85 protein-coding genes and 1 pseudogene are annotated in these 115343 nt (G+C 73.8%); 38 read left to right on the top strand and 48 right to left on the bottom strand.

What is annotated here, in order from left to right; all coding sequences use genetic code 11:
- The first annotated feature begins 231 nt into the window (after positions 1–231).
- Positions 232–1923, top strand: a complete 1692-nt coding sequence (locus ACGF1Z_RS14030; RefSeq protein WP_393003456.1) for a right-handed parallel beta-helix repeat-containing protein — start codon at positions 232–234, stop codon at positions 1921–1923.
- Between the two features lie 101 nt (positions 1924–2024).
- Here ACGF1Z_RS14030 and ACGF1Z_RS14025 read toward each other — a convergent pair whose 3' ends face one another.
- From ACGF1Z_RS14025 to ACGF1Z_RS14005, 5 genes are all read right to left on the bottom strand, one after another.
- On the bottom strand, positions 2025–3464 hold the full coding sequence (locus tag ACGF1Z_RS14025; RefSeq protein WP_393003454.1) for a UDP-glucose dehydrogenase family protein: 1440 nt from the start codon (positions 3462–3464) through the stop codon (positions 2025–2027).
- 52 nt (positions 3465–3516) lie between these two features.
- Positions 3517–4539, bottom strand: coding sequence for a UDP-glucose 4-epimerase GalE (gene galE, locus ACGF1Z_RS14020; RefSeq protein ID WP_393003452.1), 1023 nt, complete (start codon positions 4537–4539; stop codon positions 3517–3519).
- Between the two features lie 40 nt (positions 4540–4579).
- A complete protein-coding gene (locus ACGF1Z_RS14015; RefSeq protein ID WP_393003450.1) occupies positions 4580–6469 on the bottom strand; it encodes a glycosyltransferase family 2 protein in 1890 nt (629 codons plus the stop codon).
- 170 nt (positions 6470–6639) lie between these two features.
- Positions 6640–7737, bottom strand: a complete 1098-nt coding sequence (locus ACGF1Z_RS14010; protein WP_393003448.1) for a UDP-glucuronic acid decarboxylase family protein — start codon at positions 7735–7737, stop codon at positions 6640–6642.
- A 514-nt stretch (positions 7738–8251) separates the two neighbouring features.
- Positions 8252–8896, bottom strand: coding sequence for a dihydrofolate reductase family protein (locus ACGF1Z_RS14005; RefSeq protein ID WP_393003446.1), 645 nt, complete (start codon positions 8894–8896; stop codon positions 8252–8254).
- A 440-nt stretch (positions 8897–9336) separates the two neighbouring features.
- Between ACGF1Z_RS14005 and ACGF1Z_RS14000 the strand changes: the two genes are divergently transcribed.
- The gene (locus ACGF1Z_RS14000) at positions 9337–11388 is read left to right on the top strand and encodes an NAD-binding lipoprotein (protein WP_393003444.1); all 2052 of its coding nucleotides are present in this window, start codon (positions 9337–9339) and stop codon (positions 11386–11388) included.
- On the opposite strand, the gene ACGF1Z_RS13995 is transcribed toward ACGF1Z_RS14000, so the two are convergent.
- Complete coding sequence (locus ACGF1Z_RS13995; RefSeq protein ID WP_393003442.1) at positions 11389–12642, bottom strand: SpoIIE family protein phosphatase; 1254 nt, start codon at positions 12640–12642, stop codon at positions 11389–11391.
- A gap of 253 nt (positions 12643–12895) precedes the next feature.
- Between ACGF1Z_RS13995 and ACGF1Z_RS13990 the strand changes: the two genes are divergently transcribed.
- Positions 12896–13384, top strand: a complete 489-nt coding sequence (locus ACGF1Z_RS13990; protein ID WP_393003440.1) for a MarR family winged helix-turn-helix transcriptional regulator — start codon at positions 12896–12898, stop codon at positions 13382–13384.
- A 191-nt stretch (positions 13385–13575) separates the two neighbouring features.
- Positions 13576–15645, top strand: coding sequence for an MMPL family transporter (locus ACGF1Z_RS13985; protein WP_393003438.1), 2070 nt, complete (start codon positions 13576–13578; stop codon positions 15643–15645).
- Between the two features lie 374 nt (positions 15646–16019).
- On the opposite strand, the gene ACGF1Z_RS13980 is transcribed toward ACGF1Z_RS13985, so the two are convergent.
- Positions 16020–16817: a VOC family protein gene (locus ACGF1Z_RS13980; protein ID WP_393003436.1), complete on the bottom strand. Its 798-nt coding sequence runs from the start codon at positions 16815–16817 to the stop codon at positions 16020–16022.
- A gap of 205 nt (positions 16818–17022) precedes the next feature.
- Between ACGF1Z_RS13980 and ACGF1Z_RS13975 the strand changes: the two genes are divergently transcribed.
- Positions 17023–18807, top strand: coding sequence for an FAD-dependent oxidoreductase (locus tag ACGF1Z_RS13975; RefSeq protein WP_393003434.1), 1785 nt, complete (start codon positions 17023–17025; stop codon positions 18805–18807).
- A 107-nt stretch (positions 18808–18914) separates the two neighbouring features.
- On the opposite strand, the gene ACGF1Z_RS13970 is transcribed toward ACGF1Z_RS13975, so the two are convergent.
- On the bottom strand, positions 18915–22088 hold the full coding sequence (locus tag ACGF1Z_RS13970) for an FG-GAP repeat domain-containing protein (protein ID WP_393003432.1): 3174 nt from the start codon (positions 22086–22088) through the stop codon (positions 18915–18917).
- A gap of 613 nt (positions 22089–22701) precedes the next feature.
- Between ACGF1Z_RS13970 and ACGF1Z_RS13965 the strand changes: the two genes are divergently transcribed.
- From ACGF1Z_RS13965 to ACGF1Z_RS13950, 4 genes are all read left to right on the top strand, one after another.
- The gene (locus ACGF1Z_RS13965; RefSeq protein ID WP_393004171.1) at positions 22702–30492 is read left to right on the top strand and encodes a ricin-type beta-trefoil lectin domain protein; all 7791 of its coding nucleotides are present in this window, start codon (positions 22702–22704) and stop codon (positions 30490–30492) included.
- Between the two features lie 139 nt (positions 30493–30631).
- Positions 30632–31201, top strand: coding sequence for a hypothetical protein (locus ACGF1Z_RS13960; protein WP_393003430.1), 570 nt, complete (start codon positions 30632–30634; stop codon positions 31199–31201).
- A 252-nt stretch (positions 31202–31453) separates the two neighbouring features.
- The gene (locus ACGF1Z_RS13955) at positions 31454–31792 is read left to right on the top strand and encodes a thioredoxin family protein (RefSeq protein WP_393003428.1); all 339 of its coding nucleotides are present in this window, start codon (positions 31454–31456) and stop codon (positions 31790–31792) included.
- A gap of 185 nt (positions 31793–31977) precedes the next feature.
- On the top strand, positions 31978–32832 hold the full coding sequence (locus ACGF1Z_RS13950) for a DMT family transporter (RefSeq protein ID WP_393003426.1): 855 nt from the start codon (positions 31978–31980) through the stop codon (positions 32830–32832).
- A 145-nt stretch (positions 32833–32977) separates the two neighbouring features.
- Here the strand turns inward: ACGF1Z_RS13950 and ACGF1Z_RS13945 are convergent, their stop codons facing one another.
- The 3 genes from ACGF1Z_RS13945 to ACGF1Z_RS13935 all read right to left on the bottom strand — a co-directional run bounded on the left by ACGF1Z_RS13945 (position 32978) and on the right by ACGF1Z_RS13935 (position 36307).
- Positions 32978–34921, bottom strand: a complete 1944-nt coding sequence (locus tag ACGF1Z_RS13945; protein ID WP_393003424.1) for an ABC transporter permease — start codon at positions 34919–34921, stop codon at positions 32978–32980.
- 92 nt (positions 34922–35013) lie between these two features.
- On the bottom strand, positions 35014–35826 hold the full coding sequence (gene modA, locus ACGF1Z_RS13940; RefSeq protein WP_393003422.1) for a molybdate ABC transporter substrate-binding protein: 813 nt from the start codon (positions 35824–35826) through the stop codon (positions 35014–35016).
- Between the two features lie 94 nt (positions 35827–35920).
- On the bottom strand, positions 35921–36307 hold the full coding sequence (locus tag ACGF1Z_RS13935) for a molybdopterin-binding protein (protein WP_393003420.1): 387 nt from the start codon (positions 36305–36307) through the stop codon (positions 35921–35923).
- A gap of 562 nt (positions 36308–36869) precedes the next feature.
- On the opposite strand from ACGF1Z_RS13935, the gene ACGF1Z_RS13930 reads away from it, so the two are divergent.
- Entirely contained in the window at positions 36870–38246 is a 1377-nt protein-coding gene (locus ACGF1Z_RS13930) for an MFS transporter (protein WP_393003418.1), read from the top strand.
- A gap of 117 nt (positions 38247–38363) precedes the next feature.
- Here ACGF1Z_RS13930 and ACGF1Z_RS13925 read toward each other — a convergent pair whose 3' ends face one another.
- Positions 38364–40157 carry a VanW family protein gene (locus tag ACGF1Z_RS13925; RefSeq protein WP_393003416.1) on the bottom strand — a complete coding sequence of 598 codons (1794 nt, stop codon included), beginning with the start codon at positions 40155–40157 and terminating at the stop codon, positions 38364–38366.
- Between the two features lie 173 nt (positions 40158–40330).
- Between ACGF1Z_RS13925 and ACGF1Z_RS13920 the strand changes: the two genes are divergently transcribed.
- The 4 genes from ACGF1Z_RS13920 (at position 40331) to ACGF1Z_RS13905 (ending at position 47138) form a co-directional block, all read left to right on the top strand.
- Positions 40331–41206 (top strand): IclR family transcriptional regulator, encoded by an 876-nt coding sequence (locus tag ACGF1Z_RS13920; protein WP_393003414.1) that lies wholly within the window; start codon positions 40331–40333, stop codon positions 41204–41206.
- A gap of 45 nt (positions 41207–41251) precedes the next feature.
- Positions 41252–41572, top strand: coding sequence for a putative quinol monooxygenase (locus tag ACGF1Z_RS13915; protein ID WP_393003412.1), 321 nt, complete (start codon positions 41252–41254; stop codon positions 41570–41572).
- A 308-nt stretch (positions 41573–41880) separates the two neighbouring features.
- On the top strand, positions 41881–46386 hold the full coding sequence (locus tag ACGF1Z_RS13910) for an aminotransferase class I/II-fold pyridoxal phosphate-dependent enzyme (protein ID WP_393003410.1): 4506 nt from the start codon (positions 41881–41883) through the stop codon (positions 46384–46386).
- Positions 46383–47138: a class I SAM-dependent methyltransferase gene (locus tag ACGF1Z_RS13905; RefSeq protein WP_393003408.1), complete on the top strand. Its 756-nt coding sequence runs from the start codon at positions 46383–46385 to the stop codon at positions 47136–47138. The genes ACGF1Z_RS13910 and ACGF1Z_RS13905 overlap by 4 nt, the downstream gene beginning before the upstream one ends.
- Here ACGF1Z_RS13905 and ACGF1Z_RS13900 read toward each other — a convergent pair.
- From ACGF1Z_RS13900 to ACGF1Z_RS13860, 9 genes are all read right to left on the bottom strand, one after another.
- Positions 47113–48375 carry a beta-galactosidase gene (locus tag ACGF1Z_RS13900; RefSeq protein ID WP_393003406.1) on the bottom strand — a complete coding sequence of 421 codons (1263 nt, stop codon included), beginning with the start codon at positions 48373–48375 and terminating at the stop codon, positions 47113–47115. The two genes, ACGF1Z_RS13905 and ACGF1Z_RS13900, sit on opposite strands and share 26 nt — an antisense overlap.
- Positions 48372–49475, bottom strand: a complete 1104-nt coding sequence (locus ACGF1Z_RS13895; protein WP_393003404.1) for a glycosyltransferase family 4 protein — start codon at positions 49473–49475, stop codon at positions 48372–48374. Before ACGF1Z_RS13895 ends, ACGF1Z_RS13900 begins: the two co-directional genes overlap by 4 nt.
- Positions 49472–51034: an ArnT family glycosyltransferase gene (locus tag ACGF1Z_RS13890; RefSeq protein WP_393003402.1), complete on the bottom strand. Its 1563-nt coding sequence runs from the start codon at positions 51032–51034 to the stop codon at positions 49472–49474. Before ACGF1Z_RS13890 ends, ACGF1Z_RS13895 begins: the two co-directional genes overlap by 4 nt.
- Positions 51031–51852, bottom strand: a complete 822-nt coding sequence (locus ACGF1Z_RS13885; protein ID WP_393003400.1) for a PIG-L deacetylase family protein — start codon at positions 51850–51852, stop codon at positions 51031–51033. The genes ACGF1Z_RS13890 and ACGF1Z_RS13885 overlap by 4 nt, the downstream gene beginning before the upstream one ends.
- A complete protein-coding gene (locus tag ACGF1Z_RS13880; RefSeq protein WP_393003398.1) occupies positions 51834–53732 on the bottom strand; it encodes a glycosyltransferase family 4 protein in 1899 nt (632 codons plus the stop codon). Before ACGF1Z_RS13880 ends, ACGF1Z_RS13885 begins: the two co-directional genes overlap by 19 nt.
- Positions 53729–56161: a lipopolysaccharide biosynthesis protein gene (locus tag ACGF1Z_RS13875; protein WP_393003396.1), complete on the bottom strand. Its 2433-nt coding sequence runs from the start codon at positions 56159–56161 to the stop codon at positions 53729–53731. Before ACGF1Z_RS13875 ends, ACGF1Z_RS13880 begins: the two co-directional genes overlap by 4 nt.
- Positions 56158–57858, bottom strand: a complete 1701-nt coding sequence (locus ACGF1Z_RS13870; protein ID WP_393003394.1) for a glycosyltransferase family 4 protein — start codon at positions 57856–57858, stop codon at positions 56158–56160. Before ACGF1Z_RS13870 ends, ACGF1Z_RS13875 begins: the two co-directional genes overlap by 4 nt.
- Positions 57859–57863: 5 nt before the next feature.
- A complete protein-coding gene (locus ACGF1Z_RS13865; RefSeq protein WP_393003392.1) occupies positions 57864–58625 on the bottom strand; it encodes a glycosyltransferase in 762 nt (253 codons plus the stop codon).
- 712 nt (positions 58626–59337) lie between these two features.
- Positions 59338–60111: a glycosyltransferase family 2 protein gene (locus ACGF1Z_RS13860; RefSeq protein WP_393003390.1), complete on the bottom strand. Its 774-nt coding sequence runs from the start codon at positions 60109–60111 to the stop codon at positions 59338–59340.
- A gap of 213 nt (positions 60112–60324) precedes the next feature.
- On the opposite strand from ACGF1Z_RS13860, the gene ACGF1Z_RS13855 reads away from it, so the two are divergent.
- From ACGF1Z_RS13855 to ACGF1Z_RS13835, 5 genes are all read left to right on the top strand, one after another.
- On the top strand, positions 60325–62151 hold the full coding sequence (locus tag ACGF1Z_RS13855; protein WP_393003388.1) for a glycoside hydrolase family 15 protein: 1827 nt from the start codon (positions 60325–60327) through the stop codon (positions 62149–62151).
- A 263-nt stretch (positions 62152–62414) separates the two neighbouring features.
- On the top strand, positions 62415–63449 hold the full coding sequence (locus ACGF1Z_RS13850; RefSeq protein WP_393003386.1) for a phosphoesterase: 1035 nt from the start codon (positions 62415–62417) through the stop codon (positions 63447–63449).
- A 50-nt stretch (positions 63450–63499) separates the two neighbouring features.
- Positions 63500–65725 (top strand): NADP-dependent isocitrate dehydrogenase, encoded by a 2226-nt coding sequence (locus ACGF1Z_RS13845; protein ID WP_393003384.1) that lies wholly within the window; start codon positions 63500–63502, stop codon positions 65723–65725.
- A gap of 97 nt (positions 65726–65822) precedes the next feature.
- Positions 65823–66113: a hypothetical protein gene (locus ACGF1Z_RS13840; protein ID WP_393003382.1), complete on the top strand. Its 291-nt coding sequence runs from the start codon at positions 65823–65825 to the stop codon at positions 66111–66113.
- A gap of 85 nt (positions 66114–66198) precedes the next feature.
- On the top strand, positions 66199–67737 hold the full coding sequence (locus ACGF1Z_RS13835) for a sigma-70 family RNA polymerase sigma factor (protein ID WP_393003380.1): 1539 nt from the start codon (positions 66199–66201) through the stop codon (positions 67735–67737).
- 10 nt (positions 67738–67747) lie between these two features.
- Here the strand turns inward: ACGF1Z_RS13835 and ACGF1Z_RS13830 are convergent, their stop codons facing one another.
- The 4 genes from ACGF1Z_RS13830 to ACGF1Z_RS13815 all read right to left on the bottom strand — a co-directional run bounded on the left by ACGF1Z_RS13830 (position 67748) and on the right by ACGF1Z_RS13815 (position 71630).
- Positions 67748–68428: a CAP domain-containing protein gene (locus ACGF1Z_RS13830; protein ID WP_393003378.1), complete on the bottom strand. Its 681-nt coding sequence runs from the start codon at positions 68426–68428 to the stop codon at positions 67748–67750.
- Between the two features lie 118 nt (positions 68429–68546).
- Positions 68547–69434: a universal stress protein gene (locus ACGF1Z_RS13825; RefSeq protein ID WP_393003376.1), complete on the bottom strand. Its 888-nt coding sequence runs from the start codon at positions 69432–69434 to the stop codon at positions 68547–68549.
- Between the two features lie 275 nt (positions 69435–69709).
- Positions 69710–70978 carry an acyl-CoA dehydrogenase gene (locus tag ACGF1Z_RS13820; protein WP_393003374.1) on the bottom strand — a complete coding sequence of 423 codons (1269 nt, stop codon included), beginning with the start codon at positions 70976–70978 and terminating at the stop codon, positions 69710–69712.
- Between the two features lie 193 nt (positions 70979–71171).
- Positions 71172–71630, bottom strand: a complete 459-nt coding sequence (locus tag ACGF1Z_RS13815; protein WP_393003372.1) for an RrF2 family transcriptional regulator — start codon at positions 71628–71630, stop codon at positions 71172–71174.
- A 412-nt stretch (positions 71631–72042) separates the two neighbouring features.
- Here ACGF1Z_RS13815 and ACGF1Z_RS13810 point away from each other — a divergent pair, with 412 nt between their 5' ends.
- Positions 72043–72900, top strand: a complete 858-nt coding sequence (locus ACGF1Z_RS13810; RefSeq protein ID WP_393003370.1) for a glutathione S-transferase C-terminal domain-containing protein — start codon at positions 72043–72045, stop codon at positions 72898–72900.
- Positions 72901–72951: 51 nt separating this feature from the next.
- Here ACGF1Z_RS13810 and ACGF1Z_RS13805 read toward each other — a convergent pair whose 3' ends face one another.
- Positions 72952–73989: an NAD-dependent epimerase/dehydratase family protein gene (locus tag ACGF1Z_RS13805; protein ID WP_393003368.1), complete on the bottom strand. Its 1038-nt coding sequence runs from the start codon at positions 73987–73989 to the stop codon at positions 72952–72954.
- Positions 73990–74131: 142 nt separating this feature from the next.
- On the opposite strand from ACGF1Z_RS13805, the gene ACGF1Z_RS13800 reads away from it, so the two are divergent.
- Both ACGF1Z_RS13800 and ACGF1Z_RS13795 read left to right on the top strand, forming a co-directional pair.
- Positions 74132–74398, top strand: a complete 267-nt coding sequence (locus ACGF1Z_RS13800) for a DUF5133 domain-containing protein (RefSeq protein WP_393003366.1) — start codon at positions 74132–74134, stop codon at positions 74396–74398.
- A 51-nt stretch (positions 74399–74449) separates the two neighbouring features.
- On the top strand, positions 74450–74827 hold the full coding sequence (locus ACGF1Z_RS13795; protein WP_393003364.1) for a DUF3040 domain-containing protein: 378 nt from the start codon (positions 74450–74452) through the stop codon (positions 74825–74827).
- Here ACGF1Z_RS13795 and ACGF1Z_RS13790 read toward each other — a convergent pair.
- Positions 74820–75452, bottom strand: a complete 633-nt coding sequence (locus tag ACGF1Z_RS13790; protein ID WP_393003362.1) for a DUF6058 family natural product biosynthesis protein — start codon at positions 75450–75452, stop codon at positions 74820–74822. The two genes, ACGF1Z_RS13795 and ACGF1Z_RS13790, sit on opposite strands and share 8 nt — an antisense overlap.
- A 130-nt stretch (positions 75453–75582) precedes the next feature.
- On the bottom strand, positions 75583–76851 hold the full coding sequence (locus tag ACGF1Z_RS13785; RefSeq protein WP_393003360.1) for a D-alanyl-D-alanine carboxypeptidase family protein: 1269 nt from the start codon (positions 76849–76851) through the stop codon (positions 75583–75585).
- Between the two features lie 268 nt (positions 76852–77119).
- On the opposite strand from ACGF1Z_RS13785, the gene ACGF1Z_RS13780 reads away from it, so the two are divergent.
- On the top strand, positions 77120–79048 hold the full coding sequence (locus tag ACGF1Z_RS13780; protein ID WP_393003358.1) for an NAD-binding protein: 1929 nt from the start codon (positions 77120–77122) through the stop codon (positions 79046–79048).
- 151 nt (positions 79049–79199) lie between these two features.
- Here ACGF1Z_RS13780 and ACGF1Z_RS13775 read toward each other — a convergent pair whose 3' ends face one another.
- Positions 79200–79445 (bottom strand): hypothetical protein, encoded by a 246-nt coding sequence (locus ACGF1Z_RS13775; protein ID WP_376636253.1) that lies wholly within the window; start codon positions 79443–79445, stop codon positions 79200–79202.
- Between the two features lie 209 nt (positions 79446–79654).
- Entirely contained in the window at positions 79655–80134 is a 480-nt protein-coding gene (locus ACGF1Z_RS13770) for an NUDIX domain-containing protein (RefSeq protein WP_393003356.1), read from the bottom strand.
- A 111-nt stretch (positions 80135–80245) separates the two neighbouring features.
- On the opposite strand from ACGF1Z_RS13770, the gene ACGF1Z_RS13765 reads away from it, so the two are divergent.
- Both ACGF1Z_RS13765 and ACGF1Z_RS13760 read left to right on the top strand, forming a co-directional pair.
- Positions 80246–80560, top strand: coding sequence for an ArsR/SmtB family transcription factor (locus tag ACGF1Z_RS13765; protein ID WP_393003354.1), 315 nt, complete (start codon positions 80246–80248; stop codon positions 80558–80560).
- Positions 80557–80970, top strand: a complete 414-nt coding sequence (locus tag ACGF1Z_RS13760) for an SRPBCC domain-containing protein (protein ID WP_393003352.1) — start codon at positions 80557–80559, stop codon at positions 80968–80970. The genes ACGF1Z_RS13765 and ACGF1Z_RS13760 overlap by 4 nt, the downstream gene beginning before the upstream one ends.
- Positions 80971–80977: 7 nt before the next feature.
- Here ACGF1Z_RS13760 and ACGF1Z_RS13755 read toward each other — a convergent pair whose 3' ends face one another.
- From ACGF1Z_RS13755 to ACGF1Z_RS13740, 4 genes are all read right to left on the bottom strand, one after another.
- Positions 80978–81232, bottom strand: a complete 255-nt coding sequence (locus ACGF1Z_RS13755) for a LapA family protein (protein ID WP_393003350.1) — start codon at positions 81230–81232, stop codon at positions 80978–80980.
- 198 nt (positions 81233–81430) lie between these two features.
- Entirely contained in the window at positions 81431–82663 is a 1233-nt protein-coding gene (locus ACGF1Z_RS13750; RefSeq protein WP_393003348.1) for an NAD(P)/FAD-dependent oxidoreductase, read from the bottom strand.
- Entirely contained in the window at positions 82660–84081 is a 1422-nt protein-coding gene (locus tag ACGF1Z_RS13745; protein ID WP_393003346.1) for an FAD-dependent oxidoreductase, read from the bottom strand. Before ACGF1Z_RS13745 ends, ACGF1Z_RS13750 begins: the two co-directional genes overlap by 4 nt.
- Positions 84078–85547, bottom strand: a complete 1470-nt coding sequence (locus ACGF1Z_RS13740) for an FGGY family carbohydrate kinase (protein ID WP_393003344.1) — start codon at positions 85545–85547, stop codon at positions 84078–84080. Before ACGF1Z_RS13740 ends, ACGF1Z_RS13745 begins: the two co-directional genes overlap by 4 nt.
- Before the next feature lie 329 nt (positions 85548–85876).
- On the opposite strand from ACGF1Z_RS13740, the gene ACGF1Z_RS13735 reads away from it, so the two are divergent.
- Both ACGF1Z_RS13735 and ACGF1Z_RS13730 read left to right on the top strand, forming a co-directional pair.
- Positions 85877–86872, top strand: coding sequence for a hypothetical protein (locus ACGF1Z_RS13735; protein ID WP_393003342.1), 996 nt, complete (start codon positions 85877–85879; stop codon positions 86870–86872).
- 128 nt (positions 86873–87000) lie between these two features.
- Positions 87001–88533, top strand: coding sequence for an amino acid permease (locus ACGF1Z_RS13730; protein WP_393003340.1), 1533 nt, complete (start codon positions 87001–87003; stop codon positions 88531–88533).
- Positions 88534–88624: 91 nt separating this feature from the next.
- On the opposite strand, the gene ACGF1Z_RS13725 is transcribed toward ACGF1Z_RS13730, so the two are convergent.
- Positions 88625–89410 (bottom strand): GntR family transcriptional regulator, encoded by a 786-nt coding sequence (locus tag ACGF1Z_RS13725; protein ID WP_393003338.1) that lies wholly within the window; start codon positions 89408–89410, stop codon positions 88625–88627.
- Positions 89411–89659: 249 nt separating this feature from the next.
- Between ACGF1Z_RS13725 and ACGF1Z_RS13720 the strand changes: the two genes are divergently transcribed.
- From ACGF1Z_RS13720 to ACGF1Z_RS13710, 3 genes are all read left to right on the top strand, one after another.
- Positions 89660–90997, top strand: coding sequence for a DUF2252 domain-containing protein (locus ACGF1Z_RS13720; protein ID WP_393003336.1), 1338 nt, complete (start codon positions 89660–89662; stop codon positions 90995–90997).
- Positions 90998–91476: 479 nt separating this feature from the next.
- Entirely contained in the window at positions 91477–92817 is a 1341-nt protein-coding gene (locus ACGF1Z_RS13715; RefSeq protein ID WP_393003334.1) for an alpha/beta fold hydrolase, read from the top strand.
- A 12-nt stretch (positions 92818–92829) separates the two neighbouring features.
- Positions 92830–94449, top strand: coding sequence for an alpha/beta fold hydrolase (locus ACGF1Z_RS13710; RefSeq protein WP_393003332.1), 1620 nt, complete (start codon positions 92830–92832; stop codon positions 94447–94449).
- Positions 94450–94532: 83 nt separating this feature from the next.
- On the opposite strand, the gene ACGF1Z_RS13705 is transcribed toward ACGF1Z_RS13710, so the two are convergent.
- Both ACGF1Z_RS13705 and ACGF1Z_RS13700 read right to left on the bottom strand, forming a co-directional pair.
- Entirely contained in the window at positions 94533–95936 is a 1404-nt protein-coding gene (locus tag ACGF1Z_RS13705; protein ID WP_393003330.1) for an NAD(P)/FAD-dependent oxidoreductase, read from the bottom strand.
- 48 nt (positions 95937–95984) lie between these two features.
- On the bottom strand, positions 95985–96287 hold the full coding sequence (locus tag ACGF1Z_RS13700; RefSeq protein ID WP_393003328.1) for a transcriptional regulator: 303 nt from the start codon (positions 96285–96287) through the stop codon (positions 95985–95987).
- Between the two features lie 10 nt (positions 96288–96297).
- Here ACGF1Z_RS13700 and ACGF1Z_RS13695 point away from each other — a divergent pair.
- Positions 96298–96726 (top strand): annotated as a pseudogene (locus ACGF1Z_RS13695) (HAD-IC family P-type ATPase); the annotation flags it as partial.
- A gap of 193 nt (positions 96727–96919) precedes the next feature.
- On the opposite strand, the gene ACGF1Z_RS13690 reads toward ACGF1Z_RS13695, so the two are convergent.
- From ACGF1Z_RS13690 to dhaK, 5 genes are all read right to left on the bottom strand, one after another.
- The gene (locus ACGF1Z_RS13690; protein ID WP_393003326.1) at positions 96920–97474 is read right to left on the bottom strand and encodes a PadR family transcriptional regulator; all 555 of its coding nucleotides are present in this window, start codon (positions 97472–97474) and stop codon (positions 96920–96922) included.
- Between the two features lie 74 nt (positions 97475–97548).
- Positions 97549–99573 (bottom strand): FAD-dependent oxidoreductase, encoded by a 2025-nt coding sequence (locus ACGF1Z_RS13685; RefSeq protein WP_393003324.1) that lies wholly within the window; start codon positions 99571–99573, stop codon positions 97549–97551.
- A 1044-nt stretch (positions 99574–100617) separates the two neighbouring features.
- Positions 100618–101022 (bottom strand): PTS-dependent dihydroxyacetone kinase phosphotransferase subunit DhaM, encoded by a 405-nt coding sequence (locus tag ACGF1Z_RS13680; protein WP_393003322.1) that lies wholly within the window; start codon positions 101020–101022, stop codon positions 100618–100620.
- On the bottom strand, positions 101019–101636 hold the full coding sequence (gene dhaL / locus ACGF1Z_RS13675) for a dihydroxyacetone kinase subunit DhaL (RefSeq protein WP_393003320.1): 618 nt from the start codon (positions 101634–101636) through the stop codon (positions 101019–101021). Before dhaL ends, ACGF1Z_RS13680 begins: the two co-directional genes overlap by 4 nt.
- Positions 101637–101643: 7 nt before the next feature.
- Positions 101644–102630, bottom strand: coding sequence for a dihydroxyacetone kinase subunit DhaK (gene dhaK / locus ACGF1Z_RS13670; protein ID WP_393003318.1), 987 nt, complete (start codon positions 102628–102630; stop codon positions 101644–101646).
- Between the two features lie 305 nt (positions 102631–102935).
- Between dhaK and ACGF1Z_RS13665 the strand changes: the two genes are divergently transcribed.
- Positions 102936–103109 (top strand): hypothetical protein, encoded by a 174-nt coding sequence (locus ACGF1Z_RS13665; protein WP_393003316.1) that lies wholly within the window; start codon positions 102936–102938, stop codon positions 103107–103109.
- Between the two features lie 262 nt (positions 103110–103371).
- The gene (locus ACGF1Z_RS13660; protein WP_393003314.1) at positions 103372–104265 is read left to right on the top strand and encodes a D-alanyl-D-alanine carboxypeptidase family protein; all 894 of its coding nucleotides are present in this window, start codon (positions 103372–103374) and stop codon (positions 104263–104265) included.
- Between the two features lie 102 nt (positions 104266–104367).
- Here the strand turns inward: ACGF1Z_RS13660 and ACGF1Z_RS13655 are convergent, their stop codons facing one another.
- Positions 104368–105324, bottom strand: coding sequence for a nucleoside hydrolase (locus ACGF1Z_RS13655; RefSeq protein WP_393003312.1), 957 nt, complete (start codon positions 105322–105324; stop codon positions 104368–104370).
- A gap of 77 nt (positions 105325–105401) precedes the next feature.
- Positions 105402–105617, bottom strand: a complete 216-nt coding sequence (locus ACGF1Z_RS13650) for a hypothetical protein (RefSeq protein ID WP_393003310.1) — start codon at positions 105615–105617, stop codon at positions 105402–105404.
- A 256-nt stretch (positions 105618–105873) separates the two neighbouring features.
- On the opposite strand from ACGF1Z_RS13650, the gene ACGF1Z_RS13645 reads away from it, so the two are divergent.
- The 3 genes from ACGF1Z_RS13645 (at position 105874) to ACGF1Z_RS13635 (ending at position 108577) form a co-directional block, all read left to right on the top strand.
- Positions 105874–106698 carry an alpha/beta fold hydrolase gene (locus tag ACGF1Z_RS13645; RefSeq protein ID WP_393003308.1) on the top strand — a complete coding sequence of 275 codons (825 nt, stop codon included), beginning with the start codon at positions 105874–105876 and terminating at the stop codon, positions 106696–106698.
- Positions 106699–106828: 130 nt separating this feature from the next.
- The gene (locus ACGF1Z_RS13640) at positions 106829–108085 is read left to right on the top strand and encodes a GNAT family N-acetyltransferase (RefSeq protein ID WP_393003306.1); all 1257 of its coding nucleotides are present in this window, start codon (positions 106829–106831) and stop codon (positions 108083–108085) included.
- Positions 108086–108277: 192 nt separating this feature from the next.
- Complete coding sequence (locus tag ACGF1Z_RS13635) at positions 108278–108577, top strand: DUF1876 domain-containing protein (RefSeq protein ID WP_393003304.1); 300 nt, start codon at positions 108278–108280, stop codon at positions 108575–108577.
- Positions 108578–108668: 91 nt separating this feature from the next.
- Here ACGF1Z_RS13635 and ACGF1Z_RS13630 read toward each other — a convergent pair whose 3' ends face one another.
- The 4 genes from ACGF1Z_RS13630 to ACGF1Z_RS13615 form a co-directional block, all read right to left on the bottom strand.
- On the bottom strand, positions 108669–109358 hold the full coding sequence (locus tag ACGF1Z_RS13630; RefSeq protein WP_393003302.1) for a CBS domain-containing protein: 690 nt from the start codon (positions 109356–109358) through the stop codon (positions 108669–108671).
- A gap of 184 nt (positions 109359–109542) precedes the next feature.
- Complete coding sequence (locus ACGF1Z_RS13625) at positions 109543–111255, bottom strand: FAD-dependent monooxygenase (RefSeq protein ID WP_393003300.1); 1713 nt, start codon at positions 111253–111255, stop codon at positions 109543–109545.
- A gap of 170 nt (positions 111256–111425) precedes the next feature.
- Positions 111426–112091 carry a GntR family transcriptional regulator gene (locus ACGF1Z_RS13620; RefSeq protein WP_393003298.1) on the bottom strand — a complete coding sequence of 222 codons (666 nt, stop codon included), beginning with the start codon at positions 112089–112091 and terminating at the stop codon, positions 111426–111428.
- Between the two features lie 95 nt (positions 112092–112186).
- The gene (locus ACGF1Z_RS13615) at positions 112187–113374 is read right to left on the bottom strand and encodes a CaiB/BaiF CoA transferase family protein (RefSeq protein WP_393003296.1); all 1188 of its coding nucleotides are present in this window, start codon (positions 113372–113374) and stop codon (positions 112187–112189) included.
- Between the two features lie 148 nt (positions 113375–113522).
- Between ACGF1Z_RS13615 and ACGF1Z_RS13610 the strand changes: the two genes are divergently transcribed.
- Together ACGF1Z_RS13610 and ACGF1Z_RS13605 are read left to right on the top strand one after the other, a co-directional pair.
- A complete protein-coding gene (locus ACGF1Z_RS13610; RefSeq protein WP_393003294.1) occupies positions 113523–114728 on the top strand; it encodes an acyl-CoA dehydrogenase family protein in 1206 nt (401 codons plus the stop codon).
- A 155-nt stretch (positions 114729–114883) separates the two neighbouring features.
- Positions 114884–115171 (top strand): DUF3303 family protein, encoded by a 288-nt coding sequence (locus ACGF1Z_RS13605; protein ID WP_393003292.1) that lies wholly within the window; start codon positions 114884–114886, stop codon positions 115169–115171.
- Positions 115172–115343 lie beyond the last annotated feature (172 nt).

Raw genomic sequence — 115343 nt, 5'->3', positions numbered from 1 at the left:
GCTCACCGGGGCCGCCGTCACCGTCCCCGCACCACGGGAGCTCTCGTGACGAGGCCGTGGCTCCGCCGCGCCCCGCCCCGCCCTGCCGGCGCCGGGGCTCGTGCGCCGTGGGCGGCCGGTCCGTACGTGACTCGGTTGCCGTGTCGTCCTCGGCGTTTCGCGTGTCCGCCTTCTGGCAGTCTGTCCGCCTGTGGGGGTATATCAGGCGAAAACAGCACTTAAGGGGTATGCGTGAACGCGGAGAACCGGAGCCGGACGCTGAGGGCCGCCGCTGGAGTCTCGGCCGCGGTGCTTCTGTCGCTCACCGGCTGCGACGTACCCGGCGTCTACCGGCCGGCCCGCCCGGCCACCGGAGGTCCCTTCACGTTCTACGTCAGCGCCGACGGCGACGACAGGAACGACGGGATGTCCCCGGCCACGCCGTGGCGGACCCTCGACCACGCCGACGGGGCGCGGTTCCAGCCGGGCGACCGCCTGCGGCTCAAGGGCGGCGACCGGTTCGCCGGCAGCCTCACCGTGGAAGAGGGCGAGGCGGGCAGCGCAACGAGGCCCGTCGTGATCGACTCGTACGGCGTCGGCCGCGCGACGATCGCCCCGAGAGGAACCTCCGGGATCACGGTGCGCAACACCGCCGGTGTGGACATCAAGGGCATCGCCCTGGTCGGCGACCGCACCTCGCGGCGCGAGGGGGTGGGCATCGCCCTCCGCAACAACCTGTCGGACGACCGCCGGCTCCGCCACGTCACGATCACCAACGTGGAGGCCCGCGGCTTCCAGAACGGGATCAGCGTCGGCGCCGACGACGACGCCGTCGCCGGCTTCGAGGAGGTGCGGATCGCCGACGTCTCCCTGCACGACAACCTGGAGAGCGGACTCGTCGTCTACGGGCCCGAGTTCCGCGCCACGCGTCCGGCCTACGCCCACGCGGGGCTCCGGATCGACGGCGTCCGGGCCTACGCCAACTCCGGTGACCCGCGGAGCGACCAGCGCAACACGGGCAGCGGCATCTCGCTGGGCAGCGTGCTCGACGCGAAGGTCGTGAACTCGGTGGCGCACGACAACGGTGCGCACTCCGCCGCCGACGCGGAGGAGGGGCCCGAGGGCATCTGGGTGTACGACTCCTCGCGCGTGGTCCTCGAACGCAACCGGTCCTACCACAACCGCACCGGCTCGCGGGTCGACGGCGGCGGCTTCGGCCTCGACAACAACGTGTCCTCGTCCGTCATGCAGTACAACCTCGCCTACGGCAACGACGGCCCCGGCTTCCTGGTCTACTCCGGCATGCCGACGGGCGCCCACAAGAACAACGTCGTCCGCTTCAACATGAGCTGGGACGACGCCAGGAAGCTGCCGGAGTACGGCGGCATCGTCGCCTACGGCACCCGCATGAAGAGCCTGGACATCCACCACAACACCGTCGTGATGCGGACCCGGGGCCTCGGGTCCGCGGACGCCGCGGGAGTCCGGCCCCCGGCCCTGCGGCTGCGGGACGGCATGGCGGGCGTGCGGGTCGCCAACAACATCTTCGCCACCGACGGCGGCCCCCTCCTCGCGACGGAGTCGGCGTACGGCCGGAGCACCGTCCGGCTCCAGGGCAACGACTACTACAGCTCGGGCGGGTGGACCGTGGAGTGGGGCCTGGACCGCTACACCTCCCTGGACGGCTGGCGCACGGCCTCCGGCCAGGAGACGCTGGACGGCGGACCGACCGGCGTCAGCGACGACCCGTGCCTCAGCGGCCTGACCGCACCGGTCACGGACGGAGCCGGCGCCGAGAACCTGGTGCCCCGCTGCGAGGGCCGGGTGCCCCTCGGTCTGAGTCCGCGGGCCCTCGGCATCGACCCGGGCCCCGTGGACTACTTCGGCAACCACGTACCGGGGACGCCGGTGGTCGGGGCCGTCCAGCCCCCCGTCACCGACTGAGCCCGGCACCGCGCGACGCGGCCGGGCACGACGCGGCGCTGCCCGGCCCCCGGCCGGGGGGCCGGGGGCCGGGCAGCATGAGGCCGTGCGTGCCCCGCCCGTTACGTCCTGGTGGCGGGGCCGACCGGTACCGCCGAGGTCTCCGGACCGGCGGCCGCCGGGGAGACGATGAGGGTGCGCAGGGTCTCCGGCTCCGGCGCGGCGGCCCGCTGCGGCTCCGGCGGCGGTGCCGGACGGCCCAGCCCCTTCACCGTCCAGCCCGCGGCGCGCCACTCGTCGTGCGGCAGCGCGTTGCGCCCGTCGATGAGCAGCGGGGTGTGGACCAGGCGGGCCGTCTTCACCGGATCCAGCTCGCGGTACTCGCTCCATTCCGTGAGGTGCAGCACCAGCTCCGCGCCCCGGCACGCCGTCAGCAGGTCCGTGCCGCAGTGCAGCTCGGGGTGGGCGAGCCCGGCCCGCGCCGCACCCTCGGGGTCGTGGACCCGGACCTGGGCGCCCCTGCGGTGCAGCTCCAGCGCGACGGCCAGCGCGGGCGAGTCGCGTACGTCGTCGCTGTCCGGCTTGAACGTGGCGCCCAGCACGGTCACCCGCCGGCCGGTGAGGTCGCCGCCGAGCATCCGTTCCGCGAGCGCGACGGTCCGGCTCCGCTGCCGCCGGTTGACCTCGTCGACCTCGTCGAGGAAGGCCACCGCCGGGCCGACGCCGAGTTCCCGGGCGCGGGCGGAGAAGGCGCGGATGTCCTTGGGCAGGCAGCCGCCGCCGAATCCGATGCCCGCGTTCAGGAACCGCCGGCCGATCCGGGTGTCGTGGCCCAGGGCGTCGGCGAGCGTGACGACGTCCGCGCCGGTGGCGTCGCAGACCTCGGCCATCGCGTTGATGAAGGAGATCTTGGTGGCGAGGAAGGAGTTGGCCGCGACCTTGACCAGTTCAGCCGTGTTCGGGTCGGTGACGAGGTACGGGACGCCCGCCGCCAGCATCGGGGCGTAGACGCGGCGCAGCGTCTCGTCCGCTTCGGGGCCGGTCACGCCCACGACGATCCGGTCCGGCCGGAGCGTGTCGTCGACGGCGAAGCCCTCACGCAGGAACTCGGGGTTCCAGGCCAGTTCCGCCCGCACCCCCGGAGGCGTCAGCCGGGCGACGTGGGCGGCCAGCCGGGCGGTCGTGCCCACCGGGACCGTGGACTTGCCGACGATCAGGCAGGGCGCGGACAGATGGGGGGCCAGTCCGTCGACGACGGCGTCGACGTACCGCAGGTCGGCGGCCTGGGACCCGGCCTGCTGCGGAGTGCCGACGCAGACGAAGTGGACCTCGCCGTGCACCGCCGCCTCACGCAGGTCGGTGGTGAAGCGCAGCCGCCCGGAACCGAGCGCCCGGGTCAGGACGTCCTCGAATCCCGGCTCGTAGAAGGGGGGCCGGCCCGCGGCGAGGTCGGCCACCTTCGCGGGGTCGACGTCCACGCCGAGGACGTCGTGTCCGATCTCGGCCATGCAGGCGGCGTGCACGGCTCCCAGATATCCCGTGCCGATCACGGTCAACCGCATGCGTTGTGCTCCTGTCTGAGGGGGGGATGGAGGGTAGGGGCGGGCGGCGGCCTCAGAGGGCGTAGCCGCGCGGGTTCTGCTGCTGGAAGCGCCAGGCGTCGCGGCACATGGCCGCCAGGTCGTGCCGGGCGGTCCAGCCCCAGGCCGCGGTGACCTTCGAGGGGTCCGCGACGAGCTCCGCGACGTCGCCGGGGCGGCGTCCCGTGACGCGGTACGGGATCGGCCGCCCGGACACCTCCTCGAAGGTGCGCACGAGGTCGAGCACGGACGCGCCGTGCCCGGTGCCGAGGTTGAAGACCCGCATGCCGGGTTCGTCGTCGATGTGGTCGAGGGCCGCCCGGTGCCCCTCGGCGACGTCCACGACGTGGATGTAGTCGCGGATCCCGGTGCCGTCGGGCGTCGGGTAGTCGTCGCCGAACACGCTCAGCTCGTCGCGGCGGCCCACCGCGATCTGGGCGAGGTAGGGCATGAGGTTGCCGGGCACGCCGTGCGGGTCCTCGCCGAGCAGCCCGGTGGGGTGCGCGCCGGTGGGGTTGAAGTACCGCAGGGCCAGCACCCGCAGCTCCGGCAGGTGCCGGCACATGTCCGCGAGGATCCGTTCGCAGGTCCACTTGCCGGTGGCGTACGGGTTCGTCGGCGCGGCCGGGGACTCCTCGGTCAGCGGCACGTCCGGGGTGTCGCCGTAGACCGAGCAGGACGACGAGAACACCAGCCGGTGCACCCCGTGCGCGTGCATGGCCGCGACCAGGGCCGTGGTGCCCCCGACGTTGATGTCGTAGTACGTGAGGGGGATGCGCACCGACTCGCCGACGGCCTTCTTCGCGGCGAAGTGGATCACCGCGTCGATCGGGTGCGCGGCGAAGACCGCGTCCAGGGCCCGGCGGTCGCGCACGTCCGCGGCATGGACGGCCGCGATCGGCCGGCCCGCGATCTTGGCGACGCGTTCGAGGGCCTCGGGGGAGCTGTTGGAGTGGTCGTCGAGGACGACGACCTCGTGGCCGGCGCCGAGCAGTTCGACGCAGGTGTGGCTGCCGATGAAACCGGCGCCGCCGGTGACGAGGACGGTACGGGGCACGGGGAACCTCATTTCTCGACCGGCCGCACGGGCCGGACCGTCACCAGGCGTAGAAGCCGGTGAGATAGGTGGGGAAGACGGTGACCGCGAGACCGAGCGGGAGCAGGCACAGCACTCCGCAGCAGAGCGGGAGCGCGGCCGTGCGCAGCGCCCGGAGGAACGGGACGCCGGTCGCGCGCGCGGTCTCCCTGACGTGCAGCGCGGCGATCACGAGCGTCACGGCGGCGTACGAGGCGGCGCCGAGGAGGCAGAGGAAGACGTAGCCCACGGCGGGGCCGGTGAACTGGCCGACGAGCGCGGAGCCCGACAGGAAGGTCGTGATCAGCAGGTACGGGGCGATGGTGCGCAGGGGCAGGCGCTCCAGGCCGTCGCGCTTCTTCGGCGTGACCTTGAAGGTGATCTGACGGGGCCGCAGCTTCTGCAGCACGGCGGCGAGGACCCCCCAGGCCACGTAGGGCCAGCGGGACAGGCCGAACAGCCAGATCTCCCAGCTGAGGACGGGCGCGTCGTGGGGGCGCAGCAGTCCGCGGCGTCGGCAGAGCAGCGTCAACAGGATCAGCCAGACGGACATGAGCCAGAAGTGCGACAGGAACTCGACGTAGTTGACGTCGATCCAGGGCGTACCGGTGACCGCGGCGATCGGCGGCAGCAGGATGCCCATGACGGTGGCGGCGGCCAGCAGCGGGTAGTACATCAGGGCCGCGCCGAAGCGGACGCGCAGCTTGAGGGGCATCCGGCCGAGGTGGCGGGGCAGCATTCCGAGGAGCATGACCGCCAGGCTGCGGGACCACTGGAACTCCTGGGTGATCATCGCGCCGAAGGTGATCGGACCCTCGCCGTGCGCCTCGGCGTCGATCGCGAAGGCGCCCTGCCAGCCCGCCGAGTTGAGCAGGAAGGTGGTCGAGAAGTCCTCGGCGAGTTCGGGCCCGAGGCCGCCGATGTCCCGCAGCGCCTGCGTGCGGACGGCGTAGTGCGAGCCGATGCACACGGGAGCGAGTCCGGCCGAGTGGCCCAGCTGCACGGGCCCGTGGAACATGGCCTCGCGCTGGAGCCGGCCCCGGGCCGCCCAGGAGTCGGCGGCGTTGGAGTCGCACACGCTGGGCGCGGCGACGTAGCCGATGGCCGGGTCGGCGAAGGGGCGGACGACCTCGGTGAGGTAACGGCGACCGGGGACGTGGTCGCAGTCGAGCTGGGCCACCACGTCGTACCGGGCGTAGCCCCAGTGGTCGTAGAAGAAGGCCAGGTTGCCTTCCTTGCAGCGGGTGCGCCGCGGCCACTCGGCACGGTGGTAGTCGGGGCGGCCGCGACGGCACGAGACGTACACGCCGTGGGCCTGGCACCAGTCGAGGATCTCGGCGGTCGGGTCCTCGTCGCACAGCCACACGTCGTAGGCGTACGGGAAGTCCTGGTCGAGCATCGCCTGCAGGGTGGTGCGGGCGATGTCCCAGGTCTCGGACGGGGCGCGGGTGACGACGAAGGCGGTGCGGAGCGCGGGCACGGCGACGGCCGGGTCGAAGCGGCGCATCCGGATCAGGGCGACGAGGAAGTGCACCGGCAGATAGGTCAGGTACACCAGCAGGGCGCTGTTGACGACGAGGCCGAGCCAGCCGATGCGGTGGGAGGGCTGCAGCCACCAGGTCCAGAACCAGACCAGACTGACCAGCCAGCCGAGGGACAGCAGGACGACGAGGACGCGGTCGAGGCGCGAGAAGGCCCGCACGAAGCTGGACGGGAGCGTCCTGAGCCGCCGCGGCGATCCGGCGAGGACCGGGCCGTCCGGGCCGATGGAGGCCACGGAGCCGTCGGACAGGGCTCGGATCTCCGCACCCAGCGTCTCCCATTCCTCCGGTGAGCCGGGGGCGGGGGAGAGGGGTGGGAGATCCCGGACGGTGCCGGTTCCCGGCGCGGGACCTTGCTCCAACGACGTCATGACGGCGAGTTCTCCAGGCGGTGCGTCAGCGGGGCGGTGGATTCGGAGGAGGCGACGGGAGGCCGCGGCCGCCGGCGCCCGGGGGAGGCGTGGCGGACGGTGTAGGGCGGTCACCGCGGGGGAGGCGCGGCGGGGTGAGGGTGCGCAGGGCCGGCTGACCGGGTGAAGGGTCAGCTGCCCGGGCCGGACGGGCCGGTGGCGGTCGCGGAGGTCATGCCGGCGGCGGCGACCGCCGGTCCGGGGATCGTCTGCGCCCCCGTGGCCGCACCGTTCACGGCGGAGAGCGGCACCGTCATGTCCTGGCCGCCGCGGATGGCGGCGGCCGAGGCGCCGAGCCGGTCCGGCCGGGCGGCGAAGTACGCGACGGTCCTGCGCAGGCCCTCGGTGATGTCGATCTCCGGCTGCCAGCCCAGGACCTCCTGGGCCCGGGTGATGACGGGCCGGCGGCGGACCGGATCGTCCACCGGCAGCGGGTGGTGCTTCACCTCGGAGGTCGATCCGGTCATGGCGAGGACGGTCTCCGCGAGTTCGGACACGGTGCGCTCGACCGGGTTGCCCAGGTTGAAGGGGCCCATCTCGGTGGAGTCGAGGAGCGCCACGAGACCGCGGATCAGATCGTCGACGTAGCAGAAGCTCCGGGTCTGCTTGCCGTCGCCGTAGATCGTCAGGGGTTCACCGGTCAGGGCCTGGGTGATGAAGCTGGACACCACCCGGCCGTCGTGCGGGCGCATGCGCGGTCCGTAGGTGTTGAAGATGCGCGCGATGCCGACGTTGAGGTCGTAGGTGCGGCGGTAGGCCGCGGAGACCGCCTCGGCGTAACGTTTCGCCTCGTCGTAGACGCTGCGCGGGCCGATGGAGTTGACGTTGCCCCAGTACGCCTCCTCCTGAGGGTGGACCAGGGGGTCGCCGTAGATCTCGCTGGTCGACGCGAGGACGAAGCGCGCGTCGTGCAGGAGGGCCAGCCGCAGGGCGTTCTCCGTGCCGCGGCTGCCGACGGCCAGGGTCTCCAGGGGGCGGCGCAGGTAGTCGGGTGGCGAGGCGGGGGACGCCAGGTGGGCCACGGCGTCGATGGGGCCCGCGACGTCCACCGACTCGCTCACGTCGGTGTGCTGGAAGGCGAAACCCGGGTGGGACAGGAGCGGGGCGATGTTCTCGGGGTCGCCCGTCGAGAAGTCGTCGAGGCACACCACGGAGTCGCCGCGCCGCAGAAGCGCTTCGCACAGATGCGACCCGAGGAAACCACCGCCACCGGTGACGGCAACGCGCATGTGTTTCTCCAGGAATGAGAGGCGGAAGGGCCCCACGCCGGTTGGCGTGAGCGGCCGGAATGCCGATCGGAAGAGCCGACAAAAGCGAAACTCCCGGAAAACTCGGCAAAATCGTATGGCCATACATGTCTGTTTTCGTGGAGGCAATTCCGGCGACTGCGCCGTTCGGCCGATCTTGCGGGCCGCCGCCCGTGGCGTGTTCCTCGCTGCCAGGCCCGCTGCCGTGCCCGGCCCGGCCGGTCCCCGTCACACGCATGTGTGAGCGCGGTCCGCGCGCCCGGAGCGCCGGCCGTCCTCCCGGCATGCGCCGGCGCACCCGAAGGCGGGACGAGAGCGCCGGGCCGCTCCTCGGCCGGCTGACGCAGGCGGCTTCGAGGTGGCCCGGCGGGGTGGCGGACGGCGGAGGGGCGAGGGTGACGGATGGGGATCGGGGATGGGCGGACGGCGGGGGGCATGCGGGAGCGGGCCCGCCCGGCAGGGGCGGGCCCGCTCCGGACGGGTGGCGCGGGGTGGCTCAGGCGTCCCCGCCGAGGCCGCGATCGGGTGCGCTCATATCCCCGGTGGCGGGTGTGCCGTCGGCGAGTCCGTAGCGCAGGTAGACGGTGCCCTTCGTACTGGCGACCGGGGGTTCGAGGAGCGTGAGGTTGGTGGGCACCGCCCCGCCCTCGAACAGCTTCTTGCCGACACCGAGCACGATCGGGTGCACCCAGAGGTCGATGCGGTCGAAGAGCTTCTCGCGCAGGAGGGTCTGGACCAGGTCCAGGCTCCCGACGACCTTCACGTTCCGGTGCCGGTCACGGATCTCGCGCACCGCCGCGGGCAGGTCAGGTCCGAGCCGGCTGGACCCGGCCCATGAGAGGTCGGGCCGGCCGCGCGAGGCCACGTACTTGGGGACGCTGTTGAAGAGGGCGGCGATGTCGCCGTCCTCGCCGCCCTTCTGGTGCGGCCAGTAGGCGGCGAAGATGTCGTACGTGCGCCGGCCCAGCAGGAGGGCGTCCGTGCCCTCGTACGCGGCGCCGATCTGCGCCCCGGCGACCTCGTCCAGCAGCGGCGCCTGCCAGCCGCCGAACGGGAACCCCGACGGGTCCTCCTCGGGCCCGCCGGGCGCCTGCCCGACGAGATCGAGGGTCGCGAACATCTCGATGTGGATGAGGCCCATGACGTACTCCCGACGCGTTGGTTGTCTCCGTCAAGGGGTAGACCCGCCCGGGACGCCGGACTCATCGCCACGCCGGGGTCCGGCTCCACCCGGTCGGGCGGAACACCCGTGAGGCCCCCTCGCCGGCCGGAGCACGCCGAGGGGCTGGGCGACCGCCTGCCGGGTGATGGGCAGGTGCTCGCTGCGCGTGGTCGCCGGCCCGCCGCCGGTCAGCGGCAGGTCGGGCATCCGCCGCCGGGTCGGGGCGTCCACGGCCGTCAACCCCCGTCTCGGTGAAGCGCACCAGCGTGCCCTCACCCGCCGGGATCAGGTCGAAGGTCACCGGCAGCGACGAGCGGGGTGACGGCGCCGTTCGCACGGGCTCCGGGCGAACGATCACGAAGGGATGAATCCGCGTCGAGGGAGCCCCGGCGCCCACGGCCGCCCGGCACGCTTCCGATGTGCGCACAGCAGGAGATACGGGCGTTCCCCGACAGCGGAACGCCACGCCGGACCGCCCCCGGCGGACCGCCCCACGGCCGCCCGACCGCCGTGACCGTCCGGGCGACCGGCCCGGCGGCGTCGAGGCCCGCTTCCGGTACTGGTTCGACAGCACGCTGGCCCGCGGCACGTACGCCCTCGTCGGCTGGCTCGCCCTCGCCTGCCTGGCGGTGGTGATCCCCGTCAGCGCGGCCCTCGTCTGGACCGACCGGCAGGCACCGCTCACCATGGGGTCGAAGATCGCCGCGGTGTGGCGCAGCACCGGCCAGACCATGCGGCTCGGCGGCGAGGTGGGACCGCCGCTGCGGGTCGTGCTGTCCGTCCTGCTCGCCCTCGTGGCCCTCTTCTACGTGTCCACCCTGGTCAGCCTCATCACCGCGGGCATCACCGACCGCCTGATCGCCCTCCGCCGCGGCCACTCCACGGTCCTGGAGAGCGGGCACACGGTGATCCTCGGCTGGTCCGAGCAGTTGCCGACGGTCGTCTCCGAACTGGTCGCCGCGAACACCGTCCGCCGTTCGGGGGTCGTGGTGGTCCTCGCGGACCGCGATCCCGCCGAGATGCAGGAGGACTTACGGGCCGACGTCGGCGACACGGGCCGCACGCGTGTGGTGCTCCGCAGCGGCCGCCCCGCCGATCCGGCCGCGCTGGCCCGGGTCAGCCCGGCCACCGCGGCGGCGGTCGTGGTCCTGCCCCGCGACGCCCCCGACGAGGACGCCGAGGTCGTGAAGGCCCTGCTGGCGCTGCGCGCCGTCGTCGGCGAGGGGCGCGAGGTGCCGGTGGTGGCCGCCGTGCGCGACGACCGCTACCTGGCCGCGGCCCGCCTCGCGGGCGGGACCGGGGCCACCGTCCTGGAGGTCGACGACGTCTCCGCCCGCCTGCTCGTGCAGTGCGCCCGTCACCCCGGACTCTCCCTCGTCCACCAGGAACTCCTGGACTTCGCGGGCGACGAGTTCTCCACCGTGCGGGACCCGGCCCTGACCGGCCGCACCTTCAGGGAGGCGGCCGCGGCCTGCCCCGTGTCGAGCGCCGTGGGCGTCTCCCTCGCGAACGGCGAGCTCCGCCTCGCCCCGCCCGCCACCCTGCGGCTGGCCGACGGCGACCACCTGGTCGTCATCGCCCGCGACACCGGGTCGACGCGCGTGGAGCCGGTCGCCGTCCCCTACGACCCCACGGCACTCGCCGACGCGCCTCCGCCACGGAAGCGGAGCCCGGAGCGCCTCCTGCTGCTCGGCTGGAACCGCAGGGCCGGCCGGATCGTGGAGCAGCTCGCCCGGTCGGCGCCGCCGGGCTCCGCCCTCGACGTGGTGGCCGAACGCAGGGCCGCCACGGTGGCGGCCCTGCGTGCCGCCGACCGGGCGGCGGGCGACGGCTTGACGGTGCTCCACCGGGCGGGCGACCCCACCCTCCGGGAGAGCGTCGAAACGCTCGACCTGGCCGGCTACCACGGGGTGATCGTCCTCGGCCCGGACCGCCGGCCCGGGCAGGACGACCCGGACGACCGCACCCTCGTCACCCTGCTCCATCTCAGGGCCCGGGAGCGGGCCACCGGTGTGCGGGTGCCCGTGATCACGGAGATGGTCGACGACCGCAACCGGCTCATCGCCCCGGTCGCCCCGGGCGCCGACTTCGTCGTCAGCGGCAAACTGATCGGCCTGCTCATGACGCAGATCTCGCAGAACCCCCGACTCGCCGCCGTCTTCGAGGAGTTGTTCCGCCCCGACGGCCACACGATCGACCTCCGCCCGGCCGGCGACTTCGTCCGGCCGGGGCGCCGCGCCTCCTTCGCCACGGTGTCCGAGGCGGCCTCGCGCCAGGGCGCGTGCGCGATCGGCTACCGCTCGGCCCGGCGAGCGGGGGAGCACCCGCACTACGGCGTCCGCGTCAACCCACCGAAGGCGTACGGCAGGACGTGGAGCGACGCCGACGAGGTGATCGTCATCGCGTCCGCCGCTGCCGCCCCGCCGCCCCCCGCCGTGCGGCAGCCCCCGGCGCGGACGGACACCGCCTGATCAGAGCCGTGCGACGACCAGGGCGATGTCGTCCCGGCCGCCGCCGACGACGCCGAGGCGTTCCAGGACCGCGTCGGCGAACTCCTCGGTGCCGAGGTGTGCGCACTCGATGATCACATCGGTCAGGCGGCGCAGTCCCGTGTCGATGTCCTCGCCCCGGCGCTCGATGAGTCCGTCGGTGTACAGCACGAGGGTGTCGCCGGGCCGGTAGGAGAGGCTCGCCTGGGGCCGGGGCACGTGTTGCGGGCGGGCGCCCAGGGGCGGGTCGGTGGCCCCGTCGAGCAGCTCGCAGCCGTGGCCCGGGCGCACCAGCACGGGCGGGGGATGGCCGGCGATGCTGTAGGTGATCAGGAGGCTCCGGCTGTCGACGAGGATCTGGGCCGCGGTGGTGCCGAGGGCCCCCTCCACGGAGCGGGAGTACAGGCCGAGGACCTCCAGGGCCTGGGCCGGTCGTTCCAGGGCGCGGACGGCGGCGGACAGGGCACTGCGGAGCATGCCCATGACGGCAGCGGCCTGGAGGCCGTGACCGATGACGTCGCCGACGGCGAGGGCGATGCAGTCGGACGAGATGTCGACGACGTCGTACCAGTCGCCGCACACGTTCAGGGAGCCCGTGGCGGGCAGATAGCGCACGGCCACGTCGTGGGCGTGGTGGGCCAGGTCGGGAGCGTGGAGCATCGCTTCCTGCAGGGTCACGGCGACCTCGCGCTCACGGGTGTGCGCCTGCCGCAGCTCCTCGTTCAGCCGCTGCAGCTCCCGCGCCCGCACGTACAGCTCGGCCTCCAGCGCCTCCGTGCCCTTCGGCCGCGGGTGCACCGGCTGACCCGCGGGGGTGGTGGCCTGGCGGGCCTTCACGAACGCGGTGAAGTCCTCGACCCGGTGGATGATGTAGACCACCTGCCCGTCCGGACCGAGGACGGGCGTGTTCACCGGCGACCACCAGCGCTCCTCGAAGCCGCCCGGCTGCCCCGCGATGGGGATGTCGTACTTCTGCAGGGCCATGGTGTCCTGCTTGCGGCTGCTCAGGACCCGTCGCAGCGACGCGTTGAGGTTCTGCACGCCGTCGGCGCCGGGGTCCGCGGGGTTGTCCGGGAAGGCGCTGAAGACGTGCCGGCCGAGCAGGTCCTCCCGGGTGCGTCCGGTGGCTTCCAGGTAGGCCCGGTTCACGTCGATGATCACCAGGTCCGGCCCCAGCACCAGGTAGGGGCTCGGCGTGGCGGCGAAGAGCGCCTCGTGATCGATCCGCGATGCCACCGCAGGCACCCCTTTCTGCCCCCGGCTGCTCCACTCCTCAACCTACGGTCCATCCCGTCGCCGCACCCGTCGGGCGCGGCTGAAGGGGACGGTGGGGGGGCCGGGCCCGTGGCCCGGTGGTGGCCGGGCTGCGGGCGGTCCGAGGCGGGGGCGGGGGGTGCCCGCGGTCGGGCGGGCTGCCCGCGGTCGGGCGGCCCGCGGCCGGAGCGCGGCCGATTCCGTCTTTCTCCGGGCTTCCACCTATGCTGGGGCCGTGGGTGAAGGGCATGCGGAGAAGGCGGGGGCGGCGGACGAAAGCCGCGCCGACCTGCAGAAGTTCGGGGTGGCTCTGCGCCGCACGATCGGCGAGATGAACCGGCTCGTGCACGGCTTCGCCGTCACGCAGGGACTGCATCCCACGGACATCCACGCCCTGTCGTTCGTGCTCGACAACCCCGACACGGCCACCCCGGGACTGATCAGGGAGCACCTCGGGCTGACCTCGGGCGCCGTGACGGCCTGTCTCGACCGTCTGGAGAAGGCCGGTCACATCCGGCGCAGCCGCGCGGACGGCGACCGGCGGGTGGTGCGCATCCACTACGTCCCGGGCGCCAGGTCGGTGGCCCGGGCCTACTTCATGCCCCTCGCCCAGGCGGCGGACCGGGCGCGCGGCCGGTTCACGGAGGACGAACTCGGCGTCGTCCTGCGCTACTTCGACGCACTGAACGACGAACTCGCCGAGTTGCGCGTCCCCCGTCGCTGAGCGGCCGCCGGGCGCCACGTCTTCTTCCCGCCGACTGCATCCGCACCGTACCGCCGTGCGGAAGGCAGGATGACCGAGGGGAGCACCGACGTCCCTCCGCACCCCGGGGGACCGAGCTTCCGGTGATACGTGCTTCAATTTATCTCGATCATTGAGATTGTTGACTGTCGAGAGATGCTTGGGGAGTTTCCATGTCCGCACCCCTGCGGTGGTCGAGCAGACTGCTGCCGCTGCTGATGCTCGTCGTCTGGCTGGCCATCGGCGGCGGGCTCGGCCCCTACGCCGGCAAGCTCGGCGAGGTCGCGACGAACGACCAGGCCGCCTTCCTGCCCCGCAGCGCGGAGTCGACCCAGGTCCTGCAGGCCCAGGACGCGTTCCGCCAGGAAGAGACGCTGCCCGCCCTCGTCGTCTGGACCGCCGAGGGCGGCGGCCGGCTCGCACCGTCCGCGCAGGCCGCCGCCACCCGGGCCCTGGCGAGCCTCAAGGGCGTCGAGGGCGTGGTCGGCGCACCCTCCCCGGCCTTCCCCTCCCAGGACGGCGAGGCCCTGCGGGGCATCGTCCAGCTCCGTCCCGACCTCGGCGAAGCGCTGCCCGCGACACTGGAGCGGGTCGAGGCGGCGGCGTCCGGCGTGCCGGGAACCGTGGCCTGGCTGGGCGGCCCGGCCGCCACCCAGGCGGACCTCAAGGACGCCTTCGCCGGCATCGACGGGCTGCTCCTCGTCGTCGCCCTGGTGACCGTCCTCGTGATCCTGCTCCTGGTGTACCGGAGCGTCCTGCTCCCGCTCCTGATCATCCTCGGCGCGGTGTTCGCCCTCGGCCTGGCCTGCGCCGTCGTCTACGTGCTCGCCGACCACGACATCGTCCGGGTCGACGGCCAGGTGCAGGGCATCCTCTCCATCCTCGTCATCGGCGCCGCCACCGACTACGCGCTGCTGCTCGCGGCCCGCTACCGGGAGGAGCTCGGCGCACGCGACGGCGACCGGTTCCCGGCCATGCGCGCCGCGCTCCGGCAGTCCTTCGGCCCGATCGTGGCCAGCGCCGCCACCGTGGCGCTCGGGCTGCTCGCCCTCCTCCTCAGCGACCTCACCAACAACCGCGCCCTCGGCCCCGTCGGCGCCATCGGCATCGTCTGCGCCGTCCTCGCCGCGGTGACCTTCCTGCCCGCCGCCCTGGTCCTGCTCGGGCGGGCCGCCTACTGGCCGGCCCGCCCCAAGGCGACCACCGGGGACGACGCCCATCCCGTCTGGCGCAAGGTCGCGGCCCTCGTCGACCGTGCGCCGCGCAAGGTGTGGGCCGGCTCGCTCGCCGCCCTGCTCGCCTGCGCCGCCTTCTCCTTCACGCTCGACTCCAAGGGCGTCCCGCTCGACGAGATCTTCGTCAAGGACGCCCCCTCCGTCGCCGCCCAGGCGCGCCTGAGCGAGCACTTCCCCGGCGGCGCGGGCAACCCCGCCGTCGTCATCACCGACGCCAAAGCCGCCGAGAAGGTCCGCGCCGCCGCCGAGGACGTCGACGGGGTCGACTCCGCGGCCCTCTTCGCCATCCCCGGCAGCGCACGGCCGCTCGTCGCGGACGGGCGGGTCCGGGTCGACGTCACCCTCGCGGACGCCGCCGATTCCGACGCCGCCAAGGACACCGTCGCCCGGCTGCGCACCGCCCTCCACGCCGTACCGGACGCCGATGCCGTCGTCGGCGGCTACACCGCCCAGCAGTACGACACCCAGGTCACCGCCGAACGTGACCGGATGCTCATCGTCCCCGTCGTGCTGGTGATCATCCTGGTGATCCTGGTCGGACTGCTGCGCTCGCTGCTGCTGCCCGTGCTCCTGGTGGCGACCGTCGGGCTCAACTTCCTGGCCACCCTGGGCGTCTCCGCCCTGGTGTTCGAGCACGTCTTCGGATTCACCGGCACCGACTCGTCCGTGCCCCTGTACGGATTCGTCTTCCTGGTCGCCCTCGGTGTCGACTACAACATCTTCCTCATGTCCCGGGTGCGTGAGGAGACGGCGCTGCACGGCACGCGCGAGGGCGTCCGCCGGGGGCTGGTCGCCACGGGCGGGGTCATCACCTCGGCCGGCGTCGTCCTCGCGGCCACCTTCGCCGCGCTCGGCGTCATCCCGCTGGCGTTCCTGGTCCAGATCGCCTTCATCGTGGCCTTCGGCGTCCTGCTCGACACCCTCGTGGTCCGGTCGCTCCTGGTCCCGGCCCTCGTCCGGGACATCGGTCCCACGGTCTGGTGGCCGGGCTCGCTGCGGCACCGCTGAGGCGCGTCGCCTGACCGGTCGCCGGCGGGACCGGGCGTGTGCCCGAGGCCCGGGCGCAGCGCGCGTGGGTCCTGCCGCGACCGGGGCGCGGCGCGCGCGAGGTCCTGCCGCGGCCCGGCCTCGGTCCGGGCGCGGCAGGACCTCGGTCGGGGCGTCAGGCCGCCCACGACGCCCCGCGCGGAAGCGAGCAGGGAGCCGGTCCAGCCGGTCCCCGTTCGCCGGGCGGTCGGCCGGTGCGCGGACGGGTGCCGGCGCCTGGTGTCGCGGGCGGGCGGTCGGCTGGTGTGCCGCGTGGTGTCCGGCGGCCCGGCCCCGCTCGGTGGTCCGCCGGCGTGCCCCCCCCGCTCCCGAGGCGGCGGGATGCCGCGGCCGGCTCAGCCGCGGCTCGGCGTGAGGACCACGAAATCCGCGTTCGACGGGTCCAGGCACACGGCGAGCCGGCCGACGCCCTCGGCGTCCTCCGGCCCCATCTGCACGCTGCCGCCGTGCGCGGTCGCCCGGGCGACCGCGGCGTCGCAGTCCTCGACGTGGAACACCGGGTGCCAGTAGGGGCGCCCCTGCGCCAGGGCGAGGTTCTCCGCGGGCATCTCCATGAGCCCGCCGTGCATGCGTTCCTCGGGCTGTCCGGCCGGGGTGACGAGGGAGTACGTGCCCCCGCCGCCCGGCAGTTCCATGTCGCTGAACCACCAGCCGAGGACATCGCCGTAGAACCGCTTGGCCGCCGCGGCGTCGGGGGTGTAGAGCTCGGTCCAGAACAGGGAACCGGGCTCGTCCACCCGCTCCGCGCCCTTGACGGTACCCGGCTGCCAGACGGCGAACTGTCCCCCCAGCGGGTCGCTGTACTGGGCCGTCCGACCGACCTCGCCGTAGTCCCTCGGCGCCACCCGCACCGTACCGCCGGCGCGCTCGACCGCCCGTGTCGTGGCGTCCGCGTCGGGGACGCTGTAGTAGATCATCCAGGCGGAGCGGGCACCCTCCTCGGTGAGCCTGCCGAGCCCGGCGACGACCTGGCCGTCCTTCCGGAACATGCCGCCGTCCGCGGCCTCGCCTTCGCCCATCGGTTCGTACTCCCAGCCGAAGACGCCGCCGTAGAAGGCCGCGGCGGCCGGGACGTCGGGGGCGCCGAGGTCGAGCCAGCACGGAGAGCCGGGCACGAAGTCCGTGGTGATCATGTCGCATTCCCTTTCGCGGATCCGGTGCGCCTTCAGCCTTCCACCGCGGACCGTCCCCCGCCCGGCGACCGTTCCGGACGGGAGAGGCCCGGGGACGGGATCGCGCCATGTGCGACGGGGGCCCGCACTCACCTTCCCGGATCCGGGGGGCGGCCCTATGCTCCTGCGTCGGACATCGGGTTACCGTCGGTAAAGGGGTTGGGGCATGGACCGTACGGGCAGTTCACGGCGCACCTTCGTGGCGGGCGCGGCCGCCACGACCGGAGCGCTCGCCATCGGGTCGGTCGCCCTCGGCGCCGCGCCGGCCGTCGCCGCGGAGCCGTCCGCGGCACCGTCGGTGGCCGTGCTCGGCGGCGGGGTGGCGGGCCTGACCGCCGCCCACGAACTGGCGGAACGCGGCTTCCACGTCACCGTCTACGAGCGCCGGGCCCTGGGCGGCAAGGCCCGCTCCATGGACGTACCGGACAGCGCGCGCGGCGGCCGGCGCCCGCTCCCCGCCGAGCACGGCTTCCGGTTCATCCCCGGCATCTACCACAACCTCCCCGACACGATGCGGCGCATCCCCTTCCCCGGGAACGCCAACGGCGTCTGGGACAACCTCGTCGCCCCGGCCGAGATGTCCTTCGCCCGCACCGGCCGCGAGGACCTGCGCATCCCGCTCCCCTGGCCGGGGCACCGGGCCGCCGCGCTCACCCTCGAAGAGATCCGCCGCGCCGTGACCGCCCTCCTCGACACCGCCCGCTCCATCCCGCTCCACGAGGCCGCCTACTTCGTCGACCGCTTCCTCGTCTTCCTCACCAGCTGCGACGAGCGCCGCGACGACACGTGGGAGCGGACGCCCTGGTGGGAGTTCCTGAGGGCCGAGCGGATGAGCTACGACTACCAGCGCATTCTGGCCGTCGGACTGACCCGCAACATCGTCGCGACGAAGGCGGAGGAGGCCAGCACCCGTACCGTCGCCACCCTCCTGGAGGCCTTCGCCTTCAACGCCCTGGGGCGGGGCGCCGACGGCCCCCTCGACCGGATCCTGAACCTGCCCACCAACGAGGCCTGGATCGATCCCTGGGCGGCCCATCTGACCGGCCTCGGTGTGGAGTTCAGGATCGGCTGGACGGTGCGGGAGCTCGCCTACGACTCCGCCTCGGGGCGGATCGGCGCGGTCGTCGTCGAGGATCCGCAGGGGGTCCGCCGTTCGGTGACCGCCGACCACTACGTCTCCGCCATGCCGGTCGAGCACGCCCGGCGGACCTGGGGCGCGGCGCTGCGGGCGGCGGACCCGCAACTGGCCCGGTGCGACCGGCTGGAGACGGACTGGATGACCGGCATCCAGTTCTATCTCACCGAACCCGCGCCGCTGCTCGACGGACACGCCAACTGCATCGACTCGCCCTGGTCCCTGACGGCGATTCAGCAGGCGCGTCACTGGCAGGCCCGCGACTTCCCCGCCGACTACGGCGACGGCGCCGCCGTCGACTGTCTCTCCGTGGACATCTCCGAATGGGACCGGCCCGGCATCCTCTACGGCAGGACGGCCAAGCAGTGCACCCGCACCGAGGTCGCCCGGGAGGTGTGGGCGCAGCTGAAGGCCGCGTTCAACGACACGGGCCTCACCGTTCTGAAGGACAGCGCGCTGCACTCCTGGTTCCTCGATCCGGGCGTCGACGGCCTCGGCACCCCGAACCCGACCAACGAGGACCAGCTCCTCGTCCACCCGGTCGGCACGTTCCACAACCGCCCGAAGGCCGCCACCAGGATTCCCAACCTCTTCCTCGCCGGGGACTACGTGGCCGTCGACATCGACCTGGCCACGATGGAGGGCGCCAACGCCTCCGCCCGCCAGGCCGTGAACGCCCTCCTCGACCGGACGGGCTCACCCGCCGCGCGCTGCACCGTCCAGCCCCTCTTCCGGGCCCCGGAACTGGAAGGCCTCAAACGCCACGACCGCCTGCGCTACCGCCTGGGCCTGCGCAACGCGCTCGACGTGGGCTGAGGCGGGGAGCGCGGACCGCCCGGGTGGACCGCGTGGCGGGAAAGGGGTGAGCCCCCGGCGCCTCGCGGCGCCGGGGGCTCACTCGTGTGCAACGCGACCGGGAACGGTCACCCGAAGGACTTGATACCGCGCCAGTCCACCGCGAGCACCGTCTTGACGGCGGCGTTCGTGTTGGTGGCGGACGGGTAGTAGACCTTGATGTTGCCGGTGTCGGCGTAGCGGACCCACAGGTCGGGAATCCGGTCGCCGTTGACGTCGGGGATGGCGACGATCGCGGAGATGTTGGTCGTCGTCCAGTTGGACCCGTACGTGGTGTCGGCGCCCTGACGGGAGTTGGCGGCGAGCTTCAGCGACTCGATGTCGACGCTGCCGGCCACCGGGCCGGGCTTGCCGTGGCGGATGTAGATGGTGCCGGAGTCGAGGCTGCGCCAGAGCAGGTCCTGCGCTCCGTCCAGGTCGATGTCGGCGATGTTGACGATCTCGCGGGGGCCCCAGGCGGTGCCCTCCATGAGGGTGGCGGTCTGGAAGGTGGCTCCGGTGTAGCCGGAGAGCAGCCAGAACTGGGTGCCGACCTTGACGGCGACGTCGGTGAGCTTGTCGCCGGTGATGTCGCCGATCGCCTTCATCGACACCCAGGTGCTGGGGGCCGGGGTGTTGGCCGGAAGGCGGATCTTGAGGCGGTCGTCGACGTTGAAGGTGCCGTAGCCGTCGCCCGGGTAGAGGTAGAACGTGCCGTCGGGGTCGACCGCGAACAGGTCGGTCGTGCCGTCGCCGGGGTAGACGTCGGCGTAGTGGGAGATCAGCGCCGCCTTGCCGGTCGTGGCGTTCCACCACGGGGTCTTCGGCGCGAGCACCGCCTTGCCGTCGGCGCCCATGGTGTAGGAGCCGGTGAGGCCGCCGTAGAGCTCACCGCCGGGGGATCCCGGGTAGGAGAACAGGTTGCCGTTGGCGTCGATGATCATCAGGTCGGCGATGCCGTCGCCGCCGACGTCACCCGGACCGTCCGCGGAGTCGCGCGGCGGGATGTAGGTGGCGTAGTCGGTGCGGGCACTGACGTTTCCGGTGGCGTCCAGCGCGAACAGGTGCATCCAGTTCGGGCCGGCGTGCGGCGGCTTGAGACCCGTGAGGGTGTAGGAGCCGTTCACCGCGGTGACGTCGGCGTACACCATGCCCTCCCAGCCCCAGCGGAACTTCGCCGCGCCGGGGGAGGTGATGGTCATGTTGCCGGTGCCGCCGAACTTCACGCTCGCCCAGGTCGCGCCGTCGGAGGTGGCGCGCTTGAAGGGGGTGGTGTCCTCGTCCACGGTCGGCGGCGGCGGGGCCGAACCGTCCACGTTGAGGGCGCAGTTCTCCGTGGTGTTGGGCGGGAAGTACGAGGAGACGGCGCCGGCCCCGTCCTCCGCCCGCACGGCCCAGTAGTAGGTGGCCTTGTCCTCGAGTGAGGTCGCCGGGATCGTCGTGGACGCCCAGCCGCCGCTCGGGGTGACCAGCGTGCCGGCCGGGACGGCGGCGCCGGCCTTCCAGAACTTGAAGCGCAGGCCGGTGAGGTTGCCGTCGTTGTCCGAGGCGTAGGCCTTCAGGACGATGTTGGTCTTGCCGACCGTGACGCCGGCCCCCGGACCGAGCACGCAGGCACCACCCGGGGTGGAGGTGCCGCTGGTCGGCTCGTTCGGCGGGGTGTTGAAGTCCACCTCGAACGTCGCCGACGTCGCGCGGAACTTGCGCCAGGTCTGCGTGTCGGACTCGCTGGTCGCGCGCATGCCGAACGTGATGTTCGACCAGCCGCCGGTGGCGGCCTGCTGCGCCGCGGCGACGACGGCCGAGTTGTTGAACGTCTCGTAGTCGTCCGGGCAGGACGTCGACCAGCCGTGCGCGAAGGACTTCGACTGCAGGTGCGTCGTCCAGGACGGCTGCGCGTTCCACGTCGTACCCGAGGAGATCGCCCCGGTGAAGTAGAACTTGAACTCACGGCTGGTGCAGGACCAGGAGTGGTTGTTGAGGACCTTGAAGGCCGCCGAGGTGACGGTGGCGCCCTTCATCTTGGGGTCGAAGCCCATGCGCCAGAACGAACGGCCCAGACCGCCGGTGTCCGACTCGTAGCCCACGCGGGCGTCGGAGGTGCCGGAGGAGAAGTTGGTGCCGTTGTAGAAGCTGGAGTTCGGGTACGGGCGGTACGCCGTCGTCCACGCCTGCCAGCCCGAGTTCATGGTCGGGTCGACGAACACGGGGAACTTCACGTTCTTGTCGTCGAGCAGCTTGGTCGCGGCGACGTTCAGCGCGAGACGGGCGGTCCCGGTCTTGTCCCCCTCCAGCTCGACGGGCAGCTGGGCGGACTTGGCGCCCGGCTCGATGCCGGTCAGACCCGACAGCTTGAGCACGTCGGCCGACGTCGCGGTCGCCGTGCGGGCGACGGTGCCTTCGGGCAGCTCGGGGTCACGGCCGCTGGAGTCCCAGGCGAACGGGGTCGGGATGGACCCGATCTCCTTGCCAGCCTTGTCGAGAACCAGGACGCGGTTGGCCTTGGTGTCGTGCCGGAAGGTCGCGGTGGCGGAGCGCAGCCCGTACGAGACGGCCTTGAGTGCCTCCTGCTTCGCCGCTTCCGGCGTCTTCACGATGAGGACCTGGGCGAAGCCGCCCTCCTCACGCGCGACGAGCAGCAGGTCGACGCCCGGCAGGACCTCCGGGTAGAGGGCACGCGGGCCGTCGAGGACCGGCTCGGGCAGGACGCCGGGCCAGGTGTACGCGATGGTGTGGCCGCCGAACTCGACCTCGGCCAGCAGCGACTGCCCGGGCGTCTCGGCGCGTGCGAACGAACGGTCCGCACGCGACGCCTGCTTGGTCCCGCCGGCGAAGCGGACCGGAAGGGCCGCGTTCACGGGCGTGATGCCGAGCCCGCGGGGTGCCTTGCCGGAGCGGGTGAGCTTGTTGTCGATGGGTGCCCACGTGCCGGCGGCGTTCTTCGCCCGCTGCGGAAGCGCGTGCATCTGCGAACGCATCTGCCCGTTGGGCAGGGCCCACGTCAGCGAGGTGGCCGTGGTGGCCGTGTCGATGAGGACCTTCTTGCCACTGCGAACGGCCTCGGCCCGTGCAGCGGCCTCGTCCTTCGGACCAGTGGAGGCCTGCTTGGCTTCGGTGGCCTTGCCACCGGCCGTCACGGGCGCGGAGTCGGGCTGCCACCAGGGCAGGAGGGCAGCGGTGAGGGCGGCCAGTACGAGGCCGATGGTCAAGGACAGCCGCGTGCGCGTGCGCACGAAGGGGCTGAGATAAGGCGGCGCGGACACGGCGGTCTACTCCCGTGTGAACCAGATGGATGGAGGACAGCACAACCAGCCCCAGACGGCAGGCCGCGGGGCAGAGAGCGGACACACGATCACACAGCCCTCACAGGGCGTCCACACATGAGAATTTTATAAGACCGTTACTCGCTGTAGAGAAGGGCTTGACTTCTCGTCACGCGGTGCCTCATTGCGGTGATTTGGGATACTTGAGAGCCGTTGATGTCCCGTTTGGTCGAAGTAGGGCAAAGATCAGCACCGGAGACCGTCTGCGGTGAACTGGGGCGTGATCCACTTCACTTCGCATGTGCGCAACCGAAAACCGACCATCTTGCCCTTTGTGCCGCCCATGAAACACAGTACGCACGCACGCGCCTGATCCAGGCGTGTGCTTTTTGGTGTTTCCGCACCTCACACGATGTCTGAATTGCCAGGGTGGGAGTCGACGCGCATGCGTGCTTCAGGTCCGCTGTCATGGCTGGGGCGGGGACGCCCAGCCACGACGGAGTCACAACGACGGCGCCGGCGGCGAAGCCGCGTGGCGACCGTCCTTTTGTTGTCCTCGACGCTGACGGTGACGAGCCTGGGCGGGCAGGCTCTGGCCATCCCCGGCCCGGGCATGAACCGTGAGGAGTCGACCACCACGGTCGACCTGCCCGACATCCCGAAGAGCACGGAGCTCGACGGGGATGCCGAGGCGCAGAAAACGCTGACGACGGCGCCCGAGGTGCCGGTCGACAACTACGACCCGAAGGCCACCGTCGCGTGGACGTCGGGTACCGGTAACGCGACGCTGTCGGCGACCACCACGCCGGGCACCACGGTCCCGGTCACCAACGGTCTGCCGATCGCTCTCGGTGTGCCCGAGGGGGCCGACCCGGCGACGGTCGCCGGTGACTGGAAGGTCGACCTCGCGCCGCCGACCACCTCGCAGGACGCGGGTGTGTCCGGTCTGGTCATGAAGGTGACCCCGCCGGCGACGGCCGACCCGGCCGCCGAGGTCGCGCTGACCGTCGACACGACGGGCTTCGCCGACCTCTACGGGCCGCAGGCAGCCGACCGCTTCGGCCTGGTGCTGCTGCCGGAGTGCGTCTACTCGTCGCCGACCACGGGCGACTGCGCCGACGACGCCGGCGCGACGACGATGTCCGGCAAGGACGACACGGCCAAGGTCGAGCGTCTGAGCTCCACCGTCGAGACGGTCCCGGCGAAGGACGCGCCGACCAAGACCACCGCGGCGAAGAACTCCCCGACCCGCAAGGTCGTCACGGGCACCGTCCCGGTCTCCAGCCTGCTCGGCGAGGGCTTCACCGCCCAGTCCGGCGCGACCAAGGCGTCCTACCGTGACGGCGTCCAGCCGGTCGCGAACGCGGCCGGCGGCTCCGCGGTCGGCATGCTCGACACCGGCTCCTCGGTGCAGGGCGACTTCACGGCCTCGCCGCTGCTCTCCTCCGGCTCCTGGTCCTCGGGCTCCTCGTCCGGTGCGTTCACGTACTCGTACCAGGTGCAGACCCCGGAGACCGCCGGCGGTCTGATGCCGAAGGTCAACCTGTCCTACTCCTCGCAGTCGGTCGACGGCCGTACCTCGTCGTCGAACAACCAGGCTTCGTGGATCGGTGACGGCTGGGACTACAACGCGGGCTCCATCACGCGTACGTACGTCAACTGCCGTCAGGACTCCAAGAAGCCGGGCTCCAACAACTCCACGCACAAGACGGCGGACCTGTGCTGGGGCTCGGACAACGCCACTCTCTCCCTCGGCGGCACGACCACCGAGCTGGTGTGGGACGCGTCGAAGAACAAGTGGTTCACCGCCAACGGCGACGGTTCGAAGATCGAGCGGATCACCGGCCAGGCCACCGGTAACGGTGCCAAGGACGGTGAGTACTGGGTCGTCACCACCAAGGACGGCACCCGCTACCACTTCGGCCTGAACAAGCTGCCGAACTGGTCCGACAACGGCACCGCCGCCGACGACCCGACCACCGACTCCGTCCTGACGGTCCCGGTCTACGGCAACCACCCGGGCGAGGACTGCTACAAGGGCTCGACCACCAACGACTGGAAGAACTCCTTCTGCACCCAGGGCTGGCGCTGGGGCCTCGACTACGTCGAGGACATCCACGGCAACGCCATGTCGCTGTGGTGGAAGAAGGACCAGAACTACTACGCCCGGAACTTCAACTTCAAGGACCCGGTCGTCTACGACCGCGACGGCTACCTGTCGCACATCTACTACGGCCAGCGCAAGGACAGCATCTTCAGCGCCACGGCCCCGGCCCGCGTCGGCTTCACCGTCGCGGAGCGCTGCTACACCGTCGGCTCGGTCACCTGCACCGACGACAACTTCAAGTCGAAGGACCCCGGCCAGTACCGGCCCTGGTTCGACACCCCGGCCGACCTGCGCTGCGAGGCCAAGAAGAAGTGCTGGAACGCGGGCCCGTCCTTCTGGACCCGCAAGCGCCTCGACAAGATCACGACCTCGGCCCAGCGTCGCACCGACACCACGGCCCGCCAGGTCGTCGACGAGTACCAGCTCAAGCAGTCCTTCGCCGAGCTGAAGACCGGTCCGAACACCGCCCTGTGGCTGGAGTCGATCCAGCGCACCGGCTACGCCCGCAACGGCTCCACCGACGCGAGCGTGTCCCTGAACCCGGTCCGGTTCGAGTCCAACTCCGAGGACATGCCGAACCGCGTGAAGGCGGTCAACCCGCAGCGCCCGGGCTTCTCCCGGCTCCGCATCGCGCGTGTCATCAACGAGTACGGCGGCGAGACCGTCGTCACGTACAAGCCGATCACCGGCAAGTGCCTCTCCGGCGCCGGCCTCCCGATCAAGACGGACACGGCCGGTCTGAAGGCCAACTCCGAGCTCTGCTACCCGTCGTTCTGGAACCCGGACCCCGAGGTCGAGGACATCGACTGGTTCCACAAGTACGTGGTGGAGTCCATCGAGGAACTCCCGAACGTCGACGGCGCGTACGCGACGAAGACGGCGTACGAGTACAAGAACCCGGCCTGGAAGTTCGCCGACGCCGAGTTCACCAAGAAGTCGACCCGGACGTACTCGCAGTTCGCGGGTGCCGAGCAGACCACCGTCATCACCGGTGTCGACGACCCGGCGATCGGCAGCAGGCAGTCCAAGGCCGTCACCCGCTACTTCCGCGGCATGGGCGACACCGTCCCGGTCAAGGACGTCCACGGCAACGTCATCAAGACCTCGGACGGCTCCACGGTCTACGACCGCGAGGCCTTCGCGGGTCGCGTCTCCGAGGAACTCAGCTACACCAACGCGACGGACGCCGACACCGACTGGCTGACCCGGAGCATCACCATCCCCGAGGCCACCGAGCTGGCCCGGCGCAACCGCGACGACGGCCTGGACCCGCTGAAGGCGTGGCGGGTGACGGAGCCCGAGGAGGTCGCGTACACGAAGTCGTCGGGTACGAACACCGACGACCCCCGCACGCTGCGCACGGTGAAGACCTTCACCACGTACGAGCCGACCTACGGACTGCCCGTCCTGGTGGAGTCGCTGGGCGACACCGGCAAGACCGGGGACGAGTCCTGCATCAAGTCCGAGTACCTGCACCAGACCACCAAGAACCTCATCGGTCTGTCCAAGCAGGTCCTGGCCTCTCCGACCACGTGCGCGCAGGCGAACTGGGCCGATCTGAAGACGCTCAGCGGCGGCGTCCGCACGTCGTACGACGGCACCGCCTACGGCACCGCGATCGGTGCCGACAGCCGTGGTCTCGCGACCCAGACCTGGTCGATCAACGCCGCGGGCGACAACTTCCAGAGCGGTGGCACCACCGGCTTCGACGCCGTCGGCCGTGTGACCAGCGTGACGGACCAGGATGGCAAGTCCACCTCGACCACGTTCGACCCGCCCTCCGGCCAGGTCTTCAAGGTCACCCAGACCAACCCGCTGGGCCACACCCAGACGATGGAGCTGGAGCCGGGCCGCGCCACCACGGTCAAGTCGTCCGACACCAACGGCAACGTCAGCGAGGCGAAGTTCGACCCGCTGGGCCGGCTCGCCGAGGCGTGGGCCCCGGGCCGCGTGCCGGCGGCGGGCGCCGTTCCGGACTTCAGGGCCGAGTACACGATCCCGAAGCCGGAGACCGACCCGGACGACCCGACCCGCGAACTCCGCAAGCCCCCTTACGTCACGACCTACTCGCGTGGCTACGACGACCGGGTCGAGACCTCGGTGACGCTGTACGACGGCCTCGGCCGTGAGCGTCAGTCCCTCGAAGAGGCCGACAACGACGCCGGCTGGCTCGTCACCGACACGCTGCACAACAGCTCCGGTGAGGTCTGGCAGACCAACAACGCCTACCTGACCAAGGAGGCGAAGCCCGGCGAGCTGTTCACCCCGCTCGCCGACACCGCGATCCCCAACATCACGCGCTACACGTACGACGGTCTGGGCCGTGTGCTCCAGGAGACCCCGTACATGAAGTACGTGGACCCGGTCACCAAGGAGGCGTCCTCCAAGGCGTTCCCGGAGCGGGCCACGAAGTACGAGTACGGCCAGGACTGGTCGAAGATCGTCAACCCCGAGGGCGACTCGTCCTACCGGGTCTGGACCGACGCCACCGGCCGCACCACCCGTACGGACACCTTCAACCCGGCGGCGCCCGACGGCTTCACGTCGACGCGCTACGAGTTCGACACCCGCGGCCGGCTGGTGAAGGCGACGGCCTCGGCCGACACCGCGCACCCGTGGTCGTGGACGTACGACAACAACGGCCGCGTCCTCACCTCGACCGACCCGGACGCGGGCACGACCCGCAACGAGTACGACGCGCGGGGACGTCTGCTGACGCTCACCAACGCCCGCGGCGTCAAGGTCTGGAGCGGCTACGACGTCCTGTCGCGGCCGACCCAGCAGCGCCTGAACGACGCCAACGGCACGCTCCTGTCGGAGTTCACGTACGACACCGCTCCGGGCGGCAAGGGGATGCCGGCCACGGCGACCCGCTACACGGACGGCCTGGCGTACACCCAGAAGGTCAACGGCTACTCGAAGGACTACCAGCCGACCTCGACCACCCTGTCGCTGCCGCAGTCGCTCGTCGACACGTGGGGCTTCGCCAAGGACTACACCTCCAGCTCCTCCTTCTCCGACACCGGAGCTCTGGAGGAGACCACCCTCCCGGCGATCGGCAACTTCGCCGCCGAGAAGCTGGTCGTCCGCTACAACAAGGACGGCAAGCCGCTGTCCCTGTCGGGCAAGGACTGGTACGGCTCCGAGACCGTCTACTCTCCGTACGGCCAGATGCTCCGTTCCACGCTCGGCGCGCAGCCGTATCGCGTGTGGGCGCAGAACTCGTACGACGAGGGCACCGGTGAGCTCAAGGAGCAGTCGGTCTACCGGGAGAAGAACGACGCCTCCCTGGTCAGCGGCAACCTGGTGTCGAACCGGGCGTACAGCTACGACCCGGCCGGCAACGTCACCTCGATCCAGGAGAAGTCCGTCGGGATCGAGGAGCGCCAGTGCTTCGCCTATGACCCGCTGGGTCAGCTGAAGTCGGCCTGGACCTCCAAGGACCAGGCGAACTGCACCACCCCGAAGAACACCGACGGCACGCTCAACGTGGCGTCCGGCAAGGACAACTCCGGCTACTGGCAGGAGTACGAGTACGACCTCCTCGGCAACCGCACCAAGCTGACCGAGAAGGACCTGTCCGGCAACACCGCCAAGGACGCCACCAGCACCTACGCCTACGGCAAGGGTGCCGCCAAGGACCAGCCGCACACGCTGACCAAGGTGACGAAGCAGTACACCACTCCGGCCGGCGCTCAGGTGACGGCCGAAGCGGAGCGGCTGTACGAGCTGACCGGTGAGACCAAGTCGGTCACCTCTCTTCAGAACGGTGACAAGCAGGACCTGAGCTGGACCTACGACGGCAAGGTCGACCGAATCACCGGTCAGGGCTCGAACGGCAAGACCCCGTACGTGGGTCTCGGCCAGAAGTGCATCGACCTGAAGTCGGGTCTCGCGGCCGCGGGGAACGCCATCCAGCTCTACCAGTGCAACGGCACGGTCGCGCAGGCGTGGCACTTCGACCCGGCCCCCGGCCAGGCCGACGCCAACCTCGGCACGCTCGAGGTGTACGACACCTGGTGCGTCCAGCCCGCGGCGAACACGGCGGGTTCGGCGGCGCAGCTGCAGAAGTGCAACGGTTCCACGGCCCAGCAGCTGAAGCGGAACGCGTCGGGCCAGCTGACGCACGTCGCCTCCGGCCTGTGCCTCGCGGTGCAGGGCGCGGCGAATGTCAACACCACACCCCTCGTTCTGGCCACCTGTGACGCGGCTCAGGCCGCCCAGCAGTGGCTGCCGCAGAACGACACCCGTCACATCTACGGGCCGGACGGCGAGCGTCTGCTGACCGTCCAGGGCAAGCAGGCCACGCTCGACCTGGGCGATGCCACCCTCACCGTCCAGGCCGGCGGCATCGTGGTGCGCACCGAGCGCACCTACTCGGTGCCGGGCGGAGCGGTCATGCGCTACGCCAACGGAACGGGCGCCGAGACCCTCGTCGCTCAGACCACGGACCACCAGGACAGCGCCTACACCGAGGTCGGTCTCTACTCCGGTATGCCGGTGCGGGTGCGCAAGCAGGACCCGTTCGGCAACCAGCGCGGCGCCGACACGGCGGGTCAGAACATCCAGAACCACAAGGGTTTCCTCGGCAAGGACCGGGACGACGCCTCAGGCTTCCAGCCGCTGGGCGCCCGTCTCTACGACCCTCAGGTCGGACGCTTCCTCTCCGCCGACCCGCTGATGGACCTGAACGACCCGCAGCAGGCGAACGGGTACGTCTACGCCCACAACAACCCGGTCACCTATGCGGACCCGACGGGTCTGTCGATCGTCCTGACCGCTTCCGAGCGGGCCGCGGCCCTCGCGGGCGCGGGTCTGTCGGCGGCGCAGGTCGCTCAGGCCGAGGCGATGCAGGGCAAGTCCCTCACCTCCGTCATCCTCGCGGTCGCGTGGGAGACGCTGAAGGACTTCATCGGCATCAACGACGCCATGGCCTGCTTCGGCGGTGACATGTGGTCGTGCGGCAGCATCATCCTGGACGCCATTCCGTGGACGAAGCTGGGCAAGATCCCGTCGGTCCTGAAGGCCATCAACCGCACCATCGACGCCATCCAGGCGTTCAAGGCCGCCAAGAAGGCCGCCGAAGCCGTTCTCAAGGCGGCCAAGGCCGCCGAAGAAGCGGCCTTGAGAGCCAAGAAGCTGGCGATCGAGAAGGCCAAGAAGGAAGCAGCGCAACGAGCCAAGAAGAAGGCGGCGGAAGAGGCCAAGAGAAAGGCCGACGCGGCAGCCGCGGCGAAGCGGAAGACCGGTAACCCGGTCCAGAAGAAGGCCCAGGCCAAGGCGGCCCCGAAGGTGTCCTCGCAGCCCAAGAACAAGGGCTCCGGCGGCGGCAAGGGTTCCGGCGGCAAGGTCAACACCAGCAAGCCCGGTGGCTCTTCCGGCGGTTCCTCGCGGAACAACGCCGGATCCAGCGGCAGCGGTGGCTCCGGCAAGGCCGGCTGCAACAGCTTCGTGCCCGGCACCAAGGTCCTGATGGCCGACGGTTCCACCAAGCCGATCGAGCAGGTCAGGACCGGCGACAAGGTCATCGCGACCGACCCGGAGAGCGGGGAGACCCGCGTCGAGACGGTCACGGCCGAGATCAAGGGCCAGGGCCTCAAGCACCTCGTCACCGTCACGCTTGACACCGACGGCAAGGCCGGTGCCAAGACGGCCCGGATCACGGCGACCGACGGCCACCCGGTCTGGGTTCCCGAGCTCGGCGCATGGATCAAGGCCACCGACCTCACCTCGGGCGAGTGGCTCCAGACCAGCTCCGGCACGTACGTCCAGATCACGTCCGTACGGCGCTGGACCGCTCCCGCGGCGACCGTCCACAACCTCACCGTCAGCGCACTCCACACGTACTACGCGCTGGCGGGTGCGACCCCGCTCCTCGTTCACAACGACTCCTGTCCGACGGACGGGGACGACCAGGTCGAGGGCAAGGCGACCAGCGAATGGACGCCGGAGGACCACTCCTCGAACGCGGAGGTGGAGCGGCGTCGTCAGGACGCGGCCGACTTCTACGCCGTCCACCCGGAGACGCACGAGCTGGTGCGGGCCTACCGCGCCAACCCGAACATGCGTCCCCGGTCCAACCCCGGCGGTGGCACCGATACGTTCAACGGCGGGGATCTCAACGACCGTCAGCGGCGGTTCTGGGGTTCCTGGGTCGGCTCGCCGATCTACTGGAACCGTCGACCGGGCAACCAGATCAGGATCATGGTGAACCAGTCGACCGGCGAGATCGCCTACTTCCCGCTGACCAGGGCCGGCGTGCACAACTACGGCTCGCCGCAGATCTATCGTTGGTAGCAGGACACCGCTGGTGACAGCGGATCGTTGACAGCAGCGCACGGCACCCCAGAACCGGGGTGCCGTGCGTGTTTCATCGGACGAGACGCGGGTGGTGCCCGCGCCCCGTACCCGAAACCCCTCCTGAAAGGTTGAAGCAATGGACCACCCTGGGCGACTCGCCCCCGGCGGACTGGTCTTCCTGGGACTCGTGGACCAGGAAGTCCCGCTCGTCCCCCCGACGATCGCCACCGTGGCCGCGGACTATCCACCCCCGGTCGGGGAGTGGGCGAGATCCGTCGTCGAGACCACCGCCCCGGATTTCGTCGCCCGGGCGAACGAGGGCTGGTTCGCTCTCGCCCGCGACGGAGGACTCTTCGGCGACGACCGTGAGTTCCTGGTCGCCGTCGAGGTGGAAGGGGAGGAGGAACGAAACGACTGGTGGTGGGCACGCGTCAGGCTCGACGCGGCCTGGGACGTCATGGGGGCCGGGGCCGCTTCCGCCCTCGGCGTCGGTCCCGGGGCACCCGAATTCGCGATGCTGTCGGTGTCCGGGGACGTCATCGTCTGCGGCACGACCGGTCCGACCTCGATCGGCACCGTCCTGGTGACCGGGTTCCGGGAACTCGCCGAGCTGCGTGAGTTCGCCGAGTGGCAGGCGGACTGGTCCGGAACACCGCAGCGTGAGCGGGTCACCACCCGGCGATGGCTGAATTCGAGCGGGGACTGACCGACCGGGGGCGCCCTCAGCGCCCCCGCGCCTCCCCCTCCGACCGCAGCAACCACCGCCCGCGGGATCGGCGCCGCCTTCCACCCGCAGATGTGCGTGCGTTTCGCCTCCGTGCCCCACGGCGAGCGCGACGGCGCAGCAGCCGCCCGGCAACGCCCGCGCGGCGGACGCCGCGCCCGAGCGGGGACGGAAAGACCGATCGCGTGGGGGATGATGAGGCCGCAACGACGGAACGCGAGCTCGGGAGCCCTGATGGCGAAGCGGGTGCACCAACCCCGTGAGGACGCGGAGTTCGATTTCATCCTGAGGATGAGCGACGGGCCGGTCCTCGCCTACTTCATCGGGACCTGGCCCAAGGCGATCGAGCCCTGCCGGACCATGGACCTGGTCGTGGGCGGCATCGCCGACGAGTACGCGGACCGCCTGACGGTCGTCCGTGCGGACATCACGCGCTGTCCGGCCGCGACCGAGCGGTACGGGATCACTGGAGCGCCGTCGTACGCCCTGCTGAAGGACGGCCAGGCGGTGGCACACGGCGCCGGGCCCATGACGAGCACCGAGCTACGGGCGTTCCTGGACGGCCACCTCTGAGCGCCGCACCGGCCAGGGGCCCTTCCGTCCGGAAGGAACCCTCTCCGCTCGACCGCGGAAGTCACACGCGGCCGGCGTCGTCGGTCACCGCAGCCGCCCACGAGTCGTGTCCCGCATCTCATGGAACACGACACCACCCCGGTGTCCTCACCCGATAAGCGACCGTTCCCGGAGAGTATGGCCGCATGGGCGTCGTCCTGCCGGTTCTCTTCGCGATGTGTGCCGCGTTCAGCAACGCGTTGGCCACCGTCCTCCAGCGGCGTGCCGCGCTGACCGTCCCCCGGTCGGACTCCTTTCGGCCCGGGCTGATCCTGGACCTGGTGCGGCGTCCGGTGTGGCTCGCCGGGATCCTCGCCGTGATCGTCGCGGGGGTGGGGCAGGCCGCCGCCCTGGCGACGGGGGCGCTGTCCCTCGTGCAACCGCTGTTCGTGCTCGAACTGCCCCTCGCCCTGCTCATCGCCTCCGCCATGGCCCGCGAGCGCCTGTCCGGGTGGCTGTGGGCGGCCGTCGCCGCCGTGGTGTGCGGGCTCGGCGCGGCACTGCTGGCCGCCTCGCCCGCCGGGAACCGTACCCGTGTCGAACTGGACCGCTGGGTGCCGGCGCTGGTCGCCTGCGCCGTCGCCGTGGTGGTGCTCGCCGCGGCAGGGCTGCGCCGGCCGCCCGGCCGGGCCCGCGCGGGCTGCCTCGGCGCCGCGACCGCGATCTGCTACGCGCTGACCGCCGCCCTGATGAAGACCTCCATGCACATCCTCGGGGACGAGGGTCTCGGCGGCTTCCTGACGTCCTGGCAGACCTATGCCTTCTGCGTGGCCGGGGTCGCGGCCGTGCTGCTGCTGGAGCACGCCATGCAGGGCGGCCCGCTCGTCGCCTCGCAGCCCGCGCTCACCCTCGGCGACGCCACCGTGAGCCTGATCCTCGGCGTCCTGCTCTACGGGGAGCACCTCAGGACCGGCTGGTGGCTGCTGCCCCAGCTCGCGGGCATCGCACTGATCGTCGTCGGGGTGTTCGCCCTGGCCCGCAGCGGCGTCAGCTCGGCCTGATCCGCACGGCACGGCTCGCCGGCCGAAGCGCTGCCGGGCGGGCCCTTCCCTCTCGTGGCGCAGACGCCCCCGCGCACCCGGATCCGGCGGCCGGACCCCGCCCGGGAGGGGCTTCGCCGGGTCTTCCCCGCCCGGGAGGGGCGGATCAGAGGGAGACGACCGTCGTCTCGGTCGCCTTCACGCCGGTCCAGACGGAGACGCCGTCGGCGAGGCCGAGTTCGGCGGCGGCCTGGGGCGTGATCTCGGCGACGAGATCGGGTGCCTCGTCCGAGGCGATCAGGATGCGCAGGCGGCTGCCGCTGCCGGTGATCTCGCGCACGGTCCCGGGCCAGACGTTCCGCGGGCTGCCGGCGGGCTTCTCGCGGTGGACGGACACCGCTTCGGGCGCGACGATCGCGAGTGCCGGGGTTCCGGGCGGCGGGGGATCGGCCGCGATCAGCACCCCGCCGCCGTCGAGCGCGACGCCCTCCGCGGTGGCGGTGCCCGGCCAGGCGTTGCGGCCCAGCATCCGGGCCACCCACGGGGACCGGGGGTGGCGGGTGACCTCGGTCGGGGTGGCGTCCTGCAGCGCGCTGCCCCCGTCGAGGACGAGCACGCGGTCGGCGAGCGAGACGGCCTCGACCGGGTCGTGCGTGACGATGAGGCAGACGCCGCCGAAGCCGGTGAGGTGGGTGCGCAGGGTGTGACGGACGTGGGCGCGGGTGGTCTGGTCGAGGGCGGCGAGCGGCTCGTCCAGGACCAGGAGGCGGGGGCGGGCGGCCAGCGCCCTGGCCAGGGCGACGCGGCCGGCCTGTCCGCCCGACAGCTGCCCCGGCCTGCGGTGCGCGAGGTGCCCGACGGCGAGGCGGTCGAGCCAGGCCTGCGCCTCCCGGCGGGCCTGGGAGCGGGAGACGCCCTGGGCCCGCAGTCCGTACGCGGTGTTGGCGAGGGCCGTCATGTGCGGGAAGAGCGCGCCGTCCTGGGGCACCCACGCGACGCGCCGCCGGTGCGGAGGCAGGGAGGTGACGTCGACGCCGCCCAGCGTGAGGTCGGCGTGCGCGCGGGGGGTGAGGCCGAGGAGGGCCCGGAGCAGGGTGGTCTTGCCGGCGCCGTTCGGTCCCACGACGGCGATGGTGGTGCCCGGTTCGGCGTCCAGGGTGAGCCGGGTGAAGCCGGTGACCTCGGCATGCAGCGCCCAGCGTCCGTCGGACGGGGCGGAGGGGAGCACGGGTGCGGCCCCGGCCGCCGGTTCCGTGGCGCCCGGTTCCGTCCCGGTCCCGGGCGGGGTGCGGCGCTCGCGGTCTGCCGGGGTGCCCGTCCACCGTCCCCGGAGCGCGACGAGGACGCCCATCGCGATGGCGAGGAGCAGCAGCGAGACGGAGGTGGCGGCCTCCGGTTCGTCCTGGAGCAGCAGGTAGACCTGGAGCGGGAGGGTCTGGGTGGTCCCGGGCAGGTTGCCCGCGAAGGTGATCGTGGCGCCGAACTCGCCCAGTGCCCGGGCCCAGGTGAGGGCCGCGCCCGCGACGACTCCCGGTGCCACCATCGGCAGCGTGACGGTGAGGAACACGCGCAGCGGGGAGGCGCCCAGGGAGGCCGCCGTCTCCTCGTAGCGGGGCCGCAGGCCGCCGAGCGCGCCCTCCAGGCTGATGACGAGGAAGGGCATGGCGACGAAGGTCGCCGCGACGACGGCTCCGGAGGTGTGGAACGGCAGCGTGATGCCGAAGGTGTCTTCCAGCCATGGCCCGAGCAGGCCGCGTCGGCCGAAGGCGAGCAGCAGCGCGACGCCGCCGACCGTGGGCGGCAGCACCATCGGCAGCAGGACCAGCGAACGAACGATCGCCTTGCCGGGGAACGGGACGCGGGCGAGCAGCCAGGCGAGGGGGATCCCGAGAACGAGGGAGAGCCCCAGCGCCCACAGGGAGACGAGGAGCGACAGCTTCAGTGCCTGGACGGTGCCCGGCGAGCCGAGGTGGTCGGCCAGCTCGCTCCATTCCGTCCGTACGAGGATGCCGGCCAGGGGCAGGGCCAGGAAGGCCACGGCGACGATCGCGGGCAGCGCCAGCAGGAGCGGCGGACGGGCGCCGGAGGTACGGAGTCCTGCTCGTTTCATCGAGGGTCCTCAGGAGATGGATGAGGGCCGGGGTGGCGGCTGCCCGTCCCCCCGGTACGGGCAGCCGCCGCGATCTGGACGATCCCGGTCGGTCACGGCTTCTGGAAGCCCGCGTCCTGGAGGATCTTCTGGCCCTCGGGCGAGCTCAGCCAGGAGACGAACGCGGCCGCGGCGGCGGCGCTCCCGGAGTCCTTGAGCGCGGCCGCGGGGTACGTGGCGATGGCGTTCTGGCCGTCGGGGATGTCGACGGCGTCGACCTTGTCCTCGGCGCTCTCGGCGTCGGTCTTGTAGACGAGACCGGCGTCGGCCTCGCCCAGCTCGACCTTGCTCAGCACGGCGCGCACGTTGGGCTCCTGCGAGACCGGCTTCACCGTGATCTTCTGGGCGTCGAGGATCTTCTTGCTGTACTTGCCCGCCGGGACCTCGGGGGCCGCGAGGACGACCTTCAGCTTCGGGTCCGCGAGGTCCTTCAGTCCGGCGACCTTGTGCGGGTTGCCTTCGCCGGTGGCGATCACGAGCCGGTTCCTGGCGATGACGGTGGGGGTGCCGGTGTCGGCCTTCACCTTGTCCATGCTCTTGGTGTCGGCGGTGACCAGGACGTCGGCGGGCGCGCCCTGCGAGACCTGGGCGACGAGCTCCTGGGAGCCGGCGAAGGAGAACGTGATCTTCGTGCCGGGGTGGGACTTCTCGTAGGCGGCGCCGGCCGTCTTGAAGACGTCGGTCAGGGACGCGGCGGCGAGCACGGTCAGGTGCGCCTTCGGGGCCGCGCCCGCGGAGCCGGAGGCGGTGGAGCCGCCGGTGCCCTTCTCGGGGTCGTCGTTCGACGAGCAGGCGGCGAGCGGCACGAGCAGGGCCGCGGTGAGAGCGGCGACGGCGACGCGACGTCCGGTGGGGGTGAGGGACATGAGGTCGGAACTCCTTGGGGACGAAAGGAAGGTGCGGGAGTGACAGGCCGGTCGCGCCGACGGCCTGGACGTCTCGGTCCTGCGTGAGCGGTGGTCAGGTGCGGTCGATGTGCACGCTGGTCGACTTCACGCGGGCGGTGGCCCGCATGCCGACTTCCAGCCCCAGGTCCTCCACGGCCTCACGGGTGAGGAGGGAGACCAGCCGGTGCGGACCCGCCTGGATCGTGACCTGGGCCGCGACGTCACCGAGCTTGATCGCCGTGACGATGCCGGGAAAGGCATTGCGCGCCGACGTGTACGGCGCGGCCTCCTCGCCCTGAGCGACCTCCACGGAGAACGCGGCGAGCGACCTGGCGTCGATCACGCGCCGACCGCTCTCGTCGCGGTGGGTCGCGACCCGGCCCGCGTCCGCCCAGCGCCGCGCGGTGTCGGGGCTGACGCCCAGCAGACGCGCGGCCTGGCCGATGGTGTAGGGCTGCATATGCGTCACCGTAGGGCGAGTTTCCTCTCATCTGCAACTACGTCGTGCGACCGTCCATGGCGAATGAGAGGTCGCTTGGAGGAAGGGACGAGTGGGCCGCAGCCGGGGCCGCTCGTGCGATGCGAGGGCTCGGTCCGCGGCATCGAGTGCCCGGCCGGCGGTCCCGGCGGCCGCGCCCCGGGGCCCCGAAGGGGGCCCGCCGGGGGCGCCCACTCGCGAGACGGAGACGGGGGGCGCCCACTCTGGAGACGCCGCCCCGGTCCGGCCGTCCCGCGCGACCGTTCCGGTCCGGCCGTCCCGCGCCCGCGACCGTTCCGGGCGGACCGGTCCCGGTCCGGCCGTCCCACGGCCGCACCCGTCCCGGTCCGGCCGCCTCGGTCCGGCCGTCCGACGACCGCCGCCGTCGCCGGTGCTCGGCGGGGCGGCGTGAGCCTGGCATGGGTGCGGCGCGCATCCCCGCCCCCCGAACTATGGTGTCCCACCACATACGCGGCTGACCTGCGCTTTCCTACGGTGTGGCGACACGCAACGTCCCCCCTTCACCCGCTCGGAAGTGGTGCACATGGCCGCCGCAACACACGCTCCCACGCCTCCCGGCTCCCTCAAGCGCATCGTCGCCGCCAGTCTCATCGGCACCACCATCGAGTGGTACGACTTCTTCCTCTACGGTTCGGCCGCCGCGCTGGTGTTCAACAAGCTGTTCTTTCCCGATTCGGATCCGCTGGTCGGCACGCTGCTGTCCTTCCTGACGTACGCGGTCGGGTTCGCCGCGCGGCCGCTGGGAGCGCTCGTGTTCGGGCACTACGGCGACCGGCTCGGCCGGAAGAAGCTGCTGGTCCTCAGCCTGCTGCTGATGGGCGGCGCGACCTTCGCCATCGGGCTGCTGCCCACGCACGCCACCGTGGGGTCCGCCGCTCCGCTGCTGCTGACCGCGCTGCGGCTCGTGCAGGGGTTCGCGCTGGGCGGCGAGTGGGGCGGCGCCGTGCTGCTGGTGTCCGAGCACGGGGACGCGGAACGGCGCGGGTTCTGGGCCTCGTGGCCGCAGACCGGAGCGCCGGCCGGTCAGCTGCTCGCCACGGGTGTGCTGTCGGCGCTGACCGCGCTGCTCTCCGAGTCCGCCTTCGGCTCCTGGGGGTGGCGGATTCCGTTCCTGCTGTCCGGCGTCCTCGTGATGGTCGGTCTGTGGATCCGGCTCTCCGTCGACGAGTCGCCCGTCTTCAAGGCCGCACTCGCCGCCGCGGAGGAGCGCAAGGCCACCGCCGACCAGGCCGAGAAGATGCCGCTGGTCGCCGTGCTCAAGAACCACTGGCGCGATGTGCTCGTCGCCATGGGTGCCCGCATGGCCGAGAACATCTCGTACTACGTGATCACGGCCTTCATCCTCGTGTACGCCACCACCCAGGTCGGCCTCTCCAAGCAGACCGCCCTGAACGCCGTCCTCATCGGCTCGGCCGTCCACTTCGCCGTCATCCCCCTCTGGGGCGCGCTGTCCGACCGGCTCGGGCGCCGGCCCGTGTACCTGATCGGCGCGGTCGGCGTCGGGCTCTGGATGTTCCCCTTCTTCGCCCTCATCGACCGGGGGACCTTCGGCAGCCTGCTCCTCGCCGTCACCGTCGGCCTCGTCCTGCACGGCGCGATGTACGCCCCCCAGGCCGCCTTCTTCTCGGAGATGTTCGCGACCCGGATGCGCTACTCCGGCGCCTCGATCGGTGCCCAGTTCTCCTCGGTCGCCGCCGGCGCCCCCGCGCCGCTCATCGCCACCGCGCTGCTCGCCGACTACGACAGCTCGACCCCGATCGCCCTCTATGTCATCGCCGCCGCGCTCCTCACCGTCGTCGCGGTCGCCTGTGCCCGGGAGACCCGTCACCGCGATCTCTCCGACGTCACCGAGACCGCCGGTGCCGCTCCGGTGGAGGCGTCCGTCCGCGCCGACGTCTGAGCCCCCTCCGCACACCCGCCCGCCGGGACGTACGGACACGAAAGGGCCCCTCTCGAAGGAGAGGGGCCCTTTCACGTGACCAGGGGCGACGGGCCGCCGGGGACCCGGGTCACCGGGTCACCGCGACCGTGCGGCACCGTCCGCGCCCGCGTCCGGCTGGTCCGGCTTCTCGCAGGTCACCTTGTCCCGCGGCGTGTAGTGCGTGCTGAAGGTCTCGCGCTTCACCTCGGTGCCGCCGTTCTTGAAGACCCGGTCGACCTTGATGTCGAAACCCTCCAGCGGCTCCTGGACCTCGCACTTGTCGCTCGGGTCCTTGCGTTCCTTCGGCTGCGTGATGTTCGTGCGCGGGCCCGCGACCGCCTCGACCGTGTCGTACTTCTTCGTGCCGAGGAAGCTGACGGTCACCGACGAGTCCGTCGAGCTCGCCTTGATGTAGATCGGGTGGCCCGAGTCGTTGCGGAAGCGCAGGTCGAGCGTGCCCCAGGCCACGGTCGCCTCCCGGCCGGCCGGGTAGCGCTCGATGTAGAAGGAGTGGGCGCCGTGCTCGATCGGCTTGACGCCGGCGAAGAAGAGCGCGTTGTAGACCGTGGTGGCGACCGCGGACACCCCGCCGCCCGGAGCCTTCTGGTACTGGCCGTCCATGATCATCGTGCCGTCGACGAAGCCGTTGGCCTCCGTGCGCTCGCCGACCGTGCGGTTGAAGCTCCACACCGCGCCGGGCTGGACCACGGAGCCGTTGATCAGCTCGACGGCCCGGCCGATGTTCGTCGTGCGGTACGGGGCGGCCGGGAAGTGCACCGTGAACGTCGACATCTGCTCGGTGATCCCCAGCTCGGCCAGGCTCTTCGCCGTCAGCTGCGGCTGGGTCAGCCTGGCGTGCACCGGGCCGGTGCGGGCCGCCGTGCCCTGCTTGGTGAGCAGCGGCTCCACCGCGCGCCCGAGGGCGTCGGCCGAGACCTCGCGGCCGGGGCGCCCGTCGCGCTCCACGACGACCTTGCCGTCGCGGACCCCGAGGCTCGCCTCGACGGGCGCTCCGCTGAGCGAGTCGAGCGGGCGGGCCACCGCCGGGTCGTGCATCAGGGTGCGGGCGTCAAGGGACGAGGTGAGCCGGCCGCCGTCGGCCTTCACGTTCAGATGGTCGCCGAGGGTCGCCGCCGGGATCGCGAGCCGCTTGGCGCCCGAGGTGAGCGTGACCGGGCCCGACATGGCGGGCGCCGCGAACTGCTTCACGAAGCGGTGGACCTCCGCCGCCTGCACGTCGGGCCGGGTCACCGAGACGGGCAACGCCACGGGTCCCGCGCCCCCGGTCCCGGGATAGGCGGCCCGCAGCGCGTCGACGGCCTTCGCCGTGTCCAGCTTCTGGCCGTCGCGCGGCTCGGTCACGACCGTCCTGCCGTTCTTGAAGGCCACGGCGCCCTCACGGGCCGCGCGATCGTGCTGCTTCGCCTGCGCGGCGACCGCCGCGCGCGCCTTCGCGTCGTCGAAGGAGACGACCGGCTCGATGTCACGGTGCTCCGACGAGAAGAGCCGGCCGATGACGGTGAAGGGGTCGCGGGACGGATCGGCCGCCCGGTCCGCCGTCGCCGCCACGTCGACCGTGAGCCCCGCCGCGGCGGGGTCGACCGTGGTGGCCGCGTCACCGATCGTGACCCGCACGGGGTCCTTCCATGACGCGGGGGCCGCCGCGGTGAGCCGGGCGGCGGCCTCGGCGCGGCTCAGGCCGCCGATGTCGATGCCGTCGACGCGCGTGCCGTCGGAGATGTCGTCGCCGGTGGCGACGAGCCCCGCCACGTACAGTCCCCCCGCGACGGCCGCGACCGCACCGGTCGCGATCGCCGCCTTGCGTATGTGGCCGCGGCGCCTGTGGGGGCGGGGGCCCGTGTCAGCGTGGTCGGTCGTGGAGCGGCGCACACACCCTCCCAGGGCGGTGAGGAGTCAGGGGTCACCCGTGAGGGGGCAGCGGTGCCCCTCCCTCGAACGGGGGTATCCCCCGACGTTACGCCGAATGGCGGTGATAGTTCCATATGATCCCTTTTATTCATATGGTGACGCTCCTCTCATCCCTGGCGAACTAAGGTGACCGGGTGTCCCCGTCCTCCCCAGACCCTCGGCAGGCAGACCCTCCGCAGGCAGCTCCCCAGCAGGAGAGCCCCCGGTCCGCCGGTCCCCGATCCGTCGAACGCGCGCTCGCCCTCCTCGACGCCGTGGCCGACGCCGGCGGGCCCGTCGGGGCGAAGGCGCTGGCCCGGAGGCTGGGCTGCGCCCTGTCGACCGTCTACCACCTCACCGGCCCGCTGGTCGCCCGCGGCCATCTCGTACGGACTCCCGAGGGATACGCCCCCGGCCCCCGTGTGCCCGCTCTGTACCGCGCGTACCAGCGGCACCACGGGCTCGGCGGGCCCGTGGGCGGACTGCTCGCCGGGCTGCGCCGTACGTCGGGCGCCGAGGCCTACTTCACCGCCTACCGCGACGGCCGGATCACCGTGGTCGACACCACCGCGCCGGTCACCGACACCGCCCACCCCTTCGTCCCGGGGCCCGAGGCGCGCGCCCACGCCACGGCCCACGGCAAGGCCCTCCTCGCCGGGCTGCCCCGGCCGCTGCGCCGCCGCTACCTGGACGCCCACGGCATGGCCCGGTTCACCGACCGGACGATCACCAGTCCCGAGCTCTTCGAGGCGGAGCTGGCCCGGGTGCGCGACCTGGGCTTCGCGGTCTCGGTGGGGGAGGCCGACCCCGCGTACACCTGCCTCGCGACGGCGCTCCCCGGGCGGCGCCGGGACGGCAGCGTGTACGCGCTGTCCGTCTCCCTGCCCACCGCCGACTTCCGGCGGCGCCACGGCGAGGTGCGGGCGGCCCTGGCGCGTGCCGTCCCGCTGCTCGCCGAGGCGCTGCCGGACCACGCCGCCGGCCCCACCGACGCCACCGGCCTCAGGATTCCGACGCTGCCGGAATCCTGACCGGCCCGACTGGCCCGGGCGGGCGGACCGGCGCACCGTGGACCCATGATCTTCATCGCCGTGCGTTTCACCGCCCGCCCCGAGTACGCGGACACCTGGCTCGACCGCGTCGCCGACTTCACCCGCGCCACCCGCGAGGAGCCCGGGAACCTCTTCTTCGACTGGTCGCGCAGCGTGGACGACCCCCACCAGTACGTCCTCCTGGAGGCCTTCGCCGACGCCGAGGCGGGCGCGGCGCACGTCGCCTCCGCCCACTTCAAGGCCGGTCTCGCGGTCATGGGCGAGGCCATCGCGGCCACGCCGGAGATCATCAACGTCGAGGTGCCACAGCAGGGTTGGGGTCCCATGGGCGAACTCGCCCGCTAGCCACCGCGGGCCGGGCGCTCCGGCCCGCCCGCGTCGCGCGGTTGCGACCGCCCGCCGGGCCGCGGCGGTCTCTTCCCGGCCGCCCCGCCCCCGCTTGTCGCCCGTTCCGGGCGGAGCTCGTCCCCGCCCCCTGCCCGCTCCGGCCGGTTCCCTCCCCGTCGCCGCACTCCCTTGCTCCGGGCAGACCCGCGTTCCGCCCCGCGCCGTTCGTGTCCACCCCCTCACCCCCCGTACGCGCGGGTGCGCCCGCCTTCCGTACCCGACAGACTGGACGAATACCCCGAACGTGCGTGAGGGGGCGGTCGAGGATGCCGCTGCGACAGCTGTCCGGGCCACTGCGCCGCTGGACTCTTCTCTACGTGCTGTTCGTCGCCGGCGTCACCGTCGCGTACCTCGAAGTGCCGTCCCGGCACACCGTCCTGTGGGCCCTCATCGGTCTGAGCGGGGTCGCCGCGATCCTCACCGGCGTCCACCTGCACCGGCCCGCCCGCCGCTGGCCGTGGCTGGTGCTCGCGGCCGCCAACTTCACGTTCGTCGCCGGCGACACCACGTACAACGCGCTGGAGTCCTTCTTCCACCAGAGCCGGCCGTTCCCCTCCCTCGCCGACGCCTTCTACCTCGTCACCTACCCCCTCTTCGCGATCGGTCTCTACGGCTTCATCCGCCGCCGGGCCGCCGGCCGCGACATGGCCGTGGCGCTCGACGCGCTGATCCTGACCTCCGGTCTCGCACTGCTGGCCTGGGTCAATCTGATCAATCCGCTCACCACGTCCCCCGACATGACCTGGGTCGAGCGCGCCATCTCGATCGCGTACCCCCTGGGCGACGTCCTGATGCTGGCCATGCTGGCCCGGCTGCTCGTCCCCGGCGGGCTCCGCTCCCGGGCCGTTCAGCTGCTCACCCTGGGCACCTGCGGCATCCTCTTCTCCGACGTCGTCTACGGCGTGAAGCAGCTGGACGGCACATGGCAGGTCGGCACCCCCTGGGACCTCGGCTGGGTCGTCTTCTTCACCGCCTGGGGCCTCGCCGCCCTGCACCCCTCGATGACCGGGCTGACCGAGCTGGCGCCCGAGCCCGCGCCCCGGGTGGCGGAGCGGCGGCTCTTCCTCCTCGCCATGGCCTCCCTGATCGCGCCCGCGCTGCTGCTCTTCCAGTCGCTGCGCCAGGACCCCGACCGGGACATCGGGGTCATCGCGATCTTCTCCGCCCTCATGTTCCTGCTCGTCCTGGTCCGCCTGTGGGGCATGATGGCCGACCACCGCCGGGCCGAGGCCCGCGAGCGCAGCCTGCGGGTCGCCGCGGCCTCGCTCGTGGCGGCGCTGAGCCCGCGCGAGGTCGCGGCCGCCGTCGAGACCGCCGCCGCCACGCTCTTCGGCGCGGGTACGCCGCACCACACGATGCTGCTCGCCCGCGACCGCCGCGGCCGGCTGGCGGCGGTGCCCACCGGCCGCCAACCCTGGAACCTCCAGGCCGTCGAGGTCACCGGTCCCAAGGCCACCGGCCCGGACGGAGTCCCCTGGGCCGACCTCCTCGCCGACGGCAGCCGGCTCCTCCCGGTCACCGCCCTGGACCCGGCCGTCGCCGCCGCCGTCGCGCCCGAGACGCACGCCCTGTTCTGCCCGCTCGCCCTCCAGGCCCCGGCCGCCGGCGAGCCGCTGCTCGGCGCGCTCCTCCTCGCCGGGACGGAGAAGAAGCTGTCCGAGATCGCCCCCTCCGCCCAGTCCCTCGCCTCCCAGGCCGCGCTCGCCCTCGAACGCTTCGGGCTGAGCGAGGAGGTCAGCCGCCGCACCAGCGAGGCCTACTTCCGCACCCTGGTGCACAACACGTCCGACGTCATCCTCATCGTCGACGACGACGACACCGTCCGGTACGCCAGCCCGTCCGCGGACAGCATGTTCGGGCACTCGCTGCTGCCGGGCACCCCGCTCACCGAACTCCTCGCCCCCGGCGACTCCGTCAGCGCCCTGCGGATCCTCTCCGGGGTCCGCGCCCGGGGGAACGTGGACGCCCGCGACGACTGGAAGCTGCTGCACGGCGGCTCCGCCGACCTGGAGGTCGAGGTCCGCTGCAGCAACCTGAGGGACGAGCAGACCGTCCACGGCCTCGTGCTGACCCTCCGGGACGTCACCGAACAGCGCAAACTGGAGCGCGAGCTCACCCACCGCGCCTTCCACGACTCGCTGACCGGTCTGCCCAACCGCGTGCTGCTCCTGGAACGGATCGAGAGGGCCCTGCTGCGCGGCCGCCGCGAGTCCACCCTCACCTGCATGCTCTTCGTCGACCTGGACGACTTCAAGGTCGTCAACGACACCATGGGCCACTCCGTCGGCGACGAGCTCCTCGTCGCCGTCGCCCGCCGGCTGACCTCCGTGCTCCGGCTCACCGACACCGCCGCCCGGCTCGGCGGCGACGAGTTCGCCGTGCTCATCGAGGGCGCCCGCGAGCCCGGCGACGCCGAGGTCCTCGCCGCCGAGATCGTGAACACCCTCAGCCAGCCCTTCCACCTCACCGACGGCGCCGTGTCCGTCTCGACCAGCGTCGGTGTCGCCACCGTCCTCGACAGCGCCCACGCCGAGGAACTCCTCGGCCACGCCGACCTCGCCCTGTACGCGGCCAAGGCCGCGGGCAAGAAGCGCTGGCGGCGCTTCCGTCCCGAGCTGCACTCCCGGCTCGTCGCCCGGCACGAGCTGCAGGCCGGCATGGACAACGCGATCGCCCACCACTCCTTCGCCGTGCGCTACCAGCCCATCGTGCAGGTCGACGACGGGGCGCCGGCCGGCTTCGAGGCCCTGATCCGCTGGCCGCACGCCCGGCGTGGCATGGTCCCGCCCGAGCAGTTCATCACCATCGCCGAGGAGAGCGGCCACATCATGCCGCTCGGCGCCTGGGTGCTCGACCACGCGGCCCACGACATCTCGAACTGGCAGCGCGCCCACCGCCGGACGCCGCCGCTGTGCGCCAACGTCAACGTCTCCGCTCGCCAGTTCCGCGACCCCGGACTGCTCGACGTGGTCCGGCGCACCCTGCGCTCCTCCGGGCTGGCCCCCGACTCCCTGGTCCTGGAGCTCACCGAGTCCGTCCTCATGCACGGAGACGAACAGATCGGCACCACCATGCGCGCCCTGAAGGACCTCGGGGTGTCCATCGCCATCGACGACTTCGGCACCGGGTACTCGTCCCTGAGCTACCTGCGCGAGTTCCCCATCGACGTGCTGAAGGTCGACAAGTCCTTCATCGACGACATCACCACCGACCGCCAGCAGGTCGCCCTCGTCGAGGGCATCGTGCGCATCGCGGACGTCCTCGGGCTGCAGGTCGTCGCCGAGGGCATCGAGAACGAGGACCAGCGCGCCCTCCTCGCCGACATGGGCTGCCGCTTCGGCCAGGGCTACCTCTTCGCCCGCCCCCTGACCGCGGACCAGGCGGAGACCTTCCTGCACCGGCCGGCCGCCGGCCCGGCACGTACCGCCCGTACCGCCAGGACCGTCCGGGCCGCCAGGGCCGCCAGGGCCGCCGGGGCCGCCGGGGAACCCGGGGCCTCGCGGGCCGCCAAGCTCGACATGCGCTGGCGGGACCTGGAGCGGCTCAAGCGCACCAGCCCCATGTGCGACGCCGTCATCGACGAGATCGACGGCCGCCGGCTCCGCGTCGACGACCACTGGCTGATCGACTTCGCCTCCTGCAACTACCTCGGCTTCGACCTCGACCCCGAGATCATGGCCTCCATCGACCCCCAGGTGCGGACCTGGGGCACGCACCCCAGCTGGTCCCGGCTCATCGGCAGCCCCCGGCTCTACCCGCGCATCGAGGAACGCCTCACCGAACTCCTCGGCGCCCCCGACACCCTGCTGCTGCCGACCATCACCCTCATCCACCAGTCGGTCATCCCGCTGCTCGCCGCCGGCGGCCAGATCTTCGTCGAGTCCCAGGCCCACCGCACCATCTACGACGGCTGTGTGGTCGCCCGCGGCCAGGGCGCCGAACTGCACCGCTTCCGGGTCGACGAGCCCTGGGAGCTCGACACCCTGCTGCGCGAGTCGCCCCGCGGCGGCACCCGGCTCGTCTGCATGGACGGCGTCAACAGCATGACCGGCAACTTCCCCGACCTGCGCGCGACCGCCCGGATCTGCCGCGAGCACGACGCCCTGCTGTACGTCGACGACGCCCACGGCTTCGGCGTCATCGGCGAACGAGGACCGGGGGAGACCAGCCCTTACGGCTCGCGCGGCAACAGCATCGTGCGCCACCTCGGCGAGACCTACGACGGCATCGTCCTCGTCGGCGGCTTCTCCAAGGCGTACTCCTCGCTGCTCGCCTTCCTCGCCCTGCCCCGCCGCCTCAAGGACCACCTCAAGGTCGCGGCCGCCCCCTACCTCTACTCCGGTCCCTCGCCGACCGCCTCGCTCGCCACCGCCCTCGCCGGTCTCGACGTCAACGACGCGCGCGGCGACGCCATCCGGGCCGACCTGCACCGCAAGACCGTCCGCGTCCTCGACCACGTCCGCGGCCTCGGCATCGCCACCCCCAACACCGACGGCCTGCCGATCATCGAGGTCCCCCTCGGCGACGCCTCGGAGCTGGAGGCGGTCGCCGCGTTCCTGTGGGACCGGGGCATCTACGTGACGCTCGCCAGCTATCCCCTCGTGCCGCGCGACCGGGTCGGCTTCCGCGTCCAGATCACCGCCGCCAACACCGACGAGGAGATCGAGGAGCTCAACGACACCGTCACCGCCCTGTCGGCGCGCTTCGCACTCCAGCGCCGCACCCCCGCCCAGCCCGGTGCCGTCCAGGCCGGCCGTTCCCCGGAGGCATGATGGCCACCACCCGCAGGGCGGTGCGCAGGAACCGCGACGCGGACTGGAACGCCTGGCCCGTCGCGGAGTACCTCGCCGAGAACTACCGCCAGATGCACCCGTGCGACCGGGGCGTCATCCACCACCACTGCGCCTTCTACCGGCAGTTCGCCCCCGGCTCGCTCGCCCGGACCCTCGAACTCGGCGCGGGCCCCAATCTCTACCCGCTGATGCTGGCCACCGGCGCCGGCCGCCGCGTCGAGGCCCTGGAACCCGGTGCCGCCAGCCGCGCCTATCTGCGGCGCCAGCTCGCCTACGGCCCCGAGGACAGCTGGGAGCCCTTCTACGCACTGGCCCGCGCCCTCGACCCCGGCCTGCCGCCGACCCTCACCGAGGCCCTCACCCGGGTCCACGTGGTGCAGGGCGACGCCGACGACCTCGTCGACGGCCACTACGACACGGCGTCGATGAACTTCGTCGCCGAGAGCGTCACCGAGGACTTCGGCGAGTTCACCGCCCTGTGCGCGGCCTTCGCCCGCGCGGTGCGCCCCGGTGGCGGGCTCGTCGCCGCCTTCATGGAGCGCATGCCGAGCTACCGCATCGGCCACGGACCGGTCTGGCCGGCCTGCCCGGTCGACGAGTCCGCGCTGCGCGCCGTCTTCGGCCCCCGCACCACGGACCTGCGGATCTCCCGGCTCGCCAAGGACCACACCCTGCCCGAGTACGGCGACACCGGAGTGCTGCTGCTCACCGGCCGGCGGCCCGGTCCCTGATCAGCTCCGCGTAGGCGTCGAGCGAGGACCCCGGCGTCCCGTCGTAGAGATGGTGGTCGAAGGCCCACATCAGGTCCTCCAGCCCGCAGGTGTCCACCTGGTGGAAGGCCGCCTCCAGGGTGCCCGGCCGGTACGCCGCCACCTGGGGACCCGCGCTCTCTCCGGCCACGTGCCGGAAGCCCTCCGCCCGCGCCACCGCCACCACCCAGCGGGCCGACGACCAGGACCGCAGCGTCGCGTCGGAGGCGGTGGTCACCCGCCGCGCGTCACCGGAGGCGCAGCCGCCGTCGACGGGGCGCCCGGTGCCGTCCACCAGCGCGGTCGTGACGATCTGCACCCGGTCCCGGTGCTGGACGAGGCCCAGCGTCGCGAAGAAGCCGACCCCCTGACCGATCAGGCGGGCACCGCGCGTGCGGCCGTCCAGATAGGCGGCCACGGCCGCGTCCCGGTCGGCGGGGTAGAAACCGGCGCCCGGCACGAGCACCTTCAGCGGGCCGCGGTGGCCGAGCCCGGTGTACAGGTCGATCTGCCAGTTCACCGCGTCGGCGAGGGAGGCCAGGTACCAGTCGTACCAGCGCCGCACCTGTCGTTCCGTGAAGGGCGCCCCCCGGTACGTGTGCTCGCCGGGCCGCCAGCCGGGGTACGGGCTCGCCGCCTGGGCATGCCGGTCGAACGCCCAGAACTCGCCGCCCGCCCGCCCGTCCGAGACCGCCCGCGGATAGCCGAACTCGCCGTTCTCGTCGATCCCGAGCCGGACCGCCCACACGTCCGCCAGGCCGATCCGCGCCCTGACCTGCCGCGCGTACGAGGCGACCGCGTCCCGTACCGGCCGGCTGAACACGATGTTGGGGGTGCTCGTGGAGCGCTCGCCGTACTGGTTCTCCCACACCGACTCGGGGTAGGCGTCCGGGAGCCAGTCCGGCGGGTGGTTGATCCCGAGTCCGAGCTCCACGCGCAGACCGGCGTCCCGGAACGCCTGCAGCCGCTCCCGCACCTGCCGTGCGTACGCCTCGTCGTACACCCCCGGCTCCGGTTCGAACCGGCTCCAGTCCAACGGGAGATGAGCGATCCGCAGCCCGTGCGCGTACTCCGTCTCCGCCCGCCCCGGGTCGGTCTGGAGGGTGCCGAACAGCGTGGGGGGCGGCTGCCCGTCCGGGCGCAGGCGCCCGAACGCGGCCGCCACCAGCGTCAGTACGGCGAGCAGTCCGATCACCACCGGCAGCCGGACCGGAGTCATGACAGCAGCTCCCGGTAGAGCGACGCGTACTGCGCGGCGAACCGCTCGGGTCCGAACTGTTCCTCCACGGCGGCCCGGCCCCGCTCGGCGAGCACGTCCCAGGAGCGCGGCTGGCCCAGCAGCCACACCAGCTGCTGCCCCGTGCGGCGGGCGTCACCCGCGGGCGCCCGCAGCACCGCGTTGCCGAAGTCGGCGAACTGCGGCAGGTCGCTGAGGATCACCGGCCGGCCGGTGGCGAGCGCCTGGAGCACCGTCAGCGGGATGTCGGCCTTCCCGCCGATCGCGGACGGAGGGAACAGGAAGACGTGCGCCGAGGCGATCAGCGCCCGCATGTCGTCCACGTAGCCCAGGACCTCGGTGTCGGCCAGGCCCTGTGCCGCGGCCCGCTCCCGCAGCGCCTCCTCCAGGGCGTGCAGGTCCTGCCCGGGCCGCCCCCGCATCGCGAGCACCAGCCGGAGGCGGACGCCCGCCCGGACGGCCTCCGCCGCCGCGTCGATCGCCGCCTCCGCCCCGCCGCGCGGGTCGTGGTGCCCGGCGTAGAGCACCACGGGCAGGCCCTGCGGACGGGGCCGGGGAGGCCAGTGCTCCAGCGGGATCATCGGCGGGATCACCCGTACGTCGCCGAAGTGGGCGGCCCGCAGCCGGCGTGCCATCGACTCCGACAGGGCGATCGTCGTGCCCAGCGGCCGGGTGCGGGGCAGCAGCTCCGCGTCCATGACCCCGGGCACCGTGTGCACCACCGGGCGGGCGCCGAGCAGCAGCGGACGCAGCCACGAGAAGGCCGGGAAGGTCCGCCCGATCGTCAGGAAGGCGTGCACCAGGTCGCAGCGGCGCGCGTGCACCGCGCCGGCGAGCGCCGACTGCACCCGCTCCGACACGTGCGGCACCCCGTCCCGGGAGAGGATCCGCACCGCGTGCCCGCCGTGCCCGTCCGGCGGCGGACGCCCGCGCCGGTGCGGCCACTGGGTGAACCAGGTGAACTCGACGTCCGGCAGCGCACCGAGCACGTCGGAGGCGATCCGCACGTCGGCCCCGTCCGCCCCGTCCAGCGGGCTGCTGGTCAGGAGCAGGACGCGCGGCCGGCGCGGGGTGGTGCTCATCGCGGGCCTGCCGGCGGCGGGGGCGGCGGCAGCTCGTACAGCGCCAGCGTTCCGTAGGTGGGACCGTGGAAGGCGTACAGCAGCCGGGCGCCGTGGGTGAGTTCGCGCACCTCGGACAGGGGGGAGCGGCCGTAGCCCTGCTCGATGACCTTCCACGGCACGATGACGTACCGGGCCTGGTGCGCCGCCCGTTCGCCGGGCGTGACCCAGTGGCCGAGCCGGTAGCCGTCCTCGAAGGTCCAGTAGGTCACGCCGTTCGTCCGCTGCCCGTCCACCGTGACGATGCCGCTCCCGGCGGGCACGTGCTGTCGCAGATACGCCTGCAGGCCGCTGAAGCCGTCGTCGGGGGTCCCGCGGTCCCGGGCGTACACGGCCGCCGGCACGGCGAGCACCGCGACGAGCCCGGCGACGACGGCCGCCCGCCGGGTGCGCCGCCTCCGCGGCACCGGCACCGTCACGGCCAGCGCCACCAGGTTCGGCACGAACAGCAGGTACAGCGCCTGCTCCTCCAGGGTGCCGATGCCGAGCGCGTAGGCCAGCGTGACGATCGCGCACGCCTCGAAGAGCGCGAGCAGCCGGTACACCGGTTCCCGGCGGCGCAGCAGCAGGAACAGGGCCACCGGGGTCAGGAGGAGCAGCACGTACGTGACGGCGAAGCCGGGCAGTTCACTGGTGAGCCGGCCCGCGAGAGACGGGGTGCCCGGCGCGTTGAAACCGGTCTCCTGCACGAGTCCGAGCAGCCGGTCCAGACCGTGCGTCTTCTGGTCCCGGAACGACTCCGTGTGCCCGAAGCCCGCGACGAGCGTCACGTACACCAGGTAGGGCAGCACCGCGGCCGAGACGGCGAGCGCGGTCAGCCGGCGCGGCGGCCCCCAGCCCAGCGCCAGCGCCAGGAGCAGCGGCAGCACCGTGATCAGCGCCGAGTGGTCCTTCGAGAGCACCGCCAGGCCGAGCAGCAGTCCGCCGGCCACCGCCCGCAGACGTGGCCGGGCCGGTGGCTCCGCCCGGCACAGCGGCAGCAGGACCAGGAAGCCCGCGAGCACCCACATCATCGTCGCGGTCTCCAGGAGCACCAGGTTGTTCTGCCGGATGCAGAACTGGTCCAGCGCGAAGACCAGTCCGGCCACCAGACCCGCCGCGCGCGACCGCACCCGCGCGACCAGGAACACGATCAGGGCCGCCGTCACCCCGGCGAGCAGCGCGTTGAGCACCCGCAGCGAGTGGACCTGCGCGATGACGTCCTGGTGCTCGCCGAGCAGGCGCATCCAGCCGGCCTCCAGATAGAAGAAGCCGGGAGGGTGCAGGAAGAACAGGCCGTCGGGCGTGCTCGGGAAGCCACCGCGCGCCGCGCTGCGGCCCAGCTCCTGGTAGATCAGCTCGTCCACGAACAGGTCGCGTGCCCGGTCCACCAGGACCAGCCGCAGGACCACCGTCAGCACCGCCGCGACCAGCGCGTACACACCCGTCGGCACCGCTCCCACCGACAGGCGGCGCGCGGGGCCGGGCTGCTCCTCCGGCCGCTCGGCCGGGGGAGCGACGGGGGCACCGGGGACGGTCATGTCGCACCTCCGGGCGGGCGGGCCGGGCCGGCGGGCACTCCGGCGGGCAGCAGGTACACCTCGGGGACGCGCGGGATCACGCCGTCCGGGAACAGCGCGCCCACCTGGGTGCGGTAGCCCCGGATCAGTTCGGCCTTCGCGTCGAGGCCGAGGTCCCAGGACGCCTCGGTCGCCCGGAGCCCGCCGGTGAAGTCCGGGTCCGGGGCCGCCTGCATGTTGTAGGGGAAGTCGCTGTAGTAGACGACCGGCAGTCCGCTGCGCGCGGCGGCCGTGCGCACCAGGAGGTGGTCGGCGTGCCCGCCGACCCCGAGCGGTGCCAGCACCAGCCCGCGTCCGTGCGGCAGCAGCTCCCGCACGGTGTCGGTCACCTGCCGGACGGTCTCCGCGTCCCGGGGCGAGATCCGGCCGCGCGACAGGTGCAGCCGGTAGGTCGGATAGACGTGGTCGAACTCGGGCAGCAGCCGGCCCGCCAGCCTGCGGCCGCGCCTGGGCGCGGGCACGCGGCGGAACAGACCGTCCACGAAGCCGCCCTGGAAACGGTCCACGCCGAGCTGCTTGAGCACCGCCTGGTCCTCCGCCCGCCGCTCCACGTACAGCTCCTCGGCGTTCACCGCCCCCGTCTGCCGCAGGAACTGGCGGGCCGACAGCGTGTGCGGCGGCGGCGCGGCCTCGGTGAACACCGTCATCACCGTCACGGCCGACCGGTCGGGCAGCAGCCCGAGCAGCGCGCCGCAGGACAGCACGGCGTCGTCCGGATGCGGTGAGAGCACCAGCAGGGCGCCGGAGCGGGACAGTGCGGTCAGCGGGTCGACGGCCATGGGACTCTCCGGTCCTTCCGCGGCCGCCGGTGCGCGGCGGGCCGGTCGACGAGGCGGCGGGTCAGCGCCAGATAGGCGCCCGTCATCTCGTCCCACGTGTAGTGCTGTGCGGCCAGCCCCGCCTGCCGCCCCAGACGGCCGCGCAGCACCGGGTCGGAGGCCAGCGCGGCCATCCGCTCCCCGAACGCCGCCGTGTCGAAGGGCGGTACGGCCACGTCGCCGCCGCCGCGCATCCAGCGCAGCGCCGGCAGGTCGAAGTGGAGCACCGGCTTCCCGTACGACATGCCCTCCAGCGCGACCAGACCGAAGGTCTCGTGGCGCGAGGGCATCACCAGGAAGGCGCTGTCCCGCAGCAGCCTCCGCTTCAGTTCCTCGTCCGCGTAGCCCACCCAGCGCACGCCGGGACCCCGCTCCGCCAGGAGCTGCGTGAGCCGGCGTTCCTCGGCGGAGGTTCCCCCGCCCGCCAGGACGAGCTCCATCGGCGGCCGTCCGCTGTCGTAGGCGTCCAGGAGCAGATCGAGCCCCTTGATCCAGGTGTCGATCCGCCCGAGGAAGAGGATGGAGTCTCCGCTGCCGAGCCGGGCGTCGTCGAGCTGGCGCTGTTCGACCCCGTTGGCGATCACGTGCACCGAGGCCCGCGGGCTGAGCCGGCGCACCGCCGAGGCGTCGGCCTCGTTCAGCACCACGATGTGCCGGTAGCAGCGCAGTCCGACCCGTTCCACGAGGAAGAACGGCAGGTGGTAGCGGCGCCAGAGCGCCTCGGCGCTGCGGCCCTGGTCGATGCCGACCACGGGCGAGCGGGACACCAGCGGCAGGAAGCTCGTCGAGAACGGCGGGGTGAAGCTCTCCAGCCACACGTCGTGCGGGATCCGCCGGGCCACCAGCGGCAGCAGCGCCAGGAACAGCAGCTGCCCGACGCGCGGACCGGCCCGGCAGACCGGCAGCGTCACGTAGCGGATCCCGTGGCGCTCCACGGAGCCGGCGCCGCGGCCCGCCGTCACCACGGTCACCCGGTAGTGCTCCGCGAGGCGCCTCGCCAGCTTCTCCACGACGAGCGCGCCGCCGCCGCGGTAGTCGGAGTTCTCGGCGTCGTCGTAGATGGAGACGACGACCCGCTTCTGCCGCTCGGGGACGCCGGGCGGGGGGAGTTCCCGCTCCTGGTAGCGGGAGGAGCCGCGTGCGGCGTCCGGCGACGGCGGTACGGCGGCGAGGACGCGCTCCAGAGCGGTCGCGGCGACCGCCTCGGGAGGACCCTCGCCGTCGATCCGGGACACCCGGGGAAGCCGGGCCGCCCACGCGCGGTGCCGCGCCCACCAAGCGGCCGGCGAGCCCGCCGCCGCCTCCCAGCCGCGGCCGGTCAGGGTGGCCGGCAGGGTCTCCGGAAGGAGCGTCAGATCGTAGCGGTCGGCGATCCGGGCGAAGCGCTCGGCGGCGCCGCGGCCCGGCGGCAGGTCGAACTTCACCAGCCCGTCCAGCGGGCCCCGGTCGGTCACCACGACGGCGGGCCGGCCCCCGGCCAGGACCGTGACGCCCAGCCGGGCCGCACCGATCCGCAGCGCGAGCTCTCCCGCGTCGACCACGGCGTGGGCACGGCGGAGCCACGATCCCCGGCGCTCGGGACGCGCGGACCGCCGTACCCACTCACCCGCCCCCGTCCCGCCCGGTCCCCCCTCTTCCCTCACCCGCGGGGGAACCGGGAACCAGCGGCAGAGCACACAGCCGTAACAGTGGACCGTCACCACCGCGAACCCACGCCGGCGCAGCCGCCCCGCGAGGGCGCGCACCAGTGAGGACTTCCCGGTGTGGTCGGGCCCGGACACCGCCACGAGCAGCGGCGCCCGCCGTGCGGCTCCGTCGTGTCCACTCGTCAGGCGGCTCATGACTCCCTCCTCCGTACGTGCTTGGCCACCGTGAGCGGCACCCGCAGCGATGCCTCGCGGGCCGCCACCCGCACCCGCCCCCGGCCGAGCAGATGGCCCGAGTGCTCCGCCCCGACCCGCAGGGAGGTCCCCACGGACAGCGGCAGCGGCAGCGGCACGGGCTCCCCGCGGTCGAGCCGCGCCATGGCGTCCAGCGCCGTCTCCAGCGCCCGCCCGCTCCCCGACGACCAGCCCTCGCGCGCCGCCTCGCGGTGTGCCTCGGCGACGACGTCGGGGCTCAGCAGGGCGCGCAGGGCGAGCAGTTCGGACAGGTCGAGGGTCAGGTTCTGGAACAGCGCGTGCGCGAGCCAGATGCGCAGCCGGTCGGCGGGGCAGGGGACCAGCCAGTCGGGGCGGCTGCCGTTCACCGGGGCGGCGCCGGCCCCGTCGGCGGGCAGCGCCCGCGCGAACAGCCGGTCGGTCGGCACCACCGGCACCCCGAACCACGAGACGGCGGTGTGCAGATGGGCCGCCGGGCCGCTCACCGGATCGAGCAGCACCTTCGACGAGCGCTCCAGCCAGTAGCGCTCACGGCGCACGTACCAGCCCGCGAGGGCCTCCTGCGCCTGCTCCCAGCGCCCGTACGGGACGACGAGGTCGAAGTTGCCGTACACGTAGTCGCCCGACAGGTCCGCCTTGATGAGCACGGTGGGGATGCCCGCGGCCCGCAGGAGGCTCGTCGACGCGAAGAGGTTGCGCCGGAAGAGCGCGGTCGCGGCGTCCACCTCCGCCCGGGTGGCGGCCAGCCGGTCCGGGTAGGCGCGGGCCAGCACGCCCTCGACCTGGTTGCGCCGGGCCACGGCGAGCGCGGCCGACAGGTCGGCGTCGGTGGCCGGACGGGGCCGGCCGTGCCAGACGGCGTCCACGAGCAGGCGTACGGAGCGTTCCTCGTCCGGCGGCCGGGCCGCGGTGTCCCCGGCCGGCCGCCGGCCGGGCGTGCGGGGGGAGCGGCCGGACGCGGCGTGCGGGGCCGGGGCGCCGGCGGTGGGGTCGCTGTGCCGCCCGAAGAACCACCGCAACGCGAGTCCCGTGACCACGACGGCGACGCCGAACCAGGCCACGGGGAAGGGCCGCAGCAGGACGAGCCCGCCGGCCAGCGCGAGCAGCAGCAGCGGCCGCGGGCCGAGGAGCGCGCGCCGTGCCCCGAAGCCGTGGACGCGCGCATGCCGGAACGCGAGGAGCAGCATCGCCACCAGCGTGCCGGCCAGGCCGCCGACCGCCATGCCCACGACGCCGTGCGCCGTCCAGCCGTACGTGAGCCCCGCCACGTAGACGGCCAGGCCGGCGAGCAGCGGCTTCAGACAGGCGTAGTCGTTGACGGCCTGGCAGAACGTCACGAGCAGGGCGAGCGCGCCGAGCGCGAGACCGGTCACGGCCGTCAGCGAGAGCAGGACGCCCACCTCGCCGTAGCCTGCCGGGAAGACCCGGGAGAGGACCGCACCGGGCGCGGTGGCGGCGACCGCGGTCAGCGGCAGCGCCACCGTGAGGTACATCCGGAGCGCGTCGCCCACGAGCGGTGCGTCCGCCCGGCGGCGCGAGAGGGCCGGCAGGAAGGCGATGGAGACGGCACCCGCGAGGAACAGCGGCACCCGGCCGAGCATCACGGCGGCCTGGTAACTCGCGGCCTCCGCACGGTCGGTGGGCAGCATCGCCACGAGGATCACGTCCACGGCCGCCATCATGGCCACCGCGCCCTGCAGCGAGGCCACCCCGACCGCCCGGCGCCACAGCGCCCGGTTGGCCGTGGTCTCCAGCCACGGGCGCCCGCGGCCGCCCCGGAATCCCCGTGGCCGGAACAGCAGGAACGGCAGCACACCGATCCCGAACGCGGCGAGCGCGCCCGTCTGGCCCATGCCCAGGGCCGCGACGAACAGCAGCCCGACCGCCGTCTTGAGCACCGCCTCGGAGGTCGTGACGACACCCAGGGTGCGCAGCCGTTCGGTGCCCTGCAGCCAGCCCGCGCTGACCCGGGTCACGTAGATGAGGAAGGTGGCGGCCGCGATGACCAGGGTCGTCGCCGTCCCCGCGAACTGCGCGGAGACGGCCCCGGCCACGAGCGCCGCGAGGAGTCCGCCGGCCACGCCGGTGACGACCGCGAACCGGACCGCCTCGGCCCGCTCGGCCTCCGACCGGGACCGCGCGAGTGCCTGCGCCAGCATCCAGGGCACCGTCACCACGGCGATCGCCGCCGTGCAGACGACGAGCCCCTGTCCGGCGGCGAAGACCGCGTAGTCGGCGACGTCCAGCAGCCGGGTCAGGACCAGCGCATACGCATAGTTGAGCACGCCGACCGCCACCGCGGCCGTCGCGATCCACCGCGCACCGTGCACGGCCGTCACCTCGTCCGGCAGGACGGGCGCGCGCCGGGTCACCGACTCGGCGGAGCTCATGGCCGGACCTCCCTCGCGGGTGCGGGCCGGGAGAGGGGGGCGGGCGCGGGGCGGGGCTTGGACGCGGCCGGGGACGCGGGGGCGGGGCGGGGCTCGGGTGCGGCCGGGGATGCGGGGGCGGGGTGGGACTCGGCTGCGGCCGGGTGCGCGGGGTGGGACTCGGGTGCGGCTGCCGGGGAAGGGGCGTCGGCGGAGCGCACGGAGCGCGGGCCTCGCTCCGGTTCCCCGGCGGGGGACGCGGTGCCGGGCACGGGATCCGGGGCCCCGAGGCGCCGGGACGACCCGCCCACCAGGACGTCCCGGGCGCCGGCCAGGGAGACCGTCGCGTCGTCGACCCCGAGCCGCGCCAGCGCGTTCAGGGCCTGGACCTCGTCGCAGCCGTGCAGGAGCACCTGGAAGGCGTCGCCCTCCCGGTGCCAGGCGTCGGTCCGGCGGAGTGCCTCGCGGACGGCCCGTTCGGTCGCGGCGGCGTCGCGCGCGGTGAACCGGGTGACCACGGCGAGGTCGTTGGCCCCGCGCCGGGACCGCCGGTGCCGGTGGATGCGGTGCAGTTCCTCCAGGAGCACCTGGGCGAGCCGTTCGGCGCTCGCGTCCCAGGAGAAGGCGGCCGCCCAGGCCCGGCAGCGGGCCGCGGTGCGTTCGCGGGCGGCCGGGTCGGCGAGGTCGGCGAGTGCGTCGGCGATGCCGTCGGCGAGATCGGCCGACGGGTCGAGCAGCCGCCCGTTGACGCCGGGCTGGATGGCGTCGCGCAGCCCGGGCACGTCGAAGGCGAGGGCGGGCGTGCCGACGGCGTTGGCCTCGATCACGGTGAGTCCCCAGCCCTCGGCCACCGAGGGCACGACCGTCAGCCACGCCCGGTGGAACAGCTCCTCCTTGCGGGCGTTGCTGACGTGTCCGTGGAAGCTGACGGCGGACGCCACCCCGAGGGAGTGAACGAGCGCGCGCAGGGCGGGCAGTTCGGGGCCGTCCCCGCAGATGTCCAGGCGCAGCGCGGGGATCCGGCGCAGCAGCGCGGGCATCGCCCGGACGAGGAGGTCGACCCGCTTCTGCGGCACCAGCCGGCTGACCACGGTCAGGGCCGGCGTGGTGCTGCGGGTACCGGCGGGCATGCGGGGGAGGTCGGTGGGGCGCCCGTTGGGCACGATGTGCAGCGGGTTGCCGAAGCCGAGTTCGCGGCGGGCGCCCTCCCGGGTGGAGGGGGAGACCACGACGACCGGCCGTCCGCGGTAGACCAGCCGGCTGACCTGCTTCTCCAGGAGCCGGCCCACGGAGTTCAGCGGCCAGCGGAAGCGGACGTCGAACTGGCGCTGATGGACGTGGTGGATGACGCAGAGGTCCGCCGTCCAGCGGGGGGTGAAGAGCGGGGAGAAGAACGGGATGCCGTTCTGGAAGTCGATCACGGCGTCGTACGCGTGCCGGTTGCGCAGCAGATGCGCCCCGGCCGCCGCGTACACGCCGAACGTCCCGCCGCCGCGGACGATCCGCATCCCGTCCCGGTACTCGCGGGCGGGTGCGCCCGGGTAGCGCGAGGAGACGAACGTGACGTGCGCGCCGGCCGCCGAGAAGCGGCGGGCGATCTCGTGCGCGTACGCCTCCGCGCCGCCGGCGTCCGGGTGCCACGGGTCGCGCCAGTTGAGGAAGGCGAGGTCGAGGCGTGCGAGCCGGTCGAGGGCGGAGGCGGGGGTCGGTGCGCTCATCGTCGTCACCTGGCCAGGGAGAGCCGCAGCAGATCGGTCATGGAACGCAGCCCGTCGCGACGCGCGGAGAAGGTCGACCCCTCCTGGTCCGTCCACTCCACGGGCACCTCCACGACGTCGTGCCCGGCCCTGACGACGTGGGCGAGGAGTTCCACGTCGAAGGCGAAGCCGTCGACGCGGCAGTCGCGGACGATCTCCCGGGCGAGCGGGCCGGGGAAGAACTTGAAGCCGCACTGGGTGTCGGCGATGTCCGGCAGCGTCAGATGCGCGAGCGCGCGGAACAGCGCGCCGCCGCCACGGCGCAGCCTCGGCTGCTCGACGGCGAGGTGGGCGCCGGGCGCGTGCCGGGAGGCGATCACGGCGCCGTGGCCGGCGCGCAGGAGCACCATGACCGGGTCGAGGGTCTCGATGGGGGTCGCGTTGTCGGCGTCGGCGAAGCCGATGAAGCGGGCGGTGGAGGTCTCGATGCCGCGCCGCACGGCGGCGCCCTTGCCCCGGTCGCCGCAGCCGATCACGTGGAAGCCCACCGAGCGCCCCATCGCGGAGGAGGCGAAGCGGTCCACGCAGTCCGGGGTGCCGTCCACGCTGTTGTTGTCGACCACGACCACGGCGGACGACCAGGGGCGGCGGGCCAGGAAGCCCAGGGCGGCGGCCACGGTGGCCGGCAGCCGCTCGCGCTCGTTGAAGGCCGGGATGATCAGTTCGAGTTCGACCGGGGGCCGGGTGAGCGAACGGGGGAGCGGGGCATGCGCGTCGACGTCGGTCATCGCGCCTCGCCTCCTCGGGGGAGGGCGCGGCGCGCGGCTCGCGCGGGGGTACGGGGGATGACGGGGATCAGTGCGGGCACGGGCGCCCGGTCCCGCGGTGCGGCCGTGAGCGGGGCGTGCGGGGCGACGGCCGGGGCCGCGGTCCTCGGGCCCGTGGATGCGGTGAGGCTCCTGGAGTCGGGGGGACCCGCGGACTCCGGCGGCCTTCGGCGGCATGCGGCGCGCGGCGGCGGAACCTCACGTGATCCACCGAGCGGACCGCCCGGCGAAGCCGCCCCGTGGCCTCCGCCGCCTCGTTCCCCGCTCGCTCCCCGGCCCGACGGGCCTGACGGGCTCGTCGAGCGCCGTCGGCCGCCCGCGGTACGGGTCCGCACGGCGCGGGAGCGCCTGCGGCGCGCGGCCGTGCGGGGCCGGTGGTTCTCGGAGTGGCGGCGGCAGCGCCGATCCGCCTCGCGGACGCGGTCGGAGGCGCGCCGGGCGGGGTGTGCCGGGGTGCGTCGGGAGCGCTCGCAGGGTGAACGGCGGCGCGCCTCGGCGGAGGGCCAGTCGGTCACCCGGCGCAGCGGATGCGGGACGGGTGCCACCGGCGCTCGGCTGATGAGGAGGGAGGTCATGACGCGCCTCTTCCGACAACCGACCCTGCCGAGGGTCTGGGACGCACTGCCGAGGGCAATGCACTGACTTCCAGCCCTATCACCCGTTCTGTCGGGCGTCAACCGCTGCCCGCCACGATGCGGTGGAGCGCGTTGCGCGGGCGCTGGGAGACCAGCGTGCCCAGGATGCGGGTGCCGTCACGGACGGTGCGGGGGTGCGACGGCCCGTCGCGCCGCTGGAGTTCGTGGCTCGGGACCTCGGCGATGCGCAGCCCGTAGTGCAGGGCGTGCGCGACGATCTCGGCTCCGAGTTCCACGCCGTCCTCGTGCAGGTCGAGCAGGTCGATGAATTCCCGGCGGAAAGCGCAGAATCCGTACCAGAGATCGGTCAGCCGCTGCCCGTAGAGCTGGCGGGCGAGCCTCAGCAGCGCCCGGTGGCCGAGCCGTCTGACCAGCGGATAGGAGGCCGTGTCCCCGCCCGCGATGAAGCGCGAACCCTTGACGAAGTCGAATCCGCTGTCGAGGTAGTGCAGGTAGTGCGGGATCTCCCGGGGCGACATGCTGCCGTCGCCGCCGATCAGGACGACGTGATCGCCGGTCGCGGCCAGCAGTCCGGCGTGCGGGACGTCGCCGGCCGCGTGGTTCCACGGCCCGAGACGGCGTACGACGACCCCGTCGGCAGTCCGCCCGGTGCCTGCCGCACCCGCTCCGACCAGCACGATCTCCCTTACGGCGGCGGGGAGCTGGGGGAACAGCCACGTCGTGTCGGGATCGCCCGGACGCACCGCGACCACCAGACTCGCCGTGCGGGCGGCGGTCGCCGGATCGCGGTCCGTGGCGCGGCGCATCGGGTGCGGGTGCGGCTCGCCGCTCGTGGGACTCGTACCGCTCATGGCTGGTCCTCCGGAACTCCGCGGACGCTCTTCATGATCGGCTGCCGTCCTCCCCGGGTCAAGGAATGCCGGGCGATCGTGGATTTCCCGCGGAAAGGTTATGCGGAGGGCCGTGAATTCATCTGTGCGGCGAGGCATCCGCCCGGTCGCCGTGACGATCACGGGGGCCGCGCATTTTCTGCGGACACGAACTCAGGGGAATACAATCCGGTCATGGCAGGGCGAATTGAGGACTACGCCCTCATCGGCGATCTGGAGACGGCGGCTCTTGTCGGGCGAAACGGTTCGGTCGACTGGTGGTGCGTGCCGCGCTTCGACTCGCCCGCCTGCTTCGCCTCCCTCCTCGGTGACGGCGGCCACGGACACTGGACACTCGCGCCGGTGGGCAACCGGGTCTGCAGTCGCCGGAGTTACCGCGGTGACACCCTCGTGCTCGACACCGTCTGGGAGTCGGTGACCGGCACGGTCCGGGTCACGGACTTCATGCCGCCCCGTCAGGGCGGCCCACGGGTCGTCCGGGTCGTGGAGGGGATCGCCGGACGCGTCGACATGCGGGGCGAGTTGACGGTCCGCTTCGACCACGGCAGCGTCGTGCCCTGGACCCACGCCATCGACGCCCGCACCGTCGCCTCGGTCGCCGGACCCGACGCTACCCGGCTGCACTGCGGTCCGGGTGCGGGTGAACCCGTCGTCACCGCCGACCGCACCACCTTCGCCTTCCCCGTCACCGCGGGCCGTCGCGTCACGTTCGCCCTCGGCTGGCACCCGTCCCACGCCCCCGCGCCTCCGGCGCCCGACGCGCTCGCCGCCCTCGACCGGACGCTCGCCTTCTGGAACGACTGGGCCTCCGGACTCCACTACGAGGGCCCCGCCCGCGAGGCCGTCATCCGCTCGCTCGTGGTGCTCAAGGCCCTCACCTACGAACCGACCGGCGGGGTCATCGCCGCCGCCACCGCCTCGCTGCCCGAGTGCATCGGCGGCCGGCGGAACTGGGACTACCGCTTCTGCTGGCTGCGCGACTCCACCTTCACCCTCTCCTGCCTGCTGCGCAGCGGCTACCGCCGGGAGGCCCTCGCCTGGCACGACTGGCTCGTCCGCGCCGTCGCCGGGGACCCGGCCGACCTCCAGCCGCTGTACGGCGTGGGCGGGCAGCGCCGGCTGCCCGAGACCCTGGCCGACTGGCTTCCGGGCTACGAGAACTCACGCCCCGTCAGATTCGGCAACGCGGCCGTCGGGCAGTTCCAGCTCGACATCTACGGCGAGGTCCTGAACACCCTCTACTCCGCCGTCCGGGCGGGCGTCGCGATCGACGGACAGGTGTGGAGCCTGATGGCCGCCCTCCTGGAGTACGTCGACAAGCACTGGCGCGAGCCCGACGAGGGCATCTGGGAAGTCCGCGGCCCACGGCGCCAGTTCGTCCACTCCAAGGTGATGGCCTGGGTCGCGGCCGACCGGGCGCTGCGCCTCGCCCGGGTCGCCGGGCTGCGCACCTCGGTGCGCCGCTGGCAGGCCCTGCGCGCCGAACTCCGCGACGAGATCTGCCGGTTCGGCTGGAGCGAGGAGCGGCAGTCCTTCGCGCAGTACTACGGCAGCCGCCGTGTCGACGCCACCGCCCTGCTGATCCCGCGCCTCGGCTTCCTGCCCGCCCACGACCCCCGGGTGCTCGGCACCGTCCGCGCCATGGCGGGCCTGGAGGACCGTGGCTTCCTGCGCCGCTACGACGAGGTCTCCAACGGCGAGGTGCACGAGATCGACGGCCTGGACGGCGCCGAAGGGGCCTTCCTCGCCTGCACGTTCTGGTACGCCGACGCCCTCGCCGTCACCGGCCGCCCGGCCGAGGCCCGTACGGTCTTCGAACGCGTCCTGGACGTCCGCAACGACGTCGGTCTGCTCGCGGAGGAATGGGATCCGGCGGGGGGCCGCCAGCTCGGCAACATGCCCCAGGCGCTGAGCCACGTCGCCCTGGTCGACACCGCCTACGTGCTGGACGGGACGCGCCGCCGCGCACGCACCCCCGCCCGCCGGGCGGCCGCGGCATGATCACGTCCCTCGGCGCCGTGTCGTGCACCGGCGCCGGAGGGCGCGCACCGGTCCGCCGGCGCGCGGAGCGGGCGCGGCCGCGCCGGCGAGGAGACCGGCCCCGCCGTCCCGGCCCTGATGACGGGCGCGGGCCTGCCTGCCGATGACGGGCGCGGTCCCGCTCGCCGTCGGATCCCGGACGCAGTCCCGGACCCGCGGGCCGGCCGGTGCCGTTCGGGCGTCTCCAGCGGGCGTCCGCGCCCGCACCGGGGTCGAATCGAGGCATGGCACCCTTCGACAGGCCCCGTACCGGCAGCTCCCCGCCGAGCATCGCCGCCGGTGACACGTGGTGGTACGCCGCCGTCGCCGGTGAGGCCGCCGGATCCTTCACCGCCCGTGTCCGCATACGCATGCGGCGGGCCTGCCTCGCCGCCGTCCTCCTGCTCACCGTCGCCTACGCCGGACTCGTGCTCACCGCGACCGGGCGGCGCTGGGGCGACGCCGTCACCGCCGGACGGCTCGCCGACCCCGCCGTGGCGCGGTTCCTCGCCGAGCACCCCGCGCTCCAGGGGCTGAGCACCCTCGCCCCGGCCGCGACGCTTCTCGCGCTCGTGGCCGTCGGCGTGCTGCGCAAGCGGTACGCGCTCACCGGCGCCGCGCTCGGCACCCTCGCCGTCACCCTCCTCGTCACGGCGCTCCTCCAGCGGTACGCGCCCGGCCCGCACCTCGTCGACGCCTCGGGAGCCACCGTCCGGAGCGGCTTCCCCAGCGCCGCCGCCGTGATCGCCACCGGCGGCGCCCTGGGCCTTCTGCTCGTCGTCCCGCACCGGCTGCGCGGCATCGCCGTCGGCCTCGGCGCCCTGCTGGCCGTCGCCGCCGGCGCGTACGGGATCGCCTCGGGACACCGGCGGGCCGGCGACGTGATCGCCGCCGACCTCCTGGTGCTCGCGGCCTTCGCCGCGCTCGTCGCCCTCCTGGCCCGCCGGGGCGAGGTCCGGCCCGCGCCCCGGCGCGGCCTGCCCCACCGGCGGCTGCTCGTGCTGCTGCCGCTCGCCGTCCTCGCGGCCGGCGGCCTGGCCGCGGGCGGCTACCTCCTCGCCGGCTGTCTGCCCGGCGCCGGACCCGTCCCCGCCGAGCTCCCCCGGCTCGCCCACCGCTGCGGCCAGGCCCTCGCCGCCGGGACGGGGGCGGCCACGGCCCTCGTCCTGCTGGGGCTGCTGCGCCACGTCGACCTCGACCCGGGACCCCCTCCCTACCGGATCACGCCAACCGTTGCCGAGGACCCCTTTTCCGAGGAGCCCGATCACGAGATATCTTGATGTCGAGCAATCTTGAGACGCAGACGCAGACGTGGAGCGGAGCACACCCGGTGACTGACTCGACCATCATCTACACGCACACTGACGAGGCGCCCGCCCTGGCGACCTACTCGTTCCTGCCCGTGATCCAGGCCTACGCCTCGACCGCCGGCATCAACGTCGAGACGCGTGACATCTCCCTGGCCGGGCGCATCATCGCCAGCTTCCCGGAGCGTCTCGAAGAGGGCCAGCGCATCGCGGACGCCCTCGCCGAGCTCGGCGAGCTGGCCAAGACGCCCGCCGCCAACATCATCAAGCTGCCCAACATCTCGGCCTCGATCCCGCAGCTCAAGGCCGCGATCGCCGAGCTCCAGGCCCAGGGCTACGCCCTCCCGGACTACCCGGACGACCCGCGGACCGACGAGGACAAGGACGTCCGCGCCCGCTACGACAAGGTCAAGGGCTCGGCCGTCAACCCGGTCCTGCGCGAGGGCAACTCCGACCGTCGTGCCCCCGGCGCGGTGAAGAACTACGCCAAGACCCACCCCCACCGCATGGGTGCCTGGTCCGCCGATTCCCGGACCAACGTGGCCACCATGGGGCAGAACGACTTCCGCTCCACCGAGAAGTCCGCCGTGGTCTCCGAAGCCGGCTCCCTGCGCATCGAGCACGTCGCCGCCGACGGCACCACCACCGTGCTCCGCGAGTCCGTCCCCGTCCTCGCGGGCGAGGTCGTCGACGCCTCCGTCATGCGCGCCGCGGCCCTGCGCACCTTCCTCTCGGAGCAGGTCGCCCGCGCCAAGGCCGAGGGCGTGCTCTTCTCCGTGCACCTCAAGGCCACGATGATGAAGGTCTCCGACCCGATCATCTTCGGCCACGTCGTGCGCGCCTTCTTCCCGAAGACCTTCGCCAAGTACGGCGAGGTCCTGGCCGGCGCCGGCCTCTCCGCCAACGACGGCCTCGGCACCGTCCTCAAGGGCCTGGAGTCCCTCCCGCACGGCCTCGGCGAGGAGATCAAGGCCTCCTTCGACGCCGAGCTCGCCGAGGGCCCGGCCCTCGCGATGGTCGACTCCGACAAGGGCATCACCAACCTGCACGTCCCGTCCGACGTGATCGTCGACGCCTCGATGCCGGCCATGATCCGCACCTCCGGCCACATGTGGGGCCCGGACGGCCAGGAGGCCGACACCCTCGCCGTCCTCCCGGACAGCTCCTACTCCGGCGTCTACCAGGCCGTGATCGAGGACTGCCGCGCCCACGGCGCCTTCGACCCGGCGACCATGGGCTCCGTCCCGAACGTCGGCCTCATGGCGCAGAAGGCCGAGGAGTACGGCTCCCACGACAAGACCTTCGAGATCGCCGCCGCCGGCACCGTCCGCCTCGTCGACGCCTCCGGCAACGTGGTCCTGGAGCAGGAGGTCGCCGAGGGCGACATCTTCCGCGCCTGCCAGACCAAGGACCTGCCGGTCCAGGACTGGGTCAAGCTCGCGGTCACCCGCGCCCGCGCCACCGGTGCCCCGGCCGTCTTCTGGCTGGACGAGGAGCGCGCCCACGACGCGCAGCTGATCGCCAAGGTCAAGGCGTACCTCCCGGAGCACGACACCGAGGGCCTCGAGATCAAGATCCTGTCCCCGGTCGAGGCGACCAAGTTCTCCCTGGAGCGCATCCGCCGCGGCGAGGACACCATCTCGGTCACCGGCAACGTCCTCCGTGACTACCTGACCGACCTCTTCCCGATCCTGGAGCTGGGCACCAGCGCCAAGATGCTCTCGGTCGTCCCGCTGATGGCGGGCGGCGGCCTCTTCGAGACCGGTGCCGGCGGCTCCGCCCCGAAGCACGTCCAGCAGCTCGTCAAGGAGAACTACCTGCGCTGGGACTCGCTCGGCGAGTTCTTCGCGCTGGCCGCCTCCTTCGAGCACCTGGCCACCACCACGGGCAACGCCCGCGCCCAGGTCCTCGCGGACACCCTCGACCGCGCCACCGGCACCTTCCTCAACGAGGACAAGTCGCCGACCCGTCGCGTCGGTGGTATCGACAACCGCGGCAGCCACTTCTACCTGGCCTTCTACTGGGCCCAGGAGCTGGCCGCGCAGACCGAGGACGCGGAGCTGGCCAAGGCCTTCGCGCCGTTCGCCGAGACGCTCGCCGCCAACGAGCAGAAGATCGTCGACGAGCTGATCGCCGTCCAGGGCTCCCCGGCCGACATCGGCGGCTACTTCCAGCCCGACCCGGCCAAGGCCGCGGCCGTGATGCGCCCCTCCGCCACGTTCAACGAGGCCATCACCACCCTCGCCTGATCGCGGACCGACGCGGCACCGCCCCGGCCGGACACCCCGTCCGGCCGGGGCGGTCGCGTCAGTGGCGCATCCGCCGTCCGGGTGTGAGTCTGGATGGATGAGCTGGGCATCATGGACGACCGCCGGTGTCTACACCGGGCGGGGCGGGGTGCTGACCGTCGAGGCAGGAGTGCTCACGGGCGACCTGACCGTGCACACCACCTTCATCGACGCCGAGGCACGTGTGGCCGTGCAGTACAGCGGCGCATCCGACTGGTTCACCATGTCGGGCAGTCCGGTTCCCTGCGGATCGGAGGAGGAGAGCCGCGACCTGCACGACGCCGTCGTCGCGGCCGTACGCGAAGGAGGCGGGGCCACCGTGCCGATCCTGCCGTACCTGTCGGGGTAGTAGCCGCGCGAAAAAGTGTTGTCCCCCATGCTCCCGAGGGTCTCCCAGAAGAACCGCAGGACAGCACCCGAGGGAAGCAGAGAACATGCAGAACGAGGAGCTCCGCACCGCCGCGCTGGTAGAGGCGGTGCGGGCCGGTGACGCGCGTGCCGGGGACGAACTCGTACGGGCCTTTCTGCCGCTCGTCTACAACATCGTCGGCCGCGCCCTCGACGGGCACGCCGACGTGGACGACCTCGTCCAGGAGACGATGGTCCGCGCCCTCGACGGGCTGCCCTCCCTGCGCGACCCCGCCCGGTTCCGTTCCTGGCTGGTCGCCATCGCGATGAACCGGATACGGCGCCGCTGGCGGGAACGCCGGCAGGCGCCGTCGCCCGGCCTCGACCGGGCGACCGAGCTCGCCGATCCGGCCGGCGACTTCACCGACCTCGCCATCCTGCGGCTCGGCCTCACCGGCCAGCGCCGCGAGGTCGCCGAGGCCACCCGCTGGCTCGACGAGGACGACCGCGAGGTGCTCTCCCTCTGGTGGCTGGAGGCCGCGGGCGAGCTGACCCGCGCGGAACTCGCCGCCGCCCTCGACATCCCGCCCCGGCACGCCGCCGTGCGGGTCCAGCGCATGAAGGCCCGCCTGGAGACCGGCCGCGTCGTCGTCCGGGCGCTCGCCGCGGTCCCGCCCTGCCCGGCGCTGGCCGAGACCACCGCCCACTGGGACGGCGCCCCGTCGCCGCTGTGGCGCAAGCGGCTCGCCCGCCACCTCGACGGCTGCCGCCACTGTGCGCCCACCCGCAGCGGGCTCGCCCCCGCCGAGGGCCTCCTCGTCGGGCTCGGCCTGGTGCCCCCGCTGCTCGTCTGGGCGGGCCGAGGTGGGGACGCCGCCCTGGACACGGCCGCGTGGGCGGGGCAGGACGTACCGCTCGCCCCGGCGGACCCGGCTCCCACGGCCGGACCGAGCCCGGCCGGGCCCGGCCCCGCCGGACCGAACCCCGCCGGACCTGGCCCCGTCGGGCCGGGTGGCCCGGGGTGGCGGGCCTGGGGCGCCGGGGCCGCCGCCGTCGCCGTGCTCGGCGGCGTGATCCTCTTGCTGCCGGGCGAGCGGGACGCGGAGGCCGAGGTGCGGGCGCCGGTGGCGGTCACGCCGACCGCCAGGGTGACCCCCGTGAAGCGCCCCACGCCGACCCCGCCCCCTCCGTCCCCCACGCCGTCGCCCACCCCGGCCCGGACCCGGACCCCGGAGCCGAGCCCCGAGGAGCGGGTGACCCGGCTGGTGAACCGGCACCGGGCCGAGGCGGGCTGCGGCCCGCTGCGCGCCGATCCGGAACTGGCCGCCGTGGCCCGGGCGTACGGCGAGGACATGGTGGAGCGCCGTTCGTACGGCCACCGCGGCCCCGACGGCACGGATCCCGGCACCCGGATGACGGCGGGCGGCTACACCTGGAGCGCCTGGGCCGAGAACCTGGCCCGTGGACAGTCCGACCCGTCCTCGGTCGTCGCCGACTGGATGGCCGACGCCCCGCACCGGGCCAACATGCTCGACTGCCGCTACCGGGACACCGGCGTCGCAGCGGTCTCCGGCCCCGACGGCACGGTGTGGGTCCAGGAGCTGGCCACCCCGCTCGGGCCGTAGCGACCGCGGCTCAGCGGCCCGTGGCGAAGTCCTGGACCCACCACGGGCCGTTGGCCCGCAGGTTCACGCCGACCCCGATGTCCTCGAACGCGCAGTTGAGGATGTTCTTGCGGTGGCCCGGGCTGTGCATCCAGTCCTCCACCGCCTCGGCGGGCGACTCCGGACCGCGGTGGATGTTCTCGCCCCAGGACGTCCACGGGTAGCCGGCCGCCGTCATCCGGTCGCCCGCGTCCCGCCCGTCCTTGCCGACGTGGGCGTAGGAGGCCCGGGCCGCCATGTCGTCGGCGTGCCCCTGCGCCGCCTCGCCGAGCCGGGCGTCCGACCGCAGCGGGGCGCAACCGGCCTTCTTGCGCTCGGCGTTGGTCAGCAGTACCACCTGCGTCACGTACCGGCCCACGGCGGCGGCCCGGTCGGGCAGCGAGGCGGCGCGGGCGGCGCTGACCGTGCCGGTCCGCGCGAGGGACGGCGGGGCCGCCTGCCCGCCCGGGCCGGACGGAGCGCCAGGAGCGGTCGCGTACAGCCCGGTCGCCACCGTGAGGGCCGCCGCGAGCGTGCCCGTGACGAGCGCCGCCGTACGGAGGGACGGCCCCGGCCGGCCCGGTCCGCGACGCCGGTGCCGGCCGCCGCGGACGCCGGGCGGCCGGGCACGGCGTCCCTGGGTGTCGCCTGCGTCGTACGCGTCGTGCTGCATGGAGCTCCGCTCTCGTTACGGGCCCACCGGGCCGCCCGGCATCCGGAGCGTCACCGGGACGACGGTGGGAGGAGACGGCGGTATTCCTGTCCTGCCCCGGAGAACGCGACACTCCTCGTCAATCCTGCGCGTCAACCTCCTGCGGCACCACTGCCACGGGGCAGGGCGCGAGGTGCAGCGCCGCGTGGGCCACCGAGCCGATGCGCGCCCCGAGCGCCCCGCGCCGGGCCCGCCGCCCCACCACGAGCAGCTGCGCCGCCCCGGACCGGGACAGCAGTACCTGCCCGGCGCTGCCCAGCTCCACGTGCTCCGTCACCGGCACGTCCGGGTAGCGCTCCCGCCAGGGCGCGAGTGCCTCGCGCAGCGCCTTCTCCTCGTACGGCACGAGACCGCCCGCCTCGTCGGCGAGGCGCAGTGAGGCCGGGCTGTAGGCGAAGAGCGGCGGCAGGCTCCAGGCCCGCACCGCCTGGACCCCCGCTCCGCGCGCCGCGGCCGTCGCGAAGGCGAAGCCCAGCGCCGCCGCGCTGTCCTCCGGAGTGCCGTGCTGGCCCACCAGGATCTCCCCGGTGGGCGGTTCGGCCGCCTCGCCGTCGCGCGAGCGGACCGCGACGACCGGCACCCCGGCGTCCGCGATGACCTGCTGTCCGTACGAGCCGAGCAGGAAGCCCGCCACGGCTCCGTGTCCGCGCGAGCCGATGACGAGCAGCTCGGCGTGCTCCGTGGCGCCCAGCAGGGCGGCCACCGGAGTGTCGCCGATCACCTCGGTGCTCAGGGCGAGCTCCGGGTGCCGCTCCGCGACCGCGCTCTCCGCCTCGCGCAGCACTTCCCGGGCCGCCTGCTGCTGCTCCGTCGGGTCCTGAAGCAGCGGCAGGTCGAGGGGCTCCCAACGCCAGGCGTGGACGAGCCGCAGCGGCAGCCCGCGGTGCAGCGCCTCGCGGGCGGCCCAGTCCGCCGCGGCCAGGCTCTCCGGCGAACCGTCCACTCCCGCGACGATCTCACGACTCATCAGACTGCCTCCCTCGGCCCGTGGTCGGACCCGCCGGACGACGGGGCCGATGTCTCCAGCTTGGGCCCATGGACCGTGCGGGGGCAGGGCCGGACGTCCCGACCTGCCGTGCCGTCCGGCCCGGATCCGAGGGGCCCGGCACCGTGCCGCCGGGCTCGATCGTGCCGTACCGGCATGGGACCGGCCGCCCGTCGCGCCACCGGCGCCGCGGCGCCCGGCCCGGGGCGTGTCCTTCGGACCGGGCCGCGAGCCCGGCCTGATCCGGAGACAAGGCCTTAGGCCAGGAGGGTGAGCCGGGCGTGGGTGCCGTGGAGGTAGTGGTCGCCGATGTCCCGCAGCCGGTGGTCCGGCGAGACCGGGGCGGTGAGCGCCCGGACGTTCCGCCAGAAGCGGTCGAATCCGGACCCCGCGCCGTGCGGGTCCGCGGCCGCGGCCGGATCCATGAGCTGCAGGACGCGGGTGGTGATGTCGACGGCGGCTCGGTTGGCCACGGTCTCGGCCGCGGCGACCAGGACGGCGATGTCGGCCCGTTCCTCGACGTCGAGGGCCCGTTCGGCGAGCAGCCCGTGCGCCAGGGCGTCCGTCGCCCGCTCCGCCACGGCGGCGGCGGTGTGCGCGGACGTCGCCAACTCCCCGTAGGCCAGCAGCAGGTACGGGTCGTCGCCGGCGGGGGCGGCGCCGCCGGCCGGGCGCGGCGGGGCGGCCTGGGTGGCCCGGCTGACGTCCCGGGCCTCGGCGAGCGCGCCCTCGGCGATGCCGAGCGCGACGTGCACCAGGAGCAGCCGCAGGGCGAGCGGCGCCAGGGTCGAGTACGGGGCGACGGCGTGCTCGTCGTGCGGGAGCGCGCCGAGGACCTGCCCGGCCTCGACCTGCAGCCGGTCGAACGTGACCGTGCCGGCGCCCGCGAGGCGCTGGCCCATCCGCTCGGGGCCCGGGTCGGTGAGGACGGCCGGGTGCGCCGGATCCACCAGGACGAGCAGCAGGTCGCCGGTCTCCGTGCAACGGGCGCCGACGACGAGCCGGTCGGCGACCGTCACGCCGGAGGCGAAGGCGCGCCGGCCGTCGAGGACGTACGAGCCGCCGCCGGCCGGGGTGAGGGTGAGCCCCGCGGTTCCGCTCCCGGTGCGGGGTGGCTCGACCGCCCCGGCGAGCAGCCACCGTTCCTCCGCGGTGCGCCCGGCGAGGTCGAGCGGTCCGGCCGCCGGGCCGAGGAAGCGCGAGGTCCAGGACAGCACGCAGTGGTGGGCGAGGAGTTCGCCGATGGCACCGTCGGCGGCGGCGATCTCCCGGATCACCCCGCAGGCGGTCCGCCAGTCGGCGCCGCGCCCGCTGGTCCCGGGCGCGGTGAGCAGTGCGGGCAGCCCCGCCTCCTGGAGCCGCGCCACCTCGTCGAACGGCGGCTTGCCGGCCCGGTCCCTGACCAGGGCGTCCACGGCGAGATCGTCGGCGACCTCCCGGGTGACGCGGGGCCAGATCTCGTCGTCGGCCGGGCGGGGGGCCGCTGCGGAGGCGGTGCGTATCGCTGACTTCTTCGGCGTTCTCACGGCACCTCACCTGATCCCTGGTTTTCCCACTGGAATAGTAGGGATAGTGGCAGAGGGTCGGGGCGGCGCCCAACAGGCGTCCGCATCGCGGACCTTGGATTCTCGAAAGGTGAGACGTCAGACCGGACTCGGCCGACCGGGGATGAGCGGACGGCCGCCGGGCGCCGGAGCCTCCCGGGGCCGGCACGGACCCTCAGGGGTTGGTCCAGGCCTCCGGGTCCTCCGCCAGCGCCACGATCTCCGGCGGGAGCCCGTCGGTGGCCAGCTGGGCCAGTGACACCCCGTCGAGGACCTGGCGCACGTTCGCCCGCAGTGCCACCCACAGCGTCAGCAGCGACTCGGCCGGGCCCGTGTAGGACAGCTCCGGCGGCCGCACCCCGCGCACCGACACCAGCGGACCCTCGACGCAGCGGATCACATCGGCGACCGAGATGTCCCCGGCCGGCTTCGCGAGCCAGTAGCCGCCGTTGCCGCCGCGCTGGCTCTGTACCAGACCGCCCTTGCGCATGTCGCCCAGGATGCCCTCCAGGAACTTGTGCGAGATCCCCTGGTGCTCGGCGATGGCCTCGGCCTTCACGGGTCCGGCGTCCCGGGCCGCGGCGAGCTGGAGGGCGGCCCGCACCGCGTAGTCGGCCCTGGCTGAAATGCGCATACGCGCATTATGCCTAGGCGCCCCGTCCGCACCCTTGACGAGGGACGGCGACGCTCCCACACTCGAGACGGGAAACCGAGCGAACAGGTAGGGAAACATGAGAGCCGCCGCCGCACCGGACACGGCACACGCCGGCCGCCTGCCGCGCGCCCTGCCGCTCACCTCGCGCCGCCACATCGACCTGCTCCGGGTCTGCAGCGCGGCCTAGTCCGTCGAGGGACCCGGGGTCCGTCACGCCCTGAGCCGGCCGTCTCTCCCCCCGCGCACCCGCCCGAACACCGCGCGGCCGGGATCCGGCCCCGTCACGCCCGTGCCCGTTCCTTCCCGTACCTCTGCTGCCTCCGGGCGCGCGCCGACGCCGTCGTGCCGTCGCGCGCCGTCGCGACCCAGCACCGAGCACCCAGGGAGAACCATGTCCGTCGTCCCCTCCGTCGTCCCCGCCGCCACCGCCCCCGCCTTCCGGGGCCGCATCGGCCGCGACGAGCACAGCGGCCACTACGCCGTACCGCACCGCTACCGCCTCCACCTGGCCCCGGCCGACCCCGGCTGTCTGGGCGTCGCCGTGACCCACGGCCTGCTCGGTCTCGACGACACCCTGCCGCTGACCGTGCTGCCCGCCCTCGCCGACACGCCCGAGGGCGGGTACGCCGTGCTCCGTCCCCTGTACGAGGCCAGCGCCCATCTGTACCGGGGGCCGGCCGCCGCCCCCGTCCTCAGCGACGGCTGGACCGGCCGGATCGTCTCCACCCACGTGCCCGACATCCGGCGCGACCTCGCCCTCCGCTTCCGCGGCGACGGACCCGAACTGCTCCCCGAGGACCGGCAGGACGAGATCCGCGCCGTCGCCGACCTGTGCGAGCGCAGCGTCAACGCCGCCGCCCAGCGCGCCGGTGAACTCGGCCTCGACGACACGTCCGCCCACCACGACCCGCTGGCCGTGCTGTTCGCCGCGCTCGGCTCGCTGGAGCGGCGTCTCGCCCGCGGCCCGTACGTTCTCGGCGACGCGCTCACCGCCGCCGACGTGACCGTCTGGGTCACGCTCGTCCAGCTGGACACCGTCCACCGCTGGCACCTCGACGCCGCCGCCATGGACCGGGTCGCCGCCCATCCCGCCCTGTGGGCCTACGCCGCCCGGCTCGCCGCCCGTCCCGCCTTCGGCCGCCACCTCGACATCGACGCCCTGCTCGACCGGCACCGGGCCCACTGCCGCGGCCGCGAGGCGGCCGGCGCGGCCATGCGGATCGTGGACTGGGCGGCGGCCCGCGCCTGAACGACCCCCGGCGGGCTCCAGGGGGAGCCCGCCGGGGAATCGCCGTGCCGCTCAGCCGAAGCGGCGGCCGGCCAGGGGTTCCGTGGCGTCGCCGCCCCCTGCCCTGACCCCGCGCAGGAACGCCTCCAGGGCCTCCACCGAGGTCCGGGAAGGCTCCCAGTCCAGCTCGCGCCGCGCCCGCTCCGTCGCCATCAGCGGCAGGCGGAGGACCGCGTCGAACAGGTCCGGCGACGCGGGTACCACCCGCATCCGCCACGCCGCCGAGAGCGCGCTCCGGACCGCCGCGGTCGGCACCTTCACCGGCCGCGCGTCGAACAGCGCGGCCAGCGTGCCCGCGTCGACCGGCGGATCGGCCGCCACGTTGAAGGCGCCCCGGACGTCGCGCAGCAGCGCCAGCCGGTACGCCTCGGCCGCGTCGTCGGTGTGGAGCACCTGGAAGCGCAGACCGGACAGCTCCGGCAGCAGCGGGAGCAGTTCGGGCCGGAACAGCTGGCCCGGGAACCAGCGGCCCGCGAAGATCCGCCGCTGCTCGCTCGCCGCCTCCTCCTTGAACAGGAACCCGGGCCGCAGCCGCACCACCCGCGTCTGCGGATGGTCGCGCTCGAAGGTGTCCAGGACCCGTTCCAGATAGGCCTTCTCCCGGGTGTACGCGGCGCCGGGCCAGCCGTGCGTCGGCCAGGACTCCGACACCGGCGCGCCGTTCTCCGGCCCGGGGGAGTAGGCGCCGACCGAGGAGGCGTGCACCAGGACGGGGACGCGTGCCGCGGCCACCGTCTCGAAGACCCGCACGGAGCCGAGCACGTTGGTCCGCCAGGTCGCCACCGGGTCGTGCGTCGGCTGGAAGCGCCAGGCCAGGTGGACCACCGCGTCCGCGTCCGCCACGTACTGCGCGAGCCGCGGCTCGTCCCCCTCCAGCGAGAGGTCCACCTCGGCCCACTCCGTCTTCGTCAGGGTCAGTCCGGGCCTGCGCCGGGACAGGCCGAGCACCGACGCCACCCGGGGCTCCCGTTCCAGGGCCCGCACCAGGCTCGTCCCCACGTTCCCCGTGGCACCGGTGACGACCACGCGCAGTCGGTCGCTGGTGTTCATGTCTCGACCTTCCGTCATCGCGGGCGCTCCCGCACGCGGAGGAATCCGCGTGGTCACCCAGCGTGGTGCTGCGGGTCGCGCGGGTGAGCGTGTGACCCCACGATGGTGGAGCCGGGGGGCCAGGGCCGTACAGGAGGACCGGATGCTGCTCCCCGACCGCAACACGATCGACCGCCTGCTGCGGTGCTACCGCAGCCAGGAGCGGCTGGTCCTGGCCAGGCCGCACGACCCGGCGGCCCGCAGGCGGTTCGAGGACACCGTGTACACGCTGTGCGTCCTCATGGGAAAGCGCACCGGCGGCGAGGCGGCCCGGGCCGCGGAACGATACGTCGCCGAGCCGTCGCCGCTGCGGGAGTCCACACTGAAGGTGTGCGGTTCGAAGCGCACCGGCGGGGTGACCGCCGAGTAGCGCCATGGACGGGGCCGCACGCCCAGGGCCCATGGGTGGGAGGTGCCGGACATGGACGGGGCACAGCTCTCGCCGCGCGAGCGGCGGATCCTCGAGCAGATCGAGCACGACCTGGACGAGGACGCCGCTCTCGCCCGCACCTTCTCGACCGGCCACCGGCCCCGGCGGCGCGCCTCGCCGGCCGGCTCCCGTGCCCACCGCATCCTCGGGTCCGGCCGGCTCGCGGGCCCCGCGGCCGCCGTGCTCGGCCCCGTGGCGGTGGTCCTCTTCGTCATCGCCGTCGTCACCGAGTCCGCGGCCCTGATCTGGGCCTTCGCCGTCGTCTGGGTGCTCACCCTGATCTGTCTCATGCGCCTGGTGCTGCGGTGGTCCCACCGTCACCTCAGCGGGGACGAACGTCCGCGTCCGGACGACGGCGACGTCACCTGAGCGCGTCGCCGCCCCGGGCCGCCCGCGCGGGACGCGGGAAGCGCGCCCGTACGGCGTCGATGAAGACGTCCCGCGAGGTCGGGCCGCCGAAGCGCAGCCGGTCGTAGGGAGCGAACTCCGGTTCCAGCGCGTCCAGCTCGTCGACCAGGGCGTGCAGGGCGGCCGACCAGGGCGGCGAGTCGGGCCGCGGCCTGCCGACCGCCTCGGTGATCGCCGCGGTCAGTTCGTCCTTGCGCCGGATGGTGTCCGGGGCGACCCGGTGAAGACAGACGTACCGGCCGCTCAGATATGCCTCCCACTCCGCGGCGCCCTCCGCCGGGTCCTGCCAGTGCGCGACGAACCACCCGCGCAGCCGCTCGGCTCCGCCCGCCCGGGCCGCCAGGTCGAACAGATCGCGCGGGACCATCTCCGTCCCGTCCGACCGCAGATAGCCGGGCAGCGGCAGCAGCCCGTCCAGCATCTGCCGCCGCGCCTGCGCCACGTCCCGCCCCAGCTCCGTGCACAGGCCCTCCAGGGGCGTGAACCGCGCGGTGACATAGGCGTCGTCGGCCTCCGTCATCGGGTGGTCGCCGTTGACCTCCCGGAACCGCTGGGCGACCTCCGCCGCGTGGGTGCTCGTCCGCATGCCGCTCCTTCCGCGAACCGCCGGGCGTCTCCCGGGCGGTGTCCCGGAACCCTAGGCGCGGGACCCTGCGGCGCCCGCCGAACGATGCCGCGCCCCCGGGCACGGCGGGGCCGCCGCCCGGTCCGGGAGGTCAGTTCCCGCTCGCGCCGAACCGGCGCCAGAGCCACAGGGAGAGCGCCGCCCCGAGCGCGGCGCCGACCAGCGCGAGCGGCAGCCCCGCCGTCGTGCCCGAGGGGCCGGCCTGCTGCGGCGTGCCGTGCGGATCCCGGTCCGTGGCCGCCCGCGCGGGCCCGCCGACCTCGGGCCCGGCCTGGGCCTTGAGCGGGGGCTCCGTCCCGGCCGTGCCGCGCGTCTGCGCGGCGCCCGGCGTGCGTCCCGCGGCCACCTGTGCGGTGCCGGCCGCCTGCCGCGGGTCCTTCCCGGGCAGGAGCGAGCCCACCGCGTGCACCCGCCCCGAGGCCGCGAAGCCCCAGTCGAGCAGCTGCCGGGCCTCCTCGTACACCGCGAGGCCGCCGCCCGCCTGCGGGTTCATCACCGAGATCACCAGGGTCCGCTCGCCGCGCCTGGCGGCCGCGACCAGGGTGTTCCCGGCGTGGCTGGTGTAGCCGTTCTTCACCCCGATGAGCCCGGGATAGCGCTCCACCCCGTTCGCGCCGGTGAGCAGCCGGTTGGTGTTGGCGATGCCGTACGACCACGAGCCGGCCGGGAAGTCGGCGTACCGGGTGGAGCAGTAGCGGACGAAGTCGGGGTCCTGCAGACCGGCCCGCGCGAAGACCGCCAGGTCGTACGCGGACGAGACCTGGCCCGGTGCGTCGTAGCCGTCCGGGGAGACCACGTGGGTGTCGCGGGCCCCGAGCGAACGGGCCTTCTCCTGCATCTGCCGGGTCATCGCCTCCCAGCCGCCGTTCATCGACGCGAGCACGTGCACCGCGTCGTTGCCCGAACTGAGGAAGACGCCGTTCCACAGGTCCGACACCTTGTAGGTGTAGCCCTCCTTCACGCCGACCAGGCTGCTCCCCTCGCCGATGCCGGTGAGCTCGGCGTCGGCGACGGTGTGGCGTTCGTCCGCCCCGTGGTGGGGCAGTGCCGTCAGCGCGAACAGCGTCTTCAGCGTGCTGGCGGGCGGCAGCTGCTTGTGCGCGTTGCGCGCGGCGAGCACCTCGCCCGTGGACGCGTCGGCCACCACCCAGGACAGGGCCGAGAGGGAGGGCACCTCCGGAGCGCCCCGCAGCGGCTGCACCTGGGTGCCGGACCGGTCGAGCCGGGCGGGGTCGACGGAGGACCGTACGGGCGGGGTCGGCTCGGCGGGGGAGACGGCCGACGCGGCCGGGACCGGAAGCGCGAGCAGCAGCGCCGCGGCACCGGTGGCGGCAAGACGGACAGCTGGCGTGACGATCATTCAGCCACGGTAGGAAGCCGGTCCCGTCACCGCAGATCGAAGTGCGCCGACCGGGGTAGCGGCCGTGGCGAACGGGGGCGTGTCGGGAGGGCGGGCGCACCGCCGGACGCGCGACGGACGGCGCGCCGCCGCCCCCCCCGTCGCGCTCTTCCGCGGACCCGTCCCGGGGTCTGTCGGTGCGGCAGGGCATCCTGGTGACGTGTCCTCATTCCCGCACCAGAGCAGGCCCGTTGCCCCTTCCGAGGCCCCCGCGAGCTCGATCGAACACATGATCGTCTGTGGTGACGACGTGCTCGCCCACCGTCTCGCGGCCGAACTGAACGAGATGTACGGGGAGCGCGTCACCCTGCTCGTCCCGCCGCCCGGCGACGCGCCCGACCGCCCCGCCGCCCGGCCCGGGCGGGCCATGGCGCTCTTCGGCCGGGTGAGCGCGGCCGTCACGCGCTCCACGGGCGCGGCCGGCGCCGGGGCGCCGGGCCCGGGCGACGGACGCGGCTCGGGCCAGGGCCGGCCGGTCCGGATGGTCGAGACGGCCGAGGTCGACGACACCGTGCTGCTCGACGCGGGAGTGGAGCGGGCCACCGCGCTCGCCCTCGTCCACGAGGACGACGAGCGCAACATCCGCGCCGCGCTGACCGCCCGGCGGCTCAACCCACGCCTGCGCCTGGTCATCCGGCTCTACAACCGCAGGCTCGGCCAGCACCTCGCCACGCTCCTGGACGAGGCGTCGGCCGTCGTCGAACCGGGCGTCGACCCGGACAAGCCGGAGGCCGGCACGACCGTGCTCTCCGACGCCGACACCGCCGCTCCCGCCCTCGCGGCCACCGCCGTCGCCGGCGGCCGGAAGGTGATCCAGGCCGGCGGGCTGCTGCTGCACGCGGTCGACCGGACCCCGCCCGCACCGGGTGAGGTCGCCGACCCGGGCCTGTGCCCGCTCGCCCTGCTCTCGTCCACCACCGGCGACCCGGGCGGCTGCGAGGGCTCGGAGCGGAGCGGCGACCAGCGCCCCCGCCTGCTGCCGGACGACGCCGAGGTCGCCGCCGCGACCGGGCGCGGCATCGTCGCGCTCGAGACCGTCTCGTACGAGGGCCCGGCCCAGGCCTCCGGCTGGCTCGGCGCCTCCGGGCTGCCGGTCGGTTCGCTCTTCTCGCGGCGCCTGCGCTGGTCCCTCGCCGGGGTCCTCGCCGCGGTGCTGGCGCTCACCCTGGCCTCCACCTTCACCACGGGCGACCACCCGCTGCACGCGGCGTATCTGATCCTGCTCGACATCTTCGCCATCGGCGACCCGGCCGTCGGCGAGCCGACCAGCCGTCAACTGCTGCAGATCCTGGCCGGATTCGTGGGGCTGCTCCTGCTGCCCGTGGTCATCGCGGCGCTCCTGGAGGCCTTCGGCACCTTCCGCAGCGCGACGACGCTGCGCCGGCCGCCGCGCGGCCTCTCCGGGCACGTGGTGCTCCTCGGCCTGGGCAAGGTCGGGACCCGGGTGCTCGCCCGGCTGCGGAAGATGAACATCCCGGTGGTCTGCGTGGAGGCCGACCCCGAGGCCCGAGGCCTCGCGCTGGCCCGCCGGCTGCGGGTGCCGACCGTCATCGGCGACGTCACGGAGGAGGGCGTCCTGGAGGCCGCCCGCATCCACCGCGCCCGCGCCCTGCTCGCCCTGACCAGCGTCGACATCACCAACCTGGAGGCCGCGCTGCACGCCCGCTCGATCAGCCCCGGCCTGCGGGTCGCGCTGCGCCTGTACGACGACGACTTCGCCACCGCGGTCTACCGCACCCTGCGCACGGTGCACCCGGGCGCACTCACCCGCAGCCGCAGCGTCTCGCACCTCGCGGCGCCGGCGTTCGCGGGGGCGATGATGGGCCGCCAGGTGCTGGGCGCCCTCCCCGTGGAGCGCCGGGTGCTGCTCTTCGCGGCGCTCGACGTCGCGGATCATCCGCTGCTGGACGGCCGCACGGTGACCGAGGCCTTCCGCCCCGGGGCCTGGCGCGTGATCGCCCGCGGCGACGCGGGCGTTCCGCTCGATCGCTGCGGATACGTCCCCGTCGGGGAGCTCCCGGCCGACCGGGCACTGGGCCCCGCTGACCGGGTCGTGGTCGCGGCCACCCGGCGGGGCCTCGCCGTCCTCCACGGCCGCCGGCCCGGCCCGTTGACCCCGGCCGGGCTCGGCGGCCCGGTCCCGGAGACGCTGGGCTGACGGCCGGGCCACGTTCCCGGCCCGGCGCGGCCGCCCCGTACCCTCGCCGCCGGCCCGCCATCAGCCGCCCGCGTGCTGCCGCCCGCCGCCCGCCGCCCGCGTCCTGCGCCCGGGAGGTGCGCCCCCCGCCGCCCGCGTCCCGGACCCGCGGTCACACGGGCCTGCTCCGTTCCGCGGTGGGGGAGGCCCGCAGGGTCGCCACCAGACGCAGCAGCCGGGCCTCGTTCCCCGAGAGTCCGGCCGCGCGCAGCGCCTCGTCCGCCTCCGCCATCGGATGTGTCAGCATCGCCGCCGCGTACGGTTCGAGGCGCGGATCCGACAGCACCGCCTGGGTGGACTCGAGAAGACGCAGGTAGGCCTGGGCGGCGGCGCGCTCGCGACTGGTGACGGTCCTCATGTCAGGCTCCCTCTGGGTGGTCTGAGGTGGTCTCACCCCACCCTCTCGCACGGGTCTGACAATGCGGCGGAACCGGACCTTCCGCGGCACCCGACACCCCGCGCCCGCCCTGCTCCGCCCGCGCTGCTCTGCCGGCCGCGCCCGACCGGCGCTGCCCGCCCCGCCCGTCGGGCGCCGGGCGGGCCCGTCCCGCGGGATCGTTCGGCCCGTCAGGCCCCGTCCGCGCCCAGCCGATCGGCCAGCCGTTCCAGGAACACCCGCTGTCCCGCCACCAGCAACGGGCGGGCGGCGTCCAGGACGAACCAGCCCACCCGGTCGATCTCCGGGAACTCCCGGATCACCCCCGAGCCCCGTGGCCACTCCATGCTGAAGGTGCCCGGGACCGTCTGCTCCGGGTCCAGGTCCGCCTCCACCGCCCAGATGGTGACGAGCTTTCCGTTCCCCTGCCGGGCCTCGCCGAGGTCGATCCACTCGCCTTCCGGGGCGGGCAGGCCGAGTTCCTCCTCGAACTCCCGCCGCGCCGCGTCCTCCGGCGGCTCGTCCTGCGCGTACTCCCCCTTGGGGATGGACCACGCGGCCTCGGAGTGCGCGGACCAGAACGGTCCACCCATGTGGCCGATGAGCACTTCGACGTGCTCGTCCGCGGTCCGGCGGAAGAGCAGGAGACCGGCACTGCGCTTGTCGGGCATGGCGCCAGTGTGGCGGAAGCCGGACGGGCGCACACCCCCCTGTGGCGAGGGCGCGCCATGACGCGTCGGAAATCTTTGACGCGTCGGGAATCTCCGACGTATTGTGGCGGCATGCCCACCGACGTGTTCGGCGTGCTGGCCCATCCGGTGCGCCGCAGACTGCTGGAAACCCTGCGGGACGGCCCGCGCTCCACCGGGGAGCTGGCCGGACTGTTCGAGCTCGGCAGGCCCGCGGTCTCCGAGCATCTGGCCGTGCTGAAGGCCGCGGGCCTGGTCCGCGAGGAGCCTCGCGGACGGCACCGCTTCTACCACCTGAGACCGGCCCCGCTGGCCGAGGTGAGCGAGTGGCTGCATCCCTTCGAGCACTTCTGGAAGCAGCGCCTGGACGCCCTGGCCGACCTGCTGGACGAGGAGAACGAGACGTGACCGACACCCCCGCGACCGACGCGATCCACGTCGCGCGGTACCTGCCCCATCCCCCGGCCGCCGTCTGGGCCGCCCTCACGGATCCGGGGCTGCACGCCCGCTGGTGGGCCGCCGGCGACGTCCGGCCCGTCGTCGGACACCGCTTCACCCTCGACATGGGCGGTTTCGGCAGCCAGCCCTGCGAGGTGACCGAGGTGGATCCCGAGCGCGTGTTCGCCTACCGCTTCGCCGAGGGCTCCCTCGACACCACCATCACCTGGCGGCTCGAACCCGAGGGCAGGGGCACCCGGCTCTTCCTGACGCACGCAGGCTTCGACCTCGACTCACCCCTGGGGCGCCAGGCCTTCGAGGGCATGGGGCGCGGCTGGCCCGGCGTCCTTGACCGCCTCACCCGGCTGCTCGACGCGTAACGGCCGCTTATCGCCGGGCGCGCCGCCGGGCGATGATCAGCCCGAGCAGGACGCCGAAGAGCAGGGTGACGGTCAGGACGCTCCAGAGCGGCAGCGTGACGGTGGGGATCCAGAGCCGGATGGTGACCGACCCGGTGTTGGCCGCGATGAACCAGATGGCCAGGCCGACCAGCAGGAGGAACCCCAGGGTGCGCAGCCGCATGTCCCGTCCCTTGACCGTGACGGTCGGCGGCGGGTGCTGTTTCGCGCTTCTCTGGGCCATACGGCCCATTATCCGAGGGTTGTCACCGTCGGGCGACCCGTGCCCGCGGCGCCCGGCGGCTGTTCCTGCTCCCACCGCCCGGCGTTGAAATGGCGGCCGCCCGGCCCGGAACCCGCGCGCCCGCACCGGTCTCCCCGCCGGCAGCGGAGCCCCCGGAGGAACGCGTACCCCGGCAGCCCCGGCCCGTACCCCGGCCGCTCAGCTCCCGGCGCGCTCCGTGCCGGCTCCGGGCTCCTGGCCGTCGAGACGGACCACCACCGGGCCGCCCCCGGGATCCGCCTCCGCCGCCCAGGTGGCCGTGTGACGCAGTGAACGGTGCGGCTCCAGAAGGGCCGGGACGCGCTGTTCGAGCAGGAGCCGGGCGTCCTGGCGCACCGTCAGGGTCGGCCGCACCAGACGGGTCGTGGGGCGGAGCAGCAGAGTGGGTGCCCCGGAGACCGGGCGGCCCGGGCCCAGCCGGCCCGGGCACAGCCAGTGCAGCGCCCCCGCCGTGCGCAGCGGGAGGCCGGGGGCGGGCCACGGAGCGCCCGACAGGTGGGCGAGGACGGCGTCGGCGGCCCGTCGGCCCTCCGCCGCGGCCGCCGCGGCGGGCTCGATGCCGCGCAGCAGGTTGCCCGCCGCGAAGACCCCGGGCACGGAGGTGCGGAGCTCCGGATCGACGGACGGGCCGCGGGTGGCCGGGTCGAGCAGGACCCGGCCCGCGCGGGCCAGTTCGTGGTCGGGGAGCCAGTCGCCGGTGAAGACGACGGTGTCGCAGCGCAGCAGGCCGGTGCGCCCGTCCGCGCCGCGTACCACGACGCCGGAGAGGCGCCCCCGGCCGACGAGTTCGACCACGGTCGCGCCGCGCAGGACGGGCCCCGGCAGACGCGGGCCGCACGTCCGGTCGGCGACCACCGCCACCACGTCGATTCCGGCCCGGCGCAGGGTGCGCACCGCGTGCCGGGCGACCGGATCGGAGCCGACGACCACCGCGCGGCTGCCGATCCGCCTCCCGCGCAGCCCGAACAGTTCCACCGACTGCTGGAGCTCACCGGTGCTCAGCACCCCGGCGGGCCGGCTGCCCGGCACCAGGCGCGCGCTGCGGGGACGCTCGCGCGCACCGGTGGCGAGGAGCACCGCGCGCGCCCTGATCACCTCGATCCCGGTGGGAGCCGTGACCTCCAGGGTGAGCGGCCCCGCCCAGCCGGTCGCGCCCACCCCGGTGCGGACGCGCGCCCCGGACCGTACGGCGGCGTCCACGGCCCGCCGGGCGTACCCGGGCCCCGTGTACGCGCCGAAACCCGCCCGCCCGCAGTGCCGCGGCACACCGCCCGCGGCCCGCTCGCGTTCCACGACCTCGACGCGGCCCGCGCCCGCCGCGGCGAGCCGGGCGGCCGCGCTCAGGCCGGCGGGACCGCCCCCGACCACCAGGACGTCGACCGTCCGGTTCACCGCGCGCCCTCCTCGAACAGCGCCCGCACCGCCGCGCCGCAGGAGAAACCCTGGCAGCGCCCCGCCCTGGCCCGGGTCCTGCGGCGCAGTCCGTCCAGGGACGCGGGCGGCACCGGGGAGGCGAGCGCGTCCCGGATCTCGCCCAGCGTGACGCGCTCGCAGTGGCACACGATCGTGCCGTACGCCGGGTCGCGCGCGATCCGTCCGGCGTCGCGGTAGGGGCGCGGGAAGGCCTCGCCGAGGTTCGGCATCCGCACGGGGACCAGCGGCCGCCCGGCCCCCAGCTCCAGGCCCGCGCCGGCGAGGAGTTCCACGGTGTGCCGGCCCAGCGCGAGCGAGGCGGTCAGGCCGGTGGAGCGGATGCCGCCGACGGTCACGTAGCGCAGTTCCGGGTGGGCGGCGATCCGGTAGTCCTCGGCGCCGGTGGCGGCGCGCAGGCCCGCGTAGACGGCGGTGACCTCCTCGTCGAGGAGCGCCGGGAGGATCCGGCCGCCCTGCGCGCGGAGCGAGGCGAGGCCCTCGGCCGTCGAGCCGGTCGCGGTCCTGTCGTCCAGGTCCTCGGCGGTCGGCCCGAGCAGCACGTTGCCGTACACCGTCGGGGCGACCAGGACCCCCTTGCCGAGCGCTCCCGGCACCGGCAGCAGGATGTGCCGCAGCAGCCCGCGCGCGAACTTGTCGAAGACCACGAGTTGCCCGCGGCGCGGCGTGACCGTGAAGTCGTGGCGGCCGACGAGGGCGTCGAAGGCGTCCGCGTAGAGCCCGCAGGCGTTGACGAGGAAGCGGGTGCGCAGCACCCCGCGCCGGGTGATCAGCCGGTGGGGCGCGCCGGGACCGCCGAGGCGGACCTTCTCCACGGGACAGCCCAGATGCAGGTCGACGCCCGAGCGCACGGCCTGGGTGGCGTACGCGAGCGGGACCGACCAGGGGCAGACGATCGACTCGCCCGGCACGTCGAGGGCGCCGAGCGCACCGGGGCCCAGGTGCGGCTCCCGCGCGTACAGTTCGGCGCTCGTGAGGGGGCGGGTGCCGTGGTGGCCGTTGCACGCGGCCTTGTCGGCGAGGCGGGGGAGCGCGGCGAGCTGCTCCTCGTCCCAGGCGACCAGCAGCGCCCCGACGGGTTCGACCGGGATGCCGGTCTCCGCCGCGTAGGCGGTGAGCAGCCGGCCGCCCTCGCGGACCAGCCGGGCCTCGACCGAGCCGGGGACGGCGTCGAAGCCGGTGTGCAGGATGGCCGTGTTGGCCTTCGAGCTGCCCTCGCCGATGTCGCCGCCCGCCTCCACGAGGGCGACGCGCAGGGAGTGGCGGGCCAGTTCGCGCGCGACGGCGCAGCCGACCACGCCCGCGCCCACGACGGTCACGTCGTACGCGCCGTCCGGTGCCGCGGTGTCCGGCAGGGCACCGCGGCGGGTCACGCTCACGCGGCGTCGTCCCCGGCGTCGCGGGCCGCGTCCCGGCCGTCGGCCAGCAGCCCCGCCACCGCGGTACGGAACCTGCCCAGGCGTTCCGCGGCCTCGTCCGCCGTGATCCGGGGCTCGTACACCGCCGACGGCTTCCACTCCGGGACGGCCTCGTGGACGGCCAGTCCCGGTTCCGTGCCGAGCCGGGCGACGGCGGCGACGCCGAGGGCCGTGGCGTCGGGCAGGGCGGACACCTCCACCGGGCACTGCAGCAGGTCCGCCTGCGTCTGCATGAGGAGCGCGGACCGGGTCAGCCCGCCGTCCACCCGCAGGGCGGTGAGCGGGGCGCCCAGGTCGGCCGCCGCGGCCCCGGCGAGTTCCACGACCTGCGCGGCGATGCCCTCGCACAGGGCCCGGACCAGCTGCCCGGGGCCGGTGTCGAGGCCGAGTCCGGTGAGCGCGCCGCGCACGTCGCCGCGCCACCAGGGGGCGGCGAGACCGGCGAGGGCGGGCACGAAGGTGACGCCGCCCGCGTCGGGCACGGCACCGCCCACCGTGTCGATGTCGGTGGCGTCCGCGATCACACCGAGCCCGGTGAGCCAGCGGACGGCGGACGCGGCGGTGTACACCTGTCCGTCCAGGCAGTAGCTGGTCCGGCCGGCGAGCCGCCAGGCCGGGCAGGCGACCAGGCCGGAGTCGCTGCGGCGTGGTGCGGTCCCGGTCTGGGCGAGCAGGAAGGCCCCGGTGCCGTAGGTGCACTTGGCGGTTCCGGGTTCGGTGACGTCCTGGGCGAGCAGGGCGGCCTGCTGGTCGACCAGGAGGCCGGTGAGGGGGAGCGGCGGTCCGAAGGCGGTCGTCGTGCCGACCGGGGTGTCGCAGTCCACGACCCGGGGCAGTCGCTCGCCGCCCAGGCCGTAGAGGTCGAGGGCCCTGCCGGACCAGGAGACGGTGTCGAGATCCAGCAGTCCGGTGCGGCCCGCGGTGGCGGCGTCGGTGACGAACGCGCCCGTGAGCCGGTGCACGAGCCAGGAGTCGCTGGTCGTGACGACGCCCGCGCCGGTGAGGCTGCGGCGGATCCAGGCCATCTTGGGAGCGGCGAAGTAGGGGTCGAGGGGCAGACCGGTGATCCGTGTCAACTCGGCCGCGTGTGGGCCGAGTTCGTCGCAGATGCCGGCGGCCCTGCGGTCCTGCCAGACGAGTGCGTCGGTGAGCGGCTCGCCCGTCGCGGGGTCCCAGGCGAGCACGGTCTCGCCCTGGTTCGCCAGGCCCGCCGCGACCACGGGTTCGCCGGCCTCGGCGAGGGCCGCACGGCCGGCGCTGACGACGGAGTCGTACAGCTCACGGGGGTCGACCTCGACGAGGCCGCCGGGCAGCGCGCGTGGGTGCACCGGCGTGAAACCGCTGCCGATCACCCCGCGTCCGGGGCAGACCACGAGGGCCTTGGTGCCCGACGTGCCCTGGTCGACGGCGAGTACCGGGCCCGTCATCTCTGCGACTCCCTGCGGCTCGTGGTTCCTGGCGGTCCTTGATCGGCTTCCCGACCGTGGAACGGGTCAGCCTGATGCACCCCGGTCCGCCCGTCAAGGCTGCGCAGGCGAGCCCGTCAGGTCCAGACCTCTCACGGACGTCAAGTCAAATTCGGTCGTTGTCTTGATAGTTACGGTCACGGAGAAAAGTGGATCGGTCACGTCCGGCGACCTCTATAGTGATCGCCGATCAACGGCCGGGTCGGCACCACACCGTCCCAGGGGACTGACCACCCCCGTGTCACCGACTCCCGAGGAACCATGTCGTCCACCCCTCGCCCCGCCGCCTGATGGCCGGGCACGGCTTCCGGCCCGTCTACCACCCGGCGGGCCACGACCATGCCCTGCGCGGTGCCGTCCAGGACCTCCGCACGGGCCGCTGGGTGGCCATGGCCCGATTACTCGACGAGACGATCGACTGGCCGGCCTGGACCCGGCGCACCCAGGTGCTCGCGGCCGTGGCCGCAGGCACCGACGTCGTGGACGCCTGGCGCGGCGAGGAGCCCGACTCCGTCGCGGCCGCCGTGATGCACGCCCGGGTCGTCGTCGAGCGCGCCGTACGCGCCCACCGTACCGCCCACGCGCGCACCCGCGAGCTCTGGCAGGAGGCCTGGACGGCCTGCCTGCGCGCCGCCGAACGCGCCCCGGCCGACCCCGTGCCCTGGGTATGCCGCCTCGCCCTGTCCGTCCTCGACGCCCAGCAGCGCATGGAGGAGCACCGGGCCGTGCCGCCCGCTCCCATGCTGCCCCCCGCGCCCTGGGGGCTGCTCGCCGAGGCGGAGAAGCGCGACCCGTACAACCGCGAGGCGCACCACCGCATGCTCCAGTTCGTGTACGCCCGGCGGCCCGGACCCCTCTCCGAGGCCGTCAACTACGCCCAGTGGGCGGCCTCCTCGGCTCCCGTCGGCTCCGCACTGCACGCCCTGCCTCTCTATGTGCGCGTCGAGCGCTACCGGCGCGAACGCGGTCACGAGCGCGCCCTCGACCTGCACTGGGTGGCCGAGGACGCGGTGCGCGACGCCCGCGGCGCGATGGAGTCCTGGTTCCTGTTCTGCGCCACGGACGAGGCCAGCCTGCTGGACCTCAACCACCTGGCCCACGCCCTCTACGGCTCCCTCAAGTTCGCCGACGCGGCCCGGGTCTTCGACGCGCTCGGCCCCTACTGGACCCCGCAGCCCTGGTCCTACCGCACCGCCCACCCCGACGAGCGCGGCCCCGCCGAGGAGGTCTTCCTGCGGGCCCGGGCCCGGTGCCTGGGCGCCGGCGAGGACCGCACCGGGCCCTGACGCCGGCCGCGGTCCCGCCGCGGGCCTCTGCCCGGCCCGTACCCCGGCTCCCGCACGTCCCCCCCGCAGGTCACTCCCGGCCCGTGCCCCCGTACGGATCCACTCGTCCCCTTCCCCCGGAGGAACGCATGTCCCGCACCGCTCCCACCGACGCGATACGCAAGGCGCCACCGGCGCCCCGGGACGAGGAGGCCCGGCTCAGAGAGCTCGGCTACCAGCCCGTCCTCGCGCGCCGGATGGGCGGCTTCGGCAACTTCGCCATCAGCTTCTCGGTCATCTCGATCCTCTCCGGCTGCATGACGCTCTACGGCTTCGGCCTCGGCACGGGCGGCCCGGCCGTCATGCTCTGGGGCTGGGCGGGCGTCGGCCTCTTCGTGCTGTGCGTGGGCCTCGCCCTCGCCGAGGTCACCAGCGCCTATCCGACCTCCGGGGCGCTCTACTACATGGCCGACCGGCTCGGCGGGCGCCGCTGGGGCTGGTACACGGGCTGGCTCAACCTGCTCGGTCTGCTCGGCGCCATCGCGGGCATCGACTACGGCGCCGCCCTCTTCACCGGCGCCTTCCTCAACCTGCAGTGGGGCTTCACCCCCACCCCCGAGTCGACCTTCCTGGTCTTCCTGGCGATCCTGCTCCTGCACGCCGTGCTCAACCTCTACGGCGTCCGCCTGGTCAGCGTCCTCAACTCCGTCAGCGTCTGGTGGCACCTGGCCGGCGTCGCCGTCATCGTCGGCGCGCTCGCCGTCGTCCCCGACCACCACCAGTCGGCGAAGTTCGTCTTCACCGAGTTCGTGAACGACACGGGCTGGTCCAACCCCGTGTACGTGGCCGCGATCGGTCTGCTGCTCGCGCAGTACACCTTCTCCGGATACGACGCCTCCGCCCACCTCTCGGAGGAGACGGCGAACGCCTCCGTGGCCGCCGCCAAGGGCATCGTCCGCTCCATCTGGGCCTCCTGGATCGCCGGTTTCGCGCTGCTGGCCGGCCTGACCTTCGCCATCCAGGACTACGCGGGCACCCAGAACACCGCCACCGGCGTGCCGCCCGCCCAGATCCTCCTGGACGCGCTCGGCGAGGGTGGCGCCAAGGCCCTGCTGCTCGTCGTGATCGTGGCCCAGCTCTTCTGCGGCAACGCGGAGGTGGCCGCCGCCAGCCGCATGGTCTTCGCCTTCAGCCGCGACAACGCGCTGCCGGGCTCCTCGCTCTGGCGCCGGGTCAGCAGCCGCACCCACACACCGGTACCGGCCGTGTGGCTCTCCGTCGTGGTCGCCGCGCTGCTCGCCCTGCCGTCGCTGTACTCGGCCACCGCCTACGGGGCCGTGACGGCCATCAACGTCATCGGCATCACCCCCGCCTACGCCATCCCGATCCTGCTGCGCCTGCGCGCGGGCCGTGCCTTCGTCCCCGGGCCGTGGAACCTGGGCCGCTGGAGCCGGCCGATCGGCTGGATCGCGGTGGTCTGGGTGGCCGTCGTGACCGTGCTGTTCTGCCTGCCGCAGCGTTCCCCCGTCACGGTCGACACCATGAACTACGCCGTGATCGCCCTGGCCGTCGTGCTGGTCCTCGCCAGCGTCTGGTGGTACGTCGCCCGCCGCTCCTACGGCACGCCGCAGGCCTACGGCAGCGCTCGCGAGGAGGCGGAGATCGCGGAGGGCATCGTCTAGGACGGGGCCCCGCCGGACCGGCCGCGGGGCGCCGTGGTCCGGGCGGATCGGCGGGGGCCCTGGCGGAGGCCCACGCGCCGGGTCCAAGGGCTCAGCCGCCGAACTCGTAGGTCCAGGCTCCGGTCCGGGCGGCGACGTCGATGTCCGTGACCTCCAGGGCGTGCCCGTGGTGGTCGCTCACGACGCGGTGGACGTTCAGCCGGGTGGGGTCGCCGCCCGGTCCGCGGCCGGCCGGTCCGTCCCCGGTCCGTTCCGGGGGCGCGGCCGGCACGCCGATCGACTCCCTGTGGACGGTGCGCAGGCCCGCCTGGTGCATCCAGTGGTAGAGCAGCCGCAGGTCCGGCTGCCTGTGGTGCTCGCCGCTCGGCCGGTAGCGGCCCAGCTGCGGGATCTCCAGGAGGGCGGGCCGGGAGAACCAGCTGACCGAGCGCTGCAGCGACACGCCGGCGGGGGTCAGCACGGTGTGACGGTGCACCAGGGTCGGCTCCCCGGGCGCCAAGGAGAGCCGGCCGGCCAGGGCCGCCGGCGGCGTCTCCCAGGACAGTGCGGCGCGGACCAGGGCGTCGGCGGCCCGCGGGCCGCCCGGGAAGGTCCGTATCCGCGCGGTGGGTGCGGGGACCCGGGCCTCGGGTCCGGCGCACGCGGCGAAGGTGCCGCGCCGGTCGGTCACCACGAGGCGTTCCTCGCGCAGGAGTTGGAGTGCGCTGCGGACGGTCTGGCGGTTGACGTGGTAGCGGTGCGCCAGATGGCGCTCGGACGGGAGCCGGGTGCCGGGGGAGATGCGGTGCTGGGTGAGGTCGCCGCGCAGGGCGTGGGCGACCCGGAGGTAGAGCGGAAGCTCCGCCCCAGGTCCGTGCTCGGGAACGGGCTCGGCCATGTCTCGGACCCTTTCTGTCGTGCGTGGTCGTACGCGGTGCTGCCGGGTCGGGCGGGCCCTGAGGAGGGACGTGCTCCGGCCGTTGCGGGGTGTGACCACCCGACCCGTACGGGTGATCAATTCCTATCATTGGTCTAAACCATTCGGGAAGTGCCGTCGGTGAGAGTGGCCGAAACGGGCGGGGCGATTTGTAATGGATCGCACGGGAACAGTGGTGGCAGCAGCGCTGGAAGAGGCGGGTGAGGCCGGATGACGACCGCGTCGGAACGGGCCGAGAGGGGCAGGGCCGCGCGCAAGCGCGTCCCCCGGTCCTCGCACGGCCGCTGGATACCCTCCTCCCAGCGCCCCGACCCGCTCGCCGTGCTGGAACGCGAGTCCGTCGACCGCGTGACCGAGCTCGTCCCCATCCGCTACGGCCGGATGGCCGTCTCGCCCTTCGCCTTCCTGCGCGGCGCGGCCGGCGTGATGGCGGCGGACCTCGCCGCCACCCGCAGCACCGGACTCACCGTGCAGCTCTGCGGTGACGCCCACCTGCTGAACTTCGGTGTGTACGCCTCACCCGAACGGACGCTCCTCTTCGACGTCAACGACTTCGACGAGACGCTGCCCGGCCCCTTCGAGTGGGACGTCAAGCGGCTCGCCGCATCCATAGCCGTCGCGGCCCTCCAGAACGGCTTCGCCAAGCCCAAGGCCCACCGGGCCGCCCTCGTCGCCACCGAGTCCTACCGCACGGCCATGCGCCGTCTCGCCGGGCTCGGCGAGCTCCAGGTCTGGTACGAGCGGATCGCGGTCGAGGACCTGTCCTCCCTGGTCCGCGGGGCGGACCGGGCCCGGTTCAAGGACCGGCTCGCCCGCGCCCGCCGCCGTACCAGCCTCCAGGCCTTCGGCAAGCTCACCGAGAAGGACGCCACCGGCCGGCACATCGTCGAGGACCCGCCGCTCCTCGAACGGGTCACCGACCTCGACCGGGTCGGCATCGGCAAGGTCTTCAGCGACTACCGGAGCTCCCTCTCGGAGGAGCGCCGACTGCTCCTCGACCGCTTCCACTTCGTCGACGCCGCCCGGAAGGTGGTCGGCGTCGGAAGCGTCGGCACCCGCTGCTTCATCCTCCTCCTGGAGGGCCGCGACGACACCGACCCGCTGTTCCTGCAGATCAAGGAGGCGGGCCCGTCGGTCCTGGAGCAGCACCTGGCCCCCAGCCACTTCGCCCACCAGGGCCGTCGGGTGGTCTCCGGCCAGCGGCTCACCCAGGCCGCCAGCGACATCTTCCTCGGCTGGATGACCGGCCCGGAACAACGTCACTTCTACTGGCGCCAGTTGCGCGACATGAAGGGCTCCGCGGAGGTGGAGACGATGTCGCCGGAGCTGCTCCGCGACTACGCGCGGCTGTGCGGACGGGCTCTCGCCCGCGCGCACGCCCGCACCGGCGACCGGATCGCGATCGCCGCCTACCTCGGCTCCTCCGACGTCTTCGACAAGGCCATCGCCGACTTCGCCCTGCGCTACGCGGCGCAGAACGCCGACGACTACGCCGCCCTGAGCGCCGGCATCGCCGCGGGAGTGGTGACGGCCGCCCCGGGGGTCTGACTGCTCCGAGTGGATCCCACGAGTGGTGGGAGCCCCGCCACGACCGCAGGCTGACGAGCACACCGTCCGCCCGGACCAGCCGTGGCGGGCCGATCCACGCGGTGTCGCCCCGGCACGGGCGGCCATGGTCCACAGAGAGACCCGATCACATGACGGAAGAAGGCTCCCCGCGAGCGCGCGCCCGGCGCCCGTACGGCCGGCGACGTTCCCGGGGCGCGCGCGCCGGCCTCGCGCTCGTCGCCGCCGCACTCACCCTTCTGGGCGCGGCCGGTCCCACGGCGGCACGTCCCCCGACGCCGTCCGGGACTTCGGCGCCGGCGGGCCACCCGGCACCGGGGAACGACTCGGCGTCAGGGACGGCTCCGACCCCGGGCGGCGGGGTGTCGCGCGGGCCGCGCCCGGCGTCTCCGGGGCGGTTCGTGCCCGGCCCCTGCCCGGAGACGCCCGAACCGGTCCCCGGGCGGTGCGGATTCCTGGAGGTGCCGGAGAACCGCTCCCACCGCGGTCACGGCAGGACCGTCCGGCTGGCCGTCGCGATCATCCCGGCCGTGACGGCCCGGCCCGCCGAGGAGCCGGTCGTGTTCATGGAAGGGGGTCCCGGCGGCGACGCCTTCGACAGCATCCCCTTCCTCGTCGCCTCCGGGGTGAACCGGAACAACGACCTGATCGTCATGGCCCAGCGCGGCACGCTCCACTCACAGCCGAACCTCACCTGCCCGGAGATCGACCGCTTCGGGGCGCGGGCCGTGGGCCTGCGCTACGACGCCCCGTCGACCGGGCGGCTCCTGGTGCGCGCGGCCCAGGAATGCCGGCAGCGCCTGGCGGCCGCCGGGATCGACCTGAGCGCCTACAACACCACCGAGAACGCGGCCGACTTCGCCGCCCTGCGCGGTGCGCTCGGCATCGAACGGTGGAACGTCTACGGCTACTCGTACGGCACCGACCTGGCCCTCACCTACCTGCGCCGCCACCCCCAGGGCATCCGCTCGGTGGCCGTCGACTCCCTCGCACCCCCCAAGGTCGTGAACCTCCCCTGGACCTGGGACAGCGCCGGGGAGGGGATCGGCGAGATCCTCGCGGCCTGCGAGGCCCGGCCCCGGTGCGCGACCCGCTACCCCCACCTGCGGCGCACCCTCGACGAGCAGGTCCGCCGGCTGGAGGCGCAGCCCCTCGCGCTCATGGCACGGCTGCCGGGCGGCGGGAACCCGGTCAGGGTCGTCCTCGACGGCGGCGCGCTGATCAACATCCTGGTCGCCAACACCGTCAAGGCCGTCGACGTCCCCGCCGCACTCGACGAACTCGCCCACGGAAACCCGGAACGCTTCGCGCGGGCCCGGGCCGTCGACGCGGCGGCCCCCGTCGGCGTCTTCGCCCACGGCCTCACCCAGTCGGTGGCCTGCGCCGAATGGGTGCCCGGCCGTTCCGAGCGCGACCTGCTGAGGGCGGGCCGCCGCAACTTCCCCGGGTGGCCCGACACGGTCCTGGCCCAGGCCCCCCAGCTGCCGTTCGAACACCAGGTGTGCCAGGTCTGGAAGGTCCCTGACCGCACCGCGATCCAGCGGGTGGCCACCTTCAGCACCGTGCCGACGCTGCTCCTGTCCGGCACCTACGACGCGAAGACCGGCGCGAGCTGGGCCCGGGTCGCCGCCCGCACGCTGCCCCGCTCGACCTCCGTCCGCATCCCCGGCATCGGCCACTGGGTCGTCCCCCAGTCGCCCTGCGCGGCGGACGTCCTCGCCTCCTTCCTCGCCCGCCCGACCGCACCCGACACCGGCTGCGTGGCAGGACTCGAGCCCCCACCGTTCACCCTCACCCCCTGACGCGGAGAACGCATGACATCCCTTCGACCACCCCGGACGACCCTCCGGGCTCCCCGCCACCGGCGCGCCCCGCGACGCCTCCCGGCCGCGCTCGCCGGGCTCACCGCCGGCGCCCTGGCCGCCGGCCTCGTCGCGGCACCCGCGCACGCCGCGTCGGGCCCCACGGCGCCGCTCGGCACGGTCGCCCGGACGGGGGGTCACTCCCGCTTCGTGCCGGGACCCTGCCCGAGGACGGCGGACCCGGTCCCGGCGCTGAAGGACGCGCACTGCGGAACGCTCACCGTCCCCGAGAACCGCGACCGGCACGGGAACCGGGGGAGGAAGATCACCCTCGCCGTCGCGATCGTCCCGGCCCTCGCCAAGAGGGCCGCCGGTGACCCGATCGTGTGGTTCGCCGGCGGGCCAGGCGACGACGCGGTGTCGGAGATCCCCATGGCGCTCGCCGGCGGCCTCAACCGCGACCGGGACCTGATCTTCATGTCCCAGCGCGGGACCTACTCGGCCGAGCCGGAGCTCACCTGCCCGAACATCGACCGGTTCAACGCGCGCGCCCTCGGGCTCGTCTCGGGCGCCCCGTCCACCGGCCGGCTCCACGTCCGGGCGACGCGGGAGTGCCGCGACCGGCTGGCGCGTCGCGGGGCCGACCTCGGCGCCTACGACGACACGGAGAGCGCCGCCGACTACGCGGACCTCCGCAAGGCCCTCGGCATCCGCCGGTGGAACGTGTTCGGCATCTCCTACGGCACCGAACTGGCCCTCCAGTACATGCGCCTGCATCCCGAGGGCATCCGCTCGGTCGGCATCGACGGCGTCCTGCCGCCCTCCCTCGCCGGCGGGGCCGTCACCTGGAAGGCCGCACGGGAGGGCTTCGACGGCATCTTCCGGGCCTGTGCGGAGCAACCCGCCTGCAACACCCGCTATCCGCACCTGAAGGACACCTTCGAGCGCCTCGTCGTCGACCTGGAGGCCCGACCGGCCTCCACCACCGTCGCGGTGCCCGGGCAGCCGGCGCCGGTGAAGGTCGTCATCGACGGCGGCACCCTGGTGACCTGGCTGACCTTCGCCTCCCACCTGGCCGAGGGCGTGCCCCGCTCCATCGACGAACTGGCCCACGGCGATCCGCGGCGGATCGCCGAGCAGCTGGCGGGCGGCAAGTACAGCCCCGCGGCCGTGGGACGGGTCTCCCACGGCCTCGCCTTCGGCGTCTTCTGCAGCCAGTGGACCCCGTACGAGAGCGAGGCCGACGTGATCCGGGCCGGGCGGCGCGCCTTCCCGTCCTTCCCCCGCTCGATCCTCGCCAACGCCCCGCAGCTGGCCTGGCTCCACCAGGACTGCCGTGCCTGGGACGTGCCCCCGGCCGACCCCTCGATCCGGGCCAAGACCTCCAGCGACATCCCGACCCTCGTCCTGTCCGGAGGCTTCGACTCCCAGACCGCGCCGAGCAACGGGGCGTACGCCGGACGCACGCTGAGCCGGTCCACCGTCGTCACGGTGCCCTACGTCGCCCACGTGGTGTTCGCGGACTCGGCGTGCGCGCAGACGATGACCGTCTCGTTCTTCGAGCGCCCGGACGCGCCGGACACCGGCTGTCTCGCGGGCCTCCGGCCGCCCGCGTTCGAGATCGGCACCTGACGGAGCCGGCGGGCCGGTGCCCGCCGGGGCGAGGGGCGGCGGGTCCACCGCCGCCCCTCGTACGTCCGGGGCCGCCGGCCGGGTCAGGCCCCGGTGCCCCCGCCGCGGAGCAGGGGCGGCTCGACAGGCGTCCGCGGCACCGGGCCGAACAGCACCTCGCGGAGCACCGCCGGTGCGAACAGGGCCGTCAGCGGGGCGGTCAGGGTCAGCGCCGCCCGGAACGGCGCGCCGACCACCGGGTTGCCCGCCGCACGTTCCTGCACCCGGCGCAGGTACCAGCCCTTGAACCGGTCACCCGCCCCCGGGCGGGCCGCGTCGCCGACCGCGCCCGGCATCTTCTTGTCGGCCCCGGCCGAGATGTCCCAGGCCTGCCGCGAGGCGTCGAGCAGCGCCTGCTGCACGCGCCGGGTGGTCGCGGTGCGCTTCGGGTCCGCGAGCGCCCCGCGCAGGGCGAGGGCACTCAGCGCGGCGACCGCCATGCCCTGCCCGTAGATCGGGTTGAAGGAGCACAGCGCGTCGCCGGTGGCGAGGAAGCCGGCCGGGCGGCGGCCCGGGCGGTCGTACCGGCGCCGGACGTTGGCGGTCCTGCGGTAGCCGTAGACCGGGGACATCGGCTCGGCCTTGGCCATCCACTCGCTGATCACCGGGTGCGGCAGCTTGCGCGCGTACTCCTCGAACAGGGTTGCGTCCGTGGGCGGTTCGTCACCGCGCAGACCGGACAGGGTGACCAGGTGGCGGCCGTCGCCGAGCGGCAGCACCACGCCGCTATACACGTGCGAGGGATTGGGCACCAGGTAGTAGCCGAGAGCGTCGACCGACGGGTCCTGGGCGGGCGAGCGGTACATCCGGGTGGCGTACGCCAGGCCGGTGTCGAGCGTCTCCTCGTGCGGGGGCTCCGCGCCGATCCCGGCCAGCCAGTCCGCCGCGCGGGTGGAGCGCCCCGAGGCGTCCACGACCAGATCGGCCTCCAGCGGATACGGCTCCCCGGACCTGCCCGCACCGCGCTCGCGCAGGAGCACGCCCCGGACCCGGGAGGAGTCGCCGATCAGGCCCACGGCCTCGGTGCCCTCGACCCGCTCGATGCGCGGGTCGGCGAACACCCGCTGCCGCACGAGCCATTCGAGCTGGTCACGCGGGCCGGTGAAGAAGTGCGCGGTGGCCGGGGTGCGGACGAACCACTGCCCGTTCTGCCACTGGACCATGTCCTCGGGGACGCCGACCTTCGGCGCGCCGAGGGCGTGGAGTTCGGACATGAACCCGGGGAGGAGCTCGTCCAGGGCGCGCTGCCCTCCCTCGACCAGTACATGGAGGTGCCGTCCCTGCGGGACGCCGGGGCGGGCGTCCGCCTCCTCGGGATAGCGGTCGCGTTCGACGACCGTCACCCGCTCGGCATGCTCGCTCAGCACCCGCGCGGCCAGCAGGCCCGCGAGGCTCCCCCCGACGACCACCGCGTGACGTGTCCTGCGGGGCCCCAACTCGTCGGCCATCCTCGCCCTTTCGCGTGGTGGACCCACACCCCCGTGGATCCCTCCGGTCTATGACCGACCAGTATCCACGCTCGCGCGGGGCGCGTCGCGGGTGCCGAGGCGCAGATGCTCGATGTGGTAGACGGCCTCGTCGAGGAGTTGGGCGACGTGGTTGTCGTAGAGGCTGTACTCGATCCGGCGGCCCTGGCGGACCCCGGTCACCAGGCCGAGCGCGCGCAGCAGGCGCAGCCTGGTGAGGATCATCAGCCGGGACGGGGTGGCGAGGGCCTGGAGGGTCTCGGCGATGGTGGCCGCGGACTCCGCGTCGAGCTGGGTCGCCGCGGTCGTCTGGCCTGTCACTCCGTGTCCCATGGGCTCATACGTACGGTCCGGGCTGCTGCCGCAGGACAAGGCCGCCGCCGTACGGGAGTGGCAGGCGGCCGGCGCCCGGGTCCTGATGGTCGGCGACGGGGTCAACGACGCCCCCGCCCTCGCCGCGGCCCACAGCGGCGTCGCCATGGACCGGGCCGGTTCCGACCTCGCCCTGGAGACCGCGGACGCCGTCGTCGTGCGCGACGAGCTCGGCGCCCTCCCGGCCGTGGTGGCCCTCTCCCGCCAGGCCCGCCGCCTGGTCGTGCAGAACCTCGTCATCGGCGCCGTGTGCATCGGCGGACTGGTCGTCTGGGACCTGGGGGGCCATCTGCCGCTCCCGCTGGGCGTCGTGGGCCACGAGGGTTCCACGGTCCTGGTCGGCCTCAACGGCCTGCGGCTCCTGCGGGACGCGGCATGGCGGAAGGCGGCGGCGTCCTGACGGAACGGCTCTGCGCGGACCGGCGCCGACCTCCGGGTCGGCCGGTCCGGGGCGGGGGTCCGGGGCGGCCGGCCCCGGAGCACGTCCCGTCAGGCCGCCGCCGTGTGGGGGTGCGCGCGACGTGGCGCCTTCGGGTGCGGCGCCGTCCGCGCCGGCCGGGGCGGACGGATGAATCCACCCCGCCGGGGCGGCGTCACTGCCCGGAGAGCTCGCCCAGCTCGGCGAGCTCTCCGATCGCATGGGTCAGCCACTGCACCCAGAACCGCTCCAGGTCGATCCCACCGCGCAGGACCAGGTGCCGCAGCCGGTCCGGCTCCGCGGAGCGGCGTTCCGGCGGGAAGTCCCGCGACTCGATCTCCAGGTACTCGTCCAACTGGCTCCGGTGCAGGGCCAGATGCCGCTCCAGCTCCTCCCGCAGCCCCCCGCCGCCCACCACGGCCGCCGCCCGCAACCGCAGCAGCAGCGACGAGCGCAGCGGCTTGGGGTCCTCGGCGGTGTGGACCCAGGCCGCCAGCTCCTCGCGGCCGGCGGGCAGCACCTCGTACTCCTTCTTCTGCCCGCGCGCGGGCACGGCGGAGGGCAGGGCTCGGATGTGCCCCGCCTGCTCCAGTTTCCCGAGCTCCCGGTAGATCTGCTGGTGCGTGGAGGACCAGAAGTAGCCGATCGACCGGTCGAAGCGGCGGGTCAGTTCGAGACCGGAGGACGGCTTCTCGAGCAGCGCCGTGAGGATCGCGTACGGGAGGGACATGGACGCATCCTAGATTCGACGGGGCCGGCCACCTGCGTGCTCGTCGGGGCCGGGCGACCGGCCCGCCGCCGCGCTCACAGCGTCGCGGCGAGCCGCGTGCCCTGGTCGATGGCACGCTTGGCGTCCAGCTCGGCGGCGACGTCGGCGCCGCCGATCAGGTGCGCCGCGCGGCCGGCGCCGATCAGCTCCTCGTACAGACCGCGGCGGGGCTCCTGACCGGTGCACAGCACGACCGTGTCCACCGGGACGACCTGCGGCTCGCCGTCGATCGTGATGTGCAGGCCCTCGTCGTCGATCCGCTCGTACGACGCGCCCGCGACCATCGTGACGCCGCGGTGCTTCAGCTCGGTGCGGTGGATCCAGCCGGTCGTCTTGCCGAGGCCGGCGCCGACCTTGGTGGTCTTGCGCTGGAGCAGGTGCACCTGGCGCGGCGGCCGGGGCCGCTCGGGGGTGCGCAGACCGCCTCGCGTCTCGTACGCGGTGTCGACGCCCCACTGGCGGAAGTACGTCTCGGGGTCCTGGCTCGCGCCCTCGCCGCCGTCCGTGAGGAACTCGGCCACGTCGAAGCCGATGCCGCCCGCACCGAGGATCGCGACCCGTTCGCCGACGGGTACGCGGTCGCGCAGCACGTCCAGGTAGCCGACCACGCTCGGGTGGTCGACGCCCTCGATCTCGGGGGTGCGGGGGGTCACGCCGGTGGCGACCACGACCTCGTCGTAGGCGTCCAGGTCGGCGGCGGTGACGAGGGTGTTCAGGCGTACCTCGACCCCGCGTTCGGCCAGCTGGACCCGGAAGTAGCGCAGGGTCTCCTCGAACTCCTCCTTGCCCGGCACCTGCCTGGCGACGTTCAGCTGGCCGCCGACCTCGGCCGCGGCGTCGAACAGCGTGACCGTGTGGCCGCGTTCGGCCGCCGACACGGCGCAGGCGAGGCCGGCCGGGCCCGCGCCGACGACGGCGATCCGCTTGGCCAGGCGGGTGGGGGAGAGGACCAGCTCGGTCTCGTGGCAGGCCCGCGGGTTCACCAGGCACGAGGTGATCTTCAGGCTGAAGGTGTGGTCCAGGCAGGCCTGGTTGCAGCCGATGCAGGTGTTGATGGTCTCCGCGCGCCCCGCGGCGGCCTTCGCGACGAATTCCGGGTCGGCGAGGAACGGGCGGGCCATGGAGACGATGTCGGCGCGGCCCTCGGCGAGGATCTGCTCGGCGACCTCGGGGGTGTTGATGCGGTTGCTGGTGACGAGGGGCACGGAGACCGTGCCCATCAGCTTCTTCGTCACCCAGGTGTAGGCGCCGCGCGGCACGGAGGTCGCGATCGTGGGGATGCGCGCCTCGTGCCAGCCGATGCCGGTGTTGATGATGGTGGCGCCCGCGGCCTCGATCTCCTTGGCGAGGGAGACCACCTCGTCGAGGGTGGAGCCGCCGGGGACCAGGTCGAGCATGGACAGGCGGTAGACCAGGATGAAGTCCTCGCCGACCCGCTCGCGGATGCGGCGCACGATCTCCAGCGGGAAGCGGACCCGGTTCTCGTACGAACCGCCCCAGCGGTCGGTGCGCCGGTTGGTGGCCGCGGCGATGAACTCGTTGATGAGGTAGCCCTCGGAGCCCATCACCTCGACGCCGTCGTAGCCGGCCTCCTTGGCGAGCTCGGCGCAGCGGGCGTAGTCCTCGACGGTCTGCTCGACCTCGGCCTCGGTGAGCTCGTTCGGCACGAAGGGGCTGATCGGGGCCTGGATCGCGCTCGGGGCGACCAGGGCGGGGTGGTACGCGTACCGGCCGAAGTGCAGGATCTGCATCGCGATCCGGCCGCCTTCGGCGTGCACGGCGTCGGTGATCAGCCGGTGCTCGGCCACCTCCTCCGCGGTGGTCAGCTTGGCGCCGCCGTCCCAGGGCCGGCCGGCCTCGTTGGGGGCGATGCCGCCGGTGACGATGAGCCCGACGCCGCCGCGGGCGCGCTCGGCGTAGAAGGCGGCCATCCGCTCGAATCCGTGCTCGGCCTCCTCCAGGCCCACGTGCATGGATCCCATGAGCACCCGGTTGGGCAGAGTGGTGAACCCGAGGTCGAGCGGGCTCAGCAGATGCGGGTACGGGGTGTTCGGGGCCATGGGGTCTCCTCGCGCGGGGTCGTCACGGACTGTTGTAGACGACGCGCCCGGCCTTCTGCAACAAGTTGCATAAAGGCGGGGCGTCGATGTGCCGCACACCACAACGCAGTCCGGCCGGGCCGGCGGGCCCGGCCCACGTGGCCGTCGGCCCGGCCGTCGACGGCTCCTTCCGGCGGGTCGGCCCAGCTGGCCTTCGGCGTGCGGTGTCGACGGTGTCCCGGCCGCAGCGCGCCCTACCGCGCCGTGGCGCGTCGTGCCGCGCCGTGATCCGTTCGCTCCCGTCCTGCTGGAGCGCCCCGGCGCGGGCCCTGCTCGCCCGGTCGGCTGCACCGCCGCCGTGGGGAGCTCCGCCCCTCACGGGCCCGAGGCGGCGCTCGCGCCGCAGCGTGCTTCGTGCGCCTTGCGTGCCCAGGCTCCTACCGCTTCGGCGCGGGCCGACGGCGCGGCGCCGTAGCGGTGGGGGAGGCGCACAGCGGCGGAACGCGCCGCCCAGGCGCGGCCCCGTGTGCCCACCCGTCCCGCCCCGGCGGGACGATTGCCCACACGGAGCGGGTTGATCGCCGTTGCGCGACGGACTCCGCGGGCGTCACCGGGCCCGCGGAGGGGGTGCGGGGGCCTCGTATCGGCGTCGGCGGGTGCCGTCTACCGGTGTCGGGGGAGGGCCCGTACTGGTGTCGAGGGGAGGCCCCGTAGCGACGGGCCCCGGGCTTCGGCGGGTGCCCTCTACCGGTGTCCGGGTGCCCTCACCCGGTGTCGGGGGAGGCCTCAGGCCGGTCTCGGGAGGCCCCGTACCGGCGGGCCCGGGGCTGCGGCGGGTGCCCTCTACCTGTGTCCGGGTGCCCTGTACCGGTGTCGGGAGAGACCCCGTGCCGGCGGGCCCGGGGCTCCGGAGGGCCCCCTGTACCGGTGTCCGGGTGCCCTCTACGGGCGTCGGGGGAGGCTCCGTAGGGGCCGCCGGGCCCGGCGGCCTGGGGCCCGGGGGCTGGGCCCAGGGGCGCGGCCGCCTGGTGGCGGGGCAGAGGGGGTGCGGGGCCGGGGGAACGGTCAGGTTTTGTGGTAGGTGTACGCCTCGCCGGCCGCCGCCGTCACCGCGTCCAGGTCGCCGCCCGCCGACGCGGTCACCAGCGCCGCCACCGCCCCCTCCACGAAGGGCGCGTCCACGAGGCGCGCGCCCTCGGGCAGTTCGTCGCCCTCCGCGAGGAGGGCCTTCACGGTCAGGACCGCGCTGCCGAGGTCCACCAGGAGCGCCACTCCGGCGCCCTCGTCCACCGCCTTCGCCGCCTCCGTGATCAGCTCGGCGCTCGTGCCCAGGCCGCCGTCCGGCGTCCCGCCGGCCGGCCGGACCGGCGCGGTGTCGCCGCCGCCCGCCAGCCCCCGGGCCAGCTCGGCCACCGACGCCGCCACGGCCGCGCTGTGCGAGACCAGGACGATCCCCACCCGGGCCGTCATCCCGCCACCTCCGCGAGCGCGGCGAGGAGCAGGGCCGACGAGGTCGCCCCCGGGTCCTGGTGCCCCACGGACCGCTCCCCGAGATAGCTCGCCCTGCCCTTGCGTGCCCGCAGCGGCACGGTCGCCAGCGCGCCCGACTCCGCCGCCTCCCGCGCCGCCGCGAAGGAGGTGCCGAGCGCCTCGGCGGCCGGCACCAGCGCGTCCAGCATGGTCTTGTCGCCCGGCTGCGCCCCGCCCAGCTGGGCCACCGCCGCGACCCCGGCGCTCAGCGCCCCGGCGAGCTCGGCCCGGGAGACCTGCTCGGCGTCGCCGAGCGCCTTGCCGGTGCGCTGCAGCAGCGTCCCGTACAACGGCCCCGACGCCCCGCCCACCGTGGAGATCAGCTGTCGGCCCGAAGCGACGAGCACGGCCCCCGGCGTGGCCTGCGGCTCCTTCTCCAGGGTCGCGGTCACCGCCGCGAAGCCGCGCTTCAGGTTGGCTCCGTGATCCGCGTCGCCGATCGCCGAGTCAAGCTCGGTCAGCCGGTCGGCCTCCCGGTCCACGGCGGCGGCCGCCGCCGCCATCCAGTCCCGGAAGAACCCGGCCCCGTACACCGTCTCGGTCTCCGCGCTCATCGCCGCCTCACCGTCCCCAGCGCAGCGCCGCGGTGCTCACCGGCGCGTCCCACAGCCGCAGCAACTCCTCGTCCGCCTCGCACAGCGTCACCGAACAGCCCGCCATGTCGAGGGAGGTCACGTAGTTGCCGACCAGGGTGCGGGCGACCGGGACCCCGCGCTCGCCGAGCACCCGGTGCACCTCGGCGTTGAAGCCGTACAGTTCGAGCAGGGGCGTCGCCCCCATGCCGTTCACCAGGGCGAGGACCGGCCCCTTCGGGCGCAGGTCGTCCAGGACGGCGTCCACCGCGAAGTCCGCGATCTCCCGCGAGGTCATCATCGGGCGCCGCTCCCGACCCGGCTCTCCGTGGATCCCGATGCCCAACTCCAGCTCGCCCTGAGGAAGATCGAAGGTCGGCGAGCCCTTCGCCGGGGTGGTGCAGGCGCTCAGCGCCACCCCGAAGCTCCGCGACCGTTCGTTCACCCGCCGGGCCACCGCCTCGACCCGTTCCAGCGGCGCGCCCTCCTGGGCCGCCGCACCCGCGATCTTCTCCACGAAGAGGGTGGCCCCGGTGCCGCGCCGCCCGGCGGTAAACAGGCTGTCGGTCACCGCCACGTCGTCGTCGACGAGCACCTTGGCGATCTGCACGCCCTCGTCCTCGGCCAGCTCGGCTGCCATCTCGAAGTTGAGCACGTCGCCGGTGTAGTTCTTCACGACGAACAGCACGCCGGCGCCGCTGTCGACCGCCGCGGCAGCCCGGACCATCTGGTCCGGCACCGGGGAGGTGAACACCTCGCCGGGACAGGCCGCGGCGAGCATCCCCGGGCCCACGAACCCGGCGTGCAGGGGCTCGTGGCCCGAACCGCCGCCGGACACGAGGGCCACCTGCCCGGCGGTCGGGGCGTCCCGCCGCAGCACGACCCGGTTCTCCACGTCCACGGTCAGCTCGGGATGCGCGGCGGCGATCCCGCGCAGCGCGTCCGCGACCACGGTCTCCGGAACGTTGATCAGCATTCTCAACGGTGTCTCCTCATACGGCCGGCGGAGGGGCCACGGCCCCTCTCCTCGGAGGTCCTTGCTGGTGCGCGTGATCCATGCGGGGCGTCGCCGGGACGCCCCCTCGGCAGTATCGACCTTGTGGCGGCGAAGGTCACGTGGGCCCGGCGGCCGCCCGGGCGACGCCGGTCGCCGCGGGGGACGGGAACCCCGCGGCGGCTGCGGCGCGTCACCCCGGTGAACGCCCCGCCCGGCGGCCGCCGCTCACGGATGGCGCCGCCGGAAGGCACGCCGGGCAGGGACACATCGTGGAGGGGGAGACCATGAAGCACGACGAAGGCGACGAACCGCGCGACGAGGAAGCCGAGCGCCGGCAGAACAGGTACTGGGCGATCGGCGTCACGATCACCCTCGTGGTCCTGGCCCTCTTCCTGATCTCGATCGACGATGACTCCGGCCCGGTCTGCGGTACCGGCCAGGACAAGTACCCCTGTTGACGCCCCCGCCGCCGCCCCTCGCCCTCGCGGCCGCCCCCGCCGCCGCACCCAGCCCCCCGCCGTGTCCGCGCGTCCCCCGCCCGGCGCCGCCCCCCGTCCTCGCCGCCGTAACGTTCCCTCGCCGCCGCTCGACGCGGTGCCGCCCGGCGGCGAGAGCAACATCACGGCCCGCGGCGTACAACCCTTCGGCGCTCTCGCGAATCGTGTGTCCGCGGGCCTGAAAGGCCCGTAACGACCACGACTCGACCAAGGGCAGAACACTTTGACCAACAAGACAGCAGGCGTGCGGCGCCGTGCCGTGATCGTCGCGATCACGACCTCGGCCGTTCTGGGCGGCGGCCTCTTCGCCGGCCAGGCCGAGGCCGCGGCGGCGCCCGCCCCGTCCATCACCGCCCCGGGCGGTTTCGTCATGAACAACACGACGGGCGCGACGTTGTTCGGCAAGGCCGCGGACACCCGCCGGTCGACCGGCTCCACCACGAAGATCATGACGGCGAAGGTGGTGCTGGCCCAGCCGCACCTCAACCTCGACGCGAAGGTCACGATCGACAAGGCCTACAGCGACTACATCGTCTCCAGGAACGCCTCCTCGGCCCGGCTCATCGTCGGGGACAAGGTGACGGTCCGACAGCTCCTCTACGGCCTCATGCTGCCGTCGGGGTGTGACGCCGCCTACGCGCTGGCCGACAAGTTCGGCACCGGCTCCACGCGGGCGGCCCGGGTCAAGTCGTTCGTCGGGAAGATGAACGACGAGGCCAGGAAGCTGGGCCTGCGGAACACGCACTTCGACTCGTTCGACGGGATAAGCAACGGGTCGAACTACTCGACCCCGCGCGACCTGACGAAGATCGCGAGCAGTGCGATGAAGAACTCCACGTTCCGCACCATCGTCAAGACGAAGAGCACGACACAGCGGGTGACCACCAGGACCGGCGGTTACCGGAACATGTCGTGGACCAACACGAACAAGCTCCTGAGCACCTACAGCGGTGCGATCGGCGTGAAGACGGGTTCGGGTCCGCAGGCCAAGTACTGCCTCGTGTTCGCGGCCACCCGTGGCAACAAGACGGTCATCGGCGCGGTGCTCGGCTCGCCGAGCGAGGCGAACCGGGCGGCCGACGTGAAGAAGCTGCTGGACTACGGCTTCACGAGGTAGCAGGCGGCGGCCGGCGCGCGACCGCGCCGGTCACGCCCGCCCCGGGCCGCCTCCCGCTCGGCGGGAGGCGGCCCGGCGGCAGAGCCTTCCCGCGGCGCCCGGTCAGTGCGGTCCGGCGCCGTCGCCGAGCACCCGGACGGCCTCCACGATCAGCCGCCAGAACCCCTCGGCGTCGACGCGCACCGCGACCTCGGTGTCGGCGGGCCTTCCCGTGACACCGTGCAGGTCCACCACCGTCGCGCCGCGCGTGTAGGTGCCCGTCAGCTCCACCGACACCGCCGCCCGCACCAGCTCCGTCAGCGACGGATCGATGAGGTGCGCGACGGTCAGCGGGTCGTGCAGCGGCGGCGCGTCGAAGCCGAACACCTCGCGGTAGGTGGACGCGAAGTAGGTCAGCAGGTCGACGCAGAGTGCGCTGAGCGGGGTGCCGAGCGCGGCGATCCGGGCGACCACCTCGGGCGTGGCCCGCACCTGGTGGGTGGCGTTGAGGCCGAACATCGTGACCGGCCGTCCGCACCGCAGGACGATGTCCGCGGCCTCCGGGTCGCACAGGATGTTGAACTCGGCCGCGGGAGTCGTGTTGCCGCGTCCGGTCGAGCCGCCCATGAGCACGATCCGCTCGATCCGGTCGGCGAGCCCGGGGTACGCGAGCAGGAAGGCCGCGACGTTGGTGAGGGGGCCGGTCGGCACGAGCGTCACCGGGACGGGATGCGCGAGCACCGTGTCCCGCAGCAGCGTGAGCGCGTCGCGCGGGTCCTGGGGGACGTCCGGTTCCGCCCGGCCGAAGCGGGGCCCGTCCAGGCCCGAGCCGCCGTGCATGTCCTCGGCGATCCGGCGCGGTCCGTGCAGGGGCCGGTCGCGGCCCGCCGCCACCGGCACGCCCCGGACGCCGGCCGCGGAACAGACCCGGCGGGCGTTGAGCGTGGTCTTCTCGACCGTCTGGTTTCCCGCGACGGTCGTGATCGCGAGCAGCTCGACCGAGGGGTGCGCGGCGGCCAGCAGGATGTTGAAGGCGTCGTCGTGACCGGGATCGCAGTCGAGAATCACGGGTACCGGCATGTGCCCACCGTCCCACACCCGGCCGCCCCGCACAGCGGTGACGTGGCTGCCGGGCTCGGGCGCGGGGCCCGGCGCTCTCAGCGGGGAGCGATTCCGGTTTCCGCCGCCGCCTCGATGCGGGCGCCGAACGCCTCGGCGTCCCTGCGGGCGGCGACCAGGGCCGGGGGGCCGACCAGGAGTCCGCCCAGGCCGGGGCCTTCGCGCACGTTGAAGAGGCGCACGCAGGTCCTGTCGCTGGCCGGCGGCTCCAGGGCATGGCCTCCTTCCCGCGCCGTCACGCCGTTCCTGGACACCTCGGCCCCTCGCATCCTGACCGGGGGCGCGGGGCGGCGGGGGCGGTGACGCGGAACTCCCCTGGAGGCACTCTTCCCGGCGCTCTTGACGGTGCTGCGGAGGATCATGCCCCCCGCCGTCGCGACCCTGTGCGAGCGCCGTCCGGCGTGCCCGGCGGAGGCTGCCGCCCTTGACCGCGGAGCACCACCGCCGGGGACGCGCCCGCCACGGTCCCTCCTTACGCTGGGAGGCGAGGGGGAGACGAGGAGGGACCCCATGGCGTCCGGCATCGCCGTACACCGAGCGGAGCTGCGGGACGGACTCGTGCTCCCGTACGCGGAGACGGGCAGCCCCGACGGCGCGAAGGTCGTCCTCGTCCACGGCTACGCGGACTCGTGGTGGACCTTCGAACCGCTGCTGCGCGGCCTCCCGTCGGCGTTGCACGCCTACGCCCCCACGCAGCGCGGTCACGGCGACGCGGACAAGCCGCCCGACGGCTATCTCCCCGAGGACCTCGCCCTCGACGTCGTGGCCTTCATGGACGCGGTGGGGATCGGCCGCGCCGTGCTCGTCGGCGGCTCCAGCGGCGGTATCCAGGCGCGCATCGTGGCCGGGCGCTACCCCGACCGGGTGGCCGGCCTCGTCCTCCTCGGCGTGCCGGCCGACCTCGCGGGCAAGCCGGCCGTCACGGAACTGTGGGAGGCCGTACGCACCCTTCAGGACCCGGTCGACCGTGCCTTCGCCGAGGGCTTCAGCACGGGACTGACGGCGGAGCCCGTCGGACGCGGATTCCTGGACACCGTCGTGGACGAGAGCCTGAAGGCGCCGGCCCGCGTGTGGCGGGAGACGCTCCGAGGCCTGCTGGAGACCGACCTGCGGGCCACCCTCGCCGGGATCCTCGTGCCCACACTGGTGGTCTGGGGAGACCAGGACCCGTTGCTGACGCGGGAGGAGCAGCAGGTGATCCTGGACGCCGTCCCCGGCTCCCGCCTGATCGTCTACGAGGGGGTCGGCCACGTCCCGTACTGGGAGCGTCCGGAGCGCGTGGCGCCCGACATCGCCGCATTCGTACGCGGCCTGCACGCGTCCACGGGCACCTGACGCGCGGCCGCCGCGCGGTGGGACGCCGGGGCGCGCCGCAATTCGGTTGACCCAGGGCGCGGCGCGCCGCTCCACTGGGGCCGGGCGCCACGGGGCGTGGCGCCCGGCGAGCCCGGGAGGCAGCGGCAACATGCGGATCCGTTCCACCAGCGACCAGGACCACGACGTCTTCGTCGACACCCTCCACGCGGCGTTCGGACGCTTCCCGGAGACCCCGGACGAGGCCGGGGGAGGGGTGTGGTGGGCGGCCCTCGAAAGGGACCGCAATCTGCTCGCCACGACGGACGACGGGCGGCCCGTCGGCACGGCCGGCGCCTACTCCTTCGAGCTCACCCTGCCCGGGGCGGTGCTCGCTCCGGCCGCCGGGGTCACCGCGGTCGGCGTGCTCCCCTCGCACCGACGCCGGGGCGTGCTGTCCGCGATGATGCGGCATCAGCTCACCGAGCTGCGCGACCGAGGGGAGTTCCTCTCCGTGCTGCTGGCCTCCGAGGCGCTGATCTACCGCAGGTTCGGCTACGGCCCGGCGACGTACACGGGCCGGCTGACGGTCCCGCGCCACCGGGCCGCCCTCGCGCCGGCCCGGGCGCGGGGATCGGCCGACGGACCGGCGGGCGGCCCGGGCGCGGAGGCCCGCGACGCGAAGGCCGGCACGGTCGACCTGCTGCGGCGCGCCGAGTGCGGCGACCTCCTGGAAGAGGTCTACGACCGGTACCGCCGCGCCCAGCCGGGCGCGCTGTCGCGGCCGCACGCCTGGTGGGCCTCGGGCGCTGGGCAGCCCCCGGTCTCCCGGGCGTCGCGCTACGTCGCCGTGCACCGCGACGCGGACGGCGTCCCGGACGGATACGCGAGCTACTCGATCGGCGATCCCGACACCCTGACGGTGGACGAGGTCATCGCCTGGGACGACGAGGTCTTCACGGACCTGGCCCGCTTCGTCCTCGGCCACGACCTGGTCGGCCAGGTCGTGTTCAAGCACGTCCCGCCCGAGCACCCGCTGCGCTGGCGACTCGCGGACTTCCGTGCCGGGGAGTCGAGCCACCACACCGACTGGCTCTGGGTGCGGCTCCTCGACGTCCCGCGGGCCCTGACCGCGCGCGGCTGGTTCGCGGACGGGGAGCTCGTGCTCGACGTCGACGACCCGTTCCTCGGCGAGCGCGGCCGCCACCTGCTCACGGTCCGCGACGGCAAGGCCGACTGCACGCCGACCGACCGCGAGCCCGACCTGTCCCTGGACGTGAGCGACCTCGGCTCGGTCTACCTCGGCGGCACCACCCCCAGCACCCTCGTGCGCGCCGGACACGTCCGCGCCCACCACCCGGGCGCGGCCGCCCTCGCGGACGCCCTCTTCCGCGCCGACCGCGTCCCGCACTGCCTGCACTGGTTCTGATTGCGGCGGCCAGGTAGCTCGAAGGCACGGCGGGCCCGGCGGCCCGGCAGCTCGGTGGCCCCGCTGCCCGGCCGCCGGGCGCGGGGTGCCGGACCGGTGGCACCCGTGGCGCCGCGGGGCGGGGAGCGGGATCCTGGGAGGAGTAGGGCCGCGCGGCGGCTCCGCGTGGCCGTGGGCACGAGGAGGCGGACCATGACACGGCACCTGGAATGGAAGGTCGGCGTGGACCTGGTCGAGGAGGGCGGCCGGACCAAGGCCGAGGCGCACCTGGACACGGGCACGTCGAGGCTCATCGGTCACGGCTCCGCCCGCTGCAACCCGACGGACGTGGACGTACCGGCGATCGGGGACGACCTCGCCGCCGGCCGGGCCATGAAGGATCTGGCCGGACAGCTGATGAGGGAGGCCAACCGGGAGATGGAGGCCGTCGGGGCCGACACCGTGCCGCGGCGCACCGGACCCGGATACGGCTGGCCGGAGGCGGTCGAGTGACGACCGCCGGCCGTTCCCCGGCCCGCCTGCGCACCCGCGCCGGCGGGCCGGGGCCGTACGGCGCCCCCGGAGGCCCGCACCGGGCGTTCGCTCAGCGTGCCGCCTGGTCCCCGTGGCCCGCCGTCTCGCCCCGCGCCGCCCCCGCGGCCTCCGCGGCCCCCGTCTCGGCTCGCGCCGCCTCCGCGGCCGCCGTCTCGTCGTCGTAGGTGAGCCGGTCGACCACCTCGACCACCCCGTCCACGTCCTCGCAGAGCCGTACGAAGATCGGTGCGACGCTCCGGCGCGGCAGGGTGCCGCTGAGCGTCACCCTGCCCTCCGCCACGTCGATGTGCAGGGAGGCGGGCGAGAGGCCGAGGATGCGCGTGACGACGTCCTCGAGGATCTCCTCCTGGATGGCCCGGTCGCGCCGCAGGAAGAGCTGGAGCAGATCGCTGCGGCTCAGCACTCCGATCAGCTGTCCGTCCGCGTCCACCACCGGCAGCCGCTTCACCCGGTGCCGCTCCATGAGCCGCGCCGCCTCCACGGCCGTCCAGGACGGGCGGGCGACGACCACCGGGCTGGACATCATGGCCTCGGCGGTGCTCGGGCCGTCCTTGGCGGTGTGCCGTCGGAGCAGATCAGCCTCCGAGACCACTCCCACCGGCCGGTTCGCCTCGTCGACCACGGGCACGGCGGTGATGCCGTACTCGTCGAGCAGCCGGGCGATCTCCTTGAAGGAGGTGCCCGGCTGCACCGCGACCGCGGTCGGTGTCATGAGATCGGCGACACTGCGGTGCCTCATCGTTCGTCCCGTCCCTTCTCGGCTCCTTTGTCCATGATCCCTCATGGATGTCCGCCGAAAGGCGGGAGCCCGTGACCGGGCTCCCGAAACCGCGCGGCGCGCCGCGCGGCCGGCCGGTCCCGTGCGACCCGCCGGCCGGGCGTTCCGGCCGCCGGCCCACAGCGGCGGGGGCGCGAGGGAGATCTCAGGTACGGAACACGCCCGCCAGGTAGGCGTCGAGTGCCGCCGCCCCGGAAGGCCGCAGGCGTGCGCCGAGATAGCCGTCGGGCCGTACGAGGAAGGCCGTCGGCTCGCGCACGCCGTACCGCAGGGCGAACTCGCCGTGCGCGTCGCGGTAGACGGGCGCCGGTGGAGGCGGGGCGGCGGCGGGCGGCACGCGCCCGGCCCCGTCGCCCGCGAGCAGGAGACACGCCGTCACCGCCCCGCCGGTGGACTCGGCCGCCTGCCGTGCGAGTTGGGCGAGGCCGTCGGCCGCGGCACCGTCCGCGGACCCGTCCCCGTACAGCAGCAGCACGTGCCCGCGGTCCCGCAACAGGTCGTACAGGCGCAGCGGATAGGAGGTCAGGGCCTCGGTGAGGCCCCCGCAGTCCGGCGCCCGGTCGCCCGGCTGCGGTCCGGTGCCGTCGAGCGGGGGATCGGGCGGGCCGACGGCCGGACTGCCCCGGTAGCCGACGAGCAGTTGCGCCTCGCGCAGCATCAGGGTGACCGGCTCCTCGGGATCGGTCTGCACGCCACCGGCCGTCGCGTGCCGCACGGTGCGGCCCACGACCTCCTCGCCCACGGGGCGGCGCTCCGCGTCGTAACTGGCGAGCAGGGCCGGGCTCGCCGCGCCCGCGACGGCGAGGGACAGCTTCCAGGCCAGGTTGTACGCGTCCTGGATGCCGGTGTTCATCCCCTGGGCACCGGTCGGCGGGTGGATGTGCGCCGCGTCGCCGGCGACGAACACCCGCCCCCGCCCGTACCGGTCGACCAGCCGGTGACTGATCCGGAACACCGAGGACCAGCGCAGCGCGGAGGCCGTGACGGGCTGCGGGGACAGCCGGTCCAGCACCGCCTGGATGTCGGCGAGTTCCGGCCCGCGACCGGTCTCCGGACCGTGCGCGACGCCGTCGCCGCCGGCCTCGGCCCGTTGCGCGGCGGACAGTTCGGGCGGCACGCGCATCGACACGCGGTACCGGCCGCGGCCCGGCAGCGGGATGCACACGAGGATGTCGTCGGGCGCGCCGTCCGCGCCGTGGCGGGTGGACCGGACGCCGTACCCGGCCGGCAGGTCCCAGTCGACCTCGACGTCGCCCAGCATGTACTCCTCGGGGAAGGCCCCGCCCTCGAAGGAGAGCCCGAGTCCCTTGCGCACGACGCTGTGCGCCCCGTCGCAGCCCACCAGATAGCGGCACCGCACCTCTTCCCCGGCGGGCGGCCCGTCGGCGCCCGCGCGGACGAGCCGGGCGGTCACCCCGTCCTCGTCCTGCTCGAACCCGACCAGTTCCGTGCCGCGTTCGATCCGGGTCCCGAAGCGGGCGAGGAACTCCTCCAGGATCCGCTCCGTCTCGTACTGCGGCAGCGCGGCGAAGCGGTACGGGACGTCGTCCGGCAGCGTCAGCTCGATCCGCGCCTGCTCCTCGCCGTCGCGGTAGAGGAGCTGCCCGCGCATCGGTACCGCGGCCTCCAGGGCGGCCCGCACGCAGCCCATCCGGTCCCAGACCTCCAGGGTGCGCGGCTGGATGCCCACCGCCTTGGCGTACGGCAGGCGCTCCGGCAGCCGGTCGACGAGCCGCACCGCGGTGCCGTGCCGGCGCAGCTCGGCCGCGGCGGTGAGGCCGACCGGGCCCGCGCCGACGACCAGGACGTCGAGGACGGAGGAGGTGCTGCCACGGAGCGTGTCACGGCTGCTGCACATCGTCGGCGCCTTCCGGAAGGGGAACTCCTTCACCATGGTCGGCCGAGCATCCCGGCGGCGCACCCTAACCCCCCGGCGGCGCACTCCAGCCCCGGGGGCGGGCCCGCCCGGGCCCGGGCCGCCTCGCCGTCGCGTCCGTGGGCGCCGTCGGGTCCGTGGGCGGCCGTGCGTCACCCCGGGGCGAGCACCTCGCGCAGTGCGGCGACGGCGTGGGACCGGTGTTCGTCGAGCCGGCGGACCGCCGCGGCCTCGTCGGCCTCGCCCAGGGCCGCGATGACCGCCCGGTGCTCGTGGACCGCGAGCTCCCGGTGGGCGGTGTCCGTGTAGTAGAGCGACCGGTACGCGTCGGTGGCGTCCCACAGGGTGGCGATCAGGCGCACCAGGCGCGGCATTCCCGAGGCCTCGATCAGGGTGAAGTGGAAGCGCCGATTGGCTTCGGCCATCGCGGTCACGTCTCCTGCCAGAGAGGCCCGTTCCACCTCGTCCTGGATCCGCTCCAGGGACCCGACCAGGTCCTCCGGCATCCGGCCGAGCGCCGCGCGGACCGCCTCCGTCTCCAGTAGCCGGCGGATCCGGTAGATCTCCTCCAAGTCGTCGAGGGACAACTCGGCGACGAAATAACCCCGGTGGACGTGGTGCACCACGAGACCCTCGGCCTCCAGCGTCTTCAGCGCCTCGCGCAGCGGGACCCGGCTCACGTCGAGCCGCGCCGCGAGGGCGTCCTGCCGGATCGGGCCGCCCGGCCGCAACTCCCCGGTCGTGATGGCGCGTCGCAGCTCCTCGAGGACGAACTGCTGGGCGGTCGGCGGCCGCCTCCTCTCCATGGCGCTGCTCATCGCTGGGCCCTTTCCCTCGCATGCGTGACGTTCATGTTCCTACGGGTCGCCGACAGGCCCTCCGGACCTGTCGGGAACGCTCGTGATCCGTACACCTAGGGCCGGTCGGCGAACCGCCCGAGTTCGGCCAGGACTTCGGCCGTGTGCTCGCCGAGCCGCGGAGGAGCGGAGCGGTAGGCGGCGGGGGTGGCGTCGAAGGCGATCGGGTGGGCGACCTGGCCGGGCCCGGCCGCCGCGTCGGGGACCCGCGGCCGCAGGCCGAGGCGGTCGGCGAGCGCGAAGGCACCGGCGAGGTCGTTGATCGGGCCGCAGGGGACCCCGGCGGCCGTCAGCTCCTCGAACCAGGCGTCGGCCGTGCGACCCGCGAGCGGCCCGGACAGCGCCGCGGCCAGCTCCTCGCGGTGGGCCACCCGGGCCGCGTTGGTCGCGAAGCGCGGGTCGTCGGCGAGTCCGGGGCTGCCGATCCGGGCGCACAGGGTGCGGAACTGGCGGTCGTTGCCGACGGCCAGGACGAGCGGGCGGTCGCTCGCCTCGAAGACCTCGTAGGGGGTGATGCTGGGGTGCCGGTTGCCCAGGGCGCGCGGGACGACGCCCGCGGCGAGGTGGGCCGCCGCCTGGTTGGTGAGCGCGGAGAGCAGGGAGCCCAGCAGGGACACCTCGAGCCGCTGCCCCTCGCCGGTGCGTTCGCGGTGGCGGAGGGCGGCGAGCACGCCCATGCCGGCGTGGAGGCCGGTGATCACGTCGACGAGCGCGACGCCCGCCTTGGTGCCGGGGCCGCCGGGCTCGCCGGTCACGCTCATCAGCCCGCCCATGGCCTGCACGAGCAGGTCGTAGCCGGGCAGTGCGGCGCCCTCGGCGGAGCCGAAACCGGTGACGGAGCAGTAGACCAGGCCGGGGTTGGCCGCCCGGACCCGCTCGTAGCCGAGGCCGAGCCTGTCCATGGTGCCGGGGCGGAAGTTCTCGACGAGCACGTCGGCGCGGTCCACGATCGCCCGGGCCGTCTCCAGATCGGCCGGGTCGGTCAGATCGAGCGCCACGGAGCGCTTGTTGCGGTTCACCCCGAGGAAGTAGGTGGCCTGGCCGTCGGCGAACGGCGGGCCCCACGCGCGGGTGTCGTCCCCCGAGCCGGGGCGCTCGATCTTCACGACCTCGGCGCCGAGGTCCGCCAGGAGCATCGTCATGTACGGGCCGGCCAGCACCCGGCCGAAGTCCGCGACCACGATCCCGGACAGGGCGCCGGCCGTGGCCGCCCCGGGCCGGACCTCCGGGTGTTCCGCGTGCATTCCGCTCTCCTTGCGTCGGCGCTGCGTCGGCGATCGGATCCAAGCGGACCGTACGCAGCGGAGATCGGATATTCAATACTGGATCCAATATCCGATCTGGGGCTACGCTTCGGCACGCCGAGTAGCCACAGTCGCCAGGAGGCCGTCCGTGAAGTCGTCGCCGCAGCCGTCGCGTTCGTCGCAGTCCGCGCCCGTCCACCCGCTCGACCTGCTCGCGGTCGACGGGCTGCTCACCGACGAGGAGCGGGAGATCCGCCGCACCGTGCGGGCGCTCGCCGACCGCGAGCTGCGCCCGCACGTCGCCGAGTGGTTCGAGACCGGGGCGATCCCGGCCCGTGAACTCGCCCGCACCCTCGGCGGCCTGGGCGTCCTCGGCATGCACCTGGAGGGCTACGGCTGCGCGGGGACGAACTCCGTCGCCTACGGCCTCGCCTGCATGGAGCTGGAGGCCGTCGACTCCGGTCTGCGCTCGCTCGTCTCCGTGCAGGGCTCGCTCGCCATGTACGCGATCTGGAAGTTCGGCTCCGAGGAGCAGAAGCAGCGCTGGCTGCCGGGGATGGCCGCGGGCGAGTACATCGGCTGCTTCGGGCTCACGGAGCCCGACGCCGGCTCCGACCCGGGCGCCATGCGCACCAACGCCAAGCGGGACGGCGCCGACTGGGTGCTCAACGGCACCAAGATGTGGATCACCAACGGCTCCGTCGCCGACGTGGCGGTCGTCTGGGCCCGTACCGAGGACGGCGTCCGCGGTTTCGTCGTGCCCACCGACACCCCCGGCTTCAGCGCCCCCGAGATCAAGCAGAAGCTGTCCCTGCGTGCCAGCGTCACCAGCGAACTGGTCATGGAGGACGTGCGCCTGCCCGCCGACGCGATGCTCCCCGACGCGCGCGGCCTGTCCGGCCCGCTGGGCTGCCTCAACGAGGCCCGCTTCGGCATCGTCTTCGGCGCCCTCGGAGCCGCCCGCGACTGTCTGGAGACGGCCCTCTCCTACGCCGGCGACCGCACGGTCTTCTCCCGGCCCCTCTCCTCCTACCAGTTGACGCAGCAGAAGCTCGCCGACATGTCCCTGGAGCTCGGGAAGGGCATGCTGCTCGCCCTCCACCTCGGACGCCTCAAGGACGCGGGCACGCTGACCCCGGAGCAGATCAGCGTCGGCAAGCTGAACAACGTGCGCGAGGCCATCGCCATCGCCCGCGAGTGCCGCACCATCCTCGGCGCCAACGGGATCACCCTGGAGTACCCGGTGCTGCGCCACGCCAACAACCTGGAGTCGGTCCTCACCTACGAGGGCACCAGCGAGGTGCACGCCCTGGTCATCGGCAAGGCGCTCACCGGCGAGCAGGCCTTCCGCTGACGGCCGACGGCGTACCGCCGCCCGCCGGCGCGCGGCGGCGGCCCGCCGAGTGGAGCGGGTACCGGGGAGGGAGGACCCTGGAAGGGAGCGCGTCCGGGCGTCGAGCGCGCATCGAACGGCGTGCCTGCCCGGTCGGGAAAGGCCGCATCATGCGCATGATGCTGAGAATCCAGATGGAGACCGCCGCCTCCAACGAGGCCATCCAGCAGGGGACCCTGGAGAAGACGGTCGAGGACGCCATGGCGGAGCTCCGTCCCGAGGCCGCCTACTTCACGGTCGGCGACGGCTGCCGGACGGCGTACGTGTTCTTCGACATGGACGACGCCTCGCTGATGCCGAAGATCTCGGAGCCCTTCTTCATGCGGCTCCACGCGAAGATCGACTACACACCGGTCATGGACCGGGAGGACCTGCGCAAGGGCCTCGCGGCGCTCGGGCGCTGACCGGCTCCCGCCCGCGCGGCGCTCCGGCGCTGACCCGGCTCCCCTCCGCGCGGCGAGGGCCCGGGCGGTGGCCCTCGCCGCGAGCGGGCTCAGGGCGAGGTCGGCTGACCCCGTGGCCGCCCGGCGGTGTCTCCACGCCGACTCGGCGGTGGTGACCGCGCGGGCGTGGGCG

Source organism: Streptomyces sp. NPDC048018, assembly GCF_043202995.1.
GTDB lineage: Bacteria > Actinomycetota > Actinomycetes > Streptomycetales > Streptomycetaceae > Streptomyces.
This window is presented reverse-complemented; position numbering and strand designations above follow the sequence as displayed.

Bases quoted from the DNA above. Each gene is read 5' to 3' on its own strand.
- dhaK (WP_393003318.1), bottom strand. From the start codon at position 102,630: ATGCTGATCAACGTTCCGGAGACCGTGGTCGCGGACGCGCTGCGCGGG.
- ACGF1Z_RS13880 (WP_393003398.1), bottom strand. From the start codon at position 53,732: ATGAGCCGCCTGACGAGTGGACACGACGGAGCCGCACGGCGGGCGCCG.
- ACGF1Z_RS13740 (WP_393003344.1), bottom strand. From the start codon at position 85,547: ATGACGGGCCCGGTACTCGCCGTCGACCAGGGCACGTCGGGCACCAAG.
- ACGF1Z_RS13980 (WP_393003436.1), bottom strand. From the start codon at position 16,817: ATGATCACCACGGACTTCGTGCCCGGCTCTCCGTGCTGGCTCGACCTC.
- ACGF1Z_RS13785 (WP_393003360.1), bottom strand. From the start codon at position 76,851: ATGATCGTCACGCCAGCTGTCCGTCTTGCCGCCACCGGTGCCGCGGCG.
- dhaL (WP_393003320.1), bottom strand. From the start codon at position 101,636: ATGAGCGCGGAGACCGAGACGGTGTACGGGGCCGGGTTCTTCCGGGAC.
- ACGF1Z_RS13665 (WP_393003316.1), top strand. From the start codon at position 102,936: ATGAAGCACGACGAAGGCGACGAACCGCGCGACGAGGAAGCCGAGCGC.
- ACGF1Z_RS13870 (WP_393003394.1), bottom strand. From the start codon at position 57,858: ATGAGCGCACCGACCCCCGCCTCCGCCCTCGACCGGCTCGCACGCCTC.
- ACGF1Z_RS13630 (WP_393003302.1), bottom strand. From the start codon at position 109,358: ATGAGGCACCGCAGTGTCGCCGATCTCATGACACCGACCGCGGTCGCG.
- ACGF1Z_RS13860 (WP_393003390.1), bottom strand. From the start codon at position 60,111: ATGAGCGGTACGAGTCCCACGAGCGGCGAGCCGCACCCGCACCCGATG.
- ACGF1Z_RS14010 (WP_393003448.1), bottom strand. From the start codon at position 7,737: ATGCGCGTTGCCGTCACCGGTGGCGGTGGTTTCCTCGGGTCGCATCTG.
- ACGF1Z_RS13755 (WP_393003350.1), bottom strand. From the start codon at position 81,232: ATGGCCCAGAGAAGCGCGAAACAGCACCCGCCGCCGACCGTCACGGTC.
- ACGF1Z_RS13700 (WP_393003328.1), bottom strand. From the start codon at position 96,287: ATGGGACACGGAGTGACAGGCCAGACGACCGCGGCGACCCAGCTCGAC.
- ACGF1Z_RS13950 (WP_393003426.1), top strand. From the start codon at position 31,978: ATGGGCGTCGTCCTGCCGGTTCTCTTCGCGATGTGTGCCGCGTTCAGC.
- ACGF1Z_RS13840 (WP_393003382.1), top strand. From the start codon at position 65,823: ATGAGCTGGGCATCATGGACGACCGCCGGTGTCTACACCGGGCGGGGC.
- ACGF1Z_RS13795 (WP_393003364.1), top strand. From the start codon at position 74,450: ATGGACGGGGCACAGCTCTCGCCGCGCGAGCGGCGGATCCTCGAGCAG.
- ACGF1Z_RS13955 (WP_393003428.1), top strand. From the start codon at position 31,454: ATGGCGAAGCGGGTGCACCAACCCCGTGAGGACGCGGAGTTCGATTTC.
- ACGF1Z_RS13730 (WP_393003340.1), top strand. From the start codon at position 87,001: ATGTCCCGCACCGCTCCCACCGACGCGATACGCAAGGCGCCACCGGCG.
- ACGF1Z_RS13685 (WP_393003324.1), bottom strand. From the start codon at position 99,573: ATGGCCCCGAACACCCCGTACCCGCATCTGCTGAGCCCGCTCGACCTC.
- ACGF1Z_RS13625 (WP_393003300.1), bottom strand. From the start codon at position 111,255: ATGTGCAGCAGCCGTGACACGCTCCGTGGCAGCACCTCCTCCGTCCTC.
- ACGF1Z_RS13850 (WP_393003386.1), top strand. From the start codon at position 62,415: ATGGCACCCTTCGACAGGCCCCGTACCGGCAGCTCCCCGCCGAGCATC.
- ACGF1Z_RS13645 (WP_393003308.1), top strand. From the start codon at position 105,874: ATGGCGTCCGGCATCGCCGTACACCGAGCGGAGCTGCGGGACGGACTC.
- ACGF1Z_RS13605 (WP_393003292.1), top strand. From the start codon at position 114,884: ATGATGCTGAGAATCCAGATGGAGACCGCCGCCTCCAACGAGGCCATC.
- ACGF1Z_RS13800 (WP_393003366.1), top strand. From the start codon at position 74,132: ATGCTGCTCCCCGACCGCAACACGATCGACCGCCTGCTGCGGTGCTAC.
- ACGF1Z_RS13930 (WP_393003418.1), top strand. From the start codon at position 36,870: ATGGCCGCCGCAACACACGCTCCCACGCCTCCCGGCTCCCTCAAGCGC.
- ACGF1Z_RS14025 (WP_393003454.1), bottom strand. From the start codon at position 3,464: ATGCGGTTGACCGTGATCGGCACGGGATATCTGGGAGCCGTGCACGCC.
- ACGF1Z_RS13915 (WP_393003412.1), top strand. From the start codon at position 41,252: ATGATCTTCATCGCCGTGCGTTTCACCGCCCGCCCCGAGTACGCGGAC.
- ACGF1Z_RS13815 (WP_393003372.1), bottom strand. From the start codon at position 71,630: ATGCGCATTTCAGCCAGGGCCGACTACGCGGTGCGGGCCGCCCTCCAG.
- ACGF1Z_RS13960 (WP_393003430.1), top strand. From the start codon at position 30,632: ATGGACCACCCTGGGCGACTCGCCCCCGGCGGACTGGTCTTCCTGGGA.
- ACGF1Z_RS13875 (WP_393003396.1), bottom strand. From the start codon at position 56,161: ATGAGCTCCGCCGAGTCGGTGACCCGGCGCGCGCCCGTCCTGCCGGAC.
- ACGF1Z_RS13705 (WP_393003330.1), bottom strand. From the start codon at position 95,936: ATGGCCGACGAGTTGGGGCCCCGCAGGACACGTCACGCGGTGGTCGTC.
- ACGF1Z_RS13975 (WP_393003434.1), top strand. From the start codon at position 17,023: ATGGACCGTACGGGCAGTTCACGGCGCACCTTCGTGGCGGGCGCGGCC.
- ACGF1Z_RS13765 (WP_393003354.1), top strand. From the start codon at position 80,246: ATGCCCACCGACGTGTTCGGCGTGCTGGCCCATCCGGTGCGCCGCAGA.
- ACGF1Z_RS13690 (WP_393003326.1), bottom strand. From the start codon at position 97,474: ATGTCCCTCCCGTACGCGATCCTCACGGCGCTGCTCGAGAAGCCGTCC.
- ACGF1Z_RS13710 (WP_393003332.1), top strand. From the start codon at position 92,830: ATGACATCCCTTCGACCACCCCGGACGACCCTCCGGGCTCCCCGCCAC.
- ACGF1Z_RS13775 (WP_376636253.1), bottom strand. From the start codon at position 79,445: ATGAGGACCGTCACCAGTCGCGAGCGCGCCGCCGCCCAGGCCTACCTG.
- ACGF1Z_RS13945 (WP_393003424.1), bottom strand. From the start codon at position 34,921: ATGAAACGAGCAGGACTCCGTACCTCCGGCGCCCGTCCGCCGCTCCTG.
- ACGF1Z_RS13865 (WP_393003392.1), bottom strand. From the start codon at position 58,625: ATGACCGACGTCGACGCGCATGCCCCGCTCCCCCGTTCGCTCACCCGG.
- modA (WP_393003422.1), bottom strand. From the start codon at position 35,826: ATGTCCCTCACCCCCACCGGACGTCGCGTCGCCGTCGCCGCTCTCACC.
- ACGF1Z_RS13890 (WP_393003402.1), bottom strand. From the start codon at position 51,034: ATGACCGTCCCCGGTGCCCCCGTCGCTCCCCCGGCCGAGCGGCCGGAG.
- ACGF1Z_RS13640 (WP_393003306.1), top strand. From the start codon at position 106,829: ATGCGGATCCGTTCCACCAGCGACCAGGACCACGACGTCTTCGTCGAC.
- ACGF1Z_RS13615 (WP_393003296.1), bottom strand. From the start codon at position 113,374: ATGCACGCGGAACACCCGGAGGTCCGGCCCGGGGCGGCCACGGCCGGC.
- ACGF1Z_RS13835 (WP_393003380.1), top strand. From the start codon at position 66,199: ATGCAGAACGAGGAGCTCCGCACCGCCGCGCTGGTAGAGGCGGTGCGG.
- ACGF1Z_RS13805 (WP_393003368.1), bottom strand. From the start codon at position 73,989: ATGAACACCAGCGACCGACTGCGCGTGGTCGTCACCGGTGCCACGGGG.
- ACGF1Z_RS13720 (WP_393003336.1), top strand. From the start codon at position 89,660: ATGACGACCGCGTCGGAACGGGCCGAGAGGGGCAGGGCCGCGCGCAAG.
- ACGF1Z_RS13985 (WP_393003438.1), top strand. From the start codon at position 13,576: ATGTCCGCACCCCTGCGGTGGTCGAGCAGACTGCTGCCGCTGCTGATG.
- ACGF1Z_RS13910 (WP_393003410.1), top strand. From the start codon at position 41,881: ATGCCGCTGCGACAGCTGTCCGGGCCACTGCGCCGCTGGACTCTTCTC.
- ACGF1Z_RS13620 (WP_393003298.1), bottom strand. From the start codon at position 112,091: ATGAGCAGCGCCATGGAGAGGAGGCGGCCGCCGACCGCCCAGCAGTTC.
- ACGF1Z_RS14005 (WP_393003446.1), bottom strand. From the start codon at position 8,896: ATGGGCCTCATCCACATCGAGATGTTCGCGACCCTCGATCTCGTCGGG.
- ACGF1Z_RS13790 (WP_393003362.1), bottom strand. From the start codon at position 75,452: ATGCGGACGAGCACCCACGCGGCGGAGGTCGCCCAGCGGTTCCGGGAG.
- ACGF1Z_RS13725 (WP_393003338.1), bottom strand. From the start codon at position 89,410: ATGGCCGAGCCCGTTCCCGAGCACGGACCTGGGGCGGAGCTTCCGCTC.
- ACGF1Z_RS13830 (WP_393003378.1), bottom strand. From the start codon at position 68,428: ATGCAGCACGACGCGTACGACGCAGGCGACACCCAGGGACGCCGTGCC.
- ACGF1Z_RS13825 (WP_393003376.1), bottom strand. From the start codon at position 69,434: ATGAGTCGTGAGATCGTCGCGGGAGTGGACGGTTCGCCGGAGAGCCTG.
- ACGF1Z_RS13885 (WP_393003400.1), bottom strand. From the start codon at position 51,852: ATGGCCGTCGACCCGCTGACCGCACTGTCCCGCTCCGGCGCCCTGCTG.
- ACGF1Z_RS13635 (WP_393003304.1), top strand. From the start codon at position 108,278: ATGACACGGCACCTGGAATGGAAGGTCGGCGTGGACCTGGTCGAGGAG.
- ACGF1Z_RS13855 (WP_393003388.1), top strand. From the start codon at position 60,325: ATGGCAGGGCGAATTGAGGACTACGCCCTCATCGGCGATCTGGAGACG.
- ACGF1Z_RS13965 (WP_393004171.1), top strand. From the start codon at position 22,702: ATGAACCGTGAGGAGTCGACCACCACGGTCGACCTGCCCGACATCCCG.
- ACGF1Z_RS13770 (WP_393003356.1), bottom strand. From the start codon at position 80,134: ATGCCCGACAAGCGCAGTGCCGGTCTCCTGCTCTTCCGCCGGACCGCG.
- ACGF1Z_RS13780 (WP_393003358.1), top strand. From the start codon at position 77,120: ATGATCGTCTGTGGTGACGACGTGCTCGCCCACCGTCTCGCGGCCGAA.
- ACGF1Z_RS13895 (WP_393003404.1), bottom strand. From the start codon at position 49,475: ATGAGCACCACCCCGCGCCGGCCGCGCGTCCTGCTCCTGACCAGCAGC.
- ACGF1Z_RS13655 (WP_393003312.1), bottom strand. From the start codon at position 105,324: ATGCCGGTACCCGTGATTCTCGACTGCGATCCCGGTCACGACGACGCC.
- ACGF1Z_RS13905 (WP_393003408.1), top strand. From the start codon at position 46,383: ATGATGGCCACCACCCGCAGGGCGGTGCGCAGGAACCGCGACGCGGAC.
- ACGF1Z_RS14015 (WP_393003450.1), bottom strand. From the start codon at position 6,469: ATGACGTCGTTGGAGCAAGGTCCCGCGCCGGGAACCGGCACCGTCCGG.
- ACGF1Z_RS13900 (WP_393003406.1), bottom strand. From the start codon at position 48,375: ATGACTCCGGTCCGGCTGCCGGTGGTGATCGGACTGCTCGCCGTACTG.
- ACGF1Z_RS13810 (WP_393003370.1), top strand. From the start codon at position 72,043: ATGTCCGTCGTCCCCTCCGTCGTCCCCGCCGCCACCGCCCCCGCCTTC.
- ACGF1Z_RS13680 (WP_393003322.1), bottom strand. From the start codon at position 101,022: ATGACGGCCCGGGTGGGGATCGTCCTGGTCTCGCACAGCGCGGCCGTG.
- ACGF1Z_RS13935 (WP_393003420.1), bottom strand. From the start codon at position 36,307: ATGCAGCCCTACACCATCGGCCAGGCCGCGCGTCTGCTGGGCGTCAGC.
- ACGF1Z_RS13735 (WP_393003342.1), top strand. From the start codon at position 85,877: ATGGCCGGGCACGGCTTCCGGCCCGTCTACCACCCGGCGGGCCACGAC.